Below are 115,343 nucleotides of genomic sequence, written 5' to 3'. Positions count from 1 at the left end.
AACATTGCCTCGCTTGATCTCTTCCCAGCATTTATAACGGGTTACCAGCTCAAAGCAGGACAAAAATACAATCAACTCCAGCACCGCCACGGAGAAATAACCCAGCATCATCCCCAACGGATGTGATAGCAATTCATCAATCGCCATCTTCACCTCGTCCCTCCCGTTCTACCAAGCGTTCTCGGTCAGCAACCCATATCTATTCCAATTCAGCAACCGTTACACCCGTGCCGCCTTCATTGTAGTTACCGATACGGTAGCTTTTCACATGCTTATGCTTGCGAAGGTACTCCTGAATACCAGTTCTCAGGACCCCCGTACCTTTGCCGTGAATAATGTATACCTGACCCAGATTGGCTAAAAACGCTTCATCCATGAAGCGGTCCACCTCCATCAGCGCTTCCTCCACGTTTGCCCCCCGAAGGTCAAGTTCACTTCGCACGTTATCATCCCGTGTCCGCTTAACGCCAGTCACTGGCTTTTGGACCTTTGGAGTAGTCGTTGGGGCTGGTTGCAGCAGCTCCAGATCATCCAGACTGACCTTCATTTTCATGATACCCAGTTGAACGATAGCTTCCTTGCTGCCAGTTAGTTCAACCACATGGCCTTTTTTATTCAGACTGTGAACTGATACTTCATCGCCAGCCATGATGGAACGAGTACGCGGAGTCGCCGGACGTTTGACTGTACTTTTCTTACGTTGTTTCGGTTCTGCTTCATCCAGTTCTCTACGAGCTGCAATCAGCTTGTGCTCCTTAACCGAGGCTCCCTCTTCCTGAGCCAATTTACGCAAATCCGTAATGATTTTCTCTGCTTCACTACGAGCCTTATCCACGAGAACTCTTGCTTCGTCTTCGGCCTTTTCTAGCATACGGTCCCGTTGTGACTCCAGCTTATCTAGCTCGGTCTTATGACGTGTACGCAATACTTCCATTTCCTTACGCAGCTGCTCTGCTTTTTCCCGTTCTTGCTCAGCGGTCAAACGGTTCTGCTCCAGTGACGCAATCATGTGCTCGACGCGCTGGTCTTCTTCGGTTACCTCACCACGGGCATAGTCTAATATACGTCCTGGTAATCCCAATCGCTCGGCAATAGCAAAAGCGTTACTTCGCCCAGGTACACCAACCAGAAGGCGGTAAGTCGGGCTTAATGTAGCGACATCAAACTCCATACTTGCATTAATAATTCCTTTGCGCTCATAGGCATACGCCTTCAATTCACTATAGTGAGTCGTCGCCACCATGCGGCAACCCAGAGCATGTATATGCTCCAGAATAGATACAGCCAGGGCAGAACCTTCTGCCGGGTCCGTTCCTGCTCCCACTTCGTCAAGCAATACAAGACTTTTGGGTGTCATATTTTTCAAGATGCTAATAATATTGGTCATGTGACTGGAAAATGTACTCAAGTTTTGCTCAATGCTCTGCTCGTCACCAATATCGGCATAGATTGCATCAAACACGCAGAGCTGGCTTTCATCCTCAACAGGCACAAACAGTCCAGACATCGCCATCAAGCTTAGCAGACCTATCGTTTTCAGGGTAACGGTTTTCCCCCCTGTGTTCGGTCCGGTAACGATAATGGAGGTGTACGAATTACCCAGTTCCACATCTATGGGAACGACCTGTTCCAACGGAATTAGAGGGTGTCTACCCTTTTTCAGCTTCAAGTACCCGCGATCATTCATTAAGGGAAGCGTTGCCTTCATTTCACGAGCGAGACGAGCTTTCGCAAAAATAAAATCAAGATTGCCTAAAATATCCACATCATACAGCAACATATCCGCTTGTTCTGCGACAAGTGCGGTCAGCTTTTGTAAAATGACTTCAATTTCACGCTCTTCTCTCAGCCTGGTTTCCCTCAGCTTGTTGTTCATGGCCACGATGGATTCTGGCTCGATAAACAAGGTTGCGCCAGACCCGGATTGATCATGCACAATTCCGCCAAAATAAGAACGGTATTCGGCCTTGACCGGGATGACAAACCGATCTCCACGAATCGTAATCAACTGATCCTGAAGCATTTTGGACACAGTTGAGGAACGAATCATGGAATCCAGCTTTTCACGAATACGCACTTCACCGGAGCGCAGTTCCCGGCGAATTTGTGAAAGCTCTGTACTGGCAGAATCCAGTACCTCTGCATTTTCGTCAATACAGCCTTTAATGGAGTTTTCCAAACTTCTTTGTTCCGAAAGTTGCTCACTCCAATACAGCAATGTTTCAACCGGATTTTCCTCATGCAAACTTGTTACATACACCTGTATACGGCGTGCAGCTTGAACCGTTGTCCGAATACCATGTAACTCCTGCGGACTTAACGTTCCTCCAATACGGGCACGCTTCACCGTAGGAGTGATATCCACCACTCCGTTAAATGAAGGCACTCCTTTCAGCCGATCAGCAGCATAGGCCTCATCCGTACCTTTCAGCAATTTCTTGATATGCTCCAAATCATCGCTGGGCTGTAATCGAAGGGCTGTCTGTTGTCCCGTTGCCGTTTGGGCATAGTGACTTAGTTTATTTAGAATTTTTTGATATTCAAGGGTTTTAAAAATTTTAGAGTCCAACTTCACTGCTCCTTTCACTTATATCTATATTATACCGAAAGCAGCAAACTTACGCTATTTGCCAACTCTGCTTTACACATAAGAAAGCTCTTCATGCCACACACTAACCTTTGTCTAACCCTGTTAATTCAAAAAAACAAAGGAGGTTATTCCGTGAGCATTCTTGGGCACATTGTACGTTTCATCGTTGCCGCTCTGGTTCTGATGGTCGTAAGCTGGATCGTTCCCGGATTTAGTGTAGGCGGCTTTTGGAGTGCGCTGATCCTTGCCATTGTCATTGCCTTGATTGGCTATATCGTCGAGGCGATATTTGGTCGACGCGTTTCTCCATTTGGACGCGGTATCGTTGGTTTTCTAGTGAGCGCTCTGGTTATCTGGGTCGCTCAATATGTCGTGGCCCATGTTAGTGTTTCGATTATGGGCGCATTGCTCGCTGCATTGGTTATCGGGATTATCGATCTGTTCATTCCGGTATCGACACCATTTGAAGCCGGGCGCAAGGAAGGGAAATAATTTCGGCAAACACTTCCAGCATAGCTGTCCCGAAGCAGATTCATCTGCCAAAGGACAGCTTTTTGTCATTTATACTTCTTAGCGATACCATAAACAAACAATCCCCGGCCATGAGCAGCCGGGGATTGCCTTACATTTATAATCCGTATCTACTGATCCTGTTCGATAAGCTCAATCCATTCATTATACTCGGTTTGAAGCTTGGTGTATTCTTCCTTTAGTTGACGCAATTCTGTTGAAATCTTCTCTGCATTTTCTCGGTCTACGTCCTGTTGTACTTGTAGTAAACGAAGCTGATGAGCCGCCATTTCATATTTTTGACCTACTTCATCTAACTCAGACTGCAAGGCCATGCGTTCCTGCTCTATGGACTGCTGTTCTGCCTTTGCGGTGTTGGCAGCTTCAACCGCGGAACGAATCTCCTCCTGAAGCTGTTCTTTTTGTTCAATCGTTACCGCTATTTCCCGTTCCCAAGAAGCAAATTCTTCCTTGCGGGCAGCATCTTCAGCTTCCAAACGTTCCGCTTCAGCCTTCAACTGATCGTATTTAAGCTGCCATTCCACAGAGGCCTTCTCAGCACGTTCCAATTCACTTTGCCGGTCATGATTTTCCTGCTGGAGTTGCTTAATATGTTGCTCCAGCTGTCCAGCTCGGCTCTTCATGCTTCCATATTGATCCTGAAGCGATTGATACGCCTTCGCACTCTCTTGCTCTCGGACTTGGGCTTTCTCAAGCTCGTCCTGAACACGAATCAGCTCAGGCGACAGCTCCTTGATTTTCGCTTCAAGTTGAACCAGCCGTTGCTGTTGTGAAGCATATTTATCATTAGCAGCCTCAACCTCAGCCACAGTCTGCTGTAGTTGTTCCTCTGTCGCTTCCTTCTGTTCACGCGCTTCCAGCAGGGAAAGCTCCAACTCATCGGCTGCCAACTGACGTTCTTCTGCAAGCTTCTTCCATGACTTCTCACTTTCAGCCAGCGTAGCCAGCTCGCTTTGCAGCTTGCGAGAAGATACATGAGCTTGCTCCAGCAGCTTCTGCATCCGGCGCTGCTCTTCCTCCAGCTTAGCCGCCTGCTGCTGCGTAGCCTTGGCTTCATTCACCAACTGATCATATCTGCTTTGCAGTTCTTCACGCGCAAGCGTATTTGCCTGCTCCCGCTCTGTTGCTGCCTGTTGCTGTGTTTGCAGTTCAGCCTCCAGCTCGGACTGTTGTTGCTCCAATGCTGCAGCTTGCTCTTGAGCCTTCTCCAGACGAGAAGAAAGCTCTGCATTTCCTGCTTGTACTTGTTCTAATTGCTCCTGAAGCTCCTCCATCCGAATCTCCTGCTCCAGTGCAGCTTCTTCAGCACGTTTCTGCGCTTCCTCATGCTGGAGCTTTTCCTCATTTAGAGCCAATTCAGCCTGTTTACGTTCCTGCTCCAGCTGCTCATTCAGCCCGGAGCATTTGATCTGCCATTCGCTTATCTTCTGGCTATGCTCTTGCTGCAAAGTAGATCGCAAATTGTCCAGCTCTATACGTTTTCGCTCCTGATGAGCCTTTTCCGCAGCGGAAAGCTTAGCTTCAGCCTGTTTAGCCGCTTCGGCTATTTCCTTCTTCAACTGCTCTTCTGTCTGCCGGACACGCGCATTTGCAGCCTCTTGCTGCTCTTTCAGCTTACGAGAAGCCTCTTGACGAGATTCTTCCAATTCACGCTTAGCTTGTTTTTGTGCATTTTCAAGTTCAGCCGCTTTTTTCTCCTGCTGTTCAAGCTTTGCCCTTAGTTCGGCAATTTCCTTGGCTGATGTAGATTCGGTCTCCACCAGTTTCTTCTGCGTCGTTTCTTTTTCTTCCCTCAATTGAACAAGGGCTTGGTGCATATCTGTATTTTTCTGCTGTTGTTCCCCTAGAGCCGTCTGGAGTTGGGCCAGATCTCCCCGGAGCTCCGCCCGTTCCGCTGCCAAGCGGTTCATATGGCTCTGAATCTCCTGAATTTGTACAGCTTCTTCAGCCATATGAACCGCAGCCAGCACGGCAATTCGGGGCATATCCAGACGCGAATGTGCTTGAGAAATGCTGTGCATACGTTCATCTACGTAATTAGCAACCTGCTTCATATAATCGCTATTGCTGCCGACAAGTTTATAAGAAGTACCGTAGATCTCTACAGTGACGCGAGTACGATCTGGTGTAGTCACAATTATGCCCTCCTTCAATACTACTGTATGTTGATTCTAAGGTGTATCCGGTACTAGGGTAACCCGCCTTCCGTGAAGCGTTCAACCTTATTAGTCCGGCTTCCCCGCAGCGGGTGAATATCAGAGTAGAGAGCTTCTATGATGATAGGCCAAAAAGCCGTATCGAACCTCTGTCACTAAGATTCGATACGGCTTCCCGCATTTCCTGCTACTTTCTCAATTCCGCTCCAAAAGTTTGTTCTAGAGACGTAACGACAGGAGAATGCGCCGCATTAATCTCTTCATCCGTCAACGTATGCTCCCAATGACGATAGGTCAGGGAAATAGCCACGCTCTTCTTGTCTTCACCAAGCTTGCTGCCTGTAAATACATCAAACACCCGTGCATCCTGCAACAGTTCTCCGCCTGCAGCGTGAATAACACGAAGCAGTTCACCTGCCTCAACGTCTTTATTCACCACGAGGGCAATGTCACGTTCCACGGACGGGAAGCGAGCCAGCTCTCTGAACTGAATATGGGAGTTTGCATGCTCAACGAGCTGTTGCAACGCGATTTCAGCTACATACGTATCGTTCAGCCCATAGGACTGTTGCAGTTCAGGATGAATCTGCCCAACTGTACCGATCCGTTGGGAGTTTCCGTTCACATCCAGCCATACCGAAGCGGAACGTCCTGGGTGGTAGCTTTGCGGCTGGTCAGCCACATAGCGAATGCTGGCACTTAGTCCAAAATAGTCGAACACTGTTTCAAGCGCACCTTTAATATCAAAGAAGTCGACCTTTTCGGCTCCGATGTTCCATTGTTTTTCACGGCGCACTCCAGTCAGCAGCAGACTCAGCACTTGAATTTCCTGCGGCTGGCGGGTTAATGTTTGCTCTTCTGTATAAAATACAGTTCCCATCTCAAAAATCGCCAGATTATCTTGCTTCCGATTCATGTTGTACACCGCTGTATCCAGCATTTGCGGAATGATGCTTGTACGCAATACACTACGGTCTTCGCTCATAGGCATAGCCAAACGTACCGGATGGCTGCCTTCTGTCAGAGCATTAAATAAAGCTGTGCTTTGCGGATGCACAAAAGAGTAACTGATCGTTTCCTGCCAGCCACCATGAGCCAGCAATCTGCGCAAGGAACGACGCAGGGACTGCGATGCCGTCAAAGCTCCTGGAGTTGTCGGTCCCTCAATAGGCGTGGTTGGGATATTGTCATAGCCATACAGACGTGCCACTTCTTCGATTAAGTCCACATCAATGGTAATATCTCCACGGCGTGTAGGTACTTCAACTTCCAGCACCCCTTGTTCTGCATCGCCACATCCAAAATGAAGTCTACCAAGAATCGTCTTCACCTCAAGCAGGGACAGTTCGGTTCCCAAATATCGGTTTATTTTATCTAGCGACAGCTTGATAATGTGGTTTTTAGCTTTTGCAGAAGCAGACTCTACGATGCCCTGGTGTACAGTGCCCCCTGCATAACGCTGAATCAGCGCAGCTGCACGATTTACAGCAGGTATAACAGCTCCTGGATCAACCTCTTTTTCAAAACGCAGACTTGCTTCCGAACGCAGTCCCAGTTGGCGGGATGTTTTACGAACGGTACCGCCGTCAAACTTCGCAGATTCCAACGCAATGCTAACCGTCGCATCCGTAACCTCAGAATTGGCTCCACCCATCACGCCTGCCAATGCAATCGGCTTTACACCGTCTGTGATCAACAGCATATGTGGTTCCAGCTTACGCTCCTGATTGTCAAGTGTAATCAAAGTTTCGCCTGTACGAGCAAGTCGCACCTCAATATTTCCATTTTCCAGCTTATCCGCATCAAAAGCATGCAACGGCTGACCATATTCCAGCATAACGTAGTTCGTAATATCTACGATATTGTTTATCGGACGAACACCTGCCGCCATCAGACGGTTTTGAATCCATAACGGTGAAGGGCCCACTTTAACACCTGTGATATAACGCGCTGCATAGTGTGTGCACAGTTCAGGAGTATCTACCTTAACGGACAAGTGATCTGCCGCAGCATCGCTAATTTCCACCAGATCCTTAGCAGGGTCAGCGAGCGAAATGTCACGTCCTAGAATGGCACTTACTTCATATGCAGCTCCATGCATGCTCAGGCAATCCGAGCGGTTGGGTGTCAAATCAAAATCCAGCACCTGATCATCCAGGGCAAGCAGCTTCGTAATTGGCGTACCAATTTCAGCATCCTCTGGCAACACCAAAATGCCTTCCTGCAATTCTTTTGGCAATAGCTTATCATTCATGCCCAGTTCTTTGGCCGAGCAGATCATGCCCATGGACACAACACCACGCAGCTTGGCCTTTTTAATATGAAAATCTCCTGGTAGCTTGGCACCTACAACTGCAACAGGAACCTTTTGACCTGCATCCACGTTCTTGGCACCACACACAATTTGCAGGTCTTCTCCCTGACCCGCATCGACAATACACACATTCAGCTTATCCGCATCCGGGTGCTTTTCCTTGCTTTTGACATAGCCTACAACGACGCCAGTAATTCCTTGGTTACGATGTTCAACTTCATCAATTTCAATGCCCGAACGGGTGATTTTTTCTGCTAGCTCCTCCGCACTCACTTGATCCAGTGATACATACTCGGACAGCCACTCGAATGATACTTTCATATGGGTTCACTTCCCTTGATATAGTTGTTTATTGACGCGCAAACTGCTTCAAGAACGACAGATCGCTGTTATAAAAATGGCGAATATCGTCAATGCCGTATTTCAAAATGGCTATCCGTTCTACACCCATACCGAATGCAAAGCCACTGTACACCTCGGGATCAAAACCACCCATTTCCAGCACTTTCGGATGCACCATACCACAGCCCAAAATTTCAATCCACACGCGCTCGCCGTTTTTCTTCACAAAAGTCACGTCTACTTCAGCACTTGGCTCGGTGAACGGAAAGAAGCTTGGGCGCAAGCGGATTTCGGTCGATTCCCCGAACATTTCGCGTGCAAATTGCAGCAAGGTTCCTTTCAAATCACTCATACGAATGTCTTTTCCAATCACAAGGCCTTCAATTTGGTGGAATTGGAAGGAATGCGTTGCATCGTCATCATCACGTCGGAATACCGTACCCGGACAAATCACCTTAATAGGCGTTTCACCCTTCATCGCCTCCATCGCGCGAATCTGAACTGGTGACGTATGAGTACGCATCAACAGATCCTCGGTCAGGTAAAATGAATCCTGCATATCACGTGCCGGGTGGTTTTTAGGCAGATTCAAAGCTTCGAAGTTATAATAATCGGTCTCTGCCTGTGGTCCCTCAGCCACTCGATATCCCATACCTGTAAAAATATCTTCGATTTGCTCGATCACTTTGTTAAGTGGGTGGAGCCCGCCTTGCGGCATTGCGCGTCCAGGCAACGTAACGTCGATTTTTTCTGCTTGCAGGCGCTCATTCGTTTCTGCTTTCGTGAACTCGTCCTGCTTACGGTTAACGACCTCTTCAATCGCCTCACGCACCTCATTGGCTACCTGGCCAACAACTGGACGCTCTTCCGCACTCAGCTTGCCCATACCGCGCAAAATTTCGGTCAGTGCACCCTTTTTACCCGAATATTTAACTCGTAGATCAGCCAGCTCCTTGGGTGTTTCCACCTTCTCCAATACTTCCAGTGCTTCTTCCTTCAAGGCCAGCAAATGTTCCTTCATTTGGATGGTTTCGCTCATCGCCTGTTCAGTCCCCTTTCTTCATATCCAGCTTTTCAGACAACAAAAAAAGGTCTTTTCTCCCGAAAAGGGACGAAAAGACCGTGGTACCACCCTCGTTAGACAATGAAGTTCAGCTACCCGACGCGTTGCCTTGTGGCAATCAGTACGGGGGTTCATTCATGCTATGCATCATCATCTCGCTCTGCACGTTGTAACGGTCGTGAACCGGTATCCCCTACTTGCACAACCGCCATTTACATGACGCTTGAGGTTCAAGGAACTGCTCCGGAGCGAACTTCAACAGCCCAATATTTGCAGAAACGCTCTCAATCCTACGGCGCTTCCTCCCTGTTCAATCGGACACTGCCTACTCTTCTCCATCAAGACATTTTCTAAATACGAACTATTGTTCATTATTATATGCAAACTACTGCACTTTGGCAAGCAGCGCCTATATTTCATTCCTTCAGATATCGGGATCATTCAACTGATCCAGCTTGGCACGAATGCGCCTGATATCGCTCAAGAGCTCCTCATTTGCTTCACTCGTCCCCGTCATTCCCATCAGTTCGGTAAGACGCAGCTGTAATCGTAGACGTTCCTCCCGCTCTCCCTGATCCTTGGGCTCTCGGATGCTTCTCCGTTCATCTTCTTGTTTTTCGTCGGCCGTCCCCTCGTAGATTTCATATCCGCCCCCCGGCTGCATATCGAGTAATCGAGTTGACGTACAACGCACCAGCTCCCGGTCATGCGAGACGAGTACCAGTGCCCCATCATATCGGCGTAAAGAGTCCTCTACAATTTCACGGGTTTCAATGTCAAAGTAATTCGTCGGTTCATCCAGCACCAGCAGATTGGCTCCACTAAAGTACAGACGCAGAAAAGCTACCCTGCATTTTTCTCCCATACTGAGCGTTCCGATCCTTTTGAATACATCCTCTTTGGCAAATAAAAAACAGCCCAGCACTGTTCTCGCTTTTGTTTGGGTCATGGTTGGGAGTGCAAGCAGACTGTCGAGCAACGTCTGATCCTCTGGAAGCTGCTCCAACTCCTGTGAAAAATACCCGATATTCAACTGTGGGTTGGCTGTGATTTTTCCCGTCTTCGGTTCAAGCTGACCTGTTAATAACCGAAGCAGCGTGGTTTTACCAATTCCATTGGGCCCCCGAACAGCCAAACGCTCCCCACGTGCAACGTTCAGATTTAGATTTTTCACGATGACATGGTCGTCGTAGCTAAAGTCAACCTGCTCAGTACGCAGCAAATATTTAGCCTGAAACCCGCTGTCATTTAATTTCATGTGCAAAGACGGAGCTTCACGTGGTTGCTCTACCCTGTTAGCCTCCAGTCGCTCCAATTCCTTCTCCTTTGCATGATAACGGGAAATATTTTTTTTAGCCTTGGCCTTGTAAAAGCTCTGCGTAATGGCCATTTCAACCTTGGATGCGCTGCGATACGCCTGATGAAACCATTCCCTGTAATTTCGAATCGTTTCCTCCAGCGCCTGTCTCGCCAGTTCCTGCTTCCGATAGCTCGCCTCCTGCTCTCGCAGTTCCCGCTCCTTCTGCGCTTTATATTCCTTATAACCACCTTTATAGCGCTCAATACCTGTGGATGTAAGCTCAACTATACTCGTAGCCACCTGATCCAAAAAGGCTCTGTCATGCGATACAAACAGCAGTGTTCCAGGATACGAGGACAGCCACTGCTCCAGCCAGAGCATACTTTCGGCATCCAAATGGTTGGTTGGCTCATCCAGTACCAGCAGCTTGGGCTGCCTGACCATCAGGCCAGCCAGTCGTACTCTCGTCTTCTGTCCGCCACTCAGATCACCATAAGCAATGGACCACGTCTGTGCAGGCATTCCCATTCGGGTGAGCGCCTTTTCCACCTCAGACTCCCAAGCAAAGCCTTGCAGGCGTTCGTATTCATCCATCAGCTCGCCGTAACGCTCCAGTTGCTGCTCCATATCCTTACCAGCATTGGCTAGGTCAGCTTCCAGCTCTCCCAGCGTTTGCTTGAGACGCCAATGCCGAGGGCTGGCCTGCTGTGCGGCCTCCAGTGCGGTTCGAGACCTATCCACTGTATCCTGCTGCTTCAGCCAGCCTCGCTCTTCCATGGGCAAATCATGTTCTACTTGACCGGAGGTTGGCGCTTCATCTCCCAGCAATATTCGTAATAACGTTGTTTTACCGGCTCCATTTCTCCCAAACAACGCGAGTCGTTCTCCTTCCGTCACATCCATCGACACATTCTCAAATATAGATGTCCCGTTCCATTCCTTGACTACATTGCGAACTCGCAAAATGGTTTTCATACCACGATCATCCTTTCCCAGCCCGGTTTTTACACCGGAAGCAATAAAAAAAAGCCGCAGAAGGCTGCGGCTTGCATACAGGAAAATAGAATGACTGCTATGAATTATTTCAGAACTTATGCATATGAAAAATAACACCGCGAACGAAAAAACAAATCCCGTTTCGGAAATATACGCATACGTCCCTACTTTCATTTCAGACACACTTCTCCCGTTGCAGCTTGCAGCCGCCTGCCAGTAACGTGCAGTTGAGTGGGAAAATCAGTGTGCTTACTTCATCGGACGTATGGTCACCTTCCTTTTTATGGGATACTTACTTGCAGTCAGTATAGCAGATCACAGTATTTTTGCAATACCAGTTTTATTTTCCAAATACCAACGTTGTATTGGACGAACCTGCATACTTAGTTACAAATTCTTTAGTATATTCAGGGGTTTGAACTTGATAACTGTAGTTCTTGCTCGGATTCCATCGGGTCACAGGCGATTTTTGGTTGGTGATGGCTGGAAAACTACCTACATCTTTAAATTCACCATTGGCTTTATCATCCAGAATACCACCCTTTTCACTACCTTTTCCAAAATAATTATTTTCGGAATAAATTCGTGCATTGGTTGCTATTGTGTAAGCCAACTGAAAATTATTAATATAATTATTTTTCACATGGAAATATCCATATCTCATCAGACCTGGACCGCGTACAAGTAAGTTTTCAAAATAATTATTAGCAATTGTAATATGCGGCATGCCATCATAATTTTTATTGCTGTCATCTGGATAACCCAGAATAAGGCCATATTTATGATTAGCAAATTTGGAGTTGCTAATGGTTACATAATCAGCCGATTGCCCTATGTACAAAAGCTTGTCCAGATCCGAGCCATTTGCATTATAATTATGACCTGCAAAAGTAACATGATCAATCCAATAATTTGTGCCCGCAGTAAGATATAGCTGGATATCATCGTTACCATTAATGCTGGCGCTGTGCTCAAAAGTTAAATTTTGAAAGATCACATTTCCCGAGTTAGCTGTTGTTTTCAAATGAATATTGATTAGCTTATTTTGCGCATAAGAGCCGATTAGCGATTTGTTGGAACCAATATTGATCACGGTTTTAGAAGAAGCAGAAATATTCTTTTCGATGACCAGAATTTTAGGTGTTGAGTCCCCTAGCTGATTTTTCAATTCGTTTAGATTATTGATATAGATGACCTGACCATTTTTGCCCCCTGTTGTAGCAGGCTTTGAAGCTCCCGTTTCGCTTTTAGCCTGTCCAGCAAAACCAATCATGCCATTCGTCGACGTATTTGGGAAATCAGTCGCAGCGAACGTAGCACTTGTTGAAAAAGTAAAAAACACAAAGGCTAAAGCTAAAAGAAAAGAGATTTTTCTCATCGCAGCTACACCCTCCTTTTTTTATATTAAATTCCATTTACGAGACTATACTTTTTTCGCAAAATGGTAAATAGTTCTTTTTATCTGTTTATTTATAGCATATAAGAAAAATATTTAATATTGTATTATTTATCAGCGTGAAAATAGTTCGCAGGAACGCAAAAAGCCGGGATCCCCCATTGGTATCCCGGCTAAAATATATTCTTATTGCAAACAAAATAAAAACCCTTGAGTCACAAGGGTTTCGAAATTTTAAAAATCGTAAGCGGGTGATGGGAATCGAACCCACGCTATCAGCTTGGAAGGCTGAAGTTCTACCATTGAACTACACCCGCATTATATAACATCTTGATTCTTATGTATGACATGCACAAACCTTTGTCAACTAACTGAATCAGGATGGTATTTAGTATAACTTACCTTTTTGTAAAATGCAAGCCTACTAGACGCCATCCTGAGCCAGCCAATTCACAGGTTTACGTAAAAACAATTTTTCAAAAACTTCTGCCGGAATGGGACGGCTAAAATAATACCCCTGACCTTCATGACAATCCTGCGCCTGCAAAAAATGAAGCTGCTCCTCATTCTCCACCCCTTCAGCCGTAACCTTCAGCTTTAAATGGTGAGCCATAGAGGCAATGGTAGATACAATGGCCGCATTTTTGCTGTCAACCAGTACCTCATTTACAAAGGACCGGTCAATTTTCAGACGATCAATCGGAAGATTTTTTAAATAATGCAATGAGCTATAACCCGTTCCAAAATCATCAATACTGATTGCAACACCAATAGCTTTTATTTTTTTCAACTGTTCAAAGGCCCGGTCCTTATCAAAAGTCATACTCTCGGTAATCTCCAGCTCTAAATAGCGTGCCTCCAGTCCCGTATCGGACAAAATGCCCCAAATGACATCAACCAGCTTTTTTTGCTGGAATTGGCGCATGGATAAATTGACCGAAATCGGAATCGATGGATACCCCAGCTCCTGCCACTGCTTATTTTGGAGACATGCCTCACGCAACACCCATTCCCCCAAGGGCACGATCAGGCCACTTTCTTCAGCTACTGGAATAAAATCACCCGGCATCACCATCCCGCGATGAGGATGATTCCAACGCACCAGCGCTTCCAAACTCGTTAGCTCGCCACTTTGCAGGTGGACACGTGGCTGATACACCAATGAAAATTCTTCATTTTCAAGCGCACGCCGCAAATCATTCTCCAACTGGAGTCTTTCATGCGCTCGCATCTGCATCGCACTAGCATACCGCTGAAAATTCACCCCTTGCTCCTTGGCACTATGTACAGCAGTATCCGCCTGTTGAATAAGTTGTTCGCTCTGATTCGCATCCGACGGGTACAAAGCTATGCCAACGCTCACCATCACATGATAAGACTCCCCATTAATATCAAACGGCTGATCGAACAGCTTCACCATATCATCAATACGATTTCTCATGACATCTGAATCTTCGTAGCCCATTAGAAGAAAGGCAAATTCATCTCCACCCATGCTAAAGACCGCTTCCCCTTCGCGGCAAAAATGCCCCAAGCGTTCGCCTACCGCATACAGCAAATAATTGCCTGCCGTATGCCCAAGCGAATCATTAATCGCTTTGAAACGATCAATATTTAGCACTAAAAGCGCTACTGTCTCATCAGATTTCAGTGAATTGCGCAATATTTTATCCAGGCGCTGGGAAAGACGACGGCGATTGGGAAGGCCTGTTATATCATCGTTATAAGCAATATGATTAAACTCAGATTCTGCCGCCTGTTTTTTCCGATAAGGAACCAGAACCATAAGCCGGACTAGACCGCTCAACAAATTATAAAATGCAATCACGTTAGTCAAAAGTCCTATAAGATGATTGATATCACTCATTTGCTCAGCAAATAAATAGAACAACTGGCTCACAACACACAGCCCAATCCCACGAACCATAAGCAACATGCCCAATTCCGCGGGGCGAACTTTCCGATATTTTCGTACTCCAAAAATAAATGTGAGTACCAGCAGTATCATGACAACCAGATTCAACGTCCAGCCCAGGTTACCTAATTCGTACCGTATACGTAGATCCGGTAAGCCTGCATCATATGCCTTAATAACTCCTAGAATCAGCAACGTGCAGCCTATCCCTGCCCACAAAGCCACTGTCTTGTATTCAGACTTCGTCTTTCTAAATGGAAGGGAACAAACGAATAAGAGCATGACCGAGGTAAAGGCACGATTTACAAACAGCAGCCACAACGAAATGCCCGGAGACAAAGCAAAGTCCGTCAGGCTTACGAAACTAAACGAAACGATATGAACAAGACAAAGCAGACCAGCCACCAAAAACGTTGGGGCAATAAGAAGTCTCTGCCAGGTTAACTGTTCCAGCAAAACGGACCAGGATTGATAAAAAATAGAAAAACAAATCGCCGCACAGGCAAATCCTATAATCGGATATAACAAGAAAAATACATTATAGGAGTATATTTTATTCAAAGTTACGTGAAATAACTGCACTAAGACAAATAAAACTATGGCGGCAATTCCAATGCCTATCGTTTTTTTTACTTCCAGCCGTATATTCATTCAGCCTCTTCAGCCCCCTGCATATCGGAGATTCCGATCATCTAAGACGTTTGACAGCTTTGGAAGCCGTTGTTTAAGTCTATAGTATCAAAAAAAAATGTTGTATTCTGGTATATAATAGCATTTAATCTGTGAAAGGTGAATCATTTTTTTGTTCTATATTCATGAATTTATTTTCGCATTTATGCAAATGCACATGCTTACAGTACCAAAAAAGCGCATCATCTTTTCAGATCATGCGCTTCAGATGACATTTTTCAAATAGGTGATACCTATACCCCAACGCTGCACACCACAACAGAAATAGTATGTACAGGACCCCTCTGCGAAAATCTCATCATATTAGACTACAGGAAGTGTGATTTTAAATTGTGTACCGCTTCCATGTTTACTGTCTACATGAATGAAGCCTCCGTGATTTTTGATAATACGATAGCTCACAGCCAATCCCAAGCCGGTTCCACTTTCTTTTGTTGTAAAAAAAGGATCGAATAAACGCGCCAATGTATTGTGATCCATACCTAAGCCGTTATCCTCAATGCAAATGTGCACATAAGAGCCCTCAAGCACGGTATGGATATCAATGCATCCCTCTCGTTCCCCGCTGATGCTTTCAATGGCATCCATCGCATTTTTAATCATATTGAGGATAACCTGCTTAATCTGCTTCACGTCAATGGAAACCTTCATGAGTTCATCATTTTCATCCAGTGCGATCTGGCAGCCCTTCATCAACGCCTCGCTTTCTGTCAGCATCACTACTTCTTTCAACAGTCCCATCACAGATACTGCCGTTTTTTGCGGAGCCGAAGGCTTGGACGAATTTAAAAACTCGTAAATAATGTCGTTCGCACGATCAATTTCGGTTAAAATAATGCGGGCATACTCATCCCTGCCCAACTCCACCAAGTGCGGCCGAAGCAATTGAATAAAACCCCGGATTGCAGTAAGCGGGTTACGGATTTCATGGGCGATAGAGGCCGAAATACGTCCTAGCATCGCCAGCTTGTCGTTTTGATACGCCGTCTGCTCAATCTGCTTATAATCCGACACATCCTTTACACTAAACAAAAAATCGCCATCCATCTGATCACCGTAGGTCACTGTTATCAACCAATGCCGACCATACTCATCAATCAACTCATGATAGCGCTTTCTATGAAAGATAGTTTCTTTATAAATCCGCATGATTTTCTTCTTCTTAAACCGACTTAACTCAGGATGATGCAAAATTTGCATCAGGTTGCGACCCGCGAGCGAACTACGTGGTAGCTCCAGTAATCTCGCCATTTGCACGTTAATAAAGGTCAGTACCCCGTCACTGTCAAACAGCATGATACCACTATCCAGGTTCTCCAGTACATTTTCATACTTATTATTGGCGATCTGTGTGGAAGGGCAAGCTCCCACGGTATCAAGCAAGGCTTCTTGGAATTCACTGATCATGCCAGGCTTCCCCCTTGTATCGGAATGATAAACTGGCCGTATCGGACGTGTAATATTCTTGAAGAAGAGAAAGGGATCTATCGATCACCCTTCAAATGGTGTAAAAAACAGTTTCAATCAACTCCGACCATTTTTTTCGATTCGAGTCTTATTTTATGATAGACAAGATTAAGGATCACAGTCAATCGGAAAAAGTGTCGAATCCACATTTTTATCCTATTTTCTTTCGTCATAATATCTGCGCAACATTACAAAATAAAAAAAATAAGTTAAAAAATAAGCGCCCTACACACCAAAGAAGCTCTCCAGATTTGAGAGCTTCTTTGGTGTGTAGGATGTCAACTGCCGCTCTTATTATGTTGAAGCCGGGATCGTCTTTGACTCATAACAGCCAGTCTTCTCTTAAGCTCTCCCTGCCATTTCTCATCATTCATTTGTTTGGCTACCGTCAATAAATCCAGCGACATGTCAATTTGGCGCTTCACAATTTCAACTGCATCTTCACTCTCACGATTTACACAATTTTCAAATATCGTATCATCGTCTTCCATGACATAATCCTGAAAATCAATCTCGGATGCCCCATCTCCATGTGCATACTCAGCCAAAATTTCATACTCATTTTCGACTTTATAATGAACTTCAATGCGACGACATACCGGGCAAAACAGCAAAGGAACATTATGGACTTGGGTGCGGTAATGCTTCAGCGTTCCCTTGGTTCCTACCATGCTTGCTCCACAGCAATAACTCATCCGGGCTCAGCCTCCTCTGAACAAAACCTGTTCTGCCTTGTTTATCTTCTACAATACCTTATTCGCTTTCATCAGGCAAAATTCCTCCAGAACACAACAACATTTCCATAATTATTTGTTACTTCACTCTGTATTACATGAATCAGACAGGCTATTCCTATATCTTCGGCTGCATAGTGCAGGCAAGCAAGCCCCCAACAACGGTAAAGTAACCGCTTGTTGGGGGCTTGCTTGTTTAAGTTCAACTTGTAAAGCTAATATTACAGATTTTTATCGCCTGGTTTCCAGTTCATTGGGCACAAGCCACCGGATTGCAAAGCTTGCAGTACACGCAATGTTTCTTCTACACTGCGGCCTACATCGTTGTGGTTAACCACTTGATATTTCAGTTCGCCTTCTGGATCAATGATGAACAAGCCGCGCAATGCAACGCCTTCTTCTTCGATCAGAACGCCATAGTCGCTTGCTGTTTTTTTCGTGATGTCAGAAGCCAACGGGAAGTTCAGTTTGCCCAGACCGTTGTTTTCTTTAGCTGTGTTGATCCATGCTTTGTGGCTGTGCACGGAGTCTACACTGATACCCAAAATTTCAGTATCCAGCTCTTTGAATTGGTCAGCTGCATCGCTCAATGCTGTAATTTCTGTTGGGCATACAAACGTGAAATCCAGTGGATAGAAGAAAAATACGAGCCACTTGCCACGGTAATCGGAAAGTTTCACCGAGCCAAATTCTTGACCGTCTCCAGATACTGTTTCCAATGCAAAATCAGGTGCGGGTCTTCCTACCAATCTTTCTGCCATAATGTGAAATCCTCCTTTAAAATATGTAAGAAAAACACCAATTGTGCTTTCCTCAATCATCTGTATTGTAATAAACAACCTACTTGATAAATGTTATCATTCGCTGAAATCAAAGTCAATATTGTAACCATTACTTTTTTATAATTATTTTAAACTAGCTTAAAAATTCACAATTTATTCACATTTCAACAGCTTTCTGATATGCAAGTAGCTCCTGAATACTCAGGAGCTACTGTGTCAAACATTTGCTATAAAATTATACTGTATAACCTCACTATATAATAGGAAGCTTTTTTTCAGAACAAGTACGTTTCCGGGGACTTTAGCGAATAGCTGCTGCGATCAAATCGCCCATTTGAGTTGTCGAGATCGCTTGTGATTTATCCACTGCGATATCTGCCGTACGGTGTCCTGCATCCAGTACCTCAGCTACCGCCTTCTCGATAGCGTCAGCTGCTTTCTCGTACCCAAAGGTGAGGCGGAACATCAAAGCAACGGACAAAATCGTTGCAATGGGGTTCGCCAGTCCCCGACCAGCAATATCAGGTGCTGAGCCGTGCACCGGCTCGTACAGACCGAAGCTGCCTTCTCCCAGTGATGCAGAGGAGAGCATACCGATGGACCCAGTCAGCATAGCTGCTTCATCACTAAGAATGTCACCAAACATATTTTCGGTTACAATGACGTCAAAACTGGATGGACGACGCAGCAATTGCATGGCACAGTTATCGACCAATACATGCTCAAGCTCGACATCTGGGTAATCTACAGCGACCCGGTTAACAACTTCACGCCATAGACGGGAAGTTTCCAGTACATTAGCCTTATCCACCGATGCGAGTTTTTTGCGACGTTTTTGTGCAATTTCGAAGGATTGACGAACAATACGCTCTACTTCTGTTACATTATATGCGCAAGTATCGACCGCTTCTTCACCCTGAGCACTCTCTCGTCTATACTTCTCACCGAAATAAATGCCGCCCGTCAGTTCGCGCACCACGATCAAGTCCGTTCCTTCCAGTACCTCTGGTTTCAAAGTAGATGCGTCCTTAAGACAATCGAAAACAACAGCAGGACGAAGATTTGAAAACAGACCAAGCTCTTTGCGAATACCGAGCAATCCGGTTTCAGGACGAAGCTCCTTAGGATTGTTGTCCCATTGTGGTCCTCCTACCGCTCCCAACAGCACGGCATCTGCAGATTGGCATACGGCCAGTGTTTCTTCCGGCAATGGAGTCCCTTTCTTATCAATGGCAATCCCGCCGAACAGCGCATGCTCTGTTTCAAATGAAAGGCCAAATACTTCTTCCGTACGTTTCAAAATTTTCTCTGCCTCTGCGACCACTTCAGGTCCGATTCCGTCTCCCGCTATTACTGCAATCTTTTTAACGTCTGCCATCACGTACACTCCTCTTGTTATACAGCCATACAGCCGTATTTCTCATACCTTCTTTGTAACATATAAAGCAGGGCTTTGACCAAGATATAGAATCTATCAATTCAATAGGCTCAGCCTATAAGCTGATTTTTTCATTAGAGAATAAGAAAACAGGACCGGTAACACCCGATCCTGTCTATATTCATTTCATAGGCTTGTATAAACTTAGGATTTATAATCTACGCGATTGCTGTAATTTTTACGCTTGTCGATCAAACCATTCAGTGCATCCACATAAGCTCGTGCACTTGCTTCCAAAATATCAGTGCTTACCCCGCGTCCCTGTACAGATATTCCGTTTTGAGTCAGCACCACATGTACTTCACCTAGAGCGTCCTTGCCATGGGTAACAGATTTGATGGAATAATCAGAAAGTACAACACTCTCGCTGCTGGCTTGATCAATCGCATTATAGATCGCATCAACTGAACCATTTCCTTCAGCTTCTGTCTCGATCACCTGACCTTCATCGTTAACCAGGCGTATTTGTGCGGAAGGCGTAGCCTTGTTCCCGTAAGTTACGAAAATGGTTTCCAGCTTGAAGACTTCAGGTGCATCGGCCAATTTTTCTTCCAGCAATGCCAGGATATCATCGTCCGATACTTCCTTCTTCTTATCAGCCAAATCCTTAAACTGCCCAAAAGCGCGATTCAAATCTTCTTCGTTCAATTCGTAGCCCAACTCAACCAAACGCTCCCGGAAAGCATGACGCCCTGAATGCTTGCCCAGTACCAGCTTGCTTTCTTTCAGACCGATACTTTCCGGTGTCATAATTTCATAGGTCGTCTTTTCCTTCAGCATGCCATCTTGGTGAATACCTGATTCGTGCGCAAAAGCGTTAGCACCCACGATCGCCTTGTTGCCCGGCACTACCATCCCCGTCAAACGGCTAACCAAACGGCTCGTACGTGCAATTTCAGACAGTTGCAGAGACGTTTTGGCCTGGAAAAATTCCTGTCTCGTCTCCAGTGCCATGGCGATTTCCTCAATGGCCGTGTTTCCAGCACGTTCACCGATACCGTTAATCGTTCCCTCAATCTGATCTGCACCGTTCAGGATGGCAGCAAGCGTATTAGCAGTAGCCATTCCCAAGTCATTGTGGCAATGTGCACTCAATTGAATCTTCTCCACATCAACCACATTTTGCTTGATATGTTTGAATATATTTCCGTATTCGTATGGTGTTAGGTAACCTACCGTATCTGGAATATTGACGACAGAAGCCCCTTCCTGTACAGCCATGGTGACCATTTCAACCACAAAATCAAGCTCCGTTCGCCCTGCATCCTCCAATGAAAACTCCACTTTTGGCAAATACTTCAATCCATAACGAATGGCTGCACGGGCCGTTTCCAGTACCTGTGCCTTCTCCATCCGCAGCTTATGCTGACGATGAATTGGAGAGGTTGCCAAAAAGATATGGATACACGGGTCCTGTGCTCCCTTAAGTGCCTCGCGAACCGCATCAATATCCTGTTCCCTTGCACGCGAAAGGCCAATAACAGTCGAATTTTTTACAGCTTTTGCTACTGCATTAACAGCCGCGAGATCACCCGGAGAAGCAGCTGGGAACCCAGCCTCCATACGATCGATTCCCAGCTTCTCCAACTGATGAGCGATCTCTACTTTCTCACGAGTATTCAAGTTCACGCCAGGTGACTGTTCTCCGTCTCTCAACGTTGTGTCAAATATATATATTTTGCGCAACCTAACGCACCTCCTCAGGATTTGGACCCTTAAATTACAATGCGGCTCACGCAATAAGCAGGGCCGCATTGTAATTAATATTTATAAATAATTCATATTGTCGAGCTTATAGTACAAAAGGTTATTACTTTTTGATCCAATGCATCATTTCACGCAATTGTCCGCCCACTACTTCAATCGGATGGTTAGCTTCATTACGACGAGTAGCCGTCAGGAATGCACGTCCAGATTGATTTTCAAGGATGAAGTCACGAGCAAATTTACCTTGTTGAATGTCAGTCAATACATCCTTCATGGCTTTCTTCGTATCTTCTGTTACCACACGTGGTCCAGTTACATAATCGCCATATTCTGCTGTATTACTGATGGAATCACGCATTGTTGCCAATCCACCTTCATACATCAGGTCAACGATCAGCTTAAGCTCATGCAAGCATTCGAAGTATGCCATCTCAGGAGCATAACCTGCCTCAGTCAATGTTTCAAAGCCCGCTTTTACGAGTGCGCTCACACCGCCACACAATACCGCCTGCTCACCGAACAGGTCCGTCTCCGTTTCTTCACGGAAGGAGGTTTCAATTACGCCCGCACGTGTACAGCCAATGCCTTTTGCGTATGCAAGACCGATCTCCTTGGCTTGACCTGTTGCGTCCTGCTCAATTGCGATCAACCCCGGTACACCAAACCCTTCTACATAGGTACGACGTACCATATGTCCTGGGGATTTTGGAGCAACCAGCAATACATCGCTATCTTTAGGAGCTACGATTTGTCCAAAATGAACATTGAAACCATGGGAGAACAAAAGTGCTGCGCCTTTTTTCAGGTTAGGTTCGATTTCATTTTTGTAGACAGAAGCTTGAGTTTCATCAGGCAACAAAATTTGAACCACATCTGCACGGCTTGTTGCATCAGCTACGTTCAGAACTTCAAAACCGTCGTTTCTTGCGACATCAGCTGATTTGCCTTCACGCAAACCAATAACAACATTTACACCACTGTCACGCAAGTTTTGTGCTTGAGCATGTCCTTGGCTACCATAACCAATTACGGCCACTGTTTTTCCTTTCAATACGCTGAGTTCTGCATCTTTTTCGTAGTACGTTGTAACTGCCATGGTTAATTTCCTCCTTTTAATTGGACCCTTCATAATGAGCGGGTACTCCAAGAGACTTCGCCTCATGATTGGTATCTAAAAATCTCTTCGAGCACCCGCTCTTATGCGGGCGGTTCTTTAATGATGTAATGCGCTATAAGCGGTAAATCGTTAAAGCTTCATATTATGCATTGCCACGTATCATAGCTGTAACCCCGGTTCGGGTCAACTCGCGAATACCATAAGGCTTCAGCAATTCGATCATTGCATCAATTTTTTCGGTATCGCCAATCACCTGAACGATTAAGCTCGTCGTTCCAACATCAATTACAGCTGCTCTGAACGTTTCTACCACGCCCATAATTTCTGGTCGCTGGGGCGGTTCAGCCTTTACCTTAATCATTGCCAATTCCCGAGCAACCATCGGCTTGGAACTGAGATCGATGACCTTGATCACATCAACCAGCTTGTAAAGCTGCTTTTCAATCTGCTCCAGGTTGTTCTCATCTCCTACAGTCACAATGACCATACGGGATAATCCAACTTCCTCCGATTGACCCACAGTTATGCTTTCAATGTTGAAGCCACGGCGACCAAACAGTCCAGATACACGTTGCAAAACGCCGGGATGATCATTTACCAGTACAGCAATGGTATTTTTTGTCGTCATTTTACTCGTCCCCCATCAGCATTTGATCAATTGTCGAACCTTGCGTCACCATCGGATATACATTCTCTTCCTTGCTGACTACAAACTCGACAACGACCGGTCCGGGTGTATCAAGCGCCTCCTGCCAAGCCCGACGTGCTTCTTCCTTATTCGTAGCACGCAGTCCTTTGACACCGTATGCTTCGGCCAGTTTCACAAAATCCGGGCTTCCAGCCAGGTCAATGTGACTGTACCGATTGTTATAGATCAATTCCTGCCATTGGCGAACCATTCCAAGTACCTGGTTGTTGATGATTACGATTTTGACCGGAATGTTATTGATTGCACAGATGGCTAATTCCTGCGAACACATCTGCATGCCGCCGTCTCCGTTAATCGATATTACCAATCTGTCAGGATTGGCCATCTGAGCGCCGATGGCAGAAGGGAAACCAAATCCCATCGTACCCAGTCCACCGGAGGTGACCCATGAACGTGGCTGATTGAATTTGTAATACTGTGCTGCCCACATTTGATGCTGTCCTACGTCCGTCGTAACGATTGCTCCGCCCTTGGTCGTTTTATCCAACAATTCAATAACCCATTGTGGTTTAAGCACCGTTTCAGAATCCTTATAAGAAAAAGGTTTCGCAGCTTTCCATTGCTGAATTTGCGCTCTCCATGCATCTGCCAGATCCGCGCGTTTCACATCCTGATTCAGCAATTCCAATACTGCCTTCACGTCGCCTACGATTGGAATATCCGCGGCAACATTTTTTCCGATTTCAGCAGGATCGATATCAATGTGTACAATTTTGGCTTGAGGAGCAAATCCATCCAACTTGCCTGTCACCCGATCATCAAAGCGGGCACCAATACAGATCAGCAAATCCGACTGTTGAATCGCCTGATTGGAAGTGTATGTTCCGTGCATTCCCGGCATCCCTGTCCAGAGCTCATGTCCACTTGGGAATCCTCCCAAACCAAGCAATGTTGTTGCAATCGGAATTTCCGTTTTACGAACAAATTCGTAAAGTGCTTCATGTCCACCGGAGTATACAACTCCTCCACCTGCCAGAATGAATGGACGTTCTGCTTCGGCGATAGCTTGAGTCAGCTTGTCTAGTTGAATTTTGTTGGGCAACACATTCGGGTTGTAACCCCGCATGGTCACAGGTTCCGTCTGTGGAACAAACAACGTCTGGGCTGCGGAGACATCCTTCGGAATATCAATCAGTACTGGTCCTTTTCTACCTGTATTGGCAATATGAAATGCCTCATGGATGATTCGCGGCAGATCCTCTACATCTCTCACCAGATAGCTGTGTTTCGTAATCGGCATTGTAATTCCCGTGATATCAGCTTCCTGGAAAGCATCTGTACCGATCAGGGAAGATACAACATTACCCGTGATGACCACCAACGGCACCGAATCCATATAAGCTGTCGCTATGCCAGTTACCAGGTTTGTCGCTCCAGGTCCGGAAGTCGCGATACAGACACCAACTTTACCGCTTGCCCGTGCATAACCATCTGCCGCATGAATAGCTCCCTGCTCATGACGAGTGAGGACATGCTTGAAATCCTTGAAGCCGTACATGGCATCATAGATATAAAGCACTGCACCACCTGGATATCCAAAGACACACTCTACTCCCTCCAGCAAAAGGCTACGGAGTAAAATTTCCGAACCTGTAATCACCTCAGGCTTCATCCACTTTTGACGTAATTCATCGGTTGACCTAACTTCAGGAATTTGTGCACTCATTGGTCATCCTCCTTTACAAAATTTACATACAGCTGACATTTGTGAAAACAAAAAAACCTTTCATCCCTAGAACAGACTTGCTGTTACTGAGGGACGAAAGGCTGTAGCTTCCGTGGTACCACCCGTGTTTGCCCGATATTTTGCAATATCGAACCTTAGTAGGTACAGAAATCACAAAGGATCTCCATATCTGACGTCTGTAACGTAGACCGTACGATTTTCCCTAATAGGCGATTCAGCGCACCGTTAATATCATTGGGCCCAAATACTTTTCAGGAAAACAGCTCCAAGGTGAGCTCGTTAAAAAGGGATTTTGGTGAAGCTTGCAGCTAATGCCTCACTCTCTGAACAAAAGAGCCCTAATCACTTCGTCCTCTTCATTGCCGTTGTGTTCATGTCATTCTTTCAAATGTTTAGACACATTATATGTCCCCCATCTGGGATAGTCAATACCCATATTTCATAAAAATTTATGTTTCTCTTCTTAAGCACCTTTGAGTCGCACGCTTGTAAGAGGTGCCCGCATATGATAAAAAAGACCGCACAGTGAGACTTTGTACTCCTCCGAAGCCATGACATATCTTGTTAAAAGGGTAAAAAAGGAGGCCCGTTTATGATTCGCAAACGATGCGCCCAAGATGACAACATGATCTTTCGTCTAATCGAGCAAGAGCTTGTCCCTCTATCGCATTTAAGTGCCCAAGAAATGGATCAAATACGTAAAGAATTACCCCGGCGCTTAAACCGGGGCATCACTTTTGTAGCTTGCAGACCGGATAATGCACAGGTTGTTGGCTTCATTCATGTTATGCTGCATGGAGAACTATTATACATTGATTTGATCGCAATCTCTTCGGCTCAGCAAGGTAAAAGATACGGAAAAAAGTTGCTGGAGTATGCCGAGCAATATGCCCGATTGCGACGTTGCAAGCGGGCTAAAGTGATGGTGGACGAAGACAATGTGCGAGGGATCCATTTTTATCTACGTCATCAATATCATATGCTACGATACGTGGCTCTAAGCCGATGTCACGAACTCGAAAAGTCACTGTGAAAAGTATGGTTTTCGGGCTCAGGATTTTGTAAAACTAAAAAAAGTTAGGGTAAAAAGGATTGCCTACCCCGGGGTAGCCCCCGTCTGTGTACGGTCCATATTGCGGACCATATCCTGGACCTCCATAACCTGGTCCTCCATAACCTGGACCGTAGCCACCGTAGGCACCCACGTATGGAGCTGTGCCAATGGCCAGCAAATCAAAAAGCACCAGAGGAATAATCGCTTTCGTGTTTACTTTTTTCTTACGGTTTGGTTGGAGAATCAGTCGGTTACCCGAAATGCGAATCAGCTTGCCACTGACCCGAGAGCCATCCTTACGTGTAGCGAAGATGACTTTGCCGACAAGCTTCTCCACCTGCTTTCTGGTTACTGCCTGTTTCATCGTATTTCCTCCTTCTTTCTCAACGGATGGACAGATTGAACGGCTCCTTGATAGCTCACCACCACCACAAAATAGACTGGAGCTGACAGGGGCCGAGCGTCCGTCCAATCTGCATAGCACAGTCTATTCCATTCAAGCCATAAGCGTATGTTTAAATGCCTGCACAATGTAAAAAAAATCTGGTACCTGCACATGCAGATACCAGATTTTCATATACACCAATATGTGTATTTAAAAACATTCAGTTGTCTATGAGTCATTAACGCTTGCTTGGATCATACAGTTGACCCAAAGCGGCCGGAGCGCGTGAACGTCCAACTGCCGCTACCAGCACAATAATTGTCAGGAGATACGGCAACATAAAAATAATTTCCTGGGGAATACTTTGCGACCATGCAAACAACTGCACATAGTTGCGAATGGCTTGTGAAAAACCGAAAAACACTGCCGCTCCAAAAGCACCGAGCGGATTCCATTTACCGAAAATCATAGCCGCAATAGCAATATAGCCCTGCCCTGAAACGGTATTATGTGAGAACATATTGGTTGTAGTCAAAGTGATCGTAGCTCCACCAATCCCAGCCAACGCACCACTAATCATAACACCGATGTAACGAAGGCGATTGACTTTGATCCCCACGGTATCGGCTGCACCCGGATGCTCCCCTACTGAACGCAAACGCAAGCCAAACGGAGTTTTATACAAAGTAAAGTAGCCGATAATAACTAATAGAATAGCTAGATATGTCGTTGGATAGGCTTGGAAGAATGCTTTTCCTGCAATCGGAATATCCACAAGATAAGGAATGGATATCTCGTTAAAGCCTTGAATTCGGCCGGTGTCCCCATCACCCTCAAATAACAGCTTAACCATGTACAGTGTACTACCTGCTGCCAAGAAGTTAATGACAATCCCGCTGATTACCTGATCAGCCTTGAATGTAATAGAGGCTACAGCATGAATTAGCGAAACCAGAATACCGAACACCGCAGCTGACAGCACACCTACCCAAGCCGCAGAGGTGCCACCTAATCCTGCTTGCTCAGCATAAAATCCGCCCACACCTGCCGCAAACGCGCCAAACACCATAAGACCTTCCAGTCCAAGATTCGTTACACCGGATTTTTCCGAAAAAACTCCGCCAAGAGACGCAAAAATAATCGCCGTCGCAAAAACGAGCGTTGTATGGATTAATTCACCAAGTGTTAACCAACTCATTTTACAACACCTTCTCTTTCTTCCGCTTGGAGTAGAGCGGCTTCACAACCCAACGCACAATACCTTGGGCCGCAATGAAGAAAATAATCGAGCCAATAACTACCCGGATAATTTCTGGCGGTACATCCGCGCTAAAGCTCATCCCCGCAGAACCATACGTGAGCGTTCCGAACAAAACAGAACCGAGCAACACACCGAACGGATTATTCATCCCGATCAAAGACACAGCGATACCGTCAAAGCCGGTTCCTGGTGATCCTGCCATGACAGATTGATAATGGAAAACCCCCAGCACCTCAAAGGCACCAGCCAATCCGGCAAAAACACCACTAATAAACATCGCTTTTATGATATTACGATTTACATTCATACCTGCATAGCGGGATGCATCCTGATTAAATCCGACAGCGCGAAGCTCATAGCCCTGCTTTGTTTTCCACATGAAAATATAGAAAAACACTGCCGCCAGCACAGCAATAACTGTGCCCCAATGAACTCGAGCATTCCCCATCATCTGGGACAACCAGTCAATGGAAATAGAAGCGGAAGGTTGGATATCCACAGAGCGATTTTCACCTTCCATAAGTGCGAACTGATTAATTACCAAATTAGCCAAATACAGACCGATCCAGTTCATCATAATACATGTAATAACTTCGTTCACGCCTCGCTTGGCCTTCAAATAGCCAGCAATCGCAGCCCACAAGCCTCCGAAAACAGCTCCTGCGATCACAGCCAGCGGTGCATGAAGGATAGCAGGCAGCCCATGAAGTTTGATACCTACAATCGAAGCAGCTGTCATACCGACCAAAAACTGACCTTCGCCACCGATGTTAAACAACCCGGCACGGGCCGCAAAAGCAAATGCCAAGCCTGTTAAAATCAACGGTGTCATCTCACGGATCGCTTCGCCAAAATTGTAGGAATCTCCGTACACACGGCTAAACAAAGCGGAATAAGCCACAATAGGATCATACCCGCCAATCAACATCACGATAGCACCCAGAATGAGGCCTAGAATAATAGAGACCAGAGCCAGAACAAAGGAGTCTTTTGTGAATATTCTCAATAGGTTAGCCATTCTCTACTCCTTTCTTCACTGCACTTCCTGCCATCATTAGCCCCAGTTCCTGGTCATTCGTTTCTTCAGGCAGCACTTCCCCGACAATCTTACCCTCATAAATAACAGCAATTCGATCGGATACATTCATAATCTCGTCCAGCTCAAAAGAAATGAGCAGTACCGCTTTACCTTGATCCCGCTGAGCAATCAGTTGCTTCTGGACAAATTCAATAGCTCCAACATCCAGCCCGCGTGTAGGCTGCGCCGCAATGAGAAGGTCTGGGTTTTTATCAATTTCACGCGCTATGATTGCCTTTTGCTGATTTCCACCAGATAGCGATCTTGCCTTGGTATGAATATCTGGTGTTCTAACATCAAACTTCTCAATAAGACTTTTTGCCTGTTTTTCTATAGCGTCCTTGTTCAAGAAGCCGTTTTTACTGTAAGGCGCCTGATAATACGTCTCCAGCACCATATTTTCACTCATGGAAAAATCGAGCACCAACCCATGCTTATGGCGATCCTCCGGTATATGTGAAACGCCTGCCTCTGAAATTTTGCGCGGTGGCTGATTTGCCAGTTCTGTTCCGAGCAAACGGATACTTCCACTATCCACCTTGCGCAAGCCTGTCAAAGCTTCTATTAGCTCACTCTGTCCATTGCCGTCTACTCCGGCAATCCCCAAAATCTCGCCGGCCTTGACCTGCAGGTTCAATTCATTCAGAACATGAATGCCATCCTTGTTTTTAGAAATTACTTTGTTCATTTCCAGTACAGTTTGTCCTGGTTGAGCAAGCTTCTTATCCACTTTAAAGGACACACGACGGCCCACCATTTTCTCCGCCAACTCATTTGGTGTTGTTTCAGATGTTTTGACCGTGTCAATAACTTTACCTCGGCGAATAATCGTAACCGTATCTGCAATTTGCATAATTTCTTTGAGTTTATGAGTGATAAGAATGATTGATTTGCCTTCAGCTACTAAGCGCTTCATAATGTCCAGCAACTCAGAGATTTCCTGTGGTGTCAGCACCGCTGTTGGCTCATCAAAAATTAGAATATCTGCACCGCGATAAAGCGTTTTGATAATTTCCACACGCTGTTGCATACCAACAGATATATCCTCAATTTTGGCATTCGGATTTACCTGAAGTCCGTATTGTTCAGACAACCGCTGTACTTCTGCGGCAGCCTTTTTATAATTGATTTTCAGACCCTTACGTGGCTCCGACCCAAGGACAATATTTTCGGTTACGGTAAACGGCTGTACGAGCTTAAAATGCTGATGCACCATGCCGATCCCCAGATCAATTGCCTTATTTGGACTATCAATCTGTACGGGGTTCCCTCCCATTTCAATGGTCCCTTCATCCGGCTGATACAGTCCGAAAAGAATATTCATAAGCGTAGATTTGCCCGCGCCATTCTCACCCAAAAGGGCGTGAATTTCTCCTTTATGCAGCTTGATGCTGATGGAGTCGTTGGCAACGATGCCGGGGAATCGTTTTGTAATTTGCTTTAACTCAACGACGGGGGTCGCTGCATCCATGAGATCACCCTTATACACTTTATAGTATGTGCTCCAATGAGCTGATTTTGACCGTTATAATCTTATAACTCCAGACGTAAGAACAAGGCTAGTCTTATGAACCAGCCTTGTCGCCACCTTTATGTTCTTCACCTAACTTATTTCGAAGGAACTGTAATTTCGCCTTTAATGATTTTTTGCTTGTATTGTTCTACAAGATCAAGCACGTCTTTAGGAACGTTTTTCGTAGATGTATCTGCCAAACCAATTCCGTTATCCTTCAGAGCCAGTGTTTCGACACCGCCCTTAAACTTACCGTCAATTACTTCTTGGGATACGCGTTTTACTGCTTCATCTACGCGTTTTACCATCGACGTTAATGTTACTTCATCACCAAACTCAAGGGATTGGTCTTTATCTACGCCGATAACCCATACTTGCTGACCTTGCTGCTTACGTGCAAGTGCTTCGTTAAATACGCCTGTTCCTGATCCGCCAGCTGCATGGAAAATAATATCTGCACCATCGTTGTAGATCGTTGCTGCTGCAGCTTTACCTAAATCCGGCTTATCAAACGCACCCGTATAGTTCACAATCAGTTGTGCTTTTGGATTTACAGCCTTAATCCCTGCTTCAAACCCTTTTTCAAAACGTTTGATCAACGGGCTGTCTTGTCCACCCACAAAACCAATTTTGTTTGTTTTAGTAAGCTTACCAGCTACAACCCCTACCAGGAAGGAACCTTCATTTTCAGCAAATACAACCGATTTGACATTAGGCGCATCCACAACACTGTCAATGATCGCCAAATTTTTGTTCGGATTGTCTTTTGCTACTTGTCCAATCGCATTCGCCAGATTAAAACCGATACCCCAAGTCAGGTTAAAATCACCTTTAACGAATTGGTTCAGGTTAGGAATATAATCTTGGTCGGATTTACTTTGCAAGTATTTAACTTTAACGCCTGATTCTTTCTCAATAGCTTGAAGTGCCTCCCAAGCAGATTGGTTAAACGATTTGTCGTTTACTCCGCCCACATCTGTAACCATGCCAAGTTGGACATTTGATGTTTTGGCAGAACCGCCTGCTTCTCCACCATTTGCGTTGGAAGCACCTTGATTTTTGTTACCGCAGCCTGCGAGAATGACCGAGATCGCCAGCAGCATAACCAAAGACATACTAAACAATTTCTTCATGCTGATACTGTTCCCCCTTAGTGTTAGATCCCTGGACTGTCTCTTTTCTTTAGAAAATGTATTTCATTTTCATGTCATTTACTGACGAGACAGATCGTACAGAAGACTTACTTTAGAGATTATACAATTATGATCGGCTAAAATCTAGACAATTAATAACCTTGGGTCAATTTTTTTTAGAATTCTAAAAATGTAAGCGTTACAAAGTTAAAAAAACCATACATTCTATCATCATACGTCATATTTATTCGTATTTTGAAGAAAATGAAGTCTTTTTTAATGTTAAGTATGTACAAAAAAAAGGCGTCCCTACACAGCGTACTGCTCGGGACACCTTTGTTACCACTTCCGTGGTTTTCACGCCTTAATTAAGCGTTGATTTTACCTTTAGCAACAGTTGCCAAAGAGTTGAATGCATTAATATCATTGACTGCAAGATCAGCCAAGATTTTACGGTTAATGTCTACACCAGCCAATTTCAGACCGTGCATCAATTTGCTGTAAGACAAACCATTCAAACGAGCTGCTGCGTTGATACGCACGATCCACAGTCTGCGGAAGTTACGTTTCGTCTGACGACGGTCACGGTATGCGTAAACAAGCGATTTCATTACCTGCTCGTTAGCTGTTTTAAAAATGCGGTGTTTGGAACCAAAATAACCTTTAGCAAGCTTCAATACTTTTTTATGACGACGACGAACGACGAATCCGCCCTTTACTCTTGCCATATCAAAAGACCTCCCAAATAATGTTTATACTTTATTTATTGCCGTGCTTAATGCTATTTCAGGTTAGCAAGACCTTGTTTCAAACGTCTAACGTCCCCAGGTGCCATCTCAGGGTTAGTACCCAGAACGCGTTTTGCACGTTTGGATTTGTGGGAAAGCAAGTGGTTTCTGTAAGCTTTGTAACGCGTCACTTTACCAGTACCGGTAATTTTGAAGCGGCCTTTAAGGCTGCTATGTGTTTTCATTTTTGGCATTGAACTTCCTCCTTAATTTGTCATTGACTCTTTGGAGCCAATATCATAATCATGCTGCGTCCTTCGAGCTTGGGTTGGCGCTCCACGGTACAAAGATCAGCAACTTCCGTTTTCACACGTTCGAGAATTTTTTGACCCACATTAGCATGGGTAATTTCACGACCACGGAAACGAACAGAGCATTTCACCTTGTCCCCTTCATTCAGGAACTTCACCACATTGCGAAACTTGGTTTGGTAGTCATGTTCCTCGATGTTGGAACGGAACCATACCTCTTTGATGTCAACGATCTTCTGGTTTTTACGGGCTTCCTTTTCTTTCTTTTGTTGCTCATAGCGGAATTTTCCGTAATCCATAATCCGACACACGGGCGGCTTCGCTTGAGGCGCCACGTTCACGAGATCCAAGTTTGCGTCAATCGCCATTTGCAAAGCTTCACGAGTCGGTTTAATCCCGATTTGTTCCCCGTTTGCACCAACTAGACGTACTTCTCTCACTCGAATCTCATCATTGATCATATGTTCCTTACTAATAACCCTCCACCTCCAGAACCTGTTATTGTTGTATTGTGTTTAAGCACAAAAAAGGGATGACGACTATGCAGCCGACATCCCTGTCTGATACTCAATTCATCATGAAAGTTCAATTCACAAATCATTGGATCATGACCAGCCGGCAATACCGGACAGGTGAGAAGTCGGTCCTTCTACTTGTTAATCCATACTTTTCAATTAACATACTCAAATATCATATCATGTTACTACTGAGTCGTCAACACTTTTATAAAAACAGTTGAAGCCCAGCCTCTGTAGGACACAAAGTTTTACTTTATCGTCCATTAACCTTGCTTGCTCTGAACCTCTTCCAGACGAACGACACGCGTATGCTGGGTGTGGCTCCATTGCTTGTTGTTCTGTGTAAAGAACGCATAGAACGTAATCGGATACCACGAAATCAGATAGACCGGGAACAGCAGCAAGTACAAATATACTTTTTTGAACGTGACCTTTTCCAAGATCATCGCGATCAAAAAGGTAACAATATTCAGCCCCACAGCCACAAAACCGGTCCAAGCAGGGAATTGTACGTAGATATTTTCAATATTGGGTCCACCAAATAATGCAATATCTACCCACATCGCTACTGTCATCAAGAAGGTAAACAGTACGATATACACGTTTAGACCATAAAGAGCCATATCGAATTTAATCAGGCTTCTATGCTTGATACTCTGCCACAACAATGGGAAGAAATAACGACGAGCAACCGTAAAGTGACCTTGCATCCAGCGCAGACGCTGTCTGGACGAAGCTTTGAACGTCAACGGCTTCTCATCATAAACCTTGGCATCGTAATTAAATCTTGGATATACGTTGCGTTGTGTACAACGCATAGTGAATTCCAAATCCTCTACCAGACTTGTTGCACCCCAGCCCATTTCCTTGAGCAGATTTGTTTCAAAGCACATGCCTGTACCACCGAGGAAATTAGCCATATTCAGGTTGTGACGTGACAACTGCCACAAACGGTTGATGTACCAATAAGATACCCCGTATGCGGCTGTGATCCAAGAGTCCTCAGGATTCTTAGTATCAATGTATCCCTGGATAACACGGGCGCCTGAGCACAAGTCATTGTTCATTTCGCTCAAGAAATTGGTATGCGCCAAATTGTCAGCATCAAACATGACAATGGCATCATATTGACGCGGCATAGCCCATAGCTCCTTGAGCATCCACTCAATAGCATAGCCTTTACCACGCAAATTCGGATTCGTACGTTCACATGCATTCATGCCGTGAGCACGAACAATGTCCGCTGTCTTATCTGTGCAGTTATCACAGATTACGAATACGTCGTACAGTTCCTTTGGATAGTCAAGCTGCTTTAGATTTTCCATCAATGCTCCGACAACTTGTTCTTCATTGTGGGCAGCGACTAAAATGGCAAATGATTTTTCTGGAGCCGCCTGCTCTTTCCTTTTCTTGCGAACCAATCCGAACAAGGAGAATGCAAACTGATAGACTGCGATCAACGCCAGTATAATCTGGAGCGTCACAAAAATAGCGTCTAACATGATCTCTTGTTACCCCCTTTTTATACCCCTTTAAAAATCTTGCGTTTGTCTGTTTTCTATCTGTGTAGCGCAAGTTGCGGCGCTTTGTGCGCCTTTTCTGTAGTTTTGACCCGACCCTTGCTTTCTTCTTTCGGCTCTGCGCAGCCCCCTTTTGGCTGACACAGGAATGCCATTACGATTTTCGTTGGTTTTCAATCTTTTGTCAAAGCCCCTAAACGGGTCTCAGCAGCAAAAAAACACGACAAATTCCCGTTTGAACCGAGAATGCGGCGCTGGACCTTTCATTCATGACGCTTAGGTCTTATTTTCATCCATTTGCTAACTTTTTATTTCTTTGGTCCCTCCTTTTTGTGGGCCAATTAGCAACCACTTCTAATCACTCTATCTTATTAGACGGATGAACGCAAAGAAAGTTATACAATACTGCTTATATTCCATTAACATTTTTGTGTAGAATTGAACCAGATAAGTGGTGATTCTTGAAATGAACAGCGTTTAAAAATATGATGAGAGCAAGAGAATAATTACTTAGATCTGATTCTGTCAAATTGATTCAAAATATTTGCCGACAGACCTGAACCGGCAACCGGAGGAAACCAAATGCAACGTCTAGTCGTAAAACTTGTAAATCTGGAGCAGCGATTGTTCAAATGGATCAACGGGCGCTTACACAACCGTTTTTTGAACTTTTGGCTGTACTATCTCACACATTTAGGCGGCGCTACCTTTACTATAGCCTCTACGCTTCTTATCTGGTGGCTCGCTCCGTATCCATGGAAAGATTCCGGCATGAAAGGAGCTATCGCTCTTGCGGTCAGTCACATCCCCGTGGCTATCGTTAAAAAGCTGTATCCGCGGATACGTCCGTACTTGGCGTTACCAGGTACGAATACATTTCGCAATCCCCTGTCGGATCATTCTTTTCCCTCAGGACACACGACCGCAATTTTTTCGGCTACCGTTCCTTTTATGCTGCAGTCACCCATGCTAGCACTGTTGCTGTTGCCTGTAGCGATAATTGTAGGTTTTTCTCGAATTTATCTGGGGCTTCACTATCCCACGGATGTACTTGCAGGAGCAGTCATCGGAACGTCTGCAGCAATAGGAACGGTTGCATTCTGGCCTTAAAGCCGATATGGTATGATTGAGAACATCCCAGCAGGAACAGGTGAAATGAGAGTGGCTAAAAAACGAGTGTTATTATTATCGGAAGGTTTCGGTGCCGGACATACTCAAGCTGCCTACGCGCTCTCAAGCAGCTTGCGGAAGCTTTCTCCGGATGTGCAGACAAGAGTGCTGGAGCTGGGGAGCTTTTTGAATCCGAGAATGGCCCCGCTCATTATTACAGCATACAAGAAGACTGTTGTATCGCAGCCTCGCCTAGTCGGATTGGTTTACCGTCATCAATACAAAAAATCATTAAACCGTCTTACAACGCTCGCTTTGCACCGTCTGTTCTACACACAGACCCGAAATATTCTTCGGCAGCTTCGTCCCGATTTGGTGGTATGTACTCACCCCATCCCAAGCGCGGTCATTTCACGTTTGAAGCGCTTAGGTCTACATGTCCCGCTGTGTACCGTCATAACAGACTACGATGCACATGGAACATGGATTAGTCCTGAGGTTGACCGGTACTTTGTATCTACTCCTGAAGTCATGCGTAAGCTGCGCGCGCGTGGAGTACCCGTATCAAAAATCCAGGTGACCGGCATTCCGGTGCATCCCAATTTTTGGGAACATCCAGGGCACGATGAAATCAGAGAACAATTTGGACTTAAACCCATCCCGACAGTACTTGTTATGGGCGGCGGCTGGGGCCTGATGAATGACGAATTTATACATCGTTCACTTACCGATTGGAGAGAAAAGATTCAATTTATTTTTTGTTTGGGGCATAATGATAAAATTCGTCGTAAAATGGAGCTAGATCCCCGGTTTAATCATCCAAATATTCATATTTTCGGATTCACACGGGAAATCGACAAATTAATGGAAGTATCGAATTTGCTCATTACCAAACCCGGCGGAATGACATGCACCGAGGGGTTGGCCAAAGGGATTCCGATGCTGTTTCACAAGCCTCTCCCTGGACAGGAGGAGGAAAATTGTCAGTATTTTACGGCTCAAGGCTTCGGAGAACCGATTACTTCGCTGGATGTTGTCGTTAAATGGATGAACCGACTGCTATACGATTTTCCAGAAATCGTTCGCAAGCGACAGGAGCACATTCATAATATAGCGCGATATTATCCTCTTCAGAGCGCACAGAGTATTTTGGATATACTGGAACCAAACAGGGTGCTTTCCTAAAAGGAAGCACCCTGTCTTGTTTACTTTATTTAGTTTTCTGCTTTACTTTCCGTATTTTTCAAGCCGTGTTTTTCCGTACTCTTCCAAAGCGTCTTTACCAATCAGCACCTCGACGCGATGAATATTCATACCTTTACCCATGAACTTTTGTTCATATTCCGTCATGACATGCTCCTCATTGATTCCATCACGATGAAGGTTTAACGAAATATTCGTCATTTGCAGACCGCTGTCAGCGAATGAATTCAGAGAAAACTCAAACAATGTCTCCGAATCCGTCTTAAAATGAATTTGTCCTCTGCTATTCAAAAGCTGACGATACTTGTCCAAAAAACGCGGATGCGTCAAACGACGGCGAGCATGCTTGGCTTTAGGCCAGGGATCGCTAAAATTCAGATAAATGCGTTCTACTTCCCCTGGTTCGAAAACATTCTCGATCTGTTCGATGTTTGCCAGTGCCAATTTGATATTGGGCGGTGTAACAACCTCTGAATCACTCCAGGCCAGGCGGGACTTTTCCGTAGCACGGCGAACCAGCTCATCATACATATCAAATCCGATATAGTTAACCTCTGGATTTCGGTAGCTCATTTGGCTTATAAATTGCCCTTTACCCATACCAAATTCCACATGAATGGGGCGATCATTACCAAAAAGCTGCTGCCAATTCCCCTTATACTGTGATGGCTCCAAGATGACCAGATCTTGCTGTTCTTCCAGACTTTCACGTATTCCTTTTCTTCCGCGTAAACGCATGTTACTCCTCCATATGCTCTGTTATCAAGGAAAAAGGAATTCCACCCCCGCTTGAAGATACGGAAATGAAATTCCTTTTTCAATATATTTGGATTGGGGTCCAACTAGTTTAATTGTTCATAGTCTACCCCATCAGCAGGTGAAAAATCAATTGTCTTTTGGCAAGCGGCTCTGATTTTTTGACGTGCAGCCGTTCCAATCTGACGATCCTGCCCAAAACGGACACCAGTCAATGCTAACGCCTCATCAAAGGTTAACTCAACAGTAACTTTATCCATACGCGTCTTATCCTGCGTATTCATAAAAGATCACCTCACGGGTTATTTGTGATGGAACCGACGTGCACTTCCCCTAAAGCAGGCGATAGAAACAGCATAGCTGTCTCCCTGAAGAATAATCATTAGCGGCTGATAAGTTTTTATCTTCAGGATTAAAAACAGTCCTTTTATCATATGTCTGGTACCGCTTACAATATAACATATTGTGTAACCTTTTTCAATCCGGAAAGCGATAAAATCCGCACTTTTTAATGACTTTCTTGGTCAAGTGATTCCCATTTAAGATTGAATTTTGTTACAATAGGGTGATCGTAAAAAAAGGAGTCCTCCCATGAAAACAGATTTGTTGCCTGCTCCTCTCCTGTGGGGAGATAAACGGTTCCATACATGGAATTACGAAATGCGCGAGCAATTTCAAAATAAAGTGTTTAAAGTCATGCTAGATGCGGGTTTTACTTGTCCAAATCGCGATGGATCCATTGCCAAAGGGGGTTGTACCTTTTGTAGTGCACGCGGCTCAGGTGATTTTGCCGGACGTCGCCGCGATGATTTGGTCACCCAGTTCAATACGATTCGGGATCGCCAGCATTTAAAATGGCCCAATGCTAAATATATTGGCTATTTTCAAGCCTACACCAATACGTATGCCCCGGTTGAGGAACTACGAGAATATTTCGAGGTTATTTTGGAACAGCCCGGTGTTGTCGGTCTGTCCATCGCTACACGTCCCGATTGCCTGCCTGATGATGTAGTCGATTATCTAGCCGAGCTGAACGAACGCACGTACCTGTGGGTCGAAATGGGCCTGCAAACCGTTCATGAATCGACCTCTGAGCTGATTAATCGTGCTCATGATACTCAGTGCTATCTGGATGCTGTAGAAAAGCTACGTAAGCGGAATATCCGTGTGTGCGCCCATATCATTTATGGTCTACCGCAGGAGACGCATGAAATGATGCTCGATACAGGACGTGCAGTAGCTGCTATGGATGTGCAGGGCATCAAAATCCATCTCCTGCATCTCATGCGTAAAACGCCAATGGTCAAGCAGTACGAAGCCGGATTGCTACGCTTTCTGGAAAAGGACGAGTACATTAAGCTCATTGTAGATACCCTGGAGTTTTTACCCCCTGAAATGATCGTTCATCGGTTGACCGGAGATGCACCACGTGATTTACTGATGGGGCCCATGTGGTCGCTTAAAAAATGGGAAGTGCTCAACGGCATTGATAATGAACTAAAATCACGTGAAACGTGGCAGGGAAAATACTGGAGGAAGTCTTAAATGGGATTCCTGTCTGTTCTGAGCTATGCTCATCAATTAGTAGCTGCGCGGGTGCAGCCAGGCGATACTGCCGTAGACGCCACCGTCGGCACAGGAGCAGATACGTTGTTTCTGGCTAAAGCTGCTGGCAAACGAGGCCGCGTCTATGGCTTCGATATCCAGCAGGCAGCTTTGGATTACGCCCGTCGTCGGCTGGAAGAAGATACCTCCCCTTCATTAGCGGAAGTGTCACTATTGCTGCAAGGCCATGAGCACATGCGGGAGGCCGTTCCAGACCTGCTGCATGGTAAAGTGGCTGCGGCCATGTTTAACCTTGGCTACTTGCCGTCCGAAGGCGCCGATCTTACGGTCATCACACATACAGACAGCACGCTCGTCGCACTTGAAGCTGCCTTGCATTTGCTGCGCCCGCGCGGTATTTTGACTGCCGTATTATATCCAGGACACGCCGGAGGCAGGGAAGAAGCGGAAGCGGTCCTTCAATGGGCTTCTGCCCTCCCAGTCTCCAGCGGTCAAAGCATTATTTACCGTCAATTACAACGAGACGCTTCGCCTTACGTAGTCGCGGTTGAAAAGAAATAACGTCGGGTTGTTAAACTCGCATATTTGGTAATGAGCGACTTTCTTAGCCGCCTTACATATATTTTTAGCGCCATATGGGTCTATTCATCCTGGTCTATTGCCCAGCGGCACGTTTTGATTGCCTCATTCTGTTAGATCGTACTCATTACTCATTATGGAGGAGAGAAATCATGCTAAAGCCATACCCGCTGCAATTTCAACCTGAGTTCAAAGAGAGAGTTTGGGGTGGACGAGCCTTAGAACAATTTGGTCTGACCCCACCAGAAGGACATATTGGTGAAGGATGGATGATTGCTGATCATCCAAATGGAACAACAACGGTTATCAATGGCGAGCTGGCTGGAAAAGGACTGGATGAAATCCGCCAGACCTACGGACAGGATTGGCTTGGGGCAAAGGGCGTATCGAAAAAAGGCGGACGTTTTCCACTTTTGATCAAGCTACTGGATTGCAACGATGACTTATCCGTTCAGGTCCATCCGACGGATGATTACGCTGGACTTCCAGCTGGAGAATTAGGAAAAACCGAAATGTGGTACGTGCTTGATGCCAAGCCGGATGCCAAAATTATTTATGGTCTGACCGAAGGTGTAACCCGTGAAAGTCTGCGTACAGCTCTTGAAAGCGGAGATATCATGGGCAGTTTGCGTCAGGTTCCAGTTGAAGCAGGCGATACATTCTTCATCCCCGCTGGAACCGTGCATGCACTGTGTGCAGGTGTTGTGGTTGCTGAAATTCAGCAAAATTCGGATACAACCTATCGCTTATATGACTACAATCGCCCCGGTCTGGACGGCAAACCTCGTGAGTTGCACATCGAGGACTCCCTTAATGTAACTTCTTACGAAGGTGCAGGTGCAACAACGATGAAAACGGACGGCTTGCAGCCTGGAGAATGGCTCCAACTGGCATCCTGTGAGTATTTTGTTGTGGAAAAGGGTATCGTAGAGGGAAGTTGGACACTTTCTACAACGGAAGACAGCTTCACTATCCTTGTAATTTGCGAAGGCAGTGGAACCATAACATGGAACAATAATACGGAGTCTCTTTCCTGTAAAGCTGGAGATTGCTTTCTGCTCCCTGCCAATCTGGGCGGTTACACGCTGAATGACGGAATGACCGTACTTAGATCTTATCTTCCTTAAAGCTTAAAGGATGTGATGTCTAATCATGCGGGAATACACCTTCACCATCGCTGAAGATGACGGAACAGAGCTTTTTGCTTACCGATGGCTACCCGAGCAGAATGTTCCCGTCAAGGGAATCGTTCAAGTTTCGCATGGCATGTGTGAGACGTCCTACCGCTACCTTCGGCTGGCCGAAAAACTTACCGCTTCTGGCTACGGTGTGTATGCCAACGATCATATCGGCCACGGACGCACAGCTGGTGATCCTGATAAGCTCGGTATGCCGGGAGCCAATGCATTCAATCGAATGGCAAAAGGCATGCTGGAGCTAGGCGAAATTGCGGCCAAGGAATTCCCTGATCAATCTCGTTTTTTACTGGGTCACAGCATGGGGTCCTTTTTAACCCAGAAAATTATGTATGATGATCAGCAGTCGTATCACGGGTTTATTTTATCAGGGACCAACGGACGACGTAGTCTGCTGAAACTCGGAGAGCAGGTTGCCCTGCTGCAAGCCAAACTGCAAGGAATGGATCATCGCAGTATGCTGCTCAACGCTATGGTCTTTGGCGGCTTTAACCGTGCCTTTCGTCCGGTGCGCACAGCGTTCGACTGGCTGTCCCGTGATCCTGAGGAAGTAGATCAGTTCGTGCACGACCCATTATGCGGAGCTATTTGCACGACAGGCTTTTTCCTCGATTTTTTCAGGCTTTTACAAGAAATCCACTGGCCTTCCTCGCTGCAAAACATTAATCCAAAACTGCCCGTTTATATTTTTGCCGGGGATCGTGATCCGGTGGGCTTGTTTGGAAAAGGTGTGTTGTCGCTAGTGGATATGTATCGAAGCCTGAAGCTTCAAGACGTGGAGTATCGCCTTTATCCTGACGGTCGCCATGAGATGTTGCATGAAACCAATCGTAACGAGGTAATGAGTGACATCGTGGACTGGCTCGACCGTCATATTAACACAGGAGCAACCTCTGTTTCGGTTTTGTCTGGAGCCTCCGAAGCGCCCTCTTTATCAGCTTCGCCCAAGTCATCATCCTAGTGAGGAATAAGCAAAAGAAACCTTTAAAGCACGATAAAAGTGGCTTTAAAGGTTTCTTTTGTATTCCTTTATATTTCATCAGGACATCATTTTTGAGTTAATTACCATGCATTTCGTTCTTTCAGGGAAGTAATATGAGCTGTGTGATGTTTGCCATGCCAGGCATAGATGCCAATGTTTCGTTCCAGACGGATCGTCTGGCCCGATTCAGGATGAATAAATGTTCGGTGTAGCTGATCTTCTCCTAACGAACGCAACATAGTCACCCACCGTTCATGAAGTCCTTCCAGCAATTGCAACGAAGGTTCCAGAGGAAGCTCTCTAGCGTCTGGTATTTCAGCCCAACGCCTCTCATCATAGGGTTTGATTGTCGGTGTATCCTCGGTCAGCGCCAGCTTAAAACGGATATAACTGTTCATATGGCTGTCTGCCAAATGATGAACAACCTGTCGAATTGTCCATCCTCCTTCGCGATAAGGCGTATTTAGCTGTTGCTCATTCAGTCCTTCGACCGCCTGACGCAGTTGTCCAGGCAATTCAGCAATGTCGTCGATCCATGTGATCAGCTGTTCTTCTGTAATGGTATCTGGAACCACGAACGGTCCAATCGGGTAGCGCAAGTCTTTGTCCAAAACAATTCCCGCCCTTCTCTATATCTGAATGTCTGCAATGCCTATAGCCTTATGTTAGTACTATGCAGGAAAAAAAGCAGACCCGCAAGAGTCTGCTTTTGTCATGCACGTACAGAGGAAATACACTCGCCTAATTTATTTTTATCCTTCCAGCAACAATGATTCGGGATCTTCCAGCAATTCTTTGACCGTTACCAGGAACCGGACCGCCTCGCTGCCATCAATAATACGGTGGTCATAGGACAAGGCGATATACATCATTGGACGATTTTCCATGCGTTCCTCGTCGATGGCAATCGGGCGAAGTTGGATTTTATGCATTCCCAAAATACCCACTTGCGGTGTATTCAGAATTGGCGTAGACAGCAGGGAACCGAAAATACCTCCATTGGTTATAGTAAAGGTTCCTCCTTGCAAGTCTGCCAGAGAAAGTGAATTGGAACGAGCTTTGCTAGCCAAATCGGCAATGCTCTTCTCAATTTCAGCAAAACCAAGACGATCCGCATCCCGGACAACGGGAACGACCAAACCTTCCTTAGCAGATACAGCAATCCCAATATCATAGTATTTTTTCAGTACGATATCATCGCCATTGATTTCTGCATTCACAGTAGGGAAGCGCTTGAGCGCGCCAACCACTGCCTTCGTAAAGAAGGACATAAAACCCAACCCTACATCGTGTTTCTCCTTAAACTTATCTTTACGGCGTTTACGCACATCAAGAATAGCGGTCATATCCACTTCATTAAAAGTAGTAAGCATGGCGGCTGTTTGCTGTGCTTCAACAAGACGCTTGGCAATCGTCGCTCTCCGACGGGACATCCGCTGCCGCTCCACAGGCTTGCTGTACTCTGTTTGAGCTGGAGACGGTGACACAGGCTTGCTGGCAACGGGAGGCGCAGGTACAGATGCTGTACGTGATACTTCAGCACCATTATGCGTTTTTACGTCCTCCTGGAACACACGTCCAAGCGGGTCCTTTCCCTGTACCTGCTCCAGATTAATCCCGCGCTCACGCGCCAGCTTCCGAGCGGATGGTGATGCCGTCTGACCATTTCCGTCACTATTGGAGGGAACTGGCGGCGCAGACTTTTCTACTGCCTTACCGCTGCTTTCTACGGAAGTTGGTGAAGTTGCTACGGACGGCGCTTCAGGCGCTTGGGTCGCTGCGGCTTCTCCGGCACCGGTTGCTTCCGCGCCACTGCCGCTTCCGATCAAGCCAACAGCTTCACCGATAACCACAGTATCCCCCTCCTGACGAAGGATTTTCTGAACCACACCTGCTTCTTCCGCACTAATTTCCAGATTAACCTTATCCGTTTCCAGCTCCAGTAGAACATCTCCCTGTCCTACGGAATCTCCTTCCTTCACAAGCCATTTGGAGATTGTCCCTTCCGTGATGGATTCTCCCATTGCTGGCACTATAATGTCGCTCACAGCCGCTACCTCCCCAGTGTAATATTGTTTTTGGAATCCTGCTTCAACGCCGATTGAATAATTCGCTGTTGTTCTAGGCTGTGTACTTGCTGATAACCACTCGCCGGGCTGGAACGATCCGGTCTGCCTGCGTAGCGAATTTCCGCTCCCTGTGGCACAACCTCTCGCAGACGAGGCTCCATATAACTCCAGGCTCCCATATTTTTAGGTTCTTCCTGAGCCCATACGAACTCCTTCACATGTGGGAAGCGATTGAAAATATTCCGAATTTCCTCTGCCGGGAAAGGATAGAGCTGCTCCACACGAATAATATGCAAGTGCTCTTCTGCCTCATTCCCGTTCTTATCTTTCTCCAACGCTTCCTCCAGATCAATGGCAATCTTGCCACTGCACAATACAATGCGCTCTACCCGATCTGGACGCGATCCCAGACCAGGTTGCTCCAACACAGGACGGAATGTTCCCTCACTGAATTCAGAAGCAGGCGAAGCAACACGATTGTTGCGAATCAGGCTCTTCGGCGACATCATCACCAGCGGGCGAGCTTCCTCACTTTCGCTTAATGCAGCCTGACGGCGCAGCAGATGAAAATACTGTGAGGCGCTACTCAAATTGGCGACAGTCCAGTTATTTTGTGCAGACAGCTGGAGGAAACGCTCCAGACGTGCACTCGTATGCTCAGGTCCTTGTCCTTCGCTACCATGCGGCAACAGCATCACCAGACTGGATTTCTGTCTCCATTTGGCACGGCCAGCGGAAATGAATTGGTCGAAAATAACCTGCGCACAGTTGGCAAAATCGCCAAATTGCGCTTCCCAAATGACCAACGTTTCGGGAGAAAACACGTTATAGCCATACTCGAAGCCGAGGACTGACGCCTCAGACAATGGACTGTTATGAATACTGAACGAAGCACGCGCTTCCGGCAATGTATGCAGCGGGCAATGGGTACGCCCGGTTTCGGGCTCATGCAGCACAAGGTTACGGTGAGCAAAAGTAGCACGCTCCGCATCCTGACCTGTCATACGAATAGGCTTGCCGTCTGCTAGAATGGTGGCCAAAGCCAGCGTCTCCGCCAAGCTCCAATCTACCTTTTCACCCTCGTTCAGAGCTGTTTTTCTACGTTGTAAAATTCGTTCCAGCTTCGGATATACATGAAAAGCCTGTGGCCATTTGAGCAGGTTCTCATTGATTTGGCGCAGCTTTTTCAGTTCAACCGCAGTACGGACCGGAGAGCTCTGATTTTTTTTCCCCTTCACAGCTGTAAATTCAGGTTCCTCTTCTGGTTGATTTTTCACATGCTCATGCGCTTCCTTCAGTCGGTTTTGCACCTTCTCAATCAGAGCAGTACTAAATGCTTCATCAACTATGCCCTGCTTCATCAGCTTTTGAGCATACAATTTGCTAACCGTCGGATGATTCTTCACCTTACGATACACTAGTGGTTGTGTTGTTTCTGGATCATCGGATTCATTGTGACCATAACGACGGTAACCAATCAGATCAATCAGAAAATCCTTCTTGAAACGATTGCGGTATTCGCCAGCCATACGAGCCGCTGCAATACAAGCCTCGGGATTATCCGCGTTCACGTGTACAATCGGAATTTCGTAGCCCTTAGCCAGATCGCTAGCATAACGGGTCGAACGTGAATCAACACTCTCTGTCGTAAAACCCAGACGATTGTTCACAATAATATGCACTGTACCGCCATTACGGAAGCCGCGCAAATTGGTGAAATTGAGTGATTCGGCTACGATACCTTCACCCGGAAACGCCGCATCACCGTGCATAATAATGGTAGCTGCCTTGCTGACATCCAACTTCGGATAGCCTGCTTCACTGCGGTCTTCCTGCGCCGCGCGCGAAAAGCCTTGGACAACCGGATTGACATATTCTAGGTGACTTGGGTTGTTCGCCAACGTTAGACGGGCTTGCACGGCTTCCCCATCTTTTACAAAACGGTCTGCGCCCAGATGATATTTTACATCCCCAGTCCAGCCGTAATTAATTCCCGTGGAACCTTCCGACGGAATCAGATCCTTATTCGGTGAATGATGAAATTCAGAGAAAATTTTGCTGTAAGGCTTGCCCAGCACATGTGCCAATACATTCAGACGGCCGCGATGCGCCATCCCCATCAGGACATGACTTGCTCCTGCATTTGTGGTTAGACGAATAATCTCGTCGAGTACAGGGACAAGCACATCATTACCCTCGATGGAAAAACGCTTCTGTCCGACGAATGTTTTATGCAAGAACTCTTCGAACTGTTCTACTTCTACCAATCTGCCTAGCAATGACTTGCGTTCCTGTGTAGTGAGCGGCTTGGAGGACCAACCGGATTCAGCATAGCTATTCAACCAGCTACGTTCCTCCTCGTTATGAATATGACTAAATTCATAGGCGATCGGTCCTGTGTACGCTACACGTAGCCGTTGAATGGCTTCCCACCCGTTCAGTGTTCCCGCAGGAGCGTTATCCCATATTAAAGAGGCTGGAAAAGCCTTCAGGTCTTGTTCAGTTAAACCGTAAGATGCTGGATCAAGCAAACGTGTATCCTGCTCTGCATCCAATCCCAGTGGGTCAATTTGGGCGGCCAAATGTCCGTATTCACGGATATTCCACACCATTTTGCCCGCTGTAACCGCTTTCTGTAATATGTTTGAATCAAGGTGCCCCAGAGCACTTGTAGGGGGGCCTTGCAACTTGTTGTCTATCATGGAAGCAGCCGAATATTCGGATTGTGGCGGCTCGCCCCATTGATCAAACAGCTCGCGGTAAGCCGGATCAACTGTTCCGGGGTCCGCTACATACTTTTCATACTGGTCCTGCACATAACCTAGATTAGGTCCGTAATACGTCTGCCAAGGTACCTGTCTGCTGCTCTCTTCCATTGTCATCTCGTTCCCTCCGTCAAATTTTGAAATTCATAGCTGGACGGAAATCATTTTCATTTTGATGTTTTGTTAAATCTTTAATTTGAGTAATTCACACTATGTTCACATTATATGAAATCCATCATCAAAAGTCGAATTTCACAGTGCTTATTTCTCTTCCATTGTATAAAGTTTTCTAGCTATGAGCATTTCCTTTTTCTCAACATATCCATGCGTAAATGAGATGAATCGGGTTGTTCTGTAATTCTGCAGCCTTGATCATTTAAAGATTAGAATGTGGTATAAAAGGATATCCTAATCAAAAAAAGTTAACAACGCTTTCAGAACATACAACTTATCCGTAAGGCTTGTTATCGGTAATATGGGCAAAACCACAATGGAGATGATATTTAATTTCAGGAATCAAACACTTGGCAACTTAAATAACCAGCCACCGGATATCAACCGACGGCTGGTTATTTAAGTTATGTTGCTCTCATACTACGCCAAACGTTAAAAACAACTTTCCAGTCCAACCCACTATGATTATCGTTGACAGCAAAATTAAAAATGGTAGATGGCCGTTACGATGCAAATTCAAACTTAAAGTGACATTAAAGTCACTTTTCTGTACAATTTTCCTACTTTTCACTATTATTTTACTTAGGCATCTAAAAACCGCTTTGAAAGCGAAAGGGATGGAACTGTGACTGGACTAAAACAAATACTCAGAAACAAGAATTATGTCAGGTTTTTTCTGGCAACCTTCGCCTCACAAATGGGGGGAATTATCGGGGTTACTGCATTCATGTTTTATTTGTTGAAACGGTTTACAAATCAGCCTTACTATGCAACACTTGCCGAGTTAATGTATTCGCTCCCGATGCTGGTAGTATTTCTCGTGGTTGGAGTGCTGGCAGATCGGATGGACAGACAAAAAATTGCTGTTAATTGTGACTGGATTAGCGCTTTTTTATCTTTATGCTTACTTATTTTTATTTGGGTCGATTCGATTCCTTTGGTATTTGCCCTTCTCTTCATCCGTAGTGCTGCCTCCAAATTTTTCTTCCCAGCCGAAAGTGCCATTATACAGGGGATATTAAACGAAGAAGATTACACCATTGCCGCAGGCCTCAATCAAATGATGGGGAGTCTTTTCATGTTATTTGGAGGAACTTTGGGGGCCGTCGTCTACTGGCACCTTGGAATTACTGGAGCCATCCTCATTGATGCTGTTTCTTTTATTGTCTCTGCACTGCTTATTCGTTCCTGCAAAATTCCCAAGGAAGTACGCCTTCCGAACGGGGCACATCAATTTAAACAATTAAAATTCAAACTGGTCATGATCGATTTTAAACAAGGGTTTCTTTACATATTACGCAACAGACTATTGCTTTGGTTGGTTTCAGGCTTTTTTATGTTCGGTATTTTAAATGGTGGCTTTAGCGTTTTACCGATGTTTATTCTTAAATATAAGCTAGCTCCAGGTAACTATGAGCAGTATATGGTTTGGACAGGTATTATTTTTGGGGCTGGTGTGTTGCTTGGTACCCTAATCGCTTCGCTCATTTCCGCCAAGCTAAAGCTACACCAAATGATTGCAGCCGGAGTTCTGGTTGCCGGAATAGGTATGTGCATACTTGGATTTGTTAATCACCTCTATGCTTTTCTGATTATCAATTTTGTCATTGCACTGATCCTTCCATTCATTAACATCGGCATAGGAGGATGGCTGCCTCGTATTGTAGATCCTCAAATGATGGGACGTGTGCAAGGTTTGATTAATCCGTTAATGATGCTGTCCCAGTCACTTACATTAGGTTTCATTGCTGTAAGCTTTCCTTCATTTATTTCAATTGAGCTTTTGTTTTTATTAGTAGGGGTCTGTACCGTTATGGTAGGCATATATTACACTATTGTGCTTCCCCGTTATGCTGATTACAGCACTTCTTCTAAGACCCTTCAGGAATCTCTATAGGTAAATTAAAAAATCATAAATGGCAGCATTGAGAGATTGTTGATTTGCCACTTTTGCTTCCGAATCCCGTGCAGAAGTGGCTTCATCCTATCTCCCCTCAATACTTCACAAGTACATACATTTGTTGTCTACGACTATCTCGTCAAAACCCAGTAGAGACAAAGACTGATAGAGTATGTAATATACAAAAAAATGCCCGGCAGGCGCACTATCCGCACCTGCAGGACATTTGGATTATAATCGGAGTAGCGGGATTCGAACCCACGACCTCACCCACCCCAAGGGTGCGCGCTACCTAGCTGCGCTATACCCCGATGAACCAGTGTATGTAAACCGTTGCTGTTATTTACCATTATAATCTGGTCATAAAAGCCTGTAAAGGCATAATTTAGTCTGAGTGACGCAAAAAGTATAGACTAAAATCTGAGATCACAGGAGCTAACCATGCAGAGCAAAAAAATAATCATTTCCGCAGCATTATTACTTTTTTTAGTACAATTAAGCAATCCTATGTGCTATACCTTTGCACAGGATGAACTTGTCATAGATCAAAAAACGAAAGAGAGACTAGCAGAGCAATATGGCTTGGAAGAACCTCAGCCACCTACATCTGAGCAACAGCAAAAAATATTATTCGGAGCTGATTGGGGATTTAGTTTTCCTGTTAGTGCTGTTGTGCAGGACTTAATTAGCTTAACTCACGACCCACTTATATTTATTAGTCATCAATTGATTCATTCGCTAAAATCATAAGCCTTTTTTCATATATGGAAAATTCAATAATGTAAAACATTAGGATCATTTTTTTGTAGCAAGTTGCCTGCTGCCTGGAGTCATTTCATCCTTTTTTAAGAAGGTTTAATTCAATGGGCCCTACCATATAACCACAGCAGTTCATCGAATAAAAATGTCAGTCCATCCTTCGCGCGTAAGCGTTCGATAATCTCCGTGACAACTTGCATAACTTCCCCTTGTACACCCTCTGCCAGTTGCAAGCCTCCGCTCTCTCCATCCAGGTAAAGATGCGTATGATATGACTGCTCCACCTTCTTCACATGGCGCAAACACAGTATGCCATTTTCGAGGTAAAAGAAATATTGACAGTCATAAAGAACTCCTTCAAATATCTCATACATATGAGGGTAATCATACGGCCCCTGTACCATGGATACCCGCTCCAATTCTATTACCGATTCTGTCATACATCCTCGCTCCATTCCTTTGTTCAAAGTTTCTTATTTGCCAATAAGCTTTCTTTTACAGGTAGTTTTTCAAACTAGGCTGTTGAACGATAATTAATTGCTAATTGCAAAACCTTTTGATACGATAGGCATATTACTACAACGTTCACAAATAACATTTCAACAAACTAAATGCACATTACAGTGTTACTTTTGTTGTTTTCAGAATACATCCAACAGTGTTTATTGTCAATACTTTGATGTTTCTTTTTAACACTATAGAATGCATTAAGCTGGAGGAAAATATGATAAAGATTCATCTTTCCCGTATTATGGGTGAAAAACGGATAAATATTGCCGAGCTTTCCCGCATGACTGGATTACATAGAAACGGAATCACCAAACTTTACAACGAAGAAACAGACGGTGTGAAATTTGATACGCTGGATAAAATCTGTAAAGCTCTAGATTGCCATGTTCAAGATGTTATCGAGTATGTAGAGGATGATACAAATTAGTAAAATGGCACTTCTCTTGTTATGAGAAACTGTTTCAGTTAGGTTTAGAACCCATGGCGTACTCCCTGGTGAACTGATCGAATACTTGCCAGAAGACGACGAAGAGAGCCGTTAACATGTTAAGGGCTCTCTGTTTTTTGTATAATATTTAAAGTACTTTTTTACCGATCTTCCCACTCAATTAGATTTCACACCGTAATCCCTTTCTATAAGGTAATTTTAAATATATTTTTCCCACGTATGATAAATGTCCAATAAAGGATTAGGATTACGATCACCGTCTAAAACTCGATACATTTTATTCGTTAAGATCATGATCACATCCATATCTATTTCCTTAGACAAACCAGTGATAACAGGACGATTTACGCTAAAATAAGACTTTGGTTCCTGAATGATCCGCTTCTAACTCCAAAGCACTTTCACTTTGAATCTGTACATTCCCTAGATACCATTCCCAAATATCTATGTGCAAAAAGGTGGTTGCATTAATTTATATTCCATTTCAAAATCCCTTCTTGCTTTGCTATCTTAATTCGAAGAAAAATTCACGGTGACACCACCTGATACTAAGATCGTTAAAAGATCCATAAAATATTGCTGTGGTGAAAATCCATAACTTCTTTCTTCTTGATCCCATTCTTCCTCGAATCTTTCCAAGAAATAATGTGCGTTTTTCCAATGGATCGTGAACGGTCCTACTGCCCCAAAACCTCCACAAAGACAGTCCGATATACTGTCCAAGCTAAATCCAAAGTACCCTCCGGGCCCATTAATCGCTTCACCAAGTGCTATAAAAAATGTTGTAAAATCAAATATGTGTTCCCCGTCTAAGGTGTAGACTTCTCCTCGTTTATCCGGTCTGGCAAAATGATTAGATGCAGAATGTATTCTAGTCACGTTTAGCCATCCAGACCGTTCTTCGTTAGAAAAGCCTTGCCATATATTATTTTCAAGCGACTGAGAGCACTTTAAGAACTCCCATAATCTTAATTCAACAGGAGAGGGTTTCGTTTCAAGTATACCGGTTAGTTCCAGATTGAAGTTTCCTTTATTGTAATTTAGTTTATGGATTATAAAGGATTCAGGTAAATGATAATGATAGCTTCCAATCCCTTTTTCTTCATCATCTAAAATGACAATGTACAAGTTGGATACAGATTGTTTTGTCTTTGCTATGTTTCTTATGAATTCCTCATTAAAGACAAATTGTTCAAAAATGACCTTTTCATACGTTTCGACCATAATATCACCCGTTAGCCCAACCACATCTTGACAATAACCAACTGTAAGCCCACTTTCATCATCCATGACAGCAAATCTCTGCCTCATTTTGTATCATATCTCCTCACAATATTTTTAAGGAATGTAGCATTTAAGGTATCATTTTTAGCTTCCTAGGTAGAATAATCAATTATTTTGAAGCCGATAAGGTTTAAAGTCATCTATACTTTTTATTTTTTTTAGATCTTCTGCAGGTATTGCAAAATAAATTTTCTCCTTCTCGGACTTAAATGTTAACGAAGCATCATACTTCTTTTCAACAATCCACTGCTTTATTTCCAACATCTCTTGCAGATAATGAATGGTTGAGAAGTTACCTTTAATAAGAATTGTAGCGTTTGATGAGAATGCTCGGCTAACAGTAGAATAGCTTGGGATTTCATCGCGGTATATTATAGTATGACTTCCAAGACTATATATATCTACTATCACTTCTGCATCTGATCCTGTAACTTCCTTTACTGTTTTGGTCACGGCTGTTTTTACCTCATCCATCCAAATAGAACAGGCATAGTTATCCATCATTTGCCCATAATAGTCTTCATCCACCAAAAAAGAAATCCCTGAGCCAGAGATCACATTAGCTATAAATTTATCATTCTTAAGGTCATAATCTACTGAGTCAATTTTCCAGTGCATAGTGTACATTTTATGTAGGTAGTCAGCTACGTCACTCCGGAATTGGACTCTTTTTATCGGACTTCCTGTAGTAATTGAAACAAATATGTATAAAATTACAATAATTAATATTAACCAAAACCCTTTTTTTAGCACTCGTTACCCCTCCTTTTAATAAATACCATGTTGGTAATCTGAGTAGAATACGAAAATTCTACTCAGATTACCAATTATTTAATAATATAATTCTTACTTATGGAGAACACTGTTAAAGATCAATAGCCCCTGGTAAATCTGTTCTTTCCAATAATATATTAATTCGATACATATTAAATTGAGCAAAGTTTATTTTGCTATTTAACCAGCCCATGCGTGAATATGAATCATAGGAATCATGTAATTGTTTATTATACTCACTTATTGTAAAAGCATTGTTATAAAAGGTACTTTTAAATTCCTTAGCAGCATTATTGGGAATTTGGTCTCCTGTTGTCTCATCGCTCCAAATACCATCAAAAAATCTAGATGCACTAGTTCCGTTGTACAACTTACCTAGTGAAAGTATTTGTACTGTCATGTCAAGGCAACTTGATCCTATAAATGCATATCCGCTATTCTTGCCACTAAAGGGATAATCTTTCGCTAGGGATGCGGCCTTTTCAGAGCTTTTGCTAAAATCCCCCTTTATATAGGTGGATTTTGTATAACCTGATTTAGCAAACCCGGCCAATTTATTGTTTTCCAGTCCCCATTTATTTAAATTTTCCAAGCTTTTTAAAGCTTTAGAATCTTTGATCTGCTCATACTGTACATTTTTATCTCCCCAATAAAAATAAGACCAAATTTTATTTTTATCCTGAATCAATGCTGAAGTATGCCCCAATCCAACTGCAAGATCAGGATTTGTAATAATAATCGCATCATGCCCATTTGGGTCAACATAGCTCAACGGATTATTTTTCACATACGTATATAAGTTCAAACTCAATGTATCATTAATCTCGCCCTCATACGTATCCTCATTAATAAATCTTCCACTATCAGGATCATACCATCTGGCACGAAGGTATTGTAATTCCGTTGTATCATCCCATAATTCGCCTGAATACCGGAATGGGTTGTGAACTTTTTCTTCCTTGACCTCTTCATTGCCCCAGATATCATATTGATATTGATTCAGCAAGGATCCGGAGGAATCCCTGATTTCAATAATATCTCCGTGACCATTATAGACAGGATAGGCTTCCGTTTGATCCGCATAGGCTATAGCGTCTAATTTTAGCCCTCGAATATAATTAGCTTTTAAAACAGGCTTTCCATTTTCAATCGTAGCTTCTGCTATGATTTGGGCGCTGTTTCCATCGTAGTAGTATCGGGTATGAACGCCATCCTGTACACGGTCTGTCAGCAACCCATCACCATTGTATCGGTACTCTACAAGTTTTCCGTCAACCTTGACTTGAGTCAATCGGTTCTGATCGTCAAAACTGTTCTCACGCGGTTTGGTATGTGGAGTTCTCTCCGTTTCCATCGTAAGACGGTTCCCTCTGGCATCATACGAATAAGCATCCTGATTTTCGGTGGAGGTAGCAATCCGATTCAGCTTATCATACGTAAATAAATCCTCTATACCATTTTGAGTACGTTTCGTAATATTCTTACCTGGATCGTAGCTATATTGAAAGCTGTTCGTTTCCGCATCAGATCGTGTGTGCTTTAATTCAACTAACTCAATCCCGTTATATTTGTTTTGCTGGCGATAATTATTTGCAGATACTGTTGAATCCAGTAATCCATTTTTGGTGTAGGAATATTCCGAAATAGGCTTATCTTTTGTGATGCCTACGGTCTTCAATCTGTTCAATTGATCATACGTATAGTTTACTTGCTCGCCAAATGGTCCTGTCATTTCGGTTCGATTTCCATTAGCATCATACTGATTAGAAAGCTTTAGACCATCCGGGTAAGACAAGGTGTTTAGTTGCTCCGTATATGGATCATACGCATAGGATGTTGTACCCGTCTGATCTGTCATACTTAAGCGTTTGCCCGCAGCATCGTATACATAGCTGACCGTTTCATCTTTTCCTACACGCGACTTTAATCGATTACGGCTATCATATTCAAATGAAGTGACGTTCCCATTGCGGTCTGTTTTCTTGGATAAGTTCCCATTGGTATCAAAATAACGCTTCTCAACCTGGTTTTCCTCATCTTTAGTTTGAATTACTCTACCCAGTTCATCATACGCCTTCACCTTGGCATGACCATCCGGATACGTAATTTGAGTGAGATTACCTAGCATGTTGTAAGTATACTTCGTCGTCTCACCGTTTGGCTCCGTCACAGATGTTTGATTACCCAAGGCATTATAAGAAAATTGAGTCTCATTACCATTGGCATCGGTTTGTTTTAAAATCTGGTCGTTTACAGCATCATACTCTACTTTGGAAGTTATTTTTTCAATACCGTCCATTGCCGATTTTTCTTTGTTTTGCACCAGACGATTCCATTTATCGTAGATTTGAATTTGTTCATTAAGCTCGCCATCTCGTTGAGTTACTTGACGAAGAGCATCATTATACTCGACTACTGCTTGTGATCCGTCCGCGTAGGCTGTTGACGTTGTCCGGCTCCAAGCGTCATAGCCATAACGCGTCAGGTGCCCAAGCGCATCTTCACTGGATACTAATCTGCCGTTAGCGTCATAAGCTGATTTAGACTTGATCACATAATCGTTACCTTCATACAGGCCTGACTCGATATTCCAACCCAAAGCATTGTAACGTGTTTTTGTTCGTATGCCCAGCTCATTCGTAACCGTTACGGTGTTCTCAAGATCATCGTAGGCTGCTCGAATGCTTTTACCATCCGGATAAGTTACAGCTTTTACGCGATCAAGATCATCATATTGATACTCAGTTTTCTGACCTTTCCCATCCAGCGAGGAAGTGATTAAACCAGTTGATTTATCATACTCTGACTGAATGGTTACCGTAGATTTTTCTCCATCAATATTTGTAACCTCAACACTTTGTTTCGTAGGAAAAGCATGATCATAGCCACTGCTGTATTCCGTGGTTGTAGTCACGGACTTGTTACCGTTGGCAATCGTCTGAATCGTTGTATTTCCGTAAGCATCAATACCTGAATAATTTACTTTTTGTAGTAGTTCTCCCCCAGAATGATCCTTTGAGACGACGACCTGTGTTACTTTCCCTTGTGGGTTTCGAGTGTACTCTGTAACTCCAGTGCTATTAGAATCAATCGGTTCTGTAACGGTTTTAATCCTATGCTTGTCGTCATACGTATACGCAGTTTGTGAACCTTTTTCATCCACTGAGCTTGTCATATTACCGTAATCATCATATTCAGCAGCAGTTGTCAAAACGTCTCCATTTTGATTATTGCTGGACGAGGTGCGGGTTGGAACAGGTACCGTATAAGCTTTGCCTGTCACCTGCTTGCCGTATTGATAAGCTGTACTCTTTTCAGAATCCCCTGCTTTAACCACAGATTGATCCAAGTAATACTGTGGTGGCGTTTCTGCACTAATAAACTTTTTAGTATAATTGAAGGTCGAACGAACTAATCCATTGTCTGTTACAGTAGAGAACGAAGTATCTTTTACATAGCTCTCACCCATATCGGAATTATAATGAATCGTTTCCCGATTATAGTTTTCGGTTTGATTGTTTTCATATGTGATTTGATCTACACGTGAGACTGCTCTATATGCTTCGTTTACCGAATTGGAGCCAATATAGCGTTTTACTGGCTGGTCTTCATAAGTATATAAAGTGGAAGCTCCAGTAGGATGAAATACCTTGGTTAACAAAGCGTATGGATTAGAGATTTGTCTCTCTGGATGTGACGCGCTCAAATTAAACTTGGCCGGTGCTAATGTATAGGAATATGTCGTTTTTCTGCCTGCGGCATCTGTCACTGAATCCAGTAATTCAACACCTTGTTCTGTATGTTTATGATAGACAACTGTGCGGTTTCCTTTAAACAAAGTAACATCTGTAGCCGTATATTGAATATCAATCGAGTTGCCGATCGCATCTTCTACCTTACTAAGCAATTTGCGTTTATAAGTAGCATTGAGTTCATAATTGAACTTTATCGTGTTATGATATGCATCTTCAATTTGTAGCAACTGCCCGTCTTTGGAGAAATATTGTTTTTTCGTTCCATCAACAGAAGTTAATACATTTGATGAATTTTCTCCATTAACTGTTACTGAAGTATCAGGAGTGAAGCTCAGTCCTTTCCAGTCGTAACTTTTTAGCTGGTCGCCCTCAATTTCATAGCTGCCACCATCCCCCAAGTGTATGTACTGCTTACTCTCCTTGGTTTCTACATAAGGTAAATTCCATGACCACCCCTTGCCAAGAGGGCTCAATTGATCTTCCATGGCAGGATAAGTACGGTTTTGAAAAATAAATGAAGGTTGATAGGCTACAATCTCAGCAAAAACGGTAGCATCCGCATCTGCTGCAATATAATATTTATTCCCATCGTCACCCGGAATTTCAGCCTGAGGATTGCTGTTGATTAAATCCCTATAATGCTCAGCCTCAGCAATCGTTGCGAACAGGGCTGTCTGTCGACGAACAGCCGTTTCGAGCCCCTCTGAAACAATCGTTTCAATTTGCGGTGAGCCTTCCATGGTAAAGGCTGTTCTTGTTCTTCCGCCTTTTCCATTACTAGTCCACTCGCTATAACCAATATCGCTTGTATAACCGGGCTTAGTAACGGTTCCGCTATAATCTTGCCTCCATTCTCGGGTATCATACCCTGGTTTTGAAACAGATCCTTTGTAATATTTAGTCCCTGATACATAGCATATAGAATTTGCTCTAGAACTATCATAACTTGGGCAAGTCGAAGAATAATAAGTATTGTAGGCATAAAGTGTCCCACTAAATCCATTAGCAGAAGAGTAAGACATTGAATTACCACAGTTTGTAATACTACTACCAGAATAGTACCCTTGTGAGTTGTAAGATCCCATACCAAAAAAACTACACGAATCAACTGCACCCATAGAAACAGGCTGAGATTCGCTCCCAGAAATAACATAAGGTGAACCACTTTGAGAAAGAGTCCCTTTAAATCCATGATGATCATATTTTATGGAACTAACAAAATCGCTTCTGGATTTACTTCTTCTATAATCTGTTTCTGTTCTGGATTCCGAAGGTGTAGTATAGGTTATTTTTTGTCCCGCCGCTTGACTAGCAGCCTCATAAGTTGTGTATGTGCCTATAACTTTTGTTTCCGGCTGAAGATTATAGGTATTCACATCAACATTACCATCACCGTCTGTGTCCTCTTGCATCCATCTTTTCTGCTGATAGGCTACCTTGTACGACTTGGTAACAGGTTTCATCATCGCCTTAAAGTAAACATAATAATTTTGCACAGCAGCACTGTTGTCAACAATTTCAGCGCCTTTGTCAAAAAATTGAGCCCGGTTCGTATCATATTGACGCGTCAAAGAAAAGCCAAGACCATTTCGTCCAGGCAGAGTTAAATCTGTATTTTTCAGCGATAAACTGCCTGATAAAGTGGATATCGATTCTTTATCGTCGCCAACAGAATAAGGTGCTTCATTAAAAGAAGATTTATTGTAAACAGGCGCTTCCTCTCTGATAGGTGGAAGCTGGGGCACATTAGCCATGAGATTTAGTTTCAGAAAATCCGTCTTATATACATCTTCAGTGACTTCGTTCGTAGGAGCAGGATCATCTGTTGGATAAACATCATCTGTAACATTATGAGAAATTAGGTTATCTAATGGAGCATCCGATAGCTTATTATATACGTCACTTGTTACAGTCTGTGACTGGTTTTCCTCTGAAGGAAATAACGAAGCTACTGCCTGCTCGTAGCTTATATGATCCTGTTCAGCCATATATAACGCTGTATAAATTTGATTTAATGAATAACCTTTTCTTAGTTGTTCCGAAAGAAAAGATGATGTGACTCCAAATCGGGCAGCCATTTGATCCGCCGAATATTGCGAACTATCATTTCCTGCACCGAACACATTTGGAGGAACAATGCCGCTAATTGTACTGAAAATAAATGTGATAATCATAATTATTGCTATATGACGTCTTATTGTTCTAAATCGCAAGTTCTTCTCTCCATTCCCGACTTAAAATTGAGTTACATACATATCATTTATTGAGATTTGTTCACTTTTATAATCTGTATCAAGTTACCATTAGGATCATATTGATATTGGAAAACCACCTGGCCATCCTGTTCAATATACTCGAGTCTTCCATTAGCATCATAAATATATTTATACTTTCTGGATAATCCGCTTTTAACACTATTGCTAAACTCTGAATAGTTACCAGCCGCATCCTTGGCTTTTACTGCAAACATATATATTTTCTGAGGTTCTAATTGGTCGACTTGAAAGGTTAATTCCTTGGTGCTGCCTATCATCTGACCATTACGATAAACATCATAGCTAACGACTCCAACATCATCGGTAGATGCTCCCCAAGTTAGAATAATGCTGTTCGGCATAGGTCTGGAGCCTGCTAACTTCTTAGGTTTGGAAGGGCTTGTTATATCCTTGGGCAAATCGTCAATAGCTGGTATACGATCCAATCGTCCGTTAAGCTGTGCTTTGTCTGAATCATTTAGATTTATCACTAGAGCTCGTGCCATATTAATCTCCGTTTGTAATTTTGAAGATTCTGCTTTTTCAACTGCCTGTGTAGCTGTCGTTAATTGTTCAGTATAGGCAGCTTTCGTATCAATGCTTCTCTGTATTGCTACTACTCTTTCAACGAGCTTTCCTTTATCTGGGTCACGTAGCTTATTTATTAGCTCTACAGCTGCATTTACATCATTTTGTAATTGGGTTGTCTCGGCTTGGACCACCGCTGCTGTAGCTTTGGCTAATTGTTCTACATATCTGGTATCCAAAACTTTTACAACAAAATTCTGCGATACAGACTTACCTAACGGGTCTGTGGCTGTTATTGTTATCGTCGATTCTCCCGAGCTTTGAGGTTGCAAATTCAGTATCGAGGTATTTCCTTTTGAGTCCTTAGCCAATTGATGTATAACAACAGATGAATTAGAATTCGCAACAGAATATCGAAGTTGCTGCTGATCAGGATCCGCAAAGTATTCAGATAAATCCCTAACTGGAGCTCCCTCATCCATTTCAATCTTGGTAGCTGGAATACCCTTAATCATTACTGGCGCTCTATTAATCAAATTAATGACCGATTCTGTGACTTGCGAAACATTTCCAGCAATATCTGTTGCCCGTGCCTGTATATGCGTTCCATACTCATTAATATCAATGGGAGAGTTGTACACTTTCCATTCGCTTTGATTGACACGGTATTCCCTTGTTGATGCATCAGAAGGATAGTTGATTGTCACTTTTATATTATTTGCTATTTCATTCGCAGGGCTATGATTGAATGACGGTGGGGCAGGAGGTATTCTATCAATATTGTTGATCACCAATGAGTTTTCAGCGCTTATATTCCCGTAATTATCTGTACAACGAGCAAAAATGGTCGTGTTGTCGGATACTTGAAATGGGCTACTATATGGGGTCCACGTACCGTTCGCACCAATTTTATATTCTCGTTTATAATTACTAGGTACTCCATCCAATTGGATAAAGACATTTTGATTCGTCGTCCCTGTAATATTGGAACTTATATGTGGACTGGCTGGAGTGGTTAAGACAACCCCTGAGTACGTAAAACTTCCCGAGGATTTGGCTCCATTATTCTCATTAATATAAAAGTAGTAGACTGTTATTGCATTATTGGAAGATGCAGAAGCACTGTAAAGTTTAGCCGATAATGCAGCCCCAAGATCCTTAGAATAGATGACAACATTGTTGCGAGTCAGGCTTATGTAATAAGAATTCGCCTGTACATGTACAATCGAACCATCCGACAACGTTACAGTTTCATGGGTAGATGATGGTTCTGAAGGCGTTGGCTTTTCTTCAGGAGGTCCAATTGATCCTCCCCGGTCTGGTGGTGGATAAAAGTCTGGTATCCCACCCGTAAATGCTGCTGACACTACTGCTTGAGGAAGCACAGCTACGCTCCATGGAGATAAAAAAACAAATAAACCAAGCATTGTTAAAATGAATGGCCTAGCAGTCTTTCCCTTCCCTCGCTGCCTCACTTCGTTTATAAAAAATTTCATTTTTAAAATCATCCCCTTGTATATAGTGATAATGCCTAGTTAGAAGAATATTAAAAATAAAAACAATTTATAAATAAACCACATTCCGCCTTCTTTCCAAAAAATATATTTTGATTTACATATGATAACAATGTCGTATTAAATTTGTATATAGCGAAGATTGTCGAAATTAAGAAAAGTATATAAATATTTATAAATTGCCATAAATTATGTTTAAAATAATAACCTTCTTTTTTATACATTATATAAATTTGAATAGTGAAAAACGTCCTCACACTCATCCCATCCATTGATTTAAAATAAACAAAATGTTATATTGTCTATAAAATAATCGTCATTCAATTGAGGTGTTTGCTAAAATGGACCATTCCGAACTATTCTGGAATGCTGGTATCGAAGAACTGAAGCGTGGATATATTCGCCAAGGGGAGCAGGTAATTTGCCTCTTGGACGGACAACGATATGAACAAGGCATCATATATCAGGATCAAGGGGTATTTTATGACGCGGAACGGTATATGCGTCTTCACATTGAGCGGACGTACGGTTCGGTCTTTGACTATTTGATCGGTCTGGACAAAAAGCTGACCGGACTGACGGATCACCAGAATCGGTTACTTCAGTTATTTTATCAAGGCATGGGCGATGCGGACATTCAAAAGGAAACCGGAATCGGCAGCGCATCCACCATACGCAATCATCGCTTTGGTCTCAAGGAAAAAGAACGACAGGCCAAAGTATTTCTCACATTAATGGAACTGTTAAAGGAGAAAGACCATCACGCTCCCGCCATGGTAGACGTACCCGTACGAGCACGGATGGTAGATGAACGCTACAACATTACGGAAGACGAGAGGCAAAAGGTACTCACGAAGTATTTTCCGAAGGGTACAGACGGGCGCCTAAAGACCTTTAAAATGCAAGAAAAGCACAAGCTGATTGTGCTGCGTGAAATTGCAGACCGTTTTGTAAAGGGACAAATATATCATGAGAAAGATATCAATGCGATTTTACAGGAAGTATATGACGATTATGTCACGGTGCGAAGATATATGATTGAATACGGTCTATTGGATCGCAAACCGGATGGCAGTGAATATTGGTTGAAGGAATCTTGAAGCTAGGCGCTTATAAAATCAGCATTTTGCATAATTCGATTCTCGACGCTCGTAGGTACAATATATAGACGAACTAAAGCGTTTCGATCTATACATTGCTGATTTGAAAACGCTCTTGGGATTTATGCAAAATGCTCAAATAGGAGGATTGGACAATGGATCGAAGAAAAGAACTAGTTCAGCAATACATGGAGATGAAGACAGAGGCAGGAATCTATTGTATTCGCAATACACGCAATGGGAAAATTTTTGTCGCTTCCACGCCGAATTTAAAGTCGCTGAATGGACGGCGTTTTGAGCTGCAAATGGGTGGATTTAAGAACAAACCACTACAACAGGAATGGAATGAATATGGCGAAGATTCGTTTGAATTTGAAGTGCTGGACGTTTTGAAGAAAAAAGATTCGGAATTCTTTGATGTCAAAGATGCACTGGCAAAGCTGGAGCAGACCTGGCTTGATCGACTCCAGCCTTACGGAGACAAAGGATATTTATAAACTTACTGCTTTACGGGAAACTCCGTCCGAAGATAGCCAAAAACAACAGCGTCAACAAACTGACCTTTTTCATAGAAGTAATCTCTCAGGTGACCCTCTTTAGTAAAGCCACTTTTGAGCAGCAGCCGTCTGGAGCCTTCGTTATCTGGATCAATGAAGGCTTCTATACGGTGAACCTGCGGCAATTGAAAACCATAATCCACTACCGCTCTCAACGCTTCTGTCATCAGCCCTTGTTGCCAATATTCCGGCGCCAGCTCATAGCCAATTTCAATACGAGAGTGCTCCTTCTGCCAGTTATGAAATCCAATTGTACCCACCACCTGCTCAGGAGCTTCTTTTAACGTAATTCCCCAACGAAAACCCGCTTGCTTCTCGTATCTGGTTAGCATGGAACGAATAAATTTCTCAGCTTGCTCTACCTCCGTAAAACTTTCCAAATCATAATATTTAGTAACCTCATCTCTGGAGAAATAGTTGAATATGTCCTCCGCGTCTGCTAATGTAAGCTGCCTTAAATAAAGCCGATCGGTTACCAAAACCGGAAACGTTTCCATTGTCATTATTCATCTCCCCTTCACATCGAAGAAACTATCTTGTCAACCACCAGCCGATCCCCACCACTACTCCATTGATGAAGAATAATGCGGTGCATGCTCTCCATTTGTTAATTTCACTTGTTTGAAAAAAGCTGGTCACGGTACTACGACACATAAACAACGTAAAAAATAAATTCCAAATAATACGCATACCATATTTAATGTAGTAAAAAGCAGGACTTAGCTGCACACCGCCTAACGCTGGAGAGATATCGGGAATAAACAGAATTGCACACGCATAACGCATGGTCTCATATGTAAAATAAAATAATGCCAGCCACCAAGCCCACTTCTTACCGAACAACATACCAATACCGGCAGCCGTTCCTGCCAGACCGAGCAACGCGATAAATCCTTGAAACATGCCCCTGCACATGCCTAACAACGTAGAAGCCTCATTTAATGCATTAAGCGTCAATAGCTGTGTCACCAATAGGAGTGCTCCATTAAAAATCAGTAAAATAGCTGAAATGCTTACACCTAAAGGTCGTTCGAAAGCCACGTTCGTTACATAATCTTCTACTTCTTTTTTTGTATACAGATCGGACACTTCTTCTACTCTCCTAACCCAATTATTACATCCATTTTGCGACGGGCATAATAACAGTGTGTTTTCGCCTCATTTCCATATATCGGCTTTTAGGAAAATATGGTTTAATCTTCCCTGAAAAATTCCGTTATCTATACAATAATTTATTATTCAGGGCAACTATGCTATCAAATCAACGACATGAGAATCCTGATCATTAACAGAATCCCAAATAGAGTAATATCTATCCTTATACTACCATTCCAAGAGTGAATCTGACAAATGGCTGATACTAGCACTTATGAATGTATACGCGTTATCTTCGTAGCTCTATAACCTTCATATGACTGGATATACTCTACATGATACCCCATTCGGGCATCCAAAAGCTCTTCCATGAATAGGAGACATGGACTGTAAATAAAGCTCCCTCCTGGCCGAATGGCTCTAAGCAATTCCATATATTTATGAGCGTACTCATGAATATTACCGTCTGTCTTCAGATGATGATGTATAAAATGATTGGAGAATGCCATATGTGAAACGATCGTTCCCCATGTACTTTCTTCATAAGTAGTCGCTAACCAATCTCCTCGGGTGATACAACCGTCTGTTTCAGCCAGCCGATCTGTTCCGTATGCCTCAATTCCATAGGCACGTAAATAAGTAACCAACCGTGCCTCTGATCCGCAGCCAACATCTAGAACAGGCTCTTGCAAACGAGCAATGTCTAATCCTAGCAGATTCGCTTGCAACTCCGGTGTATATTCCTCACAAGGTACCCAAAAGGTATATTCATTCTCTGCATACTTAGCGAACACTTCACGTCCATTGGTACGAGTTAAAAAATCTCTCAAATGCCCATAATGCTGCTGGAGCAGTAAGTCCAGAGTTGCCCCTGCTATAGACTTCTTTTGGAACAGCTTTTCAATCCGGGTGAAGAATCGATCATACAGCTCCGTAAGCTCCCTCGCATGATCTGTGTGAAAATGTAGATACTGATTGGTATTTACAAACTGGGACAGTATTTGGGCCGCTACATCCTTCACAAAAACATGATACGTATGCTGGCGCTTCAAGCTTTGAAGCATGAGGATCAGTTCCGAGCTTCGCTGCGTCAGCCAGTACGTCATTTCCGTTGATGGTCCTAACAGAACAGAGCCCTCGCGCATATAAAATAAACTCCGATGCTGATTATGCAGGAGTTGACCGGTAATAAGATTATTAAGTTGAGCGACTGTCATAGTGCTTCCTCCTTAAAGTCCAGAACATTAAAGCCCCACCCAAGCCTAAATCATGCTGGGTTTGGGCAGGGCCAGCTTATTTTCTGAGTATATCATTATAGAGACTCGGTGCTATTGCAGATTCTCCGTCTTTACATTTGAAGATAAAGGAATATTCAAGTCACGAACCCCTTGAGCTACCAAGCGAGCTATTTGCTCCGCACCATACTCCTGAAAATGAGTATCATCCTTCACGCCATCAGGAAATGCAGGATACACACCTGGATCCAAATGTAAAAACAGTGGAAGTGTTCCTTCCAGGCCTAGTGTATCATAGTAGGCTACACTCAATTGACTAAGATCGACCAGTGCAACACCCGTCTCTGATGCTGTTTCCTTCATCGCCTGCACATATTCCGGGAAACTGAGCCGAAACGAAGCACTTGCTGCATCATAATCGCGGCGGCCTACAGGAGTAATTAGCACAGGGACCGCACCGCGTTGGGTGGCTCCTTGGATGTACGTTTTCAAGTAAACTTTATAATCGGCAGGTGAAACATAACGCTCCTGATTATTGATCGCGGCATCATTATGCCCAAACTGTATGAACAGATAATCTCCTGGACGGATATTCCGTAAAATATCATCTAACCGCCCTTGAACCAAAAAGGTCTTCGTACTACGTCCACCAATAGAACGGTTCACAAAAATAGTTTCATCTGTAAAAAATGGAGCAATCATTTGCCCCCAGCCTGCCTGAGGCTTCATCGAGGCTTTGTAAGTTTGAACCGTAGAATCTCCTGCAAGGTATACGGAAGGATGCTCTCCAGCTGTTCGAGCCTCCTTGGGAGTGATAACCAAGGCGTTGATCTTCGCTTCATTTCCTGAGAAATACAATTCTAGCTGACCGTCGATGAGTGCAAGCTCAAACGCAACCTCAACAAATTGTCCTGCTGTTTTGGTGGTAGGTTCTACTTTAACAATGGATTCGGCTTTAACCGTAATATCCGTGTTTCCGGCAGTATCTCCGGCAATTAGAGAAAGCGTGTAATCTGCAGGTGGTAAATTGACGACAAAGGATGAGCCTTGAACACGCACAAAATCTGAGCGGATAGCATCACTTCCACCACGGTTCTCTTCATTTACCTTGGAAAGATCGGTAAATCCATAGCCAAGCTCAGGCGTGTAAGCATCCTTAGCAGTGACCTGAGTGTAGCCGTCAGCCACATCCCCAGGACCAAAATCAAAACGAAGAGGCGCCGCAAGCTGCTTTTCCGCTAATGCCTGCCCTGGAATAAGTATGGTTGCAAACAACAAGCTGAACCCCGCGCATAACCCAATCATCTTACCGAACAACCTGTGACGCTTTCTCTTTTGTTTCAAGCGCAACCCTCGCTTCTCAGATTATTTGAGTGGTTTGTCATCGTCCATACGTCTATTGATCCCCACCAGCCTTTGGCAGCCTTGGTCCAGTACCCAGGATACCACAATACCAACCGTGTACCTGATCAGATCCACGGTCAGAAACCCTTTGCCAAGCACTAGGCCGCCCAGGGTGGTCGCCCGAATGTGGTTAATCCAAGGAGCCTGGTACATCTGACTGAATTCAATAGCAAAGCAAAACAGCAAACTGCCCCAAAGAGCTACAGACAACCGACGATTCACCCACAACATTCTCAGCCCAAAATAAATCATGCACGCCCACAAGGCATCCCCAAAGTGATTGGCAACAAATGCAGGTAACCGGGTGGAGAAAGCTCTGCTTCCCAAGCCCAACAAGATCATGACCAGCACGGCAACCAGATACGCAGCGCGAGCCTTCCAGTGGAACTTTTCCTTTATTTCCTGATTAATTCCCCTACTGCTGCTCTTACGAAATTTTCTCATACTAAATTACCTTTCCTGACACTGGAAATCTCCGCAATACTGCTGTAAACTTTGTCAATCCTTCTTTTGGGATAGCGCTTGCAAGATTGCTGAACCTTAAGCTGCTGTCATATTGTATGCACACCAACTTGTCTGTATTTTTCGTCATATCATGAATCATAATAAGCCCCCGCAATATCATACAATCGCTTGCTAAAATTCAACACCACGCACCTTGGCAAAAACCATTTGGTGTGCCATGCTTCCCTCTTCATCATACTCGACATTCCTTAAAATCCCCTCTAATGTAAAACCTGCCCGTTCCGCTACCTTGGCGCTGCGCGTGTTTCTGGAATCACAAAGAATCTCTAACCGGTTAGCATGTAAATGCTGTATGGCAAAATCCGTAATACCGTGCACGGCCTCTGTTATAATCCCCTTTCCGGTCCATGAGGTTCTGAGCCAATACCCAATTTCGAATCTTCGTGCATCCCAATTAATTCGGTGCAGACCGCTACTGGCTACAAATTGTCCTGAAGCCGTATCAAATACGTACAGCACCATGTCAGACCGATCCAGAAATTTAAGTCTGGCTTGGCGTGAACGGATTTCAGATTCCTCTACCGTAGGGAGATTTCTCGCAAAAGGAAGCCAAGGCCGCAGCTCATGTACACTCTCGCGTATCGCCTCATTGACCGCCGCACCATCGCCCCATTGCGGAGCGCGTATAGTCAATCGCTCCGTCTGGAATTGTTCCGGGAATGATAACAGAATAGGATTCGGTTGCTGCTCGATACTCATGATGCTCCCTCCTCCATATTCGGTGGATAACTGAGACGATCCAGCCAGCCAGTGATTTCTCGTAGGCTCTGAATCTGATGATCAGGTACAATGCCTGCTTCATTCCACGTCATAAAGCCTTCCAGCCAGATGGTATGCAGCCCTGCACTTTGCGCCCCACGAATATCATTTGTCGGATGATCGCCTACATAGCAGGCATGACCAGGTTCGGCAATGTCCAGCTCATGCAGTGCCAACTCGAAAATACGAGGATTAGGCTTCTCAACGTTGACTCCGCCTGATACAATAATGGAATCCACATAATCTCTCAGCATCACTCGGTCAATCTTCGCCTGCTGTGTACGGAGTGAACCGTTGGTAATCATACCAAGCTTCAAGCCCCGAGACCGCAGTTCAGACAGCACTTCCTTGGCTCCGTCCATCAGTACCGTGAATTTATGGAATTCACCATACCAAAAGCCCAGCATCTCCTGTACTGTCGTATCGGGATTTTTCAGTTTCAGGTCTGCATGCAGCTCCGTATACAGCTCCCTTTTATCCCGGTAGCCGTCCTGATCTGCCAGACGTATTCGTTCAACGACCGCCGCACGGCTGGCCGGTTCTTCTGCCACAATAAATCGTTCTATAAACCGCTCCGTATATGCCGCGAATGCCAGTTTGCGGTTAATCAGTGTATTATCCAGATCAAAAATAATGGCTTCTATAGACATAACAAGCTCCTTTCTGTCCGTAAATTTATACCGATCAGCTCGAAACAAATTGAATAACTCCGATCATAATAAGCAAGAAAAAAATAGACAAGAAAATGATGATCATGTACTTTAAGATTTTGCTGGAAGTCGACTTTTGTTCCAGTTTGGTCTCGATCTGGGTCAACCTTTCTTTGATTTCTTCCAAATCCTGCTCCAACTTCACCTTAGTCTCTCCTTCCTTTATCTCGACTTATTTAATTTCCTAACGATTCGGCGATTCAGCTACATAAATCACTCCAAAAGCGAACTGTTTTTACCGCCTCAAAATTAATCTGTTCGTAAGTCTTCTCCCCAAATTCCAGCTTGAAATACTCCTGCAAACTTTCTCCATACACGATAATATCCGTTTGATACACTGAAAATACCGGATTTCCTTCTTCACATGGCTGCTCTGGGATATATCGGTGACCATAGACAGGGATCAGCTTGGGCACACGCAAAAACTCACGTTTACATGTATCAACGGCTTCCTCCAAATCTGTTGGTCTTTCTCCCCATTCGGAAGGCCAGAACATATTCTGTTCTACATCAAAAATCATACCTTCAAGCGGCCAATTCAGCCTTTGCCGAATGACACCCATTCGCTGTGGTGACGTATCTCTCCATGGGATGAAGCTTTTACCGACTGGAAGAACGTTCATCAGCAGCTCTCTTAAGTCGGGCGGAAATTGAATATCATACCTGTCTTCGACTTCAGTAATCTCCCGGGTGGATAAGCCTGGGGTTAAGGTTACATCGTCTTTACGTAATAGATCGATAATATAAGCGACATCCATCTTGGCTTGAACACCTCCATTCGCTGTCTGACTGCACCTTCTGATTGATTTCTAGCAGTTAGTCTAGCGGATTGGTCAAGAGGCCTACCAGACTTGTAACTTCAACTTCACCGACTCGGCGTGGGCCTTCCATAAAATATCCCCTGGTTCCTACATGTATCCGGTGTCGGTGTACCTTTTCCCTCATTTCTCCAAACAAAATCCACATTCTTGCCTGACCTTCCCGGTGAACCGGGTGCCTGGTATCCATGATCAATTGACCCTCTTCATCTTCAAACTCAGGATGTATTGCATAAATTCCCGTTGTTGTAATATCGTCGCCCTCATAGGAAAAATCGCAGCGATAACCCTGAATAGGCAGTTGTTTCCTGCCTCCTTCTTCCGGTGTGTAAAATCGATATTCTACTATAAAATCGTGCGGATGCTGCCTACTATGTTCATAGGGATTCCACATTTCATATCATCCCCTCTGGTCTTTCCCAAAAATATGTACTTCTTTCTAGTGTAATCCAATAGGAAAAGAAATCCAAGACCTATCCGCAAGGCGTTGCTGAATAAGCTTGGATGATATGAGAGTCTTTTTTTCAGAATATATGACTTTTATACTTGCTGTCCGTTCACCTGAATATCTACGTCTACCTGCTGTCCCAGCCAAGCCCGCATGCGATCCCACGAAAAAACCTGCTCCATGTGAAAAACACCATATGGAAGTTCTGAGCGATACAGAGCAAGCGCTGCAAAGACGGCGGCTTTAGCAGTTAAATCAGACTGATGATGTCCCCTTAGCCTGCATTCGACCCTCGTCTCCTTACCATTAAGAGTTCCTTTGGCGTCTACCTTGACCGCTACAGCATTTCCTCCAAAATGCACCTTGCCAAAGCTGCGAACTACTGCCTCACGAACCGTTGGCTGTCGGAGCAGACCTGATATTCCTATTGTCCGAAGCCCTGCCAGAAGCCGGGTGGTCAAACGCGAATCGAAGCACAGGCGTGTGCTGACCGTAGGAACATCAAGTGTACGTGGAAGTGTCTGTTGATCCGAAAAGGGAAACCGATACGCCCGATGACGACCCACTCCTGCACCAAAGTCTGCCACTATGCCGTCGGTAAAGCTTCTTCGAGTCACTGGGCGTCCCTGTTCTATCACCTTCAAGTCGGTATGAATCTGATCTACAGTCCACTCAATCGCAGCCTGACCGTGTCGATCACCCAAACCCAGCATCAATGATATGTTCAGTTCATCCGTCTGATCCATGAGCTGTGTCGCTTGCAATGCCAATAGATTAGTGAGCCCTGGAGCTAATCCTACACTTAGCAGCGCAGTGGCCTGATAAGCTCGGGCCTCCTGATGACACTGCTCCACCTGACTCAAAAAGGCCGCATTCGCAGTAATATCCATGTAATGCACCCCATGCTGAAGACAGGTGCGTACCAAGGCTGTATTGTCCTGATCCAGACACATAATAACCATTTTGGCTTGCTTTAATATCGACGAGTCCATCGGCTCATGAATATTAAGCTGCAAAGGTCGTATCTTGCCATTCGATTGTTGGCTGAATGCAGTGGCACGTTCCAGACTGCCGCCTGCGGCAAATACCTTGCCGGGGAACATTTCACTTAACTCTGTACATACAATTTTTCCAACATGGCCATACCCGCCAATAATGATGATGTTATCCTTTGTCATAAGCCGTCTCTCCCTCTTTAACCGCAAACCATGCATTTACTAAAAAAGCACCATAATACCGGGTGATGTGGGTAAAGCCTGCATCTATCAACAGTTCCTGAATTGCTGCATTGGACACCGGGTTTGACTCGCGACCGATGGAAGCAGCGAATCGCTCCCAATCCTCCAGTGAAATGCCCTGACTCAGCATATGACCTTTCCATGCCTGCATTTGGATGGAAAAAGAAGGCTCCTGCGGATTCCCATTAATAGAAGCTAGACAAAAAGGTGCACCCGGCTTGAGTCGAGCGGATATCTGGCGCAGCAATGCCTGTTTACTTTCCAAGCTCTGAAGAAAATGAAGCACCAGCAGGCAGGTAGCAGCGTCATAGACTGGTTCATCGGATAATTCTTCGCAGTACTTTTCGTGCTGTTCTTCAGGCGATTCTCCAGACAACTCTTCCAACGTGCCTGTAACAAATGATATTTGTGAACCGATGTCCGCTTGTGTCACACGTTGACGTGCCAAGTCCAGCATGTGCTCAGAGGGATCAACTGCCGTAAAGGACCATGCCTCATGCCGCCCTCCGAGCGTAATCAATTCCTGACCGCCCCCAGCTCCGACAATCAGCACGTGCGGATCGATATTCCTGTTATGAGCCTGCGCTTCAAGCTGTGCGGTTATCAAACAATCTGTCATCTCATACAGATGGGTATATCCAGGTATTTTTAAAGCAATCGTATCCGCATATTTATGTACATTCGGATGATTCCAGCTCATAGGTTGATTTGAGTCGGTATTTCCAATATGGGGTTGCTTCATATGTGCTCTCCTCCAAACATTTAGCCTTGATCTTCAATGACCATTCATTTATTGTAGATTTAATTAAGAATCATTCTCAATTATAAAGACAATACGAATATCCACCATCCCATAAATATGGGATTTAGGAAGAGGCACTTTAAGAATCTCCAGCTTTCACGATAGGAGTAAACGATGAACGCACATTATACTCAATTTGCACAGCTTAAGAATGATCAACAACCAATCATGGAAATGGGAAATAAATCACCCTCATCTCCTACATACAAGCACACGCTAATCGACCGCTTGCGTACTCTGATTTCTTTTGATGCGGCATGCTGTACCTCAGTAGATCCGCGAACGCTGCTTTCCACGGGTGCATTTACGGAGTCGGGTGTAGAGGACATTCATAGCAAACTGCTAGAATACGAGTATCTGCACGATGATATCATGAAATACGATCAATTGGTGCGAGAAGGACAGCCTATCGCGACGCTTCATGGATCTACACAAGGCCAGCCGGATCGCAGCACACGTTTTAGAAATGTTTTGCAGCCCGCTGGATTCGGCGATGAGCTGCGTATTCCATTTATGTACAAAGGAAGCTGCTGGGGATTTCTTACGTTGTTCCGCCACTATGGAAAGCCTGTATTCAGCGCGGAAGAGCAACAACTGCTTGAAGCGTTAGCGCCATCCATAGCCTACCATCTGCGTCAAACCAGTGTCGGTGTATCTCCAGCCCCCGCTATGGCTATGGAACATGAACTTGAGCCAGGTGTTCTGACGCTTTCCGCTCAACTAGAACCCCTCTCGTCCAATATAGTAGCAGAACAGTGGCTAAAGCTGCTTCGGCAGCAGGAGGGAATCCATGAGGACGAGTTGCCGGCCTCTGTTCGGGCGGTAAGCTTGCGAGCGCTATCCACTTCTACTGCACCAGCCAGACTATGTATCCCTTCCGCAGACGCTGAAACTCCTTGGGTCACGATCAGAGCCACTCTCCTGCAAGGCGGACGCGAGCACATGGGCGAGAAGCAACTGGCCGTATGGTTTGAGCCTGCTAAAGCAACGGACATGTTGCCGCTTATGGCTGAGATCTACTCATGGACTGAACGAGAGAGACAGCTTGTCCGGCTCATTGTCCAAGGCTTTTCTACCAAGGAACTGGCAAGTGCACTTCATATTACGGCCTACACGGTGCAGGATCATCTGAAAGCCATTTTCTTGAAAACAGAGGTAAGCAGCCGTCGTGAGCTAGTATGGAAGGTATATTCCAGATTCAATTAATTATGTAAAAAAGACAGATGACCCGGTTAAGGATCATCTGTCTTTGCATCACTGCTCTATTGAGACGCAAGAGTCTTATTTCTGCGAAGAGGATTTCGTATCATCGTATGATACTGGTGAGGGCTTCGCAATCCATTCATCAGCCTCAGGCTCGATATCCACGCCATTGTCCAGCTTCGTTTTCTCCATCAAGGAATCTCCGTCCTCGTTCTTCTTGTTGCGGATTTTCGCTTCGTCTTGAGTGTGGTCGCTCATGTTGATTCCTCCTTTTTTAATTTCATCTGATGGTTGTACCTTACTCATAATTACCCATTGCCGTCCTGTACAAACCTCTACACCACCAGATGCCCTTTTTTCTCCGCCGGTCCAATGGTCGCCTCAATGCCAGCATTAAACTCCAGAAAGTCGCTCTCTACTCCATCACTAAAAATAACTCCATTCTCCGGCATCTGCGAAGCAATTCGCAGCGGTCTTTCAACGGCCACCTGCCCAAACACCAGCTCCGCAGCAGTCGTCCGACTGGGGAATGGTTCTCTCACTGTAAAATAAAGCGAGGGCGAGCTCCAGGTAGCACGATGATCATGCCCCATTCCTTCTACTGTCCCTTCCTGGCTGAAAGCAGCATCTGACATCAGATGATCTGGAGTCAGCGAGACCGGATGCCGTGTAGCACTGCCGACAATCCCGGCCGCTCCAGCCAGCACACTGGTCAGCCAGCCCGTCGCCCCCAACCCGGTGGAAACAATAATACCACTGGACGATTGCTGCTCTACCTGATCCTCCAATCTCAGCTCATATCTCGCAGAAACATGAGTTTTGCGCCCGATGAACAAATCGTTCACAGCATATATGGATTGGCCATCATTTAGTTGGGCCTTAGCCAGCGTAACCTCCTTAATCGGCCGTCTGTGCACGAACACATCCGGCACCACCCAGCGCAGATCAGATACAGTAAACGGCAGCAATACCCCATCCCAGCGCAATGGATCTGGATTTACGCCGATTAGCGGCTGCTCGGTCAAATATTTTAACGTGTTGGCTACCAGCCCATCCTGACCCAGTACCACCACCGTATCCTGCTCACCAAAAATAAAGTTCGGCACATGTTCCCGCTCCACAATCTGGACACGCCCCAAGGCCGATAACTCGGACGTCGCCGTTGCCACCGCCCTGCGGTAATTTTCATCCTCCAGCACATAATCACTAAAATCCGCACCCAGCCGTTCCATAAAGAAGCGAGCCTGCTGCACCGTATTGTAACGAACAATCAGTTCCTCCAGTCGCGTTTTACGCTTCACCAAAATAATCTTCTGCTCAGTCATTCGGCTGCTCATCGTGATCTTCCTCCAGACCCTCTCGATCCTGCTGATCCACTTGTTCCCGTATCTGACATGAGACCTTGCAGCAGATCAGGCGTAATATTCAACTGGCCGATTTTCCCTGCATTTTCTGCGAGTTCCTGAAAGGCGATCGCAATCAGCTTATCCGGGCTCATATCCATGTTGGCCATAGCTTGAAGTACGTTAGGCTCGACATCCTGCAACGATTTCATCACCGCTGTCAGCTCATAGGCCTTGGCATCGGCTTCGGCCTTTTTATTCGTTACAGTCAGCTCAATCAATTCGCGCTTTTTCTCTTCCAAGGCCGTGTCAAACCGCAGCTGCTCCTCCTTCATCTCACTTTGCTTTTGCTTTACGGAACGCTCGGCATCCAGTTGGGTTTCGCGGATCTGCCTTTTTTTCGTCTCCACCGCAATTTCCGTATTCAGCTCATTTTCCTTTACACGGCGCTCCTGCTCAATGGATGCGTTACGACGCTCATACAAAGCATGATCCGCACTGCGAAGAATTTCCTCTCTCGCCTGCGCTTCCAGCGCTCTCATCGTCTCCTTATTTGGTAAAACCGCCAAAATGGACAGCCCCATAACCTCAATGCCCAGTTTCTCCATTTCAGTATGCTGAGCAATATCCTTCGTCATGTTTTGGGCCAGACGTTCACTGGACTGAACCGCTTCTTTGAGTGGAACACGTTCCAGATACTTTTTGGTAAGCACCTTGGCAATGTTAATCACCCGTTGGGCCAGCTTGCTTGGATCGTCCGAAATGTAGCGTCGTTCCTTCAAATCATACGTGTAGTTTAAAATCTGCGTCGTTCTGCGGTAATCCACAATCCGATAAGTCAGTTGCCCCTGCACGGTCACCGCCTGGAAATCATTTGTCATATCTTCAAACATAAACGGTACATCAATGGAAGAGACAGGCACGACAACGACCGAGGTGGTCGGCGCGTAGTAATAAAAAGATAACCCAACACCCTCTCGAACCACCTTCCCGTTCTTCACCTTCATGACATACTCACTGGGCTGAAATTTAACAAAATTAAATCCAAACATCGTCGCTTCCTCGCTTTCTTTAGAGTGTTCATTTTTATTATTTCTTAATTGTTATTATCAATTTGTTATTAACAATAAAATAACACAAACAACCCATAATATCAATATGACATTTATAAAAAAATTAAAGGCTGTTTCCTCTCCGATACGCTCGGTTAAAGGAAACAGCCTCAGATTTCTTGCATTTTATTTTATAAGTACACTTTCAAAAATTTTATACCTAACTGCATATTTAAATGGAATCAGCAGCAAAACGAACCGCTCTGCTAACTAAAACAGGCAGCACGGATATATGACCTTCATCTGTAAATTCTACGTACTCTACGTGTAGTCCTAGATCGTCCCTAGTCGTTAAACGCGTAGCTAAGTCCCTGGCCTTTTCCTGCATGCCAGTAAAATGTCCGGCCTCTAACTCCCCTACAGCAATCAACAGCTTTTTATTCCAATGCTTCTGAGCTATAGAAGCTACAAACTGTTTCTCTTCATCCATAATAACTTGTCCGCCCCAGTGTATAGACGGACTTCCCGCCACATACACCTGAAAAGAGTTTGGTCTTGTAAACAGGGTATGTAATACGAACAGTCCTCCAAGCGAATGCCCGAAGATCGTCTGTCGGTTGCGGTCGATAAGAAAATCACGCTCGATCATTGGCTTAAGCTCATCTTCAATAAATGACAAGAAATGCTCGGCGCCCCCGCTTTCTTTGGAGGCATCTTCATTTGGCTTTACCGGAAGCTCCACAGCCGTCCCAGGCAGTGTAAGATCGTAATATCGTGAAGGATGAAAGGGAGCCTCTGTTGGATAGCCTATTCCTACAATGATAGCTGGAACAACCCCCATTTTGTCAGGTCGTCTCCCCTGAACGCGCACCGCTTCCACCATGGTTCCAAAAACAGAATTGGCATCCAGCACATAAATAACGGGATAGCCAGATACAGGAGGTTCCTCGGCAGGAATGGCAATATAAATATGATACTCACGGTTTTCAGCCTGCGAGTACATTACTCGATGCTGACTGCGAGGAACATACACAGCTCCATGTGCATCGCTGGAATGATAAGCTTGCGTAGATAGATCTTTAATGGGAACAACCTCCTTTAGAGCCCGAATTCGAATGAAATTAGGCCGTTTTTTTCATAAGCAAGACTACAAAATAAGGGACCCCGATCACCGCAATAATCAGTCCAACGGGAATTTCCGCAGGCGCAACCACCGTTTTGGCAACAAAATCAGACAACAGCACCAGTACCATACCGACCATACCGCATACGGGAATCACAAAACGATGATGAAGGCCAACAAGCCTTCTGGCGATATGAGGAGACAATAATCCTACAAAGCCTATTCCTCCAGAAACAGACACACAGGCACTCACCAGTCCAATGCTGGACAGCAAGAGAATAGACTTTTCCTTTTCGGTCGCAACGCCAAGACTTTTAGCTGTATGTTCATGTAATTGAAATAGATCCAGCACATACGATTTCAACCAAATAACAGGAATTAATATGACAAGCCATGGAATTACGGCAGCAACCAGCTTCCAATCAGCACTCCAAATACTGCCCGACATCCATACTGTCGCCATCTCGAAATCCGAGGCTTTCATTTTCAGCGACAGATATAAGCTTAAGGAACCGAAGCCAGAGCCAATCGCGATACCTACAAGTAGCAGTCGCTGCGAATCCAGACGACCTGCTTTCCAAGCAAATGAATAGATCAGCAGCGCAGCCAACAAACCTCCAATCAAGCCAAAAAAGGGCATAGCCAGCGCCGCAGTCCAGCCTGTCGTTTCCATTTGTCCCTGGTAAAAGAACATAAATATGACGATTGCTGCTCCCGCCCCTGCGTTAATGCCTAAAATGCCGGGATCGGCCAAACCATTCCGTGTAACTCCCTGTACCGCCGCCCCAGCTATCCCCAGACCTAAGCCGACCAAGGCCGCAATCACAATACGCGGTAGCCGAAAATCAAAAATCACCAAATCCAGCTGCGGAGTAGGGTGGATACGGAACAATGTCTGAATTACTTCCTGAAGGGTCATATCGAACTCTCCATGGGTCAGACTAACATAGGAGGCTGCTAATATAAGTGCAGCCCCACCTGAAAGTACGAACCACAGCCGTTTCACACTGATTTTACGCATGCTCTCCCCCTCCTTTTCTACGTATTAAGTACAGAAAGAAAGGGATGCCAATGACCGAGGTAACCACTCCAATAGGCGTTTCAAACGGATAATTAAGAAAACGGCTCAACACATCAGACATGCCCAAAAAAACACCACCGATCAAACCAGAGCATGGAATGACCCAACGGTAATCTACCCCGATTAAATATCGGGTAATGTGCGGAATCAACAAGCCAACAAAAGCAATTTTCCCTGCCAGCGCAACAGAAACACCTGTTAGCAATGCTACACAGAGCATCGCCCCCAACTTGACTGGTAATGCCCGCTGTCCCAGACCTGTGGCCACGTCGTCGCCCAAAGACAGTAGTGTTATTGGCTTGGCCAGCAGCATTGCTCCTACAATTGCCACAAGAGCAAAGGGAATTGCCAATTGAATCATCCCGGGGTCCATTTGGTGCAGACGAGCGTTAAACCAAAAGCTTACATTTTGCGATACATTAAAATAAATGGAGAGAACGGCCGACAGGCTGCTTAAAAACGTGCCAATGATCGTTCCCAAAATGGCCATACGAACCGGGGCAAGACCGCCGGGAATCATCCAGGCTAAACCGAATACAATAGCCACCCCCAGAGCCGATCCCACAAAAGAACTTCCAATCAGGCCCATCGAAGTGGAGTTCGGTGCAAGGATCATCATTAAGGTGATCACAAACGCCGCCCCATCCGACACCCCCATAATTGAGGGTGAAGCCAAGAAATTCCGCGTCATTCCTTGCATAATGGCTCCTGAAATTGCGAGAAAAGCACCGATTAATATAGAGCCGACCGCTCTAGGCAGACGCGAGTTTAAAACGACCTGATGATCCACGTTCCCAGCATCAAAATGAAAAAAGGTAGCCGTTATCGTCTCCCATTCTATCGTCTTAGCTCCGTACATCACGGACAGCAGTAACGTTAAAACGATAAACAAGGGAGAAACGAAGATGATAAGGTAAGGAGAGATCAACTTTTTTCCCATGTTCCTACCTTTACTGCGAAAGCCGGTTCATAACCGCTTCCAAAAAGGCAAGTTTGCTCCATGAAGTACCACCTTGAGCATTGGGATCTACAATGTTGACGAAGGTTTTCCCATTCTTGACGGCATTGATGCTGCTCCAAATCGGATTCTTCTCCAAATCTGCCAATGCCTGCGGCTGGTCCTTGTTCTCTCCTTCGGAGAATTGCACGAACAGATAATCGGGGTTCATATCAGCCAATTTCTCCAGAGAAACCGCCTCTTGTGCTTTAACTGTATTTAACTCTTCCGGTACCTTAGCTCCTAGATCAGCATACAGCGAAGGATTGAAATATACATCCGCAGGGTATACATACAGATTGCCTGTACGAATCCGTACCATGAGTACCTTTTTATTTCCCCATATTGGTTTGAGCTTCTGTTGGGCCTCCTCCGCATCTTGCTTGTACTTGTCCAGGATCTCCTTCGCCTTCGCCTCTTTGCCTGTAAGCTGTCCCAACATTAATAGATTCGCTTCCCAGTTCGTTGAAATATGGGATACTGGAACCAATGGAGCGACCTTCCCTAGCTGTTCTGCCACCGCAGGCCGAAATTTAGAACTCCCAAGAATCACATCTGCCTTCAGTTTCAGGATCGTTTCAGCGCTAGGCTGCATTCGGTCACCAACGTCTGCGGCTCCTTCCATCGCTTTTTCCATGAACTCAGGAAATTTTCCGCCCGAAGTAACCGCCCCAGTTGGTTTCACTCCCAGGACAGCTGCATCTTCCATCGCTTCCAGACTAGCTATAATAATATGATCCGTCTTGGCCAGCTTATAAGTCTTATCTAGATATGTAATCGTCTTGGCACTTTCTACGTCAGAAACAGACGTTTGTGTCGATGCATTGGTATTCTTTTGAGCTGAGCTATCCACCTCCTGCACCTTTCCACCACATGCCGTCAACAGCAAACTTGCCGATAATAAGGTACACATCCATATTGCAAACTTCTTCATAATCTGAAAGACTCCCCTCTATCTACTTGAATTTACAGATAATAATTATCATTATCATTGATAACTATTATCAATAGTAGGAGAGAAATCGGCGTATTGCAATATTTTTTCTAATATTTATTAAAAAGAGGGCTTTCTTCCCCCTGGAATCATTGCAATTAGGAAGCATCAGCCTTCCCTGTTTTGTTGGATATCATTCACATTCCATTCTTTATAAAACTGCTCCAAATACATTTCCATCCATTGATGCCGAACCTCCGCCAGTTCTCGGGCATAAGGGGTATTCATTAAATCCTTGAGCTTGAGCAGCTTTTCGTAAAAATGATATATGGCACTTTTACCTGCGGCGCGATAATCATATTGTGAATAGTCTTGATCCGGATCGTGCATGATACTGCCTTTTGAGCCTGCATACATAAAGGTTCTTGCAATCCCAATCGCTCCCAGAGCATCCAACCGATCTGCATCCTGTACAACCTGACCTTCCAGCGTTTCCATAGGCGGATTTTGTCCACCATTGTAGGACATTGTAGCAATAATGGTCATCACGTGTGTGATCACATCCGCATCGTTTACATGCAGATGCAGCCACTGCTCAACTTTATCCAGCCCCGCTTGTTTGGATTCATTTAATTTTTCATCCGCTACATCATGCAGCAGTGCTGACAGCTCGCACACGAACGGATCTGCACCTTCTTTTGCAGCAATTTCAACAGACAGCTTCCTCACCCGGTCAATATGCCACCAATCATGACCACTGTGGTCATGCTCCAACTGCTGCTGCACATACGGCTCTGCCTTTTGAATAATATCTTCCATCATCGCTTCCTGCTGCTCTGTTCGTCTCTTCATAAGTCACCTTTCAATCCCGTCCATATTTGCTATGTGAGGTTGGTTTATTTTTTTATATGCTTGTCCATTTGCTTAGCGCGAATCATCGAGAGCGCCTTACGGGCTGCTAGCTTCCCATTAGGCTACCATGCTTCATCACTTCTTTTAACAATTCGGTCGCGGGTTCATACCCATGATATCCCAATAGAATACATGCACGTTCCTGTACATACATATCTTCATCATCCACATAAGGAAGCAATGAATCCGCCTCACTAACAGGTGTAATCGCCATTAAGCTGTAAAGAAGCTGGCACCTCACATCATCCTCCATTGATGAATCCTTTTCCAGTATAGCCTGCAATTCATGCATACAGCGAATATCTTCTGCTAGTTGTTCGGTGCTTATGTCGTTGTCAGACGGGTAATCCTGACGCAGCTGTTCCCAATCCAGCTCTGGGTTTTGCTCCAACTCTGCAATCAGCGAAGCTGTACTTCGGTACCTCGGTGACAAATCTGTTTCCTCGTGATTGATGTAACATAATTTATATGCTAGTGGCCCCTCTACATATAGACCTACATAATTAGAATGATCATCCGTCCATAGAGGAATGATATATTTGAATACCTCGATCTGCGCCATCCACTCGATACTCTCAGCAAGTTCCTGTTCACTTAGCAATCGTAGCTGAACCTTCCGCCCTTCCTGCTTCTTGCTATGGATTAGTAAAGCTTCCAGCGTATCGTCAGGTAGATCAATCGCTTGGCGTTCAAGCACCTCTTGTAAGCTCATTTTTCCACACTCCTAATCTTTTCTACTCCAAATCTATTATCTAATCCCTGAAAGGGACAGGCTATCTCCATTTTATTCTATATGTATGGTATCCAACCTTAGGTCGACAAGTCCGTAACTATGCAAAAAAAGAACCCCCTTAACCACATCAGCTGTAGTTAACGGAAGTTCTTTTTTTAAACTGATTCCCTTATTTTATTCCACGACACCAAGCTCGCGGTTTTTTTCCTTGAAGCGGCTGTTGTGAGAAGATACATATGCGGCTTTATCAGCTGTCGGATCAATGTACAACTTGGCGCTGTTGAGGGCAAGAGCAGCATCTGTGAACGTACCTGCAATCAGATACAGCTTGCTTCCATACTCGACAAAATCGCCTGCAGCAAAAATCCCCGGTAGATTCGTTTCCAGCTTGTCGCTCACGCGGGCATGCCACTCTCCCATATCCAGTCCCCAATCTCGCAGGGGGCCGAAATCGGATTTTAGGCCATGATTTACGATAACTGCATCAACATTCAGCATCTCTATTTCGCCCGTATCTACATGATTGATCGTCACCTGCTCAATCGTTTCTCCGTTGTTGCTATGTAACTGACTTACCGCATAAGGTGTGAGAACACGGACCGAAGAGGACTTCATACGGGCTACATTTTTCTCATGTCCGCCAAAATGATCCCGACGATGTACAACTGTCACACTCGCCGCAATAGATTCCAGCTCATTCGCCCAATCTACCGCCGAGTTGCCTCCACCGGAAATCAGGACATGCTTGTCCCGGAACGGCTCCAGCTCTTGTACGGTATAATGCAGGTTTGTAACCTCGTAACGGTCAGCGCCTTCAATCTCCAGTTTAGCCATTTTGAGAATACCATAGCCTACGGCCAGAACGATCGTACGCGTCCAGTGCTGTTCCCCTGTGGCTGAAGTCAGCAGGAACGTACCATCTTCTTGCCGCTCCAAACCTGTAATCTGTTGTCCCAATACAATGGTAGGCTCGAACGTCCGTGCCTGCTGCTCCAACTGGTCAATCAGCTTTTCACATAAAATCGGAGTTACCCCTCCAACATCCCATATCATCTTCTCCGGGTATATGCGCATCCGTCCGCCTAGCTCATGCTTGGCTTCGATCAGCTTGGTTTTCATATCTCTCATGCCACTGTAAAACGCAGTATACATACCGGCAGGACCGCCGCCGATGATCGTTACATCATATAATTCCAAGGACTCTGTCACTCTGCAACTCTCCCTATCATAGCGTATTATGTCTGCTTCTATTATAAGTGATAATAATTATCAATATCAATTAAGAAATAAAAACATATCTGTGACAGAGGTATTAGTGACTTTGGAACTACGTTTATACAGTTATTTGGCTACTGCTTTCGTTAATCTTGTGGATTAGGCAGGGATTGCTGCACTATTGCATGCAATGCTTTTTCATTCAGCCCAGTCTGTACAAATTGAAAACGGTGACCTGCCAGCCTCTGAACTCGATCTATGATCTGACCCAGATGATAAGCCGTATGCTCCACCACATGGTAAACGTCATACATATTTATATCGCCTGTGTTGTCCAATGCTGCACAGAAGGAAGAAAAAGCATCTTCAACTTCATCCATAAGCTGTTCTTTGTTTTGCACTGAAGGCCTGAAGCTATCCTCCATCCCTTGCTTGTATGTAATCGTCGGATCCATGAGTTTGACTGCATTTCTACGCACATGCACCATTATATGGTGGACAATTCCTCCAATATTGTTCTGTTCCGCTTCACCAGTGCCCCATAACATGGTTTCATCCAAAAGCTGGATGCATGCCCGCAGCTTAACCAAGTATTGATCGTACATTCTGTGCTTGGATATGATCTTAAATTTATGCATGGAAGAATTCATATGTTCATTTCCTCCTTTATCTTTTCAGGTGTATTTTTTGAAAAAGTCACTTCCGCGGATTATCCAATATCGTTCAGCAGGAGGGACCTCTTCCAAAAAGTTCAGATATTTCCCTTTCCATCCCACCGGGACATAGTGTTCGAAAGAAGCTGGCTCTGGAAATAGGGAGTAGAGAACTTTCTGGTCAAAATCAACATACAAAGCAGGACAGAATTCCAACACTTCATCCTTATGCTGGATTGCTTCATCTAGCGTTTGGAGCATTGTAGTGAGTTCTCCCGCAGCCACCTTATACTCACAGATGTGTTCCAAAAATGCTCCGGCTGTGGTCTCATCCAAAATAGTGATGCCAAACCGTTCCTCCATCTCGGTATTCAAAAACCAATACTCTCTTTCCGTCACATACCAATTCCATTGTCCCTGAAACATGACACCGACAATGATATTTTTCGCATATTCTGGCCATATTTTCATGAGCTTTTGCGTTCCCCTCCCTCACTTACAGCTCGATCCAAAACCGGTTTACACGGTTTCCATCTTCCTCTATGTAATCCTTGTCCGGTATTCCGCCGTTTCGCAGAATCGTTCTTTTGGAACTGATATTATCGGAGTCGCATACGACGAGGGCTTTGGAAATACCCAACTCTTTTGCTTTGCCCAATGCTAAGGCCAGCATAGTCACAGCGTACCTATTCCCTCGTGCAGAAGGACGGATACCATAACCGATATGACCGCCAGCGTTTAACAGATGCTCATTAAGATCATGACGGATATTCACTGCTCCGACGACCTGATCATCTGCATCCACCAGCCAGTAGGTCGAACTTTTAACCCAGCCTTCAGACAAGCCAATTCCATTTTTCTGGTGACTTAAAAGCGTCAGCATACCTTCAAAATCATACGGTTCTATAGAAATCACCCAAGGCACCATATGCTCCTGGCTCTTTTTCCATTCCTCATAAAATGAAAGATAAGCATCCTTCCAGCGCCGATCCGGCTCAACCAATCTGATGGCCTGCATCCTACTCACCGCCCCCTCATTAAGCACTCCATGTATCTACTAATGGTCTCGTCATCTCTACACCCCATAGTTCTTCATCGTTGCTTCCAATGTTTCATCCGTATCCGCCAGCCACACGGAGCTAACCTCAAACGTCCCTGGCTCGAAAAACAATGGGAATCTCCGCTTAAACCAATCCTGCATCGGCAAATGTAGTGCTTCCTTCATATCCACCCACAGTAGTTCTCCCTCAGGAGGATTTTTTAATAGCTCACCTTCCGTTGCTGTAGCCAAATAATTAAAGACCATATATCTCAACCCTTGGTTTGGATCACAATATTCGTCGATTCCTTTAAAAACAATTTCCGTAACCGTTAAGCCTGTTTCCTCTTTTACTTCGCGAATGGCTCCATTCACAATGCTCTCTGGGAACTCTACTTTTCCTCCTGGAGCAATATAACCCGGAAACCCCTTTCGATTGGGTCTGTTCATTAGCAATACCTTGTTTCCATCTTGAATCATGCACATGGTATATATTTTGTGTGTCACTTCTGTACTCAATCCGATCATACCTTTCTTTATTCACATGCTCTATGATCTAGCTTTTAACTTTCTCACCGACATATCTTGGTTGAATATGGTATTCACCATAGAACGATTACAGTCCCTCGTCAAACAACTGTAGACCTATGATTTCAAAGGCGACACCGTCACCCGCTTTAACGTGGATATCACCATTCAATTCGTCAGAATCCAAAACAAACGTAGCCTCTCCTACAACAATCTCCAGACAGTCTATCCCGCCTGCTTCGCCTTGCATCACTTGTTGTATCATTCCTTGAATCCAATAGTCGCCTAGCTTTGGTTGAGGGCGAACAACGCCTGTCTTTTCCGTAGGCCTCAGTCTTCTGAACCCTTCTATACTGGATGGAGAAATCTCAACCGAAATGACACAGCCAGGAATTAACTTGTCCAAGCTTTGTTTATACGGAACAACATACGCATATCCCGAGGTCAGTTCACACCGAAAAGATGTCCAGTAACCGTATACCTTTTCCTCGCCAGTACTACGAATGATGACCTTTTCATCTTGATTTACTTCCTTGATCTGTACGCGCATTTATGAAGTCCTCAGTAGATATTTTTCTTATAATAATAATGTTTAAAGCCTCTAGGAGCCTCATCAATGACACCGACTACTTCATACCCCTGCTTTTCATAGAATTCAGGTGCTTGAAAAGAAAAGGTATTCAGTTGTATCAAAGTACATCCTTTATCTCTAGCGATTTGTTCAATTTCACTAAGTAATTGCGAACCGTAGCCCTTTCCTCTATGGCCCTGATCTACCCACAAAATATCAACCTCCACCCAGTTCCAACAAAGTACACTTAGAAGACCACCGATGACCTGACCTTCTCCATTTTTGAGCGTAAGATTAATCTCTTCATATTGGGTTTGAATATCTGCCGGGACGTGTATTGCATTAAACTCAATCAACTTGTTTCTGACGAAACGAGCTTCATCCCTACTACTTCGACTCCATTGAGGTTCCAATGTCATGGCTTAAATCCTCCAATTAGAATGTATACTAACACTTACTGATACAATCTATAAAATACTAAAGTTAAGAGCCTTCCATCTGGCCACTGTTATTTATTGTAATACTTTTTTATGTTTAGTCACATGATTCATTTTGAATTAAATTAAAACGTGAAAAGCAGGCTCCCTATGTAACAGAGAGCCTGCTTTCTTTTGTATCCATCGTCTGTCTTGCAGGAGAAAAGATAGGATGACTAAATAGAAATATCCAGTGATTTTCCAACCCCCGTGATATCACTGCCATTCGAGCTGCTGGTACGAGTCATTTCCATATTACTTGGAGCGGACTTTTCCATTTTTGGTGTTGACGTGCTGCTGGATTGAGAACTTTGCTGTGCAATCTGAGCTTCAATTTGCTTAATTTGCTGCTGAAGCTGCTTCATTTTCGTTTCTTTTGTATCCTTATTATCTTTGCTTTGCTGGACCTTATTGTACTCTGCTTCAAGCTGGGCTTTTTGCTTTTCCAAACTGGCTGTATCGTTGGTACTGGATGAAGATGAAGTTGAAGTATTGGCAATAGATATAGAGCTACTAGATGTGGTTGAAATATTCACAGAAGGATTCTCCTTTTTAAAAGCTAAGTTTGAGTTACAAGTGTGGGCTAAGCGTTTTTAAGGTATGCTATTGCGCTCTAAAGATTATGACGAAGACGATACAGATTGTTCAAAAATCTTAGCGATTTTATCGAATAAAACTGATACTTCTTCATCTGTTGCATTCGATTCATCTGTGTTTCCCCAAGCGTTTTTTAATGCAGAAATCAGGTCTGTTTGCTCATCTGTTTCTAAAGATATGGAGCCAGATAGAAGATCGGAACTCAGGACGTTTTGCAAATCATTCAGTAAGGATCTTTTTTCATCTACGGTATGCTCTTCTTCAGATGTAGTGGTGTTATCCTCTTGATGAGTAATCTCCTGAATATTCCATGCAAATGGGGGCATAATTCCACCCATCGCCTGCATCATTGGAGGCAGACCGTCAGGTCGGAATGAGTCACCTTCAGGCGGCGGTGTAGGGCGGTTATTCTGGATCGTTTCAGCTACTTTATCGAATAAATCTGATACTTCCTCATCTGTTGCTGTCGAAAGATCCACCCCGGATAACAAGTCGCTGACTGTAGCCAAAGGATTGTTTGTACTGTTATTGATTTCATTCGTTTCAGATAAAGCACTTGAAGACGTCAAGTAACTTTGTAAATCTGACAATAACGCTTTCTGTTCGTCCATAGTCAGCGCCACAGTATTCTGGTCGTATTTGTAGCCATAACTGTAGTTTTCCGTAGGAAGCGGAGCCTGCATACCTCCGGCGTATTCCATAAATTCCGCACTTAATTCGAGTGAATCGCTGGATTTCTTGTGTGTGGTATGCCCCGCGTTATTTAGTCCATTCTCATTTGACTTCAGCGTATTCGAGTTATCGTAGGAAGTCGAAGTCGTGATGAGATGCCTGTTGATGGATAATGACAAAGTAGATCCCCTCTCAGTGTACATAATGTTTTTAGCTGCCCACCTCTCTTTCATCGGTTGTAAAACTGAAGGCAGCCTGAGAGAATGCTGAATGATAACTGAATGAATTCGGACTGTCCCATACTGTACTCCTTTTCCTTCTTCCTAGACTATAGTCAAGGAAAATCCCCTCCGCAGGACGGGGAACCGAGCCCTACTCCAGACAGGAGCAAGTAAAGGGATAATTTGTTACTCTTAGCAGAGAATAAATGAACGCATTTTGAAAATTGAAGGTAGGGGAAAGAAGTATGATCCGTATTAGTCATTTAGTTCACGAGAGACTTATGTTCCTATTCAAATTTTTGTACTCGCCTGCATATGTGGGTAGCGTAACACCCAGTTCCAGATTTTTAGCTAAAAATATGATAGAATCCATTCCATGGAGTGATGTTCATGCCGTGGCTGAGCTTGGGGCTGGAACAGGCGCAATTACCCAATACATCCCGTCTACGACAAAAATTCAACCTAAGGTTTTGCTCTTTGAGAAGGACCCGACCATGCAGCAGAGTTTAAAAAGAAGATTCCCGAATTATCTGTGCTATTCCGACTCGCGTGAGCTTCAGCTTGCTATGAAAAATGCTCAAATTGAACAGCTTGACTGTATAATCAGCGGGCTGCCATTCTTCAACTTTCCACAAGCGATGCGAGATCAAATCGTAGAACAAATTCATCGGTCACTCAGGGATGGAGGGATGTTTGTCGCCTTTCAATACTCTAAACAGATGAAACAGCAGTTAGGTGAATGGTTTGATATTGAAGAAATCAAGTTTGTACCTATGAATGTTCCACCCGCATTCGTGTATGTATGCCGAAAGAAAGCTTAAGAAAGGAGTATGGGGATGGATGTTGAATATTTGATTTCCATTATCGAACAATATGGCTATGCAGCATTATTCTTCTCTCTATGGCTCGGAATTGTGGGACTGCCCATTCCAGACGAAGTTATAGTGATGACTGGCGGGGCCGTAACAAGCATGGGGATACTTCATCCGTTACCTGCTTTTTTAATTGTATATCTCGGGGTTGTATCAGGCCTATCCTTAGGTTATGTGTTGGGGAGAAGCTTGGGTACACCCATTTTGGATCGTTTGCGCCGGAAGAAGAAAATGGACAAGTACATTACTTTTTCAGAAAATTTAGTACATAAGTATGGAAACTTCACGATATGCATCAGCTACTTGCTACCGATCGTTCGCCACATTGTCCCTTATATTGTGGGGATCAATAAAATGAGTTTTAAGCGCTACGCTCTATTCTCTTATTCAACGGGCTTGATTTGGACGCTGATCTTCTTTTTGCTCGGACGTCTCTTTGGCGATCATGTACAAGCAGCAGGAGAATTGATTCATCGTTATGGCTTGCAGGTGGCACTGCTTCTCATCATGCTGACAATTATATTTTTTATAATGAAATTCGTGTGGGGGAAGAAAACAACGGAGGATTAGCTGAGATAAAGCTCACCAAAGTCAAAAAGACGTTTTTAAGTATTTTATCACTTTGATTATTCCTTATTTATGGTATACTTTTCTAATACAATATGCGGCTATAAAGGGCGGTCGGCTAGTCTCCCAGAAGGGAGGTGATGCCCATGGAGGTCAAAGATGCTATCTCCTTAATGATCATGTTTGGTATGTTCATTTTGGCGTTACTTACCTACATGAAAAAGAAATAGACCGCCCTGACCAAAGGTAAACGGTCTATTCTCGACCATATCTTACGCGGCCGACTGCTCTTTATGCAGTTATTGTATGGTGGAGTCGTGTTAGCGCACGGCTCCTTATTTATTCTTACCTTATTATAACCGATTTTATTACGTAATTACATGTCTTTGTTACTCGAATTTCTAAATTAATGGATTAATTAAGGGTTCATACTGCGATGAATAAGCCCTCTCACCCTAGGCTATTTTTTTAATTGAAGCAGCTTAACCAGCTTATCATGAATGGCCGTATTCGGGTAATTCCCGCTAAATTGGGAGGAACCCGGACCCATTGCAGTTAGCGCTACATCAACGGATGTATGCCCTCCTGTGGTCCAGTCGATATAAAACTTCTCATCAGAGCCTTTTACGGTAAAAGGACCGTCTTCTTTGGAAATACCTTCACCGGATTCATCCTCTGCATCTTCGCCTTCAATGGCCAAACCGCCCGTTTCATGGTCTGCCGTCACTAACACCAAAGTATCTGGATGCGCTTTGGCATAGTCCTTAGCTACTTTGACAGCCTTATCCAGCTGCTGCCCGGCTTTAATGGTTAATTCACCTTCATTGTCGTGCGCCATCTCATCCGTTCCTTCTTCCTCTACCATCAGGAAAAAGCCTTTTTTGTTTTTGGATAGAACATCAATCGCTTTCGCTGTCATATCCGGTAAAGAAACCGTTGGGTTGTAAGAATTGCCTAGTTTGTTGTGAGCTTGGAACATTTCTTCATTGGCGAACAGCCCTAGTAATTTAGAGCCTTTGGCTGCTTTCATTTCAGCCTGGTCTGTCACATAGCTATAGCCCAACTTCTTCGCTTGTTCCACCAAATTTCCTTGAGTTCCCTTACTAGCTTCCTCAGGATCTTCTGTCGGTGCATCTGGATGTTTGCCTGCTGTTCCTGCAGGGTACCAGAAATCCTCACCCCCGCCCAGAATCACATCCAGCTTGCTTTTCTCAATATACTGCTTGGCAATCTCGCTTTGAGCAGAACGCTTCTCAACATGCGCACCAAAGGCAGCGCCCGTCGCATCTGTCACTTGGCTTGTCGTCACTACTCCTGTAGATATGCCTGCTTTTTTAGCCAGCTCCATAATGGTTGTCACTGGTTTTTTATTCAAATCCATTCCGATCGCGCCGTTATACGTTTTCACACCTGTTGCAATGGCAGTCGCAGCGGCGGCAGAATCTGTAACCAGGTTGTCCCCTGAACTCGTGCTAACCAGGCCTGTTACAGGCATCTTGTCCATTTCAAGCAATCCCGATTTTCCAACCGTTGCTAAGCGAATCGCGTTACGACTGGCTTCTCCCATACCATCACCGATAAAAAGAATGACGTTTTTAGGAGTATCCGCTTTAGCTGATACAGCCTTCTGTGCCTTGGACTCTGCGACAGTGGACTTCGTAGGAGCCGCGGCTGCAAAAGCTTTAGGGATATCAGCAGATAATAAGGGTACAGTCAAAACAGTCACAGCACTCAACGCAAGGATACTCTTTTTCATGGAACGCTTTTTCACAAGGTCACACTCCAATAAATTTAATATTCATATATGATAAATTCATCATATATTGGTTTTGTAAAAAATCGTAAAGCACTAGGTTTCCCGAATGTAAAAAATTGAAGTGGTCATCTATATTTTATAAAAAAAGAAGACATCGACTCCTGATATTCCAAGAGTTGATGTCTTCTGGTGTTTATATTAAATCGCGGCGATATTTTTGCCGATGGGCATGGTGTAGTATAGCGGTTTTTGCTGTCCGTTTTGCTGATAAACTACAAGCAACAGTGTGCGGCCTTCGGCTGTTAATGGGCTACCACCACTCAGGATATGATCCAGACTGAACGGCAGGACATCCAGCACAGCGTGCTTTTGCAGTTCCTTTTCACCCAGCTTCAAGGAAGCAAAGGCTGGGATCATCTCGCGGTATGGCTGCGGCTGTTGGCTAGCCACATCCATCTCACCCGTGCTTTCCTCGCCCACATCTGCCACCGCAGGTGACAACAGCGCATCCGGGTGCTGAAGGGCCATTTTCATATAGCTGGACCAATCGTCCTTCTTCAGGGTATGTTCCCACCAGATTTTACGCGGCTTATATTTATGGTTTAAGAAATAATCAAGCTTCATCAGCCCAAGTACCATTTCCATTCGCTTGGTTCCCCGCGATTCCAAAAAGGACTGGAGACGCGTAAACAGGTCTTCGAGCTGATGTCCGATTTTTTGCCAGCCCTGTCCTTCCCAGTAGTCTCCAAATTCCTGAAAGAAATCAAAGGCGGACGAGAATTCACGCTCAATCAGGTAGCTCACCGTATGGTCCATACGATGAGAGTTCCAGTATTTCTCCAATACATCTTCCAAGCGTTTGAGCCTCACAATATCGGCAAAGGAAAGGACGTCATTGCTCAACATTTCATACGGCGCAACATCCATATAGGTATAGTTATACTTATCGGCGTCAATGCGCAGACCTGTACCACGCAGCATTTTGAGAAAGCCAAGCTGAAGCTCTTCTGGACCAAGCGCAAAAACGTCATTAAACGTTTTACGGAATGTATTGTAGTCCTCCAATGGCAATCCGGCGATCAGATCCAGATGCTGGTCGATTTTACCGCTTTGCTTGACCTTTGTAACGGTGCGTGAAAGCTTGGCAAAGTTCTGGCGGCGCTTAACCAGTTCATTGGTGGGATCATTCGTTGATTGGACACCGATCTCAAAGCGAAATACCCCCGGTGGTGCATTCTCCGCCAAATAATCCAACACCTCGGGACGCATAATATCTGCCGTAATCTCAAACTGGAAGACACAGCCACGGTGATTTTCAATCAAAAACTTGAACATTTCCAGTGCATAATCGCGTTTAATATTAAAGGTTCGGTCCACAAATTTAATCAATTTAGCCCCATTGTCAATCAGATACAGAATATCCGACTTAGTGCGCTCAATATCGTAATAACGCACCCCGACCTCAATGCTGGACAAACAAAATTGGCAACTGAACGGACAGCCCCGGCTCGTTTCAAAATAGACAACCCGTTTCCCGAGCTCCGGGATATCCTCTGCAAAACGATATGGAGACGGCAGCTCGTTCAAGTCCGCTTTAGGGCGACCCGGCATGATAATAACCTCTTCTCCCTTACGGTAAGCCAGTCCATATACAAAATGAAACTTGCGATCTCCTTCCAGTTCCTGCAGCAGTTGATGGAAGGTTTCCTCTCCCTCACCAACAACAATAAAATCCACATTCGCCAAGCGCTTCATCCAGTGCTCCGTATCGTAAGATACCTCCGGGCCACCCAAAACAATTTTGACCTCGGGCATAATCTTTTTCAACACATCAATGACTTTAATCGTCTCTTCAATGTTCCAAATATAACAGGAAAAACCGATGACATCTGCTCCCCGTTGAAACAGATCAGATACGATGTTCATCACCGGGTCCTTAATTGTATACTCCGCCAGCTCGATATCAAAATCCTTTTCACTGTAGGCTTTGAGGCATCGGATGGCCAGTGAGGTATGAATATATTTTGCGTTTAATGTTGATAAAATGACTTTCATAGGTCACAACCTTCTATAAGTTTGCATGGACTCTTATATCCTTAGTATAGCTATTCAAAATCCTCGTACACATCGTCTGCAAAAATCTCATCCTCGCTCACCATTCCGCCGGTATTCCCCTGATTTTGAAAGAAATCAAGAAACGGCTTGCCATACTTGCGGAACTTCACTTCACCAACACCCTTGATCCGCAGCATGTCTGCTTCGGATTGCGGACTCGCTACGCTCATCTCTCGCAGCGTGGCATCATTGAAGATGATATAAGACGGTACATGCTCCTGAGCGGCCAGATCGCGACGGATTAAGCGCAATTGCTCAAACACAGTTTCGTTGACCGCAGCAGGATAGGTGTCGCGTCCCTTTCGTCCACGTGATCCCGCTCCCCCTGCTAAAGCAGTGGCATGCCGCACCACACGCTGCATGACTTCTCGCTGACCTCTCAGCACTTCAGCAGCAAGCTGTTGCAAGCGTACGACCGGATACTGCCCCTCGGACAGCATCAGATAGCCTTCCGACACAAGAACATTGATAATCTCAGCAATTTCTTTCTCCGTTCGGTTGCCCATCACGCCATAGGTTGGCAGGCTGTCAAAACCATACTGCAGCACTTTTTTGTTACGCGAGCCTTTCAACACTGAGGCCACCATGGAAACCCCATACCTCTCCCGCATACGATGAATGCACGAAAAAATCTTTTGCGCATCTATGGTCATATCGACCAGTTCCCGCTCGTCAGTACATGAACTGCATATGCCGCAGGCTTCATGCTCCTCCGCTTCTCCGAAATACTCCAGCTGTGCTGAACGTAGACAGCGAGTCGTGTAACAATAGTCAACCATCTGCTGGAGCTTACGGTAGTCGTTGCGCTTGCGGTCTTCATCCTGTGGATTTTGCTCAATCAGGAACTTCTGGGTCACAATATCTTGCGGTCCGAACAGCAAAATACATTGACTCGGGTCGCCATCACGTCCTGCGCGTCCCGCTTCTTGTACGTACGCCTCCATATTTTTAGGCATATTGTAATGAATGACATAGCGTACGTTTGATTTATCTATCCCCATACCGAAGGCATTGGTTGCGACAATGACACGGATATCGTCGTACAGAAACCCTTCCTGGCTATCTGCACGTTCCTGATCTGTCATTCCTGCATGATAACGTCCGGCTGCCATGCCAGCGTCGCGCAGGCGTTGATATAAATCATCCACGTCCTTACGTGTCGCCGCATAAATAATGCCCGATTCACCCTCATGTTCACGGGCATAATTCAGTAAAAAGCTGCGTTTGTCCTCCCCTCGCAGCACACTGAACGCCAAATTCGGCCTCCCAAGCCCCGTAACGAACGTTTCCGGTGAGCGCAAACGAAGCAGGCGTACGATGTCATCCATAACCTGTGGTGTAGCCGTCGCCGTAAACGCAGCTACGATTGGACGTTCATATAGCCCGTCCACGAATGGAGCCACAGCCAGATAGCTGGTACGAAAATCATGACCCCACTGGGATACGCAGTGAGCCTCATCTACCGCAACGCAGGAAATCGGTAACTGAGCCATCTCATCACGGAACCAATCCAGTTCCAGTCGTTCAGGGGCGACATACAGCAACTTCAAATCTCCGTTCCGTGCGGCGCGTATACGGTCATTGACTTCTCGACCGCTCAACGTGCTATTAATGTAGGCAGCTGCAATCCCCATCGTGGTCAGCGCATCCACCTGGTCTTTCATTAACGAGATCAGTGGTGACACAACAATGGTCAGCCCCTCATGCAACAACGCGGGAATCTGGTAGCATATCGATTTTCCGCCACCTGTCGGCATGATGCCCAGCGTATCGTTGCCTTCCAGCATACTGGCCACAATTTTCTTTTGTCCCTCCCGGAAATCGGGATAGCCATAAAATTTTTGCAGCAAGTCCTGCGCCCGTTCCAATGTTGGTGCTTGTACACTCATAGTTTCAAAACTCCTCATATTTCTAGCGTCCTCGACGCATATCGGCTTTTCTTTCGTTACCTTATAGTTTACCGGGGTTAAGGGCAATGTTCAACCGCTGGAAGTCTGTCCATCGGGTTTTAGTCTCTTATGGCATTCGCTGTTTTCTCATGATATAGTGAACACGGTGCCGCAAATGGTCCACAATATGAAGAGATACGGCTCCAAGAAGGAGAAAGAACCCATGAATAATCGGAAACCTCAAAGGAAAAATCATACAAAATCAACTTCAAACACAAGCCACTCCAGACGCAATCACAAACCCGCCGGAAAATCTGGCTCCTATAGACCGGAAGCTCAACGAAAAACCCATACTTTGGATAAATCCCCTGCCAAAACATACATCGTTCAGGAACCTGCAGAGCTATTGAGCTTTTTAGTTGAGCATGTGACTGGCATGGGTCGTAATTCCATTAAATCGGCATTGGCGCGTGGGCAAGTTTCCGTCAACGGTACTCCTCGTACTGTGCATAATTTTCCGCTGGAGCAAGGACAGACTGTCGCGCTCTCCAAGGAAAAGGTAGCTCCTGTGGTGCCGCTAACCGGGCTGCGTATTTTGCATGAGGACGAAGCTATTATCGTTATTCATAAAGATGCTGGGCTACTTTCTGTCGCTTCTGCGCAGGAACAGGAAGTCACAGCCTATCGCCAGCTTACAGCCCACGTACGACGCGAGCATCCGTACAACCGTATTTTTGTACTGCATCGTTTGGATCGTGATACATCAGGAGTGATGATGTTTGCGAAAAGCGAAGCCATACAGCAGGAAATGCAACAAGCGTGGAAGGAAGTTGTGTATGAACGAACATACATTGCTCTCGTAGAAGGGCAGGTTAAAAAAGACGCGGGCACAATCACCTCATGGCTGAAAGAAAGCAAGACGCTGAAAATGTACTCCAGTCCTTATCCGAATGACGGCCAGCATGCAATCACTCACTACAAGCGGCTTCAGGCCAATCGGCATTTTTCTTTGCTGGAAGTACGTTTAGAGACCGGACGCAAAAATCAAATTCGCGTGCATATGGAGGATATCGGTCATCCGATTGTTGGAGATAAAAAATACGGTTCCAAGAGCAAGTCGATTGGGCGCCTTGGTCTGCATGCACAGGTATTGTCGTTTATTCATCCCGTCACCGGAGTATTGCTGCGTTTTGAATCCGACATTCCTAAAAGCTTTTTGAATCCGTTTCGGGAGTAGACTGGAGCAAAGCACACGAAGAAGAGTGTAAAAATACAAAGAGAAATTAGGGGGCTGTAAAAAAACAGCCCCTTTTTTGTTGGTTAAGCGGTATGCCTCCGAACACCATCAGCCATTTTCATCAACTCATCCCATATGTATATGGGTGAATTACACACTGGACATTCTACCCAACCGTTTAAGTAAGGTAACTGGGCAAGAAGTAATTTCTCATCTATTTTTTGAGCATATTCGTATAGCCACTGTATATCGGCACCTCTATGGTCCAATGAACGGGGGCGAATCGGATAGGGGATTAGATTGCCTGAACTGACAGGGTCTTTATCATAGATAACGAGAGTGTCACCCTGTTCATCAGGCCAAATATAGAGCGGGGTACCGCAATGGGGACAATCCAGCATATATTCGTCACCTGTATCAAAAGTTTGTAGCATATAGGCTACGCAATGATCCCCCTCAAAGGCGGCAGCCGCAGCGAGAACATAGCGCTTGCCGACATCTTCTTCGTGTTCTTTCGCATAGAGCACCATTTCTTCCGTCAATTCTGCAAGGCGAACGATGGCACTTCGATATTGCGTATAAATATATTCTGCCAGGCTAGAATCCACTTCCACCTGATCCCTTGCAAATTCCAACGGGATTTTGGTATGTAAGGGATTATTATTTTTCGCTTCAAATATTCCACAAATGGTATATATATCTGCCCGAATCTCTATATCAGAACTTTTTAGCGCAATGTCTACTAGGTAAGGTACAGCAGCAAAAGTACAAGTATACAACGTATTTTGGTGATACAATTCCTCCCAATACAAGGTGTCAGCCATTTCGCCATCATATCCGGCTTGGAGCTGTTTTAACATTTCTGGAACGTATTGAGAAGAACCGTAGGGGCCTTGGAGCAGAGTCCAGGCCGGATCGGACAAAGCCAGCATCTTTATACTCCTTCCACCGTTTTTCTTACAGTCATGAGATAGGTTTATAAAATGAGTTTGCGATCAAAATTCATTTTAACTTCATAATTCTTAGCTTGTTACGTTTATTTCATTATACGCATAACAGTGGCTGAAGTTGCTTTTCTCATTTTATGCAATGTACAAAATCACTATTTTTCAGGGCCTATAATCATATTCGGTTAAGCTTTCAGCATTATGAAGGTAACATACATTAAATTCATGAATTACGAACCTAGATCTTTTGTTGTACTACGAACCTTCTGCCAATTCCGTTCCCTTCCTGTATACATATATACATAGTCCACATTATAAGCTCTGTTACTTAAAAATTGCTGAGTAAGAAATAAAGTATATTAACGTTTAATTCCCATACATGTAAAATCGAGAGGATCTCAAGTGAATCTGGCTGTTTTTAATGATACCAAATGGGTAAAACATACATGTTCAAGTCTTTATTTTATCCGCTACAAAGCTGATTTTATGAATCGGTATATGAAAAGGCGTGTTGGGAATATTATGTATGAATACTGCGACTATAAGGGGAAATAGCCTATGACCATAACACCGGAACAGCGGATTACCCTGCACGGATTTAACAATTTGACCAAATCATTGAGCTTTAATATGTACGATATTTGTTACACCAAAACCAAAGAAGAACGCGAGGCCTATATTGAATATATTGATGAACAATATAACTCGGATCGACTGACAGCTATTTTAAAAAATGTATCCGATATTATCGGCGCCCATGTACTCAATGTTGCTCAGCAGGATTATGTCCCTCAAGGAGCGAGCGTGACAGTGCTTATATCAGAAGGGCCGATTGTGGAGGTACCGAATGATTCGTATGCAGAATCACCAGGTCCCCTACCTGAGTCTGTCGTGATACAGCTGGATAAAAGTCATATTACGGTTCACACCTACCCTGAATATCATCCAGACGAGGGGATCAGTACGTTTCGTGCAGATATTGATGTTTCTACCTGTGGGGAAATCTCCCCGCTCAAGGCACTTCACTATCTGACTCATTCTTTTGACACTGACATTATGACGATTGATTACCGGGTACGCGGCTTTACACGTGATACGAATGGTCATAAGCTTTTTATCGACCACGACATTGCCTCGATTCAAAACTATATTCCCGACGAAGTGCGCAATCAGTATGACATGATCGACGTAAACGTGTATCAGGAAAATATTTTCCATACCAAATGCAAGCTAAAACAATTTGATCTGGACAACTACCTGTTCGGCTACACAAAAGAAAGTCTGAGTGAAAAAGAGCAACAAAATATATCAACACGACTCAAAATCGAAATGGACGAAATTTACTACGGCAAAAATATGACGTAAACCAAAAATGGATCATTTCGTTATACAAAGGACGATTGCTTAGACTGGAATTCAGCCGGGCTTTCGTCTTTTTTGGATACAAGATCATATATATTACTCAGCTTGATCTGTACAAGTGGAAGAATGTTCACTATGATAGGGGAAGAAACCACTAATTTAAACTATCAGCCTAGATCTTAGACTTGCTCCCGATTGTAAGCGCAATCAATTGATCACTATTTTGTTTTAAAAGACAAAGGAGGAATTTGCATGCAAGGCGGTATTGGCGGTAAAAATATTATTTTACGACTGGAAATTTCCACCGAGCACATCCAGTTTGGTCAATTGATTACGTTGGTAAACGAACATGGCGGAGATGTCATCGCCATTGACGTCATCCGCACCTCTGAGAAGGCCACTGTGAGAGATATTACAGTCACCATTGCTGATCCAGCAGAAATCGACCGAATGATCGCCCGGATTAAAAAAGCACAAGGTGTAAAGGTACTGTCCATCTCTGATCGCACCTTCCTCTTACATCTCGGGGGCAAGATTGAAATGCAGCCCAAGGTCCCAATTCAAAACCGCGACGACTTATCCCGGGTATACACTCCTGATGTGGCGCGCGTATGCATGGCAATTCATGAGGAGCAGGACAAGGCTTTCCGATTAACAATTAAGCGTAACACCGTCGCTGTCGTCTCTGACGGAAGCGCTGTCCTCGGACTCGGCAACATCGGCCCGTATGCAGCCATGCCGGTTATGGAAGGCAAAGCCATGCTGTTCAAGCAGCTTGGGTCCGTCGATGCCTTCCCAATCTGCCTGGATACGCAGGACACGGAAGAAATCATTAAGGCTATTAAGCAACTGGCCCCAGCCTTTGGCGGTATTAATCTGGAGGATATTTCATCGCCACGATGCTTTGAAATTGAACAGCGATTACGTGACGAGCTGGACATCCCTGTTTTTCATGACGATCAGCATGGCACAGCTGTTGTTTTGTACGCAGGGCTGATTAATGCGCTCAAGGTGGTCGGCAAAGCTCTGTCTGACGTCAAAATTGTCGTCTGCGGTATCGGGGCTGCAGGTGTCGCCTGTACCAAAATTTTGCTATCTGCAGGGGCAGTGAACATTATTGGTGTAGACCGTCACGGTGCGCTTACAGCTGATGAAACCTATGAGCACCCGATGTGGAACTGGTATGCGCAGCATACCAACCCTGAGCGGCTGTCCGGCACGCTATCTGAGGTTCTGAAGGACGCAGATGTGTTTATCGGTCTGTCGGCAGGCGGAATATTGCAACGAGAAGACGTGAAGCGTATGAAGGAAGCTCCTGTCCTGTTCACCATGGCTAACCCGGTTCCGGAAATTAACCCAGAGGATGTCGAGGATATTGCAGGAGTCATCGCCACTGGGCGTTCGGACTATCCTAACCAGATTAACAACGTGCTTTGCTTCCCCGGCATATTCCGAGCAGCACTGGACTGCCGCGCCCGTGAAATTAATGAAGAAATGAAGCTGGCGGCCGCAGAGGCCATCGCAAGCACAATCCGTCCCGATGAATTAAACAAGCTATATATTATCCCGGGTGTTTTTAACGAAGGCGCTGTACAGCAGGTGCGTAAAAAGGTGATTCAAGCCGCGATTGCGAGTGGTACGGCCAGAAGAGTACCTAGAGATTTCAGATAAAAGAAAAGGATTGCTCCCGTAAAATGGGTGCAATCCTTTTGTATAGAAGGCTAGGTCTGTATTTCGATACTCTTCACAGCAGTTATGACTTCCATTTAGAAAACAATTGACTGGCACGCTGGGCAAACTCCTCCAGGTTGATGCTGGAGTTGTCCAGCTTGTAATACCATTTTTTGATCGTATCCAAAATCCATGAAGGAACCTTAACCTCGGAGAAACCGGAATAGAACGTATGATACGCCCACACCAAATGCTCCCAACGCTTGTCATCGCCTTCTTTTACATATTCAGATACGTCTAATACCTTGGCGCGTCCGTCTTGCATGAGTACATTCTTGAGATGAATATCACGGGGATTCAGTCCCCTGGACCGAACAAATTCCCTCGCCTTTTCCACGTCCAAAATGACCTGCTCCGGCACCGGAATTCCTTGCAGCAGGCAATCTAGCAACGTAACACCAGATTCGTAACTAATGACAATATACTTATCGCCTTTTCCGTAATAATGAGGAAAAAAATCAGACCCTTGCAAACGCTCATATACATCGGCTTCTGCATCTTTTTTTTCGATCGCCATGTCTGAATACACCTTGAACGCGTAGCCTGGCAACGTATCGAGTGTAAATACAGCCGCATCTGTCCCAATGCCAATACAGCGTACGCCTTGGGTGGCTGTTTTAATGGTAACTGGGTCATTATCCTCCGTACTATATACGGTCACTTGACTTATGATGTCGTCTGCCTGCCTCCATGGTTCTACCATGCGCGGGTCCCTCCTTCTCTGTTCTACCCATTTCAAATGAAGTTAGATTTATAACAGATAAATAGTATTACGGACCAGCTTTTGAAATAGCTTCAAAATAGGTTAGATTCTTTTGGATAACACGATATGTACCGTGTCTAACGTGCGTCTGGCAGGAGCAGCTTTCTTAACTCTGTGTAACTTGCCGCGGTTTTATAAGCCCCCGACACATCAGATTCCGGGAAAGCGTTCCTGTGATTGAACCAAATGACCTGCCAATTTGCAGCTATAGCTCCCGCCACATCATTACGCCAGGAATCCCCAATGTAGCAGCAATGCTCTGCTAAAGTTCCTGTCCGTTCGTTCACTATTTCGAAAATGCGCGGATCAGGTTTAGCATAACCAACGGTCCCAGACACAAAAATATGCTCTGCTGCAACATGATTTTCCAGTGTCATGGCTTTAATTTTGCTCATCTGGTGTTCTTCAAGACCGTTCGTAATTAAACCAACCACATAGCCAGCCGAGCTCAATTCATCAATTAACGAAGTAGCCCCCTCAAAAGACTCAATTCGGTACTGACGATCCAAGTATTCTTGTTGGACATGCACTGCCTGCTCACGGGTAATATCTACCCCGAATTCTTGTAGAGCCAGAATAAAACGACCTTCCCTCATCTCATCCAGTTCTTCCTGCCCTGCTTTCCCCTCCAATAGTCCTCCTTTAGCCGATAGTAAATCGCTGTAATAGCGAATACGGTGGTAGACTTCCTCATATGGAAAACGCTCACTTAATCCTAATACTGTACGTAATGCATCACGTGTAGGGTGCAGATGATCGTACATCGTATCATCTACATCAAAAAAAACAGCCTTCTTTTGCAAGTTCATATGCCCACTTCTTTCTGTTAAATCTTTGGATGACACTTCTCTATACCTTGTCCTGATATTATACCCGTTGACCTATTACGTTGCACCCTGACCTACCCAGCCCGTATCTGTCATTCACCCTTCTCAGATAATAACATACACTGAAAAGACTGCATTTTGGCAAACTCACTTTACTTCACTACTGCGCTAACATAGGCATCTTGTCCTAATTTGAACGAAAGCGTTTTATTTTGATAGCACACGGGTAAAAGGTCACATTTTTGAAAATATTCGTCATACAGGTTTACATTTCGTGTAAAATCACGTACCTTTTAGGGATGAACGCTTTACAGATGTACTTGGATAAGGGAGGTATACACAATGGATTCCGGTTCTAACCTAGCCTATGGATCAGCCACACCTTTGATTGAGGCACTTATAGAGTTTGAACAGGAGCTTGAAGCGAACCGGCATTCTCTGAGTTTTGATTTGGGATTGATTATGGAACAAGGCCGCGCTCCGCGATATATGGCTACACCGCCTGATGTTATTCCTTTTGCCCACGCTGGAGTGGACGGGATACATTATGGCTTTTTAACCGATTTTGGTCTTGAAAAGGACCTTTCACAGGCTCCGATTGTATGCGTCTCTCCCGTCGATTGGACAGGGGTATGGGTGGTTGCCCGCCATTTGCAGGATTTTTTAAGTGTTGTTTATACAGAAAACAGTTCATTAAAACGATACTATGCCAGTGGAGCAGACTATTCTGGACATGCTGGTCAGCGTCCTCCGCAGGCTGTGGATGAACGTACCGCGTTTGTACGCAAATGCTTTCGGGAGCGCTTTGGCATTCTGCCGATTCAAGATATGGCCGCCTACATCGACAGCTTGCGAACAGAGCGTAAGCAAAATGAAGTTGCTCCTACACTGAATGGCTTGGGTATTCAGGCACCTTCTTCTTTAAAGCGTAGCTCTTCTATTGAGAGCGACTTCTTGAACGTAACGGAGCCATTCCTTTGGGAACAACAAGGTGAAGCTGTACGTGATTTGTTCCGCAGCGGTTCGCGTGAAGCCAGACTAGCTTTTATTCGGGATGCTCAGACACGGCATCTGTTCACCCATTCAGCCCTTCGAGCTTTTGTAACAGGACAGCTTAGGCTGATGGGCTTGTCTGAGGCCGCAACATACCTAGAGGAGTCCTACTATACCGTTATTCCCGATACGATAGAATCTCGATAAACTCCATAGATTCCCCCAATTTAACCGCCTCTGAAAAGGCGGCTTTTTGTGCTACAATAAATGAAAACAACAGGGTCGAACGACCTGGGGCGCATGAAAGAGAGCGAGCATGAATAATCATTCCTATCCTACTCCTGAAATCGTTGAGGTTTGTCTGCTAGCAGGCAAACTGATGATGCAAAATGGAGCCGAGACCTATCGTGTTGAAGACACGATGTCCCGCATTGCTTCAGCCTATGGCATATCCCAGTCCCATAGCTATGTAACACCCACTGGAATTTTTTTTGCCATTAATGATTCGGAACCTGCCAAGCTAATCCGGATCGTAGAGCGGACTACAGATTTGCACAAGGTGACCGAGGTGAACTCCATTTCACGTAAAATCAGCGCAGGCACTTTGTCTCCCAGCGCAGCCGTAAAAGAGCTTTCGGAAATTGAACGTGGTCCCCTCCGCTATTCCAATCGTGTACAACTGATCGCTGCAGCGTTGGCCAGCGGTTGCTTTATGATCATGTTTGGTGGAGTGTGGCGAGATTTCCCCGGAGCTGTGTTGTGCGGCGGTATCGGATTTGCAGCCTTACAATATTTCCACAGGCTCGTTAAGGTTAAGTTTTTCTCAGAATTTTCTGCATCTTTTCTAATCGGCTTGCTGGCGGCTCTGTTAGTGATTGTTGGCGGGGGTCAGATGATGGATAAAATTATCATTGGCTCCGTTATGCCACTGGTGCCGGGCTTGTTAATTACAAATGCCTTCGGGATTTAATGTCCGGGCACCTAGTCTCAGGGCTTTCCAAAGGTGCAGATGCTTGCTTGACGTCTTTCGCCATTGGTGCTGGTGTTGCAGTTATCATTTCTTATATGTAATTTGGAGGAGATTCAAGCTTATGCTTGCACAATTATTCACAAGCTTTATTGCCACCGCTGCTTTCGGTATACTGTTCCACGCTCCTCGGCGTTCGCTGCTGCAATGTGGTTTTGTCGGTATGCTGGGCTGGCTTGTCTATTACTCAACCACGGATAGCATGGGACCTGTGAGCGCCAGCCTTTTAGCCACGATCCTTATCGGCATCGTCAGTCAAGGTTTTGCTAGACTGTACAAAATGCCTGTGATTATTTTCAGCGTGGCAGGCATGATTCCCCTGGTGCCAGGAGGAATGGCTTATAATGCCATGCGCCAGTTCGTACAACAACATTATCCTCAGGCACTGGAGCTGGCCATGAGCACACTCATGATCGCCGGGGCAATAGCAGTCGGTTTGGTGATCTCTGAGGTGCTTAATCAAATCTTTCACAACGTACGTTTTAAACCTCAGCGTTAAAAACGAAGAAATAACAAAGTAAAAAAAGGCTGCTCCCAAAATCGCCACACTGACAGTGTATGAGACGATGGTGGGGACAGCCTTTTTGTGTAGCTCAATATTAATCTACTCGCTTACCTAATATAGCCAGATCTCGCTCTATGCTGTCCAGCACGGCAACACGTGGATAGTATCCCCACTGCTCAAAGCCAAACTTCCGCAGCAGCGCAATACTCGGTTCATTATGACCAAATACAAACCCCAACAACGTTGTAATTCCTAGTCTAGGACATTCATTTAGCAAATGCTGTACCAGACGGCTTCCAGTGCCGGTTCCACGAGAATCCTCATGGACATAAATGCTAATTTCTGCTGTACCGTTATAAGCTGGACGGCCATAAAAGGACTGAAGGCTGGCCCATCCGGCAATGTTCCCCTTTTGTCTTAGTACCCACAAAGGGCGGTGGTTTTCCTGATGAGCTTCAAACCATGGAATGCGGCTCTCCACTGTCACAGGCTCCAGGTCTGCCGTGACCATTCGTCCTGCAATCGTAGAATTATAAATATCCACAATATCGGGGAGATCCTCCCTGCATGCAAATTCAATGGAAAAAGATTGGTCCTTGTTCATTATCGTATCTGCCCCCTATTGTGGTGATTTATTTATTGTACAGGACAAGCGCCGGAACAGCCATATCGAGTTGTTTTGCGGATTAACCCCAAAGGGTCTTATAATAGAATTTGAAGATAAGCCAGCACTACATTAACCAATTTAACAACATGAGACGGGAGGTATGCTTCGGAGTCAAAGGAATCCGAAGCAGCTTAATATGAATATTGGAACTCAAATTTTGATTTTGGAAGTGTCTATGGGACCTTTTTTTGGACACTCGATCATTCATCCTGTACTGCTCAAGGACGAGGATGGACTTACATTGATAGACTCGGGCATGCTCGGCCAATTGGAGCCTCTGCGCAAGGCTATTTCAGATGTGGGTGAGGATATAAGCCGTCTGAAAAGAATTATTATAACGCATCAGGATATTGACCATATCGGAAATGTTCAAGCACTGCTGGACTTGCTACCGAACACTGCCCTGCTGGCCCATAAGGATGACATTCCATATATGACAGGAGAACGACCATTTATAAAGCTGACGCCGGAACGCATCAATCTGATGGAGCCTGCACTCAAGCAACAAGCAGAGGATATGATTCGCCGCCTGCCAGATTTGCGCTTTGCTCATATGCTTGAGGACGGTGAACATCTGCCTTATGGTGGAGGCATACAGATTATTCATACACCTGGTCACACGCCCGGACATATCAGCTTGTATGTGCCTGCACACAAGCTGCTGTTGGCAGCAGATGAACTGCGTGTAGTCGAGGGTGAGCTGGTCGGTCCCGCTGAGTCGGCTACGCCGGATATGCCGTTGGCTCTGAAGAGCCTCGATAAACTGACCGTATTGGATGTAGATAAGGTACTCTGCTACCATGGTGGTTACTATGATCAGAATGTGCAGGCACGTCTGCAAGCATTAAGTCAGTCAAGAGAATAAGCCATATAAATTATGATGTAATAAGAGCTATAATGAATAAATGGACAGAAAGGAATGAGACTCTATGAATGATAAAATTACCAGATTGTATGATGAACTGAAGTCACAAGCTTGGGATGGCCTACTTGTGACCGATCCCAAACATATTTACTACCTGACAGGCTTCGCCAGTGATCCGCATGAGCGTTTTCTAGGGCTCGTGCTGCTTCGTGACCAAGAACCAGAACTAATTGTGCCAGCCCTGGACGCAGAAGCTGCCCAAGCTGCTTCCTCGGTGACGCGTATATCCACCCACACCGATACGGACAATCCGTATGATCTGTTACGCCAACGCACAGGTACCGGAGTGAAAGCATTCGCACTGGAAAAGGAACACGTCTCCGTCCTCCGTTACGAACAACTACATACTGCCATTGGCGCTGCTCAATATGTTGACTTGGGTCCGGTGCTTCAAGACATGCGCGTGAGAAAAACTCCTGAGGAAGTACAACGTTTGAAGCATGCAGCTCGTTTGGTGGAAGATGCTCTTCGTCACGGCCTAACCCATGTTCGCGAAGGGGTGACCGAAGTCGAGCTGGTAGCCGAAATCGAATACCAGATGAAAAAACTCGGTGCAGATGGTCCATCCTTTGACACTACAGTGTTGTCTGGACCCAAAACAGCCTTGCCACATGGTGTCCCAGGGACCCGCAAGCTGCAACACGGTGATCTGCTCATGTTTGATATGGGTGTATATTCCGATGGTTATGCTTCGGATATTACACGCACTTTTGCCTTTGGCAAGCTTTCGACTGAGCTGGAAACGATATATAATACGGTTCTTCGCTCAAATGAAGCCGGAATTGCCGCCATTCGCCCGGGAGTTTCCTGCGCATCCGTAGATCAGGCAGCACGAGCCGTTGTTGAAGCCGCTGGATATGGCCCTGCTTTTAACCATCGGGTTGGACATGGTCTTGGTATGAGTGTTCATGAATATCCATCTGTACACGGAGGCAATAACGATCTGCTTCATGAAGGGTTTGTGTTCACGATCGAACCCGGCATCTACGTACCAGGTCTTGGGGGTGTGCGGATTGAAGATGACGTTCTGGTCACCTCTGAGGGTGTTGAAGTGCTGACTTCTTTTCCGAAGGAACTGACCGTGCTGGGGTAATCTAGTGCTATTCTTTATATTGATATGTTAAAAGTACGAAAAAAAAGAGGGGCGACCCCAAGCCAATTAAGGCTTGAGGGTTTGCCCCTCCTCTTCTATCAAACGGAAATTACGTGCGATGTATAAAATCGGTGTACCTGCCGCAGTCAGTACAAATTTTAAGATGTAGGTGGTGAACAGCAGTTCGATCCATATCCCCCACGCATAGCCGTAAAAGGCAATACTACAGAAAATGAGGGTGTCTATAAACGAGCTGATCATCGTGCTGCCATTGCCGCGAATCCAGAGCTGATGACGCTCCGGGAAAAACTTGCGAATCCAGGCATATAGACGCACGTCCAGCAATTGACTGACCGCATAGGCTGTCAAGCTGGCAAGCGCAAGCCTTGGCAACAATCCGAAGAGCTGTTGCATCGGTGTCTGGGCAAAATCGGTTGCAGTAGGCTCAAATAACAGCACCATCTGCATCGTGATCGTCGTCATAATCAGAGTGAAGAAGCCAAACCACACAGCTTTTCGCGCCTCTTTAGGCCCATATTTTTCATTTAGTAAATCGCTGGCCATATACATAGAAACATACATTGTATTTCCCAATGTCGTGGTAATGCCGAGCAGATCAATGGTTTTGGTTACCTGAATATTGGCCAATACAGTAGCAACGCCAATCCAGGCGTATAGCCCTTTTTTACCAAACAACCGATAACATAGCAAAAAGAACATAAAATTGACGAGGACAAATGCTGCCCCCCATAACAGATTAAACATGAAATCCTCCTAGTTTTGATAGCGCGGGATGGTTGCGAACCGCGGTTCATCCGAACAAGCCGGAAAAACATTATTTTAATGTATCATAGATTAGGATTTGTGAACAGCTATAATTTACACTGCCACCAGCCCAAAATAAAGAGCCGACCTTAGGGTCGGCTCTGAGTATGGAGGTGCACACTGCATGTGTTACATATACATATGCGATATGAGGCTGCAGTGTATACCATTCGTCTATCTTTTACTTAAGAGTGTGCCGCTGCATCCAGATCCGTGCCATGGTTGTTGAACACGTCTTGATCGTTCTCCTTGAGTACTTTGCCAGAGATAAGACCTGCGGTAATAGAATCATTAACATTCAACGCGGTACGGCCCATATCAATTAACGGTTCAACCGAAATGAGCAATCCTGCCAAGGCCACGGGAAGGTTCAGGGTAGAAAGCACGATCAGGGAAGCGAAAGTGGCGCCCCCGCCTACACCTGCCACACCGAACGAGCTCACCGTAACAACCAGAATAAGTGTGAGGATAAAATCCCAGCTTGTAGGATCTATGCCCACCGTTGGAGCAATCATGACCGCCAGCATGGCAGGATAAATACCCGCACAGCCGTTTTGCCCAATGGTTGCACCCAGGGTCGCGGACAGATTTGCGATGCCGTCGGACACACCAAGCTTTTTCGTTTGTGTTTCAACATTTAATGGAATGGTCGCTGCACTGGAACGAGACGTAAAAGCAAAAACCAGCGTAGGCAATACCTTTTTCACATATGTCACTGGATTATAACCGAACAAGGCCAGCAAAATAAGATGAATAACGAACATGACCAATAAAGCCACATAAGAAGCAAGTACAAACTTGATCAGCTTCAAGATTTCATCCGGATTTGTTGTAGCTACAACTTTCGTGATCAGTGCTAAAATACCGTAAGGCGTCAATCTTAGCACCAGCGTTACAATCCGCATCACTACAGCGTACACTGCGTCGATCACTTTGCGGAAGGTTTGCGCCTGCTCCGGTTTTTTACGATCCAATCCGAGTACTGCCACCCCGATAAAGGCTGAGAAGATAACCACTGCCAACGTCGATGTACGGCGTGCCCCTGTCATATCTTCAAAAGGATTCGAAGGAATAAATTCCAGCACCTGCTGTGGAATAGTCATATCCTGAACTGTTCCCAGGCGTTCTTCCATCTTCAGTCCCTGCGCTTGCTCCTTTTCACCACTTTGAATCTCAATTGCTTTTAGATCAAAAGACAGGCTGGTTACAATACTTACTGAAGCTGCAATCGCCGTTGTAATCAGTAGCACTGCAATAATGGACACGCTTATTTTGCCTAGATTCTGTCTTCCCTTCAAATTCATAATAGCCGAAATAATCGACACCATGATAAGCGGAATAACGACCATTTGCAGCAAACGGACATAACCATTACCTGCAAGGTTGAACCAATCGACCGATTTGGTAATGACCTCTGAGCCAGCCCCATAAGCGTACTGAAGAATAGCCCCGTAGATCAGTCCGAAGCCGAGCCCGGTAAAAACTCTTTTTGTAAAAGAGATGCGCTTTTTCTGCATCCAGACCAACACGCCGAGCAGTGCAAGCAGCACGATAACATTTAAAATAATAAAGAAGGTATCCATATATCTTTTCCTCCAAACTTAAACGTAAGATGTTTTCTAAAGTGACCCTTCAATCCGAAGATTACTATATCACAAAGCCAACTATTTTTGTAGGTTTTATTGAAATAAAAATAATAAAACTGCTTCAGCCTTAGATTTTATGAAAACGACAAACAGCAAGCCTTCGTAAGATGAAGGCTTGCTGTTTGTTATCCTGAACACAACGATTCGTATTCAATGTATACGTAGATTTTTCGACTGTCAGACGATCACTGTATATAACAGTTCCTGTTCCTTAACGACTTTATGCTGATTCCCTGCGGGCTCCAATTCGCTAAACTGATCTACATTTGTAACAATAACAGGCGTTATCGTTTCGTATCCAGCCTTGCGGATTTCCACCAGATCAAACTCCAGTATAAGATCGCCTACCTTTACGCGATCTCCTGCTTTAAGATGAGGTGTAAAATGAAGTCCTTTTAGTTTAACAGTGTCCATCCCTACGTGAATGAGCATTTCAAGTCCTGAATCACTCACCAAACCTACAGCGTGCCCACTTTTGGAAATGGAGAACACTGTGCCCTCAACTGGGGAAACAACCCGACCTTCGGAGGGTTCAATAGCCCATCCTCTACCCATAATTTCTTGAGAAAATGCAGGATCATTGACTTCACTGAGCGGTTTAACTTCACCCACAATTGGGCTGAATACCGGGATTTTCTCACCTTTTGGCAGTGAGCTCATCGCAGATTGTGCTACTTCCTCAGTAGAGATCTCGCCAGCAGCATCTGCTGCTTGTGTCGTTTCTTCGTTCTTTTCATCTGTAAAACCGATCACATAGGTAACAATCGCAGCAACCACAAATGCAATAATAAGACCAAGAATTGCGTACAAGAAAGTCGGTCCAATAAACATAGCCAGACCAGGCAAACCAACGAGTCCCCCAACGACGTACGCTTTTGTGCCAAACAAACTCATGAAGCCCCCACCGACAGCTCCCCCGATCAACGCTGCCGTAAACGGTTTTTTAAACCGCATATTCACACCATACATTGCAGGCTCGGTTACACCCATAATAGCTGTCAAGCTCGTGGAGAAGGCCACTGTTTTGACTTTGGCATTTTTGGATTTCAAGAATACGCCGAGTGTTGCACCAGCCTGAGCCAAGTTAGCTGCTCCCATAATTGGAATCATGTAATCATAGCCCAACGTTGCAATCGATCCGATCATAATAGGAACCAACGCGTAGTGCATACCTGTCATAATGATCAGGGAGAAGGTACCGCCCAGCAGCAGACCTGCAAGCGCACCTGTATTTTCAAACAACCAAGATATCCCTCCTGACAGGCCATTACCAATAATGGAGCCGAGCGGCCCTACAGCAATCAACGTCAAAGGTACGATAATCAATAGAGTCAGTGTTGGAACAACAAGCAACTTCAGTGATGCATGAGTATACTTATCAATGAATTTTTCAACATAGGATGCCAGCCAGATCGCGATAACAATTGGAATAACGGTCGACGAATACGTGGCCGCTGTCACCGGAAGGCCAATAAAGCTAACCTTCACATTCGAAGCCAGTAATGCTGTAATGTCTGGATGTAAAATTGAAGCACCAATCGCCGCACCAATAAACATATTGCTACCGAGTTTTCTAGCCGCACTCACAGCCAAAATAATCGGCAGGAAGTAGAACGCACCGTCACCTATTGCGGCTAAAATCGTATAGGTTTGACTCTTGTCAGACATCCAGTGCATAGCTACCAGTAGGGCAATAATCCCTTTGATCATACCTGCCCCGGTGATCGCCGGCAAAATAGGTGTAAACATACCTGCAATAAAGTCGAACAGTTGGCTGATCGGGTTTTGTTTTTTCTTGGATGCAGTGCTTGCGCCTGTTTCACTTTGCGGTGCCTTGGACATGTTACTCACCAATGATTTATATACATTAGCTACATCATTTCCGATAATCACCTGAAACTGGCCGCCACTCTCCATGACTCCCATGACACCATCCGTTTTTTGCAACTGCTCTTTTTGAGCTTTCTTATCATCATGAAGGTTGAAGCGCAAGCGCGTCATGCAGTGAATGACCTGCTCTACATTTTCTTCTCCACCGACCAATGTAAGTATCTCTTTGGATAATTGATTTCGATCCATGAGGCATTCCTCTTTTCTATTTAAGGTATATAGTGTGAAATTTGGGAATAAAAAAAACCTGAATACAGAAAGCAGACAGCTTTATAAAAGCCAATCTTCTTTCAGCATTCAGGTTTTGCCTTCTTGTTTAGAAGTAGCAATCCTAAATCCCTGATCATCCGTAAAATCATTGATTCTTAATGATGCGTTCGATGTGAATCGTGAGATACAGCATCTCATCCTGGGATAAGCTTCGACCATAGATCTTAGACGTATAATCTCTTATTTTTTCCGCACAAGCATAAGCGTCCTTATATTGTACCTTAACCATATCATGAAGCGAATTATCTGTATTTTGTACAGGAGTTCCGTTCATAACCCGTTGGGCAAAAAATTTGAGATGTGTAATAAAGCGGTAATAGCTTAACGACTCTTCATCCAGCTCCATTACAAAAAAGCGGCTTACAATGTTTATGATATCCTTGACGATATTAGTCAGGGTTATCGTTTCGCGCATTTCACTGTTCAGCTGTGCATTCACCAAATGTAAGGCAATAAACGCCCCTTCATCATCTGGGAGTGTAACCCCCAGCTTGTCCTGAATCATGTGCAATGCTTTGGTCCCAATCGCGAACTCCTTGCGGTACATTCGTTTGATTTCCCAGTAAAGTGCATTCTTGATGTCCATACCCAAACGATAACGCTCTATGGCAAAATGGATATGATCTGTCAGCGAAATATAGATGCTGTCATGCAACTCTACACCAAGTATCGTTTTGGCATACTGGATGATTTCATCAGAAAGTTCAACATACTCAATAGGGATATCAGACATCAGGGTCATCAATTTACGGGAAACCTCGGTACTTTCAAGCTTGAAAATTTTCTCAATTTTCCCCTCTTCAATCTCATCGCCTGTGTTTTTTTTAAAAGCAATTCCTCTTCCCATAATGACTAATTCTTTCTGCTGTTCATCAATGACCGTTACGACGTTATTATTCAGCACCTTTGCTATCTTCATTCCATCACCTTAAGCCGCTTGGAGTAGTAAAAAAAAGGCAATACCAAAACTGACACATAGTGCCTGTTTATGGTTTTGCCCGATATGGTAACAATCCATGATTGTGCAGTTTTGATTAACTGTCATCATAGTATCATATAAACACTGAGCTGACAAGATTTTTTTGTAAACACTTACATGAGGTAATTAGCCGTTGCGTTGCACCTTAATTGTTAGAGCTCTTTTCCACATTCAATTCCGAGGAAGCACGAATACGGGATGCGGATGCAATTTTTGATGGCTCCTCTTTATCGTCCACAAAGCCCATAAAATACGTAATTACACCAGCCGTAACAAACGAAATCAACATGCTCAAAATGGCGTAAACAAATGTAGTGTCGGAAAACAGGGGTAAGCTAAGCAAGCCAGATAAGGCTGCAAAAGCAGTCAACTTCACTTCAAACAGACACATACACGCCCCACCAATAGCCCCGCCAACCAGTCCCGCGATAAGCGGTTTTTTGAAGCGCACATTAACGCCGTATAATGCTGGTTCAATGATTCCAAACATAGCCAACAGGCCTGTGGAAGCAGCAAGTATTTTGACTTTGGCATTTTTGGATTTAACACATACACCGAAGGCCGCGCCTGCCTGAGCCATGACTGCCGCCGCAACAACAGGGGTAATAGAATCATAGCCATTCGTAGCCATGGATTCTATTATGTTCATCGACATCATATATTGCATGCCCGCAAAGTGGAGCACAGGTATTGTCCCACCAAACAGCAGACCTGCAAATACGTCCGCATCGTCAAACAGTGAAGCAAAACCACCCGACAAATGATGTGCCAGGGTCGTCCACAGCGGACCAAAAACAAACAACAATAAAGGCACAATCAAGATAAGCGTCAATGTCGGAACGACCAGTAGTTGAATTGAATAACGGTCGAACCTACTCAATCCTTTTTCAATCTTCGATGCAAGCCAGACAACAATAAGAATCAGTATAAAAGAAGCAACATACTGTGGCTCCACCACGGGTAAATCGTCTGAATTCATTTTTAGGCCGGATTGCAGTAGTTCCATAATACCAGGATGAAATGAGCAGGCCCCAATTGCCGCCGCAATAAATAAATTGCTACCAAGCTTTCTTGCCGCATTTACCGCTATCAAAATGGGCAAAAAATAAAATACGACACCACCAATGTACCCTAAAGCGGTAAAGACTTGAGTATCAAAAAAATCTAAGAACAAGAAAACAGTCGCAATCCCCTGAAAGATTCCTCCAGCAATTAGCAATGGCAAGAGCGGAGTGAATACGCCTGAGATAAAATCAAACAGGCGGCTGAACGGATTCCCTCCTCTATTCGCTTTATCTTGATCTTGATCTATAGTCGGTTCCTGGTTATCTTCTCCCTCTACCTCCAAATTTATTTCCTTAGAAAGCAATTCCCGATCCATAACTGCCTTTTCCCCTTTTATATGTATATTGAAGACCACATTCGAACTTATTAAAGCAAGCTTAAAAGAAGCTTGTAAAAAGTGGTATTCCTTATACTACTTATATTCCTTCTTTTTTACAATAGTTATAAAAGCACGGGTAAAGCTTTTTAATTTCCTACTCCTGATAATTTACATCAAACTTACATCTAAACACCCAAGACCATAGTTATATATTTTTTGTTTGTTTTTGGGCAAATATGACTATTCAACCGTCTGTTAATTATGTAAAATAGGTCTAACCTACTTTTTAGTAAATCATGGATTACTTCCCTTTCTCATATCTTGTGTCCTTGAATACAGCTGAAATATACATAGAATCCGAACATTTTCAGTCTTTTCTTCAAGCAAAGAAAGGAAAACAAGTAGATCATGGCGTGTCTAGTATCTCATTGGACAAGCGGCCTACATCAAGCAGGGCAATTCGTCTGTTTTATCACCATCATGTGAGAGGAGAATTTTCATGAAGCGTTTTAATCGTTCCCTTGGCGCAAAGCTACGAATTATGTTTTTGCTGATTCAGCTCTTTGCGTCTCTTCTGTTCAGCATCAGTTTTTATGCAGTTTCCATGAGTATCATTAATAGCAGTGTCATGCCTCAAGTAGACCAATTGCTAGAAACTGGGGCTAAAAATGTGTATCAGGATCTCAATATTTCCTTAGCCGTTCAAGCTGGGCAAGGAAGTGGGTCTGGTTCCAGCTCTGCTATGCAGATGGAAGCTTATCTTCAGGACAAGGTTGACACCCTCAAATTAGAATCCGCATATATTGCGGTGCTGAAGGATGATGGTAAGGCCGAAGTTGTCGCACGAAACGTAAAATCAGCATATAAGGTCAAGGATACCCTCGTTCCTGTTGAGGATATTAAAAAAGCCAAACAAGGCGAGATGAATATCAGTGACATTTACAGCGACTCGCATGGAGTACACAAAACCGCCTTCTTTGCAATATCAGGCAGTAATCTGATTCTTGGCGTGAACGAAGATGTTGGATTCGTACAGGAAAAATCCCAACAAATCCTATGGATTTGCATTGGTATTACACTGGTAACACTTATACTGGGCGGAGTTATTTCTACCCTTGTCATTCGTAAAGTTGTACAGCCCATTGCTGAATTGGTTCGTCATAGCGAAAAAATTGCCCAAGGTGATCTTTCGCAAGAAACAAAGATTCAAGGAGTTAATGAAATTGCTCAACTTGCCCGCAGCTTCCAATCTATGTCTCTTAACTTGAAAGAAATGATCGGCCATGTGCTTACTACATCAGGTGCAGTTGTTAAAGGGTCGGACGAGCTGCTTCGTCGAACTGAGGCTATGAGTGTAAAAGTCCAGGACTCTACAGCTGCCGCTGAAGAAGTAGCCAAGGGCAGCAACAGCATCGCTTCTGCTGCTGCTGAAAATGCACAGGCTATGGAGGAGATTGCTCAAGGTGTGCAGCATATCGCTTCCTCTGCCAATGATGTATCTGACCAAATCAGTGAAGCAACGAAAGAAACGGTTAACGGGAATACGCTTGCTCAAAAAGCTGTAGCTCAAATGTCACAGGTAGGACATGCTGCTGATGAGTCGCTTCGATACATACATAGTATGAATGAACGCTCAGAAGCTATTGGTAGCATCGTTTCTGCAATTTTCGATATTACAAAGCAGATTCAAATGTTGTCCCTGAATGCCTCCATTGAGGCTGCCCGCGCGGGCGAGCATGGACGGGGCTTCGCTGTAGTTGCCGGGGAAGTTCGCAAGCTCGCAGAGCAATCCAAAGCAGCAACACAGGAAATTTCGGACTATTTGGTTACCATTCAGGAAGTATCTCAGCAATCTGTGGACTCAGTGACTCAGGTTAGTCGTGAGATTCACTCAGGAACGGAAATGGTTCAACAGGCGAGTTTTGCTTTTAACCAGTTAAGTGAGCTCATGCAAAAGATCAACGCTACGATTCAAACCGTATCCGCAGCAACGGAGCAAGTATCCGCCAGCTCGGAGGAAGTATCTGCTTCCGTGGAGGAGACAGCTCTCATTGCTGCAAACGCACAACATATGATTCAGGAGATCGGTTTAAATGCCGATGAGCAACTGAATGAAATGGAAAGCCACAGTGAGGTTGTTCGTCAATTAAGCCAACAAGCAACTGAGCTGCAAAAGGCGGTTCAAAAATTTAAAATTAAGTAAGCTGATCTGCTAAAAAAGGTATCTCTCAGTCACAAAAATGACTGTAGAGATACCTCTTTATTTTTTAAAAGCTTTTTAAAGGATCTTCCATGAAGAAGAAGTTTATGAATCCATCCCGAGAATGCGATAAATTTGTCCCATATCCAAATGAGCGCGTACCACCTCTGCGACACGGTCAAATTCTTGTTCCTTGGCTTCACGTACAGTAAAAGTGCTATCCAAAGCTGGCAAGCCCTTGGCTTGTCTCAGTCCATCCAACCAGGACCG

Annotated in this window: 103 protein-coding genes, 2 tRNA genes and 1 pseudogene (2 of these 106 running past the window's edge); 26 read left to right on the top strand and 80 right to left on the bottom strand. The window is 44.6% G+C overall.

Translation table 11 applies throughout. From position 1 onward, the window contains the following. Nucleotides 1–147 carry the start of a DUF350 domain-containing protein gene (locus tag C400_RS0108360; protein ID WP_014599569.1) on the bottom strand. The gene continues 267 nt to the left of window position 1, outside the view, so 147 of the gene's 414 nt are visible here — the first part of the coding sequence; it begins with the start codon at nucleotides 145–147; its stop codon lies beyond the left edge, outside the window. A 52-nt stretch (nucleotides 148–199) separates the two neighbouring features. Then, on the bottom strand, nucleotides 200–2,569 hold the full coding sequence (locus tag C400_RS0108355) for an endonuclease MutS2 (protein ID WP_017426639.1): 2,370 nt from the start codon (nucleotides 2,567–2,569) through the stop codon (nucleotides 200–202). A 153-nt stretch (nucleotides 2,570–2,722) separates the two neighbouring features. Between C400_RS0108355 and C400_RS0108350 the strand changes: the two genes are divergently transcribed. Further along, nucleotides 2,723–3,082: a phage holin family protein gene (locus tag C400_RS0108350; RefSeq protein ID WP_016820537.1), complete on the top strand. Its 360-nt coding sequence runs from the start codon at nucleotides 2,723–2,725 to the stop codon at nucleotides 3,080–3,082. A 149-nt stretch (nucleotides 3,083–3,231) separates the two neighbouring features. On the opposite strand, the gene C400_RS0108345 is transcribed toward C400_RS0108350, so the two are convergent. The 15 genes from C400_RS0108345 to ilvB all read right to left on the bottom strand — a co-directional run bounded on the left by C400_RS0108345 (nucleotide 3,232) and on the right by ilvB (nucleotide 24,913). Continuing rightward, nucleotides 3,232–5,256 (bottom strand): DNA repair ATPase, encoded by a 2,025-nt coding sequence (locus C400_RS0108345; protein WP_017426638.1) that lies wholly within the window; start codon nucleotides 5,254–5,256, stop codon nucleotides 3,232–3,234. A 208-nt stretch (nucleotides 5,257–5,464) separates the two neighbouring features. Beyond that, nucleotides 5,465–7,912, bottom strand: coding sequence for a phenylalanine--tRNA ligase subunit beta (gene pheT, locus C400_RS0108340; RefSeq protein ID WP_017426637.1), 2,448 nt, complete (start codon nucleotides 7,910–7,912; stop codon nucleotides 5,465–5,467). Nucleotides 7,913–7,940: 28 nt separating this feature from the next. Then, nucleotides 7,941–8,972 carry a phenylalanine--tRNA ligase subunit alpha gene (pheS, locus tag C400_RS0108335; RefSeq protein ID WP_016820540.1) on the bottom strand — a complete coding sequence of 344 codons (1,032 nt, stop codon included), beginning with the start codon at nucleotides 8,970–8,972 and terminating at the stop codon, nucleotides 7,941–7,943. 448 nt (nucleotides 8,973–9,420) lie between these two features. Beyond that, nucleotides 9,421–11,271 (bottom strand): ribosomal protection-like ABC-F family protein, encoded by a 1,851-nt coding sequence (gene abc-f, locus C400_RS0108330; protein WP_019686695.1) that lies wholly within the window; start codon nucleotides 11,269–11,271, stop codon nucleotides 9,421–9,423. 361 nt (nucleotides 11,272–11,632) lie between these two features. Further along, a complete protein-coding gene (locus C400_RS0108325; RefSeq protein WP_017426635.1) occupies nucleotides 11,633–12,670 on the bottom strand; it encodes a pectate lyase family protein in 1,038 nt (345 codons plus the stop codon). 264 nt (nucleotides 12,671–12,934) lie between these two features. Beyond that, nucleotides 12,935–13,005, bottom strand: a tRNA-Gly gene (locus tag C400_RS0108320). Between the two features lie 107 nt (nucleotides 13,006–13,112). Continuing rightward, nucleotides 13,113–15,254 carry a putative bifunctional diguanylate cyclase/phosphodiesterase gene (locus C400_RS0108315; RefSeq protein WP_017426634.1) on the bottom strand — a complete coding sequence of 714 codons (2,142 nt, stop codon included), beginning with the start codon at nucleotides 15,252–15,254 and terminating at the stop codon, nucleotides 13,113–13,115. 342 nt (nucleotides 15,255–15,596) lie between these two features. Beyond that, nucleotides 15,597–16,700, bottom strand: coding sequence for an ATP-binding protein (locus C400_RS0108305; protein WP_016820545.1), 1,104 nt, complete (start codon nucleotides 16,698–16,700; stop codon nucleotides 15,597–15,599). Between the two features lie 338 nt (nucleotides 16,701–17,038). Next, on the bottom strand, nucleotides 17,039–17,455 hold the full coding sequence (locus C400_RS0108300; RefSeq protein ID WP_016820546.1) for a hypothetical protein: 417 nt from the start codon (nucleotides 17,453–17,455) through the stop codon (nucleotides 17,039–17,041). Nucleotides 17,456–17,715: 260 nt separating this feature from the next. After that, a complete protein-coding gene (locus C400_RS0108295) occupies nucleotides 17,716–18,255 on the bottom strand; it encodes a peroxiredoxin (RefSeq protein WP_013370083.1) in 540 nt (179 codons plus the stop codon). Between the two features lie 322 nt (nucleotides 18,256–18,577). Further along, entirely contained in the window at nucleotides 18,578–19,654 is a 1,077-nt protein-coding gene (gene leuB / locus C400_RS0108290; protein WP_017426633.1) for a 3-isopropylmalate dehydrogenase, read from the bottom strand. A 204-nt stretch (nucleotides 19,655–19,858) separates the two neighbouring features. Then, a complete protein-coding gene (locus tag C400_RS0108285) occupies nucleotides 19,859–21,400 on the bottom strand; it encodes a 2-isopropylmalate synthase (protein ID WP_017426632.1) in 1,542 nt (513 codons plus the stop codon). 124 nt (nucleotides 21,401–21,524) lie between these two features. Then, complete coding sequence (gene ilvC / locus C400_RS0108280; RefSeq protein WP_013309387.1) at nucleotides 21,525–22,517, bottom strand: ketol-acid reductoisomerase; 993 nt, start codon at nucleotides 22,515–22,517, stop codon at nucleotides 21,525–21,527. Nucleotides 22,518–22,680: 163 nt separating this feature from the next. Continuing rightward, entirely contained in the window at nucleotides 22,681–23,166 is a 486-nt protein-coding gene (gene ilvN / locus C400_RS0108275) for an acetolactate synthase small subunit (RefSeq protein WP_013370080.1), read from the bottom strand. Nucleotide 23,167: 1 nt separating this feature from the next. Further along, on the bottom strand, nucleotides 23,168–24,913 hold the full coding sequence (ilvB, locus tag C400_RS0108270; protein ID WP_013370079.1) for a biosynthetic-type acetolactate synthase large subunit: 1,746 nt from the start codon (nucleotides 24,911–24,913) through the stop codon (nucleotides 23,168–23,170). A gap of 613 nt (nucleotides 24,914–25,526) precedes the next feature. Here ilvB and C400_RS0108265 point away from each other — a divergent pair. Further along, nucleotides 25,527–25,967: a GNAT family N-acetyltransferase gene (locus C400_RS0108265; RefSeq protein WP_017426631.1), complete on the top strand. Its 441-nt coding sequence runs from the start codon at nucleotides 25,527–25,529 to the stop codon at nucleotides 25,965–25,967. A gap of 34 nt (nucleotides 25,968–26,001) precedes the next feature. On the opposite strand, the gene C400_RS0108260 is transcribed toward C400_RS0108265, so the two are convergent. From C400_RS0108260 to C400_RS0108220, 9 genes are all read right to left on the bottom strand, one after another. Further along, a complete protein-coding gene (locus tag C400_RS0108260; protein WP_017426630.1) occupies nucleotides 26,002–26,352 on the bottom strand; it encodes a hypothetical protein in 351 nt (116 codons plus the stop codon). 259 nt (nucleotides 26,353–26,611) lie between these two features. Continuing rightward, nucleotides 26,612–27,571 (bottom strand): ABC transporter permease, encoded by a 960-nt coding sequence (locus C400_RS0108255; RefSeq protein ID WP_010349245.1) that lies wholly within the window; start codon nucleotides 27,569–27,571, stop codon nucleotides 26,612–26,614. A gap of 1 nt (nucleotide 27,572) precedes the next feature. After that, nucleotides 27,573–28,652 carry an ABC transporter permease gene (locus C400_RS0108250; RefSeq protein WP_017426629.1) on the bottom strand — a complete coding sequence of 360 codons (1,080 nt, stop codon included), beginning with the start codon at nucleotides 28,650–28,652 and terminating at the stop codon, nucleotides 27,573–27,575. Further along, entirely contained in the window at nucleotides 28,645–30,183 is a 1,539-nt protein-coding gene (locus C400_RS0108245; RefSeq protein ID WP_025364391.1) for an ABC transporter ATP-binding protein, read from the bottom strand. Before C400_RS0108245 ends, C400_RS0108250 begins: the two co-directional genes overlap by 8 nt. Before the next feature lie 137 nt (nucleotides 30,184–30,320). Then, nucleotides 30,321–31,358, bottom strand: coding sequence for a BMP family lipoprotein (locus tag C400_RS0108240; protein ID WP_016820568.1), 1,038 nt, complete (start codon nucleotides 31,356–31,358; stop codon nucleotides 30,321–30,323). 368 nt (nucleotides 31,359–31,726) lie between these two features. Then, the gene (gene rplT, locus C400_RS0108235) at nucleotides 31,727–32,086 is read right to left on the bottom strand and encodes a 50S ribosomal protein L20 (RefSeq protein ID WP_007429517.1); all 360 of its coding nucleotides are present in this window, start codon (nucleotides 32,084–32,086) and stop codon (nucleotides 31,727–31,729) included. 53 nt (nucleotides 32,087–32,139) lie between these two features. Then, nucleotides 32,140–32,340: a 50S ribosomal protein L35 gene (gene rpmI / locus C400_RS0108230; protein ID WP_007429516.1), complete on the bottom strand. Its 201-nt coding sequence runs from the start codon at nucleotides 32,338–32,340 to the stop codon at nucleotides 32,140–32,142. Nucleotides 32,341–32,360: 20 nt separating this feature from the next. Continuing rightward, a complete protein-coding gene (gene infC, locus C400_RS0108225) occupies nucleotides 32,361–32,858 on the bottom strand; it encodes a translation initiation factor IF-3 (RefSeq protein WP_007429515.1) in 498 nt (165 codons plus the stop codon). Nucleotides 32,859–33,178: 320 nt separating this feature from the next. Continuing rightward, nucleotides 33,179–34,417 (bottom strand): glycosyltransferase family 2 protein, encoded by a 1,239-nt coding sequence (locus C400_RS0108220; RefSeq protein ID WP_017426627.1) that lies wholly within the window; start codon nucleotides 34,415–34,417, stop codon nucleotides 33,179–33,181. A gap of 600 nt (nucleotides 34,418–35,017) precedes the next feature. On the opposite strand from C400_RS0108220, the gene C400_RS0108215 reads away from it, so the two are divergent. After that, entirely contained in the window at nucleotides 35,018–35,545 is a 528-nt protein-coding gene (locus C400_RS0108215) for a phosphatase PAP2 family protein (RefSeq protein WP_013370069.1), read from the top strand. Between the two features lie 51 nt (nucleotides 35,546–35,596). Next, nucleotides 35,597–36,730 (top strand): MGDG synthase family glycosyltransferase, encoded by a 1,134-nt coding sequence (locus tag C400_RS0108210; RefSeq protein ID WP_404925993.1) that lies wholly within the window; start codon nucleotides 35,597–35,599, stop codon nucleotides 36,728–36,730. A gap of 42 nt (nucleotides 36,731–36,772) precedes the next feature. Here C400_RS0108210 and trmB read toward each other — a convergent pair whose 3' ends face one another. Then, nucleotides 36,773–37,486 (bottom strand): tRNA (guanosine(46)-N7)-methyltransferase TrmB, encoded by a 714-nt coding sequence (trmB, locus tag C400_RS0108205; protein WP_016820575.1) that lies wholly within the window; start codon nucleotides 37,484–37,486, stop codon nucleotides 36,773–36,775. 104 nt (nucleotides 37,487–37,590) lie between these two features. Further along, nucleotides 37,591–37,788: a hypothetical protein gene (locus tag C400_RS0108200; protein WP_013370066.1), complete on the bottom strand. Its 198-nt coding sequence runs from the start codon at nucleotides 37,786–37,788 to the stop codon at nucleotides 37,591–37,593. A 307-nt stretch (nucleotides 37,789–38,095) separates the two neighbouring features. On the opposite strand from C400_RS0108200, the gene C400_RS0108195 reads away from it, so the two are divergent. The 4 genes from C400_RS0108195 (at nucleotide 38,096) to C400_RS0108180 (ending at nucleotide 41,806) form a co-directional block, all read left to right on the top strand. Continuing rightward, nucleotides 38,096–39,049, top strand: a complete 954-nt coding sequence (locus C400_RS0108195; RefSeq protein WP_013370065.1) for a TIGR01212 family radical SAM protein — start codon at nucleotides 38,096–38,098, stop codon at nucleotides 39,047–39,049. After that, a complete protein-coding gene (locus C400_RS0108190) occupies nucleotides 39,050–39,631 on the top strand; it encodes a class I SAM-dependent methyltransferase (protein ID WP_017426626.1) in 582 nt (193 codons plus the stop codon). It begins immediately after the preceding gene. Between the two features lie 170 nt (nucleotides 39,632–39,801). Continuing rightward, complete coding sequence (locus tag C400_RS0108185) at nucleotides 39,802–40,776, top strand: type I phosphomannose isomerase catalytic subunit (RefSeq protein WP_016820580.1); 975 nt, start codon at nucleotides 39,802–39,804, stop codon at nucleotides 40,774–40,776. A gap of 25 nt (nucleotides 40,777–40,801) precedes the next feature. Next, complete coding sequence (locus C400_RS0108180) at nucleotides 40,802–41,806, top strand: alpha/beta fold hydrolase (protein WP_017426625.1); 1,005 nt, start codon at nucleotides 40,802–40,804, stop codon at nucleotides 41,804–41,806. A gap of 101 nt (nucleotides 41,807–41,907) precedes the next feature. Here C400_RS0108180 and C400_RS0108175 read toward each other — a convergent pair whose 3' ends face one another. The 3 genes from C400_RS0108175 to C400_RS0108165 all read right to left on the bottom strand — a co-directional run bounded on the left by C400_RS0108175 (nucleotide 41,908) and on the right by C400_RS0108165 (nucleotide 46,778). Further along, nucleotides 41,908–42,438, bottom strand: a complete 531-nt coding sequence (locus tag C400_RS0108175; RefSeq protein ID WP_017426624.1) for a YfiT family bacillithiol transferase — start codon at nucleotides 42,436–42,438, stop codon at nucleotides 41,908–41,910. Nucleotides 42,439–42,579: 141 nt separating this feature from the next. Continuing rightward, nucleotides 42,580–43,875, bottom strand: coding sequence for a 2-oxoglutarate dehydrogenase complex dihydrolipoyllysine-residue succinyltransferase (odhB, locus tag C400_RS0108170; RefSeq protein WP_017426623.1), 1,296 nt, complete (start codon nucleotides 43,873–43,875; stop codon nucleotides 42,580–42,582). Between the two features lie 5 nt (nucleotides 43,876–43,880). Continuing rightward, nucleotides 43,881–46,778, bottom strand: a complete 2,898-nt coding sequence (locus tag C400_RS0108165) for a 2-oxoglutarate dehydrogenase E1 component (protein ID WP_016820587.1) — start codon at nucleotides 46,776–46,778, stop codon at nucleotides 43,881–43,883. Nucleotides 46,779–47,460: 682 nt separating this feature from the next. Between C400_RS0108165 and C400_RS0108160 the strand changes: the two genes are divergently transcribed. Then, on the top strand, nucleotides 47,461–48,732 hold the full coding sequence (locus tag C400_RS0108160) for an MFS transporter (RefSeq protein ID WP_016820590.1): 1,272 nt from the start codon (nucleotides 47,461–47,463) through the stop codon (nucleotides 48,730–48,732). Nucleotides 48,733–48,972: 240 nt separating this feature from the next. Here C400_RS0108160 and C400_RS0108155 read toward each other — a convergent pair. Beyond that, a tRNA-Pro gene (locus tag C400_RS0108155) sits at nucleotides 48,973–49,046 on the bottom strand. Between the two features lie 130 nt (nucleotides 49,047–49,176). On the opposite strand from C400_RS0108155, the gene C400_RS0108150 reads away from it, so the two are divergent. After that, entirely contained in the window at nucleotides 49,177–49,485 is a 309-nt protein-coding gene (locus tag C400_RS0108150) for a hypothetical protein (RefSeq protein WP_017426622.1), read from the top strand. Nucleotides 49,486–49,595: 110 nt separating this feature from the next. Here the strand turns inward: C400_RS0108150 and C400_RS0108145 are convergent, their stop codons facing one another. Beyond that, nucleotides 49,596–49,934 (bottom strand): hypothetical protein, encoded by a 339-nt coding sequence (locus C400_RS0108145; RefSeq protein ID WP_017426621.1) that lies wholly within the window; start codon nucleotides 49,932–49,934, stop codon nucleotides 49,596–49,598. Nucleotides 49,935–50,218: 284 nt separating this feature from the next. Here C400_RS0108145 and C400_RS0108140 point away from each other — a divergent pair, with 284 nt between their 5' ends. After that, nucleotides 50,219–50,431, top strand: coding sequence for a helix-turn-helix domain-containing protein (locus C400_RS0108140; protein ID WP_016820594.1), 213 nt, complete (start codon nucleotides 50,219–50,221; stop codon nucleotides 50,429–50,431). Between the two features lie 531 nt (nucleotides 50,432–50,962). Here the strand turns inward: C400_RS0108140 and C400_RS0108130 are convergent. From C400_RS0108130 to C400_RS0108115, 4 genes are all read right to left on the bottom strand, one after another. Beyond that, a complete protein-coding gene (locus C400_RS0108130; RefSeq protein ID WP_017426620.1) occupies nucleotides 50,963–51,763 on the bottom strand; it encodes a barstar family protein in 801 nt (266 codons plus the stop codon). A gap of 78 nt (nucleotides 51,764–51,841) precedes the next feature. Next, complete coding sequence (locus tag C400_RS0108125) at nucleotides 51,842–52,489, bottom strand: hypothetical protein (protein ID WP_017426619.1); 648 nt, start codon at nucleotides 52,487–52,489, stop codon at nucleotides 51,842–51,844. Between the two features lie 112 nt (nucleotides 52,490–52,601). Continuing rightward, complete coding sequence (locus tag C400_RS0108120) at nucleotides 52,602–58,439, bottom strand: RHS repeat-associated core domain-containing protein (RefSeq protein WP_243208120.1); 5,838 nt, start codon at nucleotides 58,437–58,439, stop codon at nucleotides 52,602–52,604. 86 nt (nucleotides 58,440–58,525) lie between these two features. After that, nucleotides 58,526–60,544, bottom strand: coding sequence for a hypothetical protein (locus C400_RS0108115; RefSeq protein WP_017426617.1), 2,019 nt, complete (start codon nucleotides 60,542–60,544; stop codon nucleotides 58,526–58,528). 359 nt (nucleotides 60,545–60,903) lie between these two features. Here C400_RS0108115 and C400_RS0108110 point away from each other — a divergent pair, with 359 nt between their 5' ends. Both C400_RS0108110 and C400_RS0108105 read left to right on the top strand, forming a co-directional pair. After that, complete coding sequence (locus C400_RS0108110; protein ID WP_017426616.1) at nucleotides 60,904–61,662, top strand: DUF2087 domain-containing protein; 759 nt, start codon at nucleotides 60,904–60,906, stop codon at nucleotides 61,660–61,662. Between the two features lie 155 nt (nucleotides 61,663–61,817). Next, on the top strand, nucleotides 61,818–62,159 hold the full coding sequence (locus tag C400_RS0108105; RefSeq protein ID WP_016820599.1) for a GIY-YIG nuclease family protein: 342 nt from the start codon (nucleotides 61,818–61,820) through the stop codon (nucleotides 62,157–62,159). A 2-nt stretch (nucleotides 62,160–62,161) separates the two neighbouring features. Here C400_RS0108105 and C400_RS0108100 read toward each other — a convergent pair whose 3' ends face one another. The 12 genes from C400_RS0108100 to C400_RS0108040 all read right to left on the bottom strand — a co-directional run bounded on the left by C400_RS0108100 (nucleotide 62,162) and on the right by C400_RS0108040 (nucleotide 71,193). Then, on the bottom strand, nucleotides 62,162–62,722 hold the full coding sequence (locus C400_RS0108100) for a GNAT family N-acetyltransferase (protein WP_017426615.1): 561 nt from the start codon (nucleotides 62,720–62,722) through the stop codon (nucleotides 62,162–62,164). Between the two features lie 28 nt (nucleotides 62,723–62,750). Next, nucleotides 62,751–63,308 (bottom strand): hypothetical protein, encoded by a 558-nt coding sequence (locus tag C400_RS0108095; protein ID WP_017426614.1) that lies wholly within the window; start codon nucleotides 63,306–63,308, stop codon nucleotides 62,751–62,753. A gap of 278 nt (nucleotides 63,309–63,586) precedes the next feature. Continuing rightward, nucleotides 63,587–64,531: a class I SAM-dependent methyltransferase gene (locus C400_RS0108090; protein WP_017426613.1), complete on the bottom strand. Its 945-nt coding sequence runs from the start codon at nucleotides 64,529–64,531 to the stop codon at nucleotides 63,587–63,589. Between the two features lie 111 nt (nucleotides 64,532–64,642). Continuing rightward, nucleotides 64,643–65,854, bottom strand: a complete 1,212-nt coding sequence (locus C400_RS0108085; RefSeq protein ID WP_026065398.1) for a rhamnogalacturonan acetylesterase — start codon at nucleotides 65,852–65,854, stop codon at nucleotides 64,643–64,645. A 60-nt stretch (nucleotides 65,855–65,914) separates the two neighbouring features. Then, entirely contained in the window at nucleotides 65,915–66,397 is a 483-nt protein-coding gene (locus C400_RS0108080) for a ribosomal maturation YjgA family protein (RefSeq protein WP_017426611.1), read from the bottom strand. Nucleotides 66,398–66,589: 192 nt separating this feature from the next. Further along, nucleotides 66,590–67,177: a GNAT family N-acetyltransferase gene (locus C400_RS0108070; RefSeq protein WP_017426609.1), complete on the bottom strand. Its 588-nt coding sequence runs from the start codon at nucleotides 67,175–67,177 to the stop codon at nucleotides 66,590–66,592. Then, the gene (locus C400_RS0108065) at nucleotides 67,174–67,887 is read right to left on the bottom strand and encodes an HAD family hydrolase (protein WP_026065397.1); all 714 of its coding nucleotides are present in this window, start codon (nucleotides 67,885–67,887) and stop codon (nucleotides 67,174–67,176) included. The genes C400_RS0108070 and C400_RS0108065 overlap by 4 nt, the downstream gene beginning before the upstream one ends. Before the next feature lie 34 nt (nucleotides 67,888–67,921). Next, complete coding sequence (locus C400_RS27550) at nucleotides 67,922–68,092, bottom strand: hypothetical protein (RefSeq protein WP_016820608.1); 171 nt, start codon at nucleotides 68,090–68,092, stop codon at nucleotides 67,922–67,924. A gap of 55 nt (nucleotides 68,093–68,147) precedes the next feature. Next, nucleotides 68,148–68,705 carry an SMI1/KNR4 family protein gene (locus C400_RS0108055; protein ID WP_017426607.1) on the bottom strand — a complete coding sequence of 186 codons (558 nt, stop codon included), beginning with the start codon at nucleotides 68,703–68,705 and terminating at the stop codon, nucleotides 68,148–68,150. A 58-nt stretch (nucleotides 68,706–68,763) separates the two neighbouring features. After that, on the bottom strand, nucleotides 68,764–69,159 hold the full coding sequence (locus C400_RS0108050) for a hypothetical protein (protein ID WP_013370043.1): 396 nt from the start codon (nucleotides 69,157–69,159) through the stop codon (nucleotides 68,764–68,766). A 146-nt stretch (nucleotides 69,160–69,305) separates the two neighbouring features. Beyond that, nucleotides 69,306–70,391: a saccharopine dehydrogenase family protein gene (locus C400_RS0108045; RefSeq protein WP_017426606.1), complete on the bottom strand. Its 1,086-nt coding sequence runs from the start codon at nucleotides 70,389–70,391 to the stop codon at nucleotides 69,306–69,308. Beyond that, complete coding sequence (locus tag C400_RS0108040) at nucleotides 70,378–71,193, bottom strand: class I SAM-dependent methyltransferase (protein WP_017426605.1); 816 nt, start codon at nucleotides 71,191–71,193, stop codon at nucleotides 70,378–70,380. The genes C400_RS0108045 and C400_RS0108040 overlap by 14 nt, the downstream gene beginning before the upstream one ends. A 174-nt stretch (nucleotides 71,194–71,367) precedes the next feature. Here C400_RS0108040 and C400_RS0108035 point away from each other — a divergent pair, with 174 nt between their 5' ends. Further along, nucleotides 71,368–72,459 carry a LuxR C-terminal-related transcriptional regulator gene (locus C400_RS0108035; protein ID WP_017426604.1) on the top strand — a complete coding sequence of 364 codons (1,092 nt, stop codon included), beginning with the start codon at nucleotides 71,368–71,370 and terminating at the stop codon, nucleotides 72,457–72,459. Between the two features lie 75 nt (nucleotides 72,460–72,534). On the opposite strand, the gene C400_RS0108030 is transcribed toward C400_RS0108035, so the two are convergent. From C400_RS0108030 to C400_RS0107945, 18 genes are all read right to left on the bottom strand, one after another. Continuing rightward, nucleotides 72,535–72,714 carry a hypothetical protein gene (locus C400_RS0108030; protein ID WP_013370039.1) on the bottom strand — a complete coding sequence of 60 codons (180 nt, stop codon included), beginning with the start codon at nucleotides 72,712–72,714 and terminating at the stop codon, nucleotides 72,535–72,537. 77 nt (nucleotides 72,715–72,791) lie between these two features. Further along, on the bottom strand, nucleotides 72,792–73,793 hold the full coding sequence (locus C400_RS0108025) for a sugar kinase (protein ID WP_017426603.1): 1,002 nt from the start codon (nucleotides 73,791–73,793) through the stop codon (nucleotides 72,792–72,794). Continuing rightward, nucleotides 73,790–74,851 carry an SPFH domain-containing protein gene (locus C400_RS0108020; protein WP_016820615.1) on the bottom strand — a complete coding sequence of 354 codons (1,062 nt, stop codon included), beginning with the start codon at nucleotides 74,849–74,851 and terminating at the stop codon, nucleotides 73,790–73,792. The genes C400_RS0108025 and C400_RS0108020 overlap by 4 nt, the downstream gene beginning before the upstream one ends. 232 nt (nucleotides 74,852–75,083) lie before the next feature. After that, nucleotides 75,084–75,854 (bottom strand): alpha/beta hydrolase, encoded by a 771-nt coding sequence (locus tag C400_RS0108015; protein WP_017426602.1) that lies wholly within the window; start codon nucleotides 75,852–75,854, stop codon nucleotides 75,084–75,086. 118 nt (nucleotides 75,855–75,972) lie between these two features. Beyond that, nucleotides 75,973–76,995 (bottom strand): FecCD family ABC transporter permease, encoded by a 1,023-nt coding sequence (locus C400_RS0108010; protein ID WP_017426601.1) that lies wholly within the window; start codon nucleotides 76,993–76,995, stop codon nucleotides 75,973–75,975. Next, the gene (locus C400_RS0108005) at nucleotides 76,988–77,995 is read right to left on the bottom strand and encodes a FecCD family ABC transporter permease (protein ID WP_017426600.1); all 1,008 of its coding nucleotides are present in this window, start codon (nucleotides 77,993–77,995) and stop codon (nucleotides 76,988–76,990) included. Before C400_RS0108005 ends, C400_RS0108010 begins: the two co-directional genes overlap by 8 nt. A gap of 10 nt (nucleotides 77,996–78,005) precedes the next feature. Then, a complete protein-coding gene (locus C400_RS0108000; RefSeq protein ID WP_017426599.1) occupies nucleotides 78,006–78,986 on the bottom strand; it encodes an ABC transporter substrate-binding protein in 981 nt (326 codons plus the stop codon). Between the two features lie 168 nt (nucleotides 78,987–79,154). Continuing rightward, nucleotides 79,155–79,838 carry an HD domain-containing protein gene (locus tag C400_RS0107995; RefSeq protein WP_017426598.1) on the bottom strand — a complete coding sequence of 228 codons (684 nt, stop codon included), beginning with the start codon at nucleotides 79,836–79,838 and terminating at the stop codon, nucleotides 79,155–79,157. 106 nt (nucleotides 79,839–79,944) lie between these two features. Then, the gene (locus C400_RS0107990) at nucleotides 79,945–80,610 is read right to left on the bottom strand and encodes a hypothetical protein (protein WP_017426597.1); all 666 of its coding nucleotides are present in this window, start codon (nucleotides 80,608–80,610) and stop codon (nucleotides 79,945–79,947) included. 195 nt (nucleotides 80,611–80,805) lie between these two features. Further along, nucleotides 80,806–81,840, bottom strand: a complete 1,035-nt coding sequence (locus C400_RS0107985) for an NAD(P)/FAD-dependent oxidoreductase (protein WP_017426596.1) — start codon at nucleotides 81,838–81,840, stop codon at nucleotides 80,806–80,808. A 152-nt stretch (nucleotides 81,841–81,992) separates the two neighbouring features. Further along, the gene (locus tag C400_RS0107980; RefSeq protein WP_017426595.1) at nucleotides 81,993–82,496 is read right to left on the bottom strand and encodes a hypothetical protein; all 504 of its coding nucleotides are present in this window, start codon (nucleotides 82,494–82,496) and stop codon (nucleotides 81,993–81,995) included. Nucleotides 82,497–82,520: 24 nt separating this feature from the next. After that, a complete protein-coding gene (locus C400_RS0107975) occupies nucleotides 82,521–82,970 on the bottom strand; it encodes a hypothetical protein (RefSeq protein WP_017426594.1) in 450 nt (149 codons plus the stop codon). Between the two features lie 25 nt (nucleotides 82,971–82,995). After that, nucleotides 82,996–83,517: a GNAT family N-acetyltransferase gene (locus C400_RS0107970; protein WP_017426593.1), complete on the bottom strand. Its 522-nt coding sequence runs from the start codon at nucleotides 83,515–83,517 to the stop codon at nucleotides 82,996–82,998. A 57-nt stretch (nucleotides 83,518–83,574) separates the two neighbouring features. Then, on the bottom strand, nucleotides 83,575–84,066 hold the full coding sequence (locus C400_RS0107965) for an 8-oxo-dGTP diphosphatase (protein ID WP_017426592.1): 492 nt from the start codon (nucleotides 84,064–84,066) through the stop codon (nucleotides 83,575–83,577). A gap of 88 nt (nucleotides 84,067–84,154) precedes the next feature. Further along, complete coding sequence (locus tag C400_RS0107960) at nucleotides 84,155–84,616, bottom strand: hypothetical protein (RefSeq protein WP_017426591.1); 462 nt, start codon at nucleotides 84,614–84,616, stop codon at nucleotides 84,155–84,157. Nucleotides 84,617–84,627: 11 nt separating this feature from the next. Further along, nucleotides 84,628–85,056 carry a GNAT family N-acetyltransferase gene (locus C400_RS0107955; protein ID WP_017426590.1) on the bottom strand — a complete coding sequence of 143 codons (429 nt, stop codon included), beginning with the start codon at nucleotides 85,054–85,056 and terminating at the stop codon, nucleotides 84,628–84,630. A 233-nt stretch (nucleotides 85,057–85,289) separates the two neighbouring features. After that, the gene (locus tag C400_RS0107950; RefSeq protein ID WP_017426589.1) at nucleotides 85,290–85,649 is read right to left on the bottom strand and encodes a FlxA-like family protein; all 360 of its coding nucleotides are present in this window, start codon (nucleotides 85,647–85,649) and stop codon (nucleotides 85,290–85,292) included. Nucleotides 85,650–85,733: 84 nt separating this feature from the next. Further along, complete coding sequence (locus C400_RS0107945) at nucleotides 85,734–86,561, bottom strand: hypothetical protein (RefSeq protein ID WP_017426588.1); 828 nt, start codon at nucleotides 86,559–86,561, stop codon at nucleotides 85,734–85,736. A gap of 287 nt (nucleotides 86,562–86,848) precedes the next feature. On the opposite strand from C400_RS0107945, the gene C400_RS0107940 reads away from it, so the two are divergent. The 3 genes from C400_RS0107940 to C400_RS28550 all read left to right on the top strand — a co-directional run bounded on the left by C400_RS0107940 (nucleotide 86,849) and on the right by C400_RS28550 (nucleotide 88,272). Beyond that, nucleotides 86,849–87,424, top strand: coding sequence for a class I SAM-dependent methyltransferase (locus C400_RS0107940; protein WP_016820631.1), 576 nt, complete (start codon nucleotides 86,849–86,851; stop codon nucleotides 87,422–87,424). 15 nt (nucleotides 87,425–87,439) lie between these two features. Continuing rightward, nucleotides 87,440–88,045: a DedA family protein gene (locus C400_RS0107935; protein WP_016820632.1), complete on the top strand. Its 606-nt coding sequence runs from the start codon at nucleotides 87,440–87,442 to the stop codon at nucleotides 88,043–88,045. Nucleotides 88,046–88,182: 137 nt separating this feature from the next. Beyond that, a complete protein-coding gene (locus C400_RS28550) occupies nucleotides 88,183–88,272 on the top strand; it encodes a putative holin-like toxin (protein WP_305954445.1) in 90 nt (29 codons plus the stop codon). Nucleotides 88,273–88,502: 230 nt separating this feature from the next. Here C400_RS28550 and C400_RS0107925 read toward each other — a convergent pair whose 3' ends face one another. The 3 genes from C400_RS0107925 to recQ all read right to left on the bottom strand — a co-directional run bounded on the left by C400_RS0107925 (nucleotide 88,503) and on the right by recQ (nucleotide 93,802). After that, a complete protein-coding gene (locus C400_RS0107925; RefSeq protein WP_017426587.1) occupies nucleotides 88,503–89,813 on the bottom strand; it encodes an alkaline phosphatase in 1,311 nt (436 codons plus the stop codon). A 183-nt stretch (nucleotides 89,814–89,996) separates the two neighbouring features. Further along, nucleotides 89,997–91,853 carry a B12-binding domain-containing radical SAM protein gene (locus C400_RS0107920; protein WP_017426586.1) on the bottom strand — a complete coding sequence of 619 codons (1,857 nt, stop codon included), beginning with the start codon at nucleotides 91,851–91,853 and terminating at the stop codon, nucleotides 89,997–89,999. Nucleotides 91,854–91,903: 50 nt separating this feature from the next. Next, nucleotides 91,904–93,802, bottom strand: coding sequence for a DNA helicase RecQ (recQ, locus tag C400_RS0107915; RefSeq protein ID WP_017426585.1), 1,899 nt, complete (start codon nucleotides 93,800–93,802; stop codon nucleotides 91,904–91,906). A 223-nt stretch (nucleotides 93,803–94,025) separates the two neighbouring features. Between recQ and C400_RS0107910 the strand changes: the two genes are divergently transcribed. Continuing rightward, entirely contained in the window at nucleotides 94,026–95,039 is a 1,014-nt protein-coding gene (locus C400_RS0107910; protein WP_017426584.1) for an RluA family pseudouridine synthase, read from the top strand. An 83-nt stretch (nucleotides 95,040–95,122) separates the two neighbouring features. Here the strand turns inward: C400_RS0107910 and C400_RS0107905 are convergent, their stop codons facing one another. Continuing rightward, the gene (locus C400_RS0107905; protein ID WP_017426583.1) at nucleotides 95,123–95,971 is read right to left on the bottom strand and encodes a hypothetical protein; all 849 of its coding nucleotides are present in this window, start codon (nucleotides 95,969–95,971) and stop codon (nucleotides 95,123–95,125) included. Nucleotides 95,972–96,544: 573 nt separating this feature from the next. Here C400_RS0107905 and speD point away from each other — a divergent pair. Then, nucleotides 96,545–97,351 carry an adenosylmethionine decarboxylase gene (gene speD / locus C400_RS0107895; RefSeq protein ID WP_016820638.1) on the top strand — a complete coding sequence of 269 codons (807 nt, stop codon included), beginning with the start codon at nucleotides 96,545–96,547 and terminating at the stop codon, nucleotides 97,349–97,351. Nucleotides 97,352–97,600: 249 nt separating this feature from the next. Beyond that, nucleotides 97,601–99,019: an NAD-dependent malic enzyme gene (locus tag C400_RS0107890; RefSeq protein ID WP_017426581.1), complete on the top strand. Its 1,419-nt coding sequence runs from the start codon at nucleotides 97,601–97,603 to the stop codon at nucleotides 99,017–99,019. 82 nt (nucleotides 99,020–99,101) lie between these two features. Here C400_RS0107890 and C400_RS0107885 read toward each other — a convergent pair whose 3' ends face one another. Both C400_RS0107885 and C400_RS0107880 read right to left on the bottom strand, forming a co-directional pair. After that, on the bottom strand, nucleotides 99,102–99,782 hold the full coding sequence (locus C400_RS0107885; RefSeq protein ID WP_016820640.1) for a serine/threonine protein kinase: 681 nt from the start codon (nucleotides 99,780–99,782) through the stop codon (nucleotides 99,102–99,104). A gap of 137 nt (nucleotides 99,783–99,919) precedes the next feature. Beyond that, the gene (locus C400_RS0107880; RefSeq protein WP_016820641.1) at nucleotides 99,920–100,651 is read right to left on the bottom strand and encodes an HAD family hydrolase; all 732 of its coding nucleotides are present in this window, start codon (nucleotides 100,649–100,651) and stop codon (nucleotides 99,920–99,922) included. Nucleotides 100,652–101,011: 360 nt separating this feature from the next. Between C400_RS0107880 and C400_RS0107875 the strand changes: the two genes are divergently transcribed. The 3 genes and pseudogenes from C400_RS0107875 to C400_RS0107860 all read left to right on the top strand — a co-directional run bounded on the left by C400_RS0107875 (nucleotide 101,012) and on the right by C400_RS0107860 (nucleotide 103,188). Then, entirely contained in the window at nucleotides 101,012–101,869 is an 858-nt protein-coding gene (locus C400_RS0107875; protein ID WP_017426580.1) for a hypothetical protein, read from the top strand. 109 nt (nucleotides 101,870–101,978) lie between these two features. Then, nucleotides 101,979–102,733: pseudogene (locus tag C400_RS0107865) on the top strand (threonine/serine exporter family protein). Nucleotides 102,734–102,753: 20 nt separating this feature from the next. Next, entirely contained in the window at nucleotides 102,754–103,188 is a 435-nt protein-coding gene (locus C400_RS0107860) for a threonine/serine exporter family protein (RefSeq protein ID WP_017426578.1), read from the top strand. Between the two features lie 100 nt (nucleotides 103,189–103,288). Here the strand turns inward: C400_RS0107860 and C400_RS0107855 are convergent, their stop codons facing one another. Then, nucleotides 103,289–103,798, bottom strand: coding sequence for a GNAT family N-acetyltransferase (locus tag C400_RS0107855; RefSeq protein ID WP_017426577.1), 510 nt, complete (start codon nucleotides 103,796–103,798; stop codon nucleotides 103,289–103,291). A 163-nt stretch (nucleotides 103,799–103,961) separates the two neighbouring features. On the opposite strand from C400_RS0107855, the gene C400_RS0107850 reads away from it, so the two are divergent. Both C400_RS0107850 and C400_RS0107845 read left to right on the top strand, forming a co-directional pair. After that, a complete protein-coding gene (locus C400_RS0107850; protein WP_017426576.1) occupies nucleotides 103,962–104,726 on the top strand; it encodes an MBL fold metallo-hydrolase in 765 nt (254 codons plus the stop codon). Nucleotides 104,727–104,790: 64 nt separating this feature from the next. Beyond that, nucleotides 104,791–105,879 (top strand): M24 family metallopeptidase, encoded by a 1,089-nt coding sequence (locus C400_RS0107845; protein ID WP_017426575.1) that lies wholly within the window; start codon nucleotides 104,791–104,793, stop codon nucleotides 105,877–105,879. A 66-nt stretch (nucleotides 105,880–105,945) separates the two neighbouring features. On the opposite strand, the gene C400_RS0107840 is transcribed toward C400_RS0107845, so the two are convergent. From C400_RS0107840 to C400_RS0107820, 5 genes are all read right to left on the bottom strand, one after another. After that, nucleotides 105,946–106,644 carry a queuosine precursor transporter gene (locus C400_RS0107840; RefSeq protein WP_016820648.1) on the bottom strand — a complete coding sequence of 233 codons (699 nt, stop codon included), beginning with the start codon at nucleotides 106,642–106,644 and terminating at the stop codon, nucleotides 105,946–105,948. Between the two features lie 245 nt (nucleotides 106,645–106,889). Further along, nucleotides 106,890–108,287: an L-cystine transporter gene (locus C400_RS0107835; RefSeq protein ID WP_016820649.1), complete on the bottom strand. Its 1,398-nt coding sequence runs from the start codon at nucleotides 108,285–108,287 to the stop codon at nucleotides 106,890–106,892. A 240-nt stretch (nucleotides 108,288–108,527) separates the two neighbouring features. Further along, a complete protein-coding gene (locus C400_RS0107830) occupies nucleotides 108,528–110,429 on the bottom strand; it encodes a beta-glucoside-specific PTS transporter subunit IIABC (protein ID WP_016820650.1) in 1,902 nt (633 codons plus the stop codon). A gap of 166 nt (nucleotides 110,430–110,595) precedes the next feature. Then, nucleotides 110,596–111,429: a BglG family transcription antiterminator LicT gene (gene licT, locus C400_RS0107825; protein WP_016820651.1), complete on the bottom strand. Its 834-nt coding sequence runs from the start codon at nucleotides 111,427–111,429 to the stop codon at nucleotides 110,596–110,598. A 205-nt stretch (nucleotides 111,430–111,634) separates the two neighbouring features. Beyond that, a complete protein-coding gene (locus C400_RS0107820) occupies nucleotides 111,635–112,870 on the bottom strand; it encodes a PTS transporter subunit EIIC (RefSeq protein WP_016820652.1) in 1,236 nt (411 codons plus the stop codon). 502 nt (nucleotides 112,871–113,372) lie between these two features. Here C400_RS0107820 and C400_RS0107815 point away from each other — a divergent pair. Continuing rightward, entirely contained in the window at nucleotides 113,373–115,076 is a 1,704-nt protein-coding gene (locus C400_RS0107815) for a methyl-accepting chemotaxis protein (protein ID WP_017426574.1), read from the top strand. A 102-nt stretch (nucleotides 115,077–115,178) separates the two neighbouring features. Here the strand turns inward: C400_RS0107815 and C400_RS0107810 are convergent, their stop codons facing one another. Beyond that, nucleotides 115,179–115,343, bottom strand: partial view of a cobyric acid synthase gene (locus C400_RS0107810; RefSeq protein WP_017426573.1) — the end only. Its footprint extends 1,455 nt past the window's final position; the window shows 165 of its 1,620 coding nt (coding positions 1,456–1,620); its start codon lies beyond the right edge, outside the window; it ends in the stop codon at nucleotides 115,179–115,181.

The organism is Paenibacillus sp. ICGEB2008, assembly GCF_000307675.1.
GTDB lineage: Bacteria > Bacillota > Bacilli > Paenibacillales > Paenibacillaceae > Paenibacillus > Paenibacillus polymyxa.
This window is presented reverse-complemented; position numbering and strand designations above follow the sequence as displayed.

What these genes read in the sequence shown, in the direction of transcription:
- C400_RS0107920 (WP_017426586.1), bottom strand. Translation starts at nt 91,853, where the DNA reads ATGAAAGTCATTTTATCAACATTAAACGCAAAATATATTCATACCTCA.
- pheT (WP_017426637.1), bottom strand. Translation starts at nt 7,912, where the DNA reads ATGAAAGTATCATTCGAGTGGCTGTCCGAGTATGTATCACTGGATCAA.
- C400_RS0107840 (WP_016820648.1), bottom strand. Translation starts at nt 106,644, where the DNA reads ATGTTTAATCTGTTATGGGGGGCAGCATTTGTCCTCGTCAATTTTATG.
- C400_RS0107875 (WP_017426580.1), top strand. Translation starts at nt 101,012, where the DNA reads ATGGATTCCGGTTCTAACCTAGCCTATGGATCAGCCACACCTTTGATT.
- C400_RS0108080 (WP_017426611.1), bottom strand. Translation starts at nt 66,397, where the DNA reads ATGAGAAAATTTCGTAAGAGCAGCAGTAGGGGAATTAATCAGGAAATA.
- C400_RS0108200 (WP_013370066.1), bottom strand. Translation starts at nt 37,788, where the DNA reads ATGAATACGCAGGATAAGACGCGTATGGATAAAGTTACTGTTGAGTTA.
- C400_RS0108180 (WP_017426625.1), top strand. Translation starts at nt 40,802, where the DNA reads ATGCGGGAATACACCTTCACCATCGCTGAAGATGACGGAACAGAGCTT.
- ilvN (WP_013370080.1), bottom strand. Translation starts at nt 23,166, where the DNA reads ATGACGACAAAAAATACCATTGCTGTACTGGTAAATGATCATCCCGGC.
- C400_RS0108150 (WP_017426622.1), top strand. Translation starts at nt 49,177, where the DNA reads ATGCAGAGCAAAAAAATAATCATTTCCGCAGCATTATTACTTTTTTTA.
- recQ (WP_017426585.1), bottom strand. Translation starts at nt 93,802, where the DNA reads ATGAGTGTACAAGCACCAACATTGGAACGGGCGCAGGACTTGCTGCAA.
- C400_RS0108215 (WP_013370069.1), top strand. Translation starts at nt 35,018, where the DNA reads ATGCAACGTCTAGTCGTAAAACTTGTAAATCTGGAGCAGCGATTGTTC.
- C400_RS28550 (WP_305954445.1), top strand. Translation starts at nt 88,183, where the DNA reads ATGCCCATGGAGGTCAAAGATGCTATCTCCTTAATGATCATGTTTGGT.
- C400_RS0108260 (WP_017426630.1), bottom strand. Translation starts at nt 26,352, where the DNA reads ATGAAACAGGCAGTAACCAGAAAGCAGGTGGAGAAGCTTGTCGGCAAA.
- C400_RS0108220 (WP_017426627.1), bottom strand. Translation starts at nt 34,417, where the DNA reads ATGTTAGACGCTATTTTTGTGACGCTCCAGATTATACTGGCGTTGATC.
- C400_RS0107995 (WP_017426598.1), bottom strand. Translation starts at nt 79,838, where the DNA reads ATGAAGAGACGAACAGAGCAGCAGGAAGCGATGATGGAAGATATTATT.
- C400_RS0108050 (WP_013370043.1), bottom strand. Translation starts at nt 69,159, where the DNA reads ATGTGGAATCCCTATGAACATAGTAGGCAGCATCCGCACGATTTTATA.
- C400_RS0107935 (WP_016820632.1), top strand. Translation starts at nt 87,440, where the DNA reads ATGGATGTTGAATATTTGATTTCCATTATCGAACAATATGGCTATGCA.
- trmB (WP_016820575.1), bottom strand. Translation starts at nt 37,486, where the DNA reads ATGCGTTTACGCGGAAGAAAAGGAATACGTGAAAGTCTGGAAGAACAG.
- speD (WP_016820638.1), top strand. Translation starts at nt 96,545, where the DNA reads ATGACCATAACACCGGAACAGCGGATTACCCTGCACGGATTTAACAAT.
- C400_RS0107975 (WP_017426594.1), bottom strand. Translation starts at nt 82,970, where the DNA reads ATGAAAATATGGCCAGAATATGCGAAAAATATCATTGTCGGTGTCATG.
- C400_RS0107990 (WP_017426597.1), bottom strand. Translation starts at nt 80,610, where the DNA reads ATGAGCTTACAAGAGGTGCTTGAACGCCAAGCGATTGATCTACCTGAC.
- C400_RS0108245 (WP_025364391.1), bottom strand. Translation starts at nt 30,183, where the DNA reads ATGGATGCAGCGACCCCCGTCGTTGAGTTAAAGCAAATTACAAAACGA.
- C400_RS0107960 (WP_017426591.1), bottom strand. Translation starts at nt 84,616, where the DNA reads ATGCGCGTACAGATCAAGGAAGTAAATCAAGATGAAAAGGTCATCATT.
- C400_RS0107815 (WP_017426574.1), top strand. Translation starts at nt 113,373, where the DNA reads ATGAAGCGTTTTAATCGTTCCCTTGGCGCAAAGCTACGAATTATGTTT.
- C400_RS0107970 (WP_017426593.1), bottom strand. Translation starts at nt 83,517, where the DNA reads ATGCAGGCCATCAGATTGGTTGAGCCGGATCGGCGCTGGAAGGATGCT.
- pheS (WP_016820540.1), bottom strand. Translation starts at nt 8,972, where the DNA reads ATGAGCGAAACCATCCAAATGAAGGAACATTTGCTGGCCTTGAAGGAA.
- C400_RS0107905 (WP_017426583.1), bottom strand. Translation starts at nt 95,971, where the DNA reads ATGCTGGCTTTGTCCGATCCGGCCTGGACTCTGCTCCAAGGCCCCTAC.
- C400_RS0107845 (WP_017426575.1), top strand. Translation starts at nt 104,791, where the DNA reads ATGAATGATAAAATTACCAGATTGTATGATGAACTGAAGTCACAAGCT.
- C400_RS0108030 (WP_013370039.1), bottom strand. Translation starts at nt 72,714, where the DNA reads ATGAGCGACCACACTCAAGACGAAGCGAAAATCCGCAACAAGAAGAAC.
- C400_RS0108185 (WP_016820580.1), top strand. Translation starts at nt 39,802, where the DNA reads ATGCTAAAGCCATACCCGCTGCAATTTCAACCTGAGTTCAAAGAGAGA.
- C400_RS0108015 (WP_017426602.1), bottom strand. Translation starts at nt 75,854, where the DNA reads ATGTACTCGCAGGCTGAAAACCGTGAGTATCATATTTATATTGCCATT.
- C400_RS0108300 (WP_016820546.1), bottom strand. Translation starts at nt 17,455, where the DNA reads ATGAGTTATTGCTGTGGAGCAAGCATGGTAGGAACCAAGGGAACGCTG.
- C400_RS0108130 (WP_017426620.1), bottom strand. Translation starts at nt 51,763, where the DNA reads ATGAGGCAGAGATTTGCTGTCATGGATGATGAAAGTGGGCTTACAGTT.
- ilvB (WP_013370079.1), bottom strand. Translation starts at nt 24,913, where the DNA reads ATGAGTGCACAAATTCCTGAAGTTAGGTCAACCGATGAATTACGTCAA.
- C400_RS0108100 (WP_017426615.1), bottom strand. Translation starts at nt 62,722, where the DNA reads ATGACAATGGAAACGTTTCCGGTTTTGGTAACCGATCGGCTTTATTTA.
- C400_RS0107850 (WP_017426576.1), top strand. Translation starts at nt 103,962, where the DNA reads ATGCTTCGGAGTCAAAGGAATCCGAAGCAGCTTAATATGAATATTGGA.
- C400_RS0108040 (WP_017426605.1), bottom strand. Translation starts at nt 71,193, where the DNA reads ATGAAGCAACCCCATATTGGAAATACCGACTCAAATCAACCTATGAGC.
- C400_RS0108065 (WP_026065397.1), bottom strand. Translation starts at nt 67,887, where the DNA reads ATGTCTATAGAAGCCATTATTTTTGATCTGGATAATACACTGATTAAC.
- C400_RS0108005 (WP_017426600.1), bottom strand. Translation starts at nt 77,995, where the DNA reads ATGGGAAAAAAGTTGATCTCTCCTTACCTTATCATCTTCGTTTCTCCC.
- C400_RS0108195 (WP_013370065.1), top strand. Translation starts at nt 38,096, where the DNA reads ATGAAAACAGATTTGTTGCCTGCTCCTCTCCTGTGGGGAGATAAACGG.
- C400_RS0107980 (WP_017426595.1), bottom strand. Translation starts at nt 82,496, where the DNA reads ATGAATTCTTCCATGCATAAATTTAAGATCATATCCAAGCACAGAATG.
- C400_RS0108035 (WP_017426604.1), top strand. Translation starts at nt 71,368, where the DNA reads ATGAACGCACATTATACTCAATTTGCACAGCTTAAGAATGATCAACAA.
- abc-f (WP_019686695.1), bottom strand. Translation starts at nt 11,271, where the DNA reads ATGAAAACCATTTTGCGAGTTCGCAATGTAGTCAAGGAATGGAACGGG.
- C400_RS0108265 (WP_017426631.1), top strand. Translation starts at nt 25,527, where the DNA reads ATGATTCGCAAACGATGCGCCCAAGATGACAACATGATCTTTCGTCTA.
- rpmI (WP_007429516.1), bottom strand. Translation starts at nt 32,340, where the DNA reads ATGCCAAAAATGAAAACACATAGCAGCCTTAAAGGCCGCTTCAAAATT.
- C400_RS0108315 (WP_017426634.1), bottom strand. Translation starts at nt 15,254, where the DNA reads ATGAATATACGGCTGGAAGTAAAAAAAACGATAGGCATTGGAATTGCC.
- C400_RS0107940 (WP_016820631.1), top strand. Translation starts at nt 86,849, where the DNA reads ATGATCCGTATTAGTCATTTAGTTCACGAGAGACTTATGTTCCTATTC.
- C400_RS0108145 (WP_017426621.1), bottom strand. Translation starts at nt 49,934, where the DNA reads ATGACAGAATCGGTAATAGAATTGGAGCGGGTATCCATGGTACAGGGG.
- C400_RS0108110 (WP_017426616.1), top strand. Translation starts at nt 60,904, where the DNA reads ATGGACCATTCCGAACTATTCTGGAATGCTGGTATCGAAGAACTGAAG.
- C400_RS0108250 (WP_017426629.1), bottom strand. Translation starts at nt 28,652, where the DNA reads ATGGCTAACCTATTGAGAATATTCACAAAAGACTCCTTTGTTCTGGCT.
- C400_RS0108240 (WP_016820568.1), bottom strand. Translation starts at nt 31,358, where the DNA reads ATGAAGAAATTGTTTAGTATGTCTTTGGTTATGCTGCTGGCGATCTCG.
- C400_RS0108295 (WP_013370083.1), bottom strand. Translation starts at nt 18,255, where the DNA reads ATGGCAGAAAGATTGGTAGGAAGACCCGCACCTGATTTTGCATTGGAA.
- C400_RS0108055 (WP_017426607.1), bottom strand. Translation starts at nt 68,705, where the DNA reads ATGGATGTCGCTTATATTATCGATCTATTACGTAAAGACGATGTAACC.
- C400_RS0107860 (WP_017426578.1), top strand. Translation starts at nt 102,754, where the DNA reads ATGCTTGCACAATTATTCACAAGCTTTATTGCCACCGCTGCTTTCGGT.
- C400_RS0108010 (WP_017426601.1), bottom strand. Translation starts at nt 76,995, where the DNA reads ATGCGTAAAATCAGTGTGAAACGGCTGTGGTTCGTACTTTCAGGTGGG.
- rplT (WP_007429517.1), bottom strand. Translation starts at nt 32,086, where the DNA reads ATGGCAAGAGTAAAGGGCGGATTCGTCGTTCGTCGTCGTCATAAAAAA.
- C400_RS0108120 (WP_243208120.1), bottom strand. Translation starts at nt 58,439, where the DNA reads ATGATTATCACATTTATTTTCAGTACAATTAGCGGCATTGTTCCTCCA.
- C400_RS0107955 (WP_017426590.1), bottom strand. Translation starts at nt 85,056, where the DNA reads ATGACATTGGAACCTCAATGGAGTCGAAGTAGTAGGGATGAAGCTCGT.
- C400_RS0108165 (WP_016820587.1), bottom strand. Translation starts at nt 46,778, where the DNA reads ATGACAATGGAAGAGAGCAGCAGACAGGTACCTTGGCAGACGTATTAC.
- C400_RS0107880 (WP_016820641.1), bottom strand. Translation starts at nt 100,651, where the DNA reads ATGAACTTGCAAAAGAAGGCTGTTTTTTTTGATGTAGATGATACGATG.
- leuB (WP_017426633.1), bottom strand. Translation starts at nt 19,654, where the DNA reads ATGGCAGACGTTAAAAAGATTGCAGTAATAGCGGGAGACGGAATCGGA.
- C400_RS0108255 (WP_010349245.1), bottom strand. Translation starts at nt 27,571, where the DNA reads ATGAGTTGGTTAACACTTGGTGAATTAATCCATACAACGCTCGTTTTT.
- C400_RS0107885 (WP_016820640.1), bottom strand. Translation starts at nt 99,782, where the DNA reads ATGGTAGAACCATGGAGGCAGGCAGACGACATCATAAGTCAAGTGACC.
- C400_RS0107830 (WP_016820650.1), bottom strand. Translation starts at nt 110,429, where the DNA reads ATGGATCGAAATCAATTATCCAAAGAGATACTTACATTGGTCGGTGGA.
- C400_RS0107910 (WP_017426584.1), top strand. Translation starts at nt 94,026, where the DNA reads ATGAATAATCGGAAACCTCAAAGGAAAAATCATACAAAATCAACTTCA.
- C400_RS0108000 (WP_017426599.1), bottom strand. Translation starts at nt 78,986, where the DNA reads ATGAAGAAGTTTGCAATATGGATGTGTACCTTATTATCGGCAAGTTTG.
- C400_RS0107965 (WP_017426592.1), bottom strand. Translation starts at nt 84,066, where the DNA reads ATGATCGGATTGAGTACAGAAGTGACACACAAAATATATACCATGTGC.
- C400_RS0108025 (WP_017426603.1), bottom strand. Translation starts at nt 73,793, where the DNA reads ATGAGCAGCCGAATGACTGAGCAGAAGATTATTTTGGTGAAGCGTAAA.
- C400_RS0108020 (WP_016820615.1), bottom strand. Translation starts at nt 74,851, where the DNA reads ATGTTTGGATTTAATTTTGTTAAATTTCAGCCCAGTGAGTATGTCATG.
- C400_RS0107820 (WP_016820652.1), bottom strand. Translation starts at nt 112,870, where the DNA reads ATGGATCGGGAATTGCTTTCTAAGGAAATAAATTTGGAGGTAGAGGGA.
- C400_RS0108105 (WP_016820599.1), top strand. Translation starts at nt 61,818, where the DNA reads ATGGATCGAAGAAAAGAACTAGTTCAGCAATACATGGAGATGAAGACA.
- C400_RS0108115 (WP_017426617.1), bottom strand. Translation starts at nt 60,544, where the DNA reads ATGAAATTTTTTATAAACGAAGTGAGGCAGCGAGGGAAGGGAAAGACT.
- C400_RS0108305 (WP_016820545.1), bottom strand. Translation starts at nt 16,700, where the DNA reads ATGATCAGTGAATTCCAAGAAGCCTTGCTTGATACCGTGGGAGCTTGC.
- C400_RS0107855 (WP_017426577.1), bottom strand. Translation starts at nt 103,798, where the DNA reads ATGAACAAGGACCAATCTTTTTCCATTGAATTTGCATGCAGGGAGGAT.
- C400_RS0107835 (WP_016820649.1), bottom strand. Translation starts at nt 108,287, where the DNA reads ATGGATACCTTCTTTATTATTTTAAATGTTATCGTGCTGCTTGCACTG.
- C400_RS0108140 (WP_016820594.1), top strand. Translation starts at nt 50,219, where the DNA reads ATGATAAAGATTCATCTTTCCCGTATTATGGGTGAAAAACGGATAAAT.
- infC (WP_007429515.1), bottom strand. Translation starts at nt 32,858, where the DNA reads ATGATCAATGATGAGATTCGAGTGAGAGAAGTACGTCTAGTTGGTGCA.
- C400_RS0108325 (WP_017426635.1), bottom strand. Translation starts at nt 12,670, where the DNA reads ATGAGAAAAATCTCTTTTCTTTTAGCTTTAGCCTTTGTGTTTTTTACT.
- ilvC (WP_013309387.1), bottom strand. Translation starts at nt 22,517, where the DNA reads ATGGCAGTTACAACGTACTACGAAAAAGATGCAGAACTCAGCGTATTG.
- C400_RS0108085 (WP_026065398.1), bottom strand. Translation starts at nt 65,854, where the DNA reads ATGATTGGGTTATGCGCGGGGTTCAGCTTGTTGTTTGCAACCATACTT.
- C400_RS0107890 (WP_017426581.1), top strand. Translation starts at nt 97,601, where the DNA reads ATGCAAGGCGGTATTGGCGGTAAAAATATTATTTTACGACTGGAAATT.
- C400_RS0108070 (WP_017426609.1), bottom strand. Translation starts at nt 67,177, where the DNA reads ATGAGTATCGAGCAGCAACCGAATCCTATTCTGTTATCATTCCCGGAA.
- C400_RS0108045 (WP_017426606.1), bottom strand. Translation starts at nt 70,391, where the DNA reads ATGACAAAGGATAACATCATCATTATTGGCGGGTATGGCCATGTTGGA.
- licT (WP_016820651.1), bottom strand. Translation starts at nt 111,429, where the DNA reads ATGAAGATAGCAAAGGTGCTGAATAATAACGTCGTAACGGTCATTGAT.
- C400_RS0108090 (WP_017426613.1), bottom strand. Translation starts at nt 64,531, where the DNA reads ATGACAGTCGCTCAACTTAATAATCTTATTACCGGTCAACTCCTGCAT.
- C400_RS0108190 (WP_017426626.1), top strand. Translation starts at nt 39,050, where the DNA reads ATGGGATTCCTGTCTGTTCTGAGCTATGCTCATCAATTAGTAGCTGCG.